A 115,343-nucleotide genomic window follows, 5' to 3' on the forward strand; every position below is an offset into this window, starting at 1 on the left:
AATCGTGGGAACTGCACGGCCGCAGCGTCATCGGTGCGGCCGTGCAGGGTCAGCAGGGGATCGACATCCCCGAGATCGAGGTTCCATTTGCCCTTACCCGCCTCGGTGAAGCGGTGGCCCAGGGAACCATTGGGCACCCGCGGATTTCCGTCCGCGTCCAGCAACACCGGCTGGAATTCGACGCTCTCCCCGGTGATTCCGAGATCGGCGGCGGTCAGGAATTTGCCGGGCACCGCGACGCCGTCCTTATCGTCCAGCGCGATGAGGTACGGCAGATCGGTATAGCGCTTGATGTAGTCGTCGAAACGCTCGGTTCGCCTGTCCACGAAGAACTCTCGCAGCACCACGTGGCCCATGGCCATGGCGAGCGCGGCATCGGTGCCGGGGCGCGCGGGCACCCATTCATCGGCGAATTTGGTGTTGTCGGCGTAGTCGGGGGAGACCACCACGACCTTCTGGCCGCGATAGCGCGCCTCGGTCATATAGTGCGCGTCCGGGGTGCGGGTGACCGGGACATTGGAGCCCCACATGATCAGGTATCCGGCATCGAACCAGTCCGCGGATTCGGGCACGTCGGTCTGATCGCCGAACACCTGCGGGGACGCCACCGGCAGGTCCGCGTACCAGTCGTAGAACGACAGCATGGAACCGCCGATGAGCGAAATGAACCGCGCCCCAACGGCATGCGAGACCATCGACATGGCCGGAATGGGGGAGAAGCCCGCCACCCGGTCCGGGCCGTACTTCTTGATGGTGTGCACATGTGCGGCGGCGGCGATCTCGGCGGCCTCCCACCATTCGGCGCGCACGAAGCCGCCCTTACCGCGCGCGGACTTGTAGGTCTCGGCGGTCTCGGGATCCTCGACAATGGATTCCCACGCCAGCACCGGATCCTTCAGCCGTGTCTTGGCATCGCGGTACAGCTCCAGCAGCACCCCGCGCACGTACGGATACCTAATGCGCGCGGGCGAATACGTGTACCAGGAGAAGGACGCGCCACGCGGGCAGCCGCGCGGCTCGTACTCCGGCTTGTCCGCGCCGACGGACGGGTAGTCCGTCTGCTGCGACTCCCAGGTGATCACGCCGTCCTTGACGTAGATCTTCCACGAGCACGATCCGGTGCAGTTCACACCGTGCGTGGACCGCACCACCTTGTCGTGCGACCACCGATCCCGATAGAACTCGTCCGCATCGCGCCCACCCACCTGATGCAGGGTGCGCAAATCGCCGGAGACCTCACCGCGCTGGAAGTATTTACCCAATCGGAGCAGTGCATCGCCGGACGAAGTTCCGGTGTGCGGGTTAGCCATGACGCCCCTATCGAGAGTGAAGAACCGGGCTGCTGGCTCGACTGTAAAGAGGTGCGAGCGGGTGGCAAAACGGTTGTCTCACAATGCGCTGACCCCCATTGTGAGCTGTGAGGTCGGCGCAACCTGGTGGTCACTGGCGGGTTGCGACGTAAGAGGATGTGATCCACACCCACCTGCGGAAATGTCCTTCTTGAGGGTAAATAGCCGCGCTACACAAGGGTTTTCGGGCGCTCGCGGTGATGCTTCGGAAACGGCCGGTTCTCTCGCGGTTTACATTTGTTAACAGAAGTTCGAAGCGAAATCCGATTGCTATCGGATCGCTGGTGAATATCCCGCGTACTCGCGAGCGCCTCGAATAGCATGCGCTCATGCACCGATTCGAGGGCGTGATCCACGAAGCCACCGGCGGCGGCGCGTATATCCCCATTCCCGCCGACGTCATCGCGGCGCTCGGCGGTGGGGGCCGTATCCCGGTCCGCGCCACCTTCGACGGCATCGCGTACACCGGATCGATCATGTCGATGGGAGATGGGCCGTGCCTCGGAATCCGCAAAGGCATTCGCGCCGAGCTGGGTAGGGGGCCGGGCGACACGGTGACCGTGACGGTCGAGCGCGATACCGCCGAACGGACCGTCGAGGTGCCCGATGACCTGGCCGCCGCGCTCGCGGACGCGGGCGTGCGGGACGCCTTCGACGGACTGTCCTATACGAATAGGCGGGAGCTGGCCACCGGAGTCGCCGAGGCCAAGCGGCCGGAGACGCGGGCCAAGCGCATTACGAAGGCAGTCGATGCCGCGCGGGAGCGCGGTCGATGAGCTCCAGGGTGGTGCGCAGCGCCGTCGCCGGATCGGCGGGCAATTCCGGTGCGCGCCACCCGACTATCTGATCGGGACGGATGAGCAGTGCGCCCGATGCGGTGAGACCCGCTGTGACGCAGTAGTTTTCGTCGATCTCGTAGCTGTCGATGCCCGCCTGCTCGGCTGCCGCGCGCCATGCGCTGCCCGCCGGTCCGGTGAGCAGGACGTACTCGGTGCCGATCAGGTCGAGCGTCGATCGGCCCGGGTTCGGGAACGCGTGCGGCATACGCGTGCCCGGCTGACCGCTCGTATCCAGCCGCGTCATGGTGTGCGCGCTCGCGTCGTCGATGAACGCGCCTGCGGGATAACGGTTTCCGAGAATCAGCGCGATCGGATCGGCCAGCGGGGTGCCGTCGGTCGACTCCCTGGTCATGGTGCGCAGACTGAGGGTGCGAATGCTCGACTGATCGGCGATGAACCAGCCGACGGGATGCCGTTCGGAGTGATAGGTGTCCAGTAGTGCCGGATCGGCGCTGCCGCGCAGGACGCGTGCCAGCTTCCACGCGAGGTTGTGCGCGTCCTCGATACCGGTATTCGCTCCGGCCGCCGCGAAGGGCGGCATGACGTGCGCCGCGTCCCCCGCCAGGAAAACCCGCCCCGAGCGGAACGTGTCCGCTACGAACATCCCGGGCTCCCAGGGCAATACGCTCAGCACCTCGATATCGATATCGGGTACGCCGATGGCGATCCGGAGGGCTTCCGGCCAATCCCGCGCCGGCCGGTCGACGCCGACGCCGCTGGTGAAAATCCATCGCCGAGTACCGTCGACGGAGGCGAAAGCCCCTGGCACGCGGTCATTCTCGATCTGACAGAGATTGAATTCTCGCCCGCGCACCAGCTCGCCGAGGTCCGCTCGGAAGTACACGTTCACCGCGCTGCCGAGCGTGCCGCGCCCACCGCGGGTAATCCCGAGCCGCTCCCGGATCGGGCTGTTCGCGCCGTCGGCGGCGATCAGATAGTCGGCGTCGAGGGTGTCCATCGCGCCCCCGGCGGTGCGCACGATCGCACGAATGCCGGGACCGCCATCCCGGGGGACGCTCGGTAGATCGTTCGCGTGCGCGGCGTCGCCCCGGCCGTGGTGCTCACGGAAGTCCATGAGTTCCACCCCGAACCGGATATCGGCCCCGCGCGCCTCGGCGATCTCCCGCAACACCGGTTCGAGCAGATCCTGTGCGCACAGGCACGCCCCCGCCGGGGTGATCGCGTCCCAATCCGGCATCCCGCCCGGAAACATCACCGGTAGCCGCTCGGCCTCGGCGAGCGTCGGCCCCGCCGCCATCGCCTGATGATTCGCCAGGTCCCGTGCCGCGTCGAAGACCTGATCGGCGATCCCGAGCTGGCGGAACAGCTCCATCGTCCGGAGATTGATACGCCGCGCCTTCGGCTGGGGAGAGGTGGTGGCCCGCCGCTCGACCAGTGTCACCTCGACCTCGTGCTGCCGCAGGAACAGCGCGGCGCACAGCCCGACCAATCCGCCGCCGACAATCAGAACCCGGGGTGCGTGTACGTCGTACATCATGTGTACGTTGTACACGAATGGTTGAATTCGTCGCAAGGAGGTGACCGTGACCGACGACCAATCCCCACCCGGCCAACTGATCTGGACGCTGCCCGAACCCCCGGGCCGACCGACCACCACGCTGAGCCGCGCCGATATCCTGCGCGCCGCGCTGACCATCGCCGACGCCGAAGGCGCGGCCGCGCTGACCATGCGCCGGGTGGCCACCGCCGTCGGCGCGTCCACCCCCATGTCGCTCTACCGCTACGTCGGCAGCAAAGACGGCCTCGTGGACCTCATGATTGACACGGTCTACGCCGAAATCCCTTTACCCCCAACGACTTCCGATTGGCGCGCGACTCTGGAGCGGCTATCCCTCGACACCTGGGCCGTCATCCAGCGCCACCTCTGGTTCGGTCACCTGGTGCACACCCGCCCGCCCTTCGGTCCGAATGCCCTGCGCTACTTCGACTTCCGCTTCGCCCTACTGGAATCGCTCGGCATCTCCGCCGATGACATGACCCGCATCACCAACGCCATCGACGGGCACCTGATCGGCACCGCGCTGCAACTGGCCGAGGAAATGCGCATGCGCACCCGCACCGGCCTGCACACCGACGCCCAACTCGACGCGGTCGCCACCCCGTTCCTGCAACCCACCCTCGCGGCAGGCAATCACCCCGCCTTCGCCCGCTGGCTGGACAACCGCACGGTCGCGGGCACCATCGATACCGAAGGTCCGGTGGCCTGGACGCTGGCCGCACTGCTGGACGGAATCACCGATCGGCTCGATCTCCCGAAATAGCTATGACGCAAGACATCTGACGAACAGCGGATACGACGCAGGCCCGCACGATCACGTGCGGGCCTGCGGTCTGCCGGTCGCTATTCGGCGATCAGTTCGGCTTCGGAGTCCAGTGCGCGCTGGGTGTCCTCGTCGACGCCGATCGCGCCCGGGCGGTAGGTGACCGAGCGGAGGTCGCCGGTGTAGCGGAAGACGCCGCGGCGGTCGCGCAGGTCCCAGTCGACGGGGCCGCGGGAGTCGAGGCCGACGGAGATGCCGGTCCACGGAGCCATGCCGACGAGTTGGACCTGGTCGGGGAGGTGGGCGGCGCGGACGCCGTCGATGCCGATGGTGAAATCCCAGCGCAGATGCGGGCGGACCACCGCCGAGACCGTGAAGTGCCGGCTGCCTTCGGGAATCGCCCCCGCGTCGACGGTGGTGTAGCGGCCGTAGGCGTTGTAGCCGAAGAACAGGCGACCGTTCTCGACGAAGAGCAGGTAGCCGCCCTGGGGGTCGCCGTGTGCGACCAGGACGCCCTCGTCACCGGGCCGATAGCCCGCCACCTCGACGGCAATCGTGAAGTCGCGGTAGGCGATCAGGCGCTGCGAGCGGTAGCGCTCCAGGGTGGGGGTGCCGGGCAGGATGCGGACGCGTTCGCCGAATCGCGCCTCTTCCGGACGGCGCGTGGCCAGATCCTGGCGGGTGACGAGCGGGAAAACCGTGTTGTGCCAGGCGGCGTCGTCCCAGGCCGCGGAGAGCTCGGCCACCTTCTCCGGGAATCGCTCGGAGAGGTCGTGCAATTCGGTGGGATCGGTGCGCACGTCGAACAGCTGCCAGCGCGGATTGTCCACGCCGCGTGCGGGTTCGGCCAGGGCCAGCAGTTTCCAGCCGTCGCGGTAGAAGCCGCGGTGGCCGGTCATCTCCGAATACTGTTCGACATGCCGGGAGACGGCCCGCTGATCGCGCAGCACCTCGATCGCCGAGATGCCGTCGAATTCCTTGGCGGGCAAGCCATTACGCACCGACGGGCGTTCCAGTCCCGCGAGCTCGAGCAGCGTCGGGGTCAGATCGGTGATGTACGTGTACTCCTGGCGAATGCCGTTGTCGTCCTCGGTGCGCGGCAGGCCCTTGGGCCAGGACAGCAGGAACGGGACGCGCACGCCGCCCGCGAAGGTCTGACCCTTGTAGAAGCGGAACGGGGTGTTGGACGCCTGGCCCCAGCCGCGCGGATAGTGCACGCCGAGCTTGGCGCTGCCGATGAGTTCGTCATCGTGCGGCACATCGCGTTCCCAGTCCGGCTCATCCACCTGCGCGAATTGCGCGAAGTAGGTGCGGGTGCCCTCCGGGCCGCCCTCGGCGGTGCCGCCGTTGTCGGAGGTGAAGACGATGATCGTATTGTCGAGTTCGCCGAACTGCTCCAGGGTTTCGACGATGCGGCCCAGGCTCTGGTCGATGCTGTCGACCATGCCCGCGTACACCTCCATGTACCGCTCGAAGCGGGACTGCTGTTCGGGCGTCAGCGAATCCCATTCCTGCGCTTCATAACCGGGCTCGGTATTGCGCGGCTTCTGCTGTGTGCCCTCGGGGAACAGGCCCTGTGCGAGCTGGGAGGCGAATCGGCTCTGCCGCAGGCGATCCCAGCCCTCCTTGTACCTACCGCGATACTTGGCCAGGTCTTCCGGCTTGGCCTGCAACGGCCCGTGCATGGCGGTATGCGCGAAGTACAGGAAGAACGGCTTATCGGCGTCGTGCGCGCGCAGTTCCTTGATATAGCCGATGGCGCGATCGGTGTAATCGTCGGTGAGGTAGTAGCCTTCCGGATACTCCTCCACATCCACCGGTGAGCTGTCCGAGACCAGCTGATTCGGGTGGTAGAAGGAGTTCAGCCCCTCCAAAGACCCGTAGTACCGGTCGAATCCGCGCTGGGTCGGCCAGGAATCGCGATTCGCGGCCGGATGCAGCGTGGCATCGCGCACCAGATGCCATTTACCCACCGCGTAGGTGGCATATCCATTGCCGCGCAGGATCTCCGGCAGCGTCAGCACATCATCGGCAAGCTCGAGCCGCAGCCCCGGATAACCGGGATCGGCATTGGCGACGAAACCGAATCCGGCGCGATGCGAATTCACGCCCGTCAGCAGCGCGGCCCGCGACGGCGAGCACAGCGGGGTGGTGTGGAAGTTGGTGAGCCGCAGACCATTAGCGGCAATGCGATCCAGCGTGGGGGTGTCGATCTCGGAGCCGAACGGGCCGATATCGCTGAAACCCATGTCGTCGACCAGCACCACGATGATGTTGGGCGCACCGGCCGGGGCGGTCGGCGGGTAGATCCACTCCGGTGTCGAATCGGCGGTGGTGCGGCCGATTTCACCGGCGAAGTTCTCGTAACCACGAGCATGAGGGGGAACAGGCATTCTCTCAGCAAAGATCCGGTTGCGCCGTGTCGGCCAGGGTTTCGCGCACGCTGCGCACAACCGGTGATCGACTGCTCACCCGCTGTTAGCGTCGCCGCATGCACACCAGTCGCTTCTGCACGCCCAGCACCGGAATCATCCGGCCCGCTCGGGTGCTGTGCTGTCGACCCTGTGCCTGACGCGCCCGGCCCGCGCGTATTCCGCATTTCTGAAAAAGTCCCCACGGGTGCGTCCACAGCACCCCGGCCGCCGTCCGCGCGGCCACAAATCTCGAGGATTTCCCCATGAATTCGTCCCCCGGCGGACTGGATCGTCGTCGTTTCCTGCGCAATTCCGGCGTTGCCGCACTCGCCATCTTCGGCGGCGGCGCACTGGCCGCCTGCACCTCGGCGGTGAACCAGAGCAAGGGTGGCGGGGACGACAATGCCCAGCCGGTCAAGGGCGGCACCCTGAAGTACGGCGTGCTCGCGGATCTGGTGCCCGCGAATATCCTCACCAATACCGGTACCACGCCGTACGTGGTGGGCCTGGTCTTCGAAACCCTGGTGCGCTACCCGCACGACAAGCTGGAACCGCAACCGCTGCTGGCCGAGAAATGGACCCTCGCGCCGGACGGCCAGTCCATCACCCTGGATCTGCGCAAGGATGTGAAATTCCATTCCGGCCGCGCCTTCACCGCGAAGGATGTCGAGTTCTCGCTGCGCACCTACGCGGATCCGAAATGGTCCGCGCAGCTCAAGAGCACCGCCGCCGCCATCACCGGATACGACATCGTCGATCCGAACCGCATCAAGCTGACCTTCTCGCAGCCGCTGGGCAATATCTTCGATCTGCTCGATACCGCGCCCATTCTGGACAGCGAGTCCATCGATCAGCTGGGCACCGGCGATAAGATCGTCGGCACCGGACCGTTCAAGTTCGTGCAGCGAATCCCCAACCAGCAGTTGGTATTCGAGAAGAACGCGGACTACCGGGTGCCGGACCGGCCGTACCTGGACCGGGTGGAATTCGCCATCATCTCCGATAACCAGGCGCAGTTGAACGCGCTCAAGTCCGGTCAGATCCACTTCGCGGACGGCATCACCTACCGCGACAACGAGAACCTCGCCAAGACGGACGGCTACCGCGTCATCAACTACGAGGGCGCCGAACTCCAGATGTACGTCGGTGCGAACGTGCAGGATCCGGCCCTCGCCGATCCGAAACTGCGCCAGGCCATCGCGTACGCCATCGACCGCGACCGGGTCATCGCCGAGGTGTTCCGCGGCTCCGGCTATGCCACCAATCTGCCGTGGCCCAAGTCCTCTCCCGCCTTCGACGACGCCCGCAACACCCGGTTCAAGCGCGATGTGTCCAAGGCCAAGCAGGTGCTCTCCGGGGTGCCCAAACCGCCGAAGCTGCCGCTGGCCTACAGCGCCGGTTACGCCACCCACGAGGCGACCGCGCAGATCGTGCAGGCCAACCTCGCCGAGATCGGTATCGAAACCGAGCTGGTGCCAACGGAATACGCCACCTTCGTGAAACAGCTGATCGGCGCGCAGTTCCCAGGTCTGTGGATCACCGACCATTCCTGGGCGCAGTTCGTACCGTCCACGCTGACGGTCAGCGCCTACCCGTTCAATGCCCGCAAGAACGCCTCGCACTACGAATCGCCCGCCTATGTCGCCGCGGCCGACAATGCCTGGAAGCTGCCGCAGGGCACCGGACCCGACGCGGTGCGCGCCTACCAGGCGCTGAGCGATCAGCTGCTGGACGGCCTGTTCCTGATCGAGATCGGCGTTCGCCTCGCCCAGGGTTCCACCACCCGCAAACTGCACAATGTCGGCTGGACCAAGCGCCGCGAACTGGATCTGCGGGAGACGTTCCTGTCATGATCGCGTATCTGCTGCGCCGGGTGCCCTCGGCCGTGGCGGTGTTGTTCGGCGCGTCCGTGCTGATCTTCCTGCTGCTGCGGCTGGTGCCCGGCGATCCGGCCCAGACCCTGGCCGGGCCGGACGCCACCCCCGACACCATCGCGAGCATCCGGCATCAGCTGGGGCTGGACCGGTCCATTCCGGCGCAATACCTGAGCTGGCTGCACGGGGTGTTCACCGGTGATCTGGGCCGGTCGTACATCATCGGCGGCCAGATCTCCGATCTGGTCGGGCGCGGTCTCACCAATACCCTTGTGCTGACCGCGTTCTCGCTGTTCCTGGCGATCACGGTCAGCCTGGTGGTGAGCGTGTCCGCGGTGCTGTTCGACCGGCGTTGGCTCAATGCCGTTGTGGCGGCGATCAATACGGTCGCGGTCGCGGTGCCGGTGTTCGTGACCGGAGTGCTGCTCGTGCTGGTCTTCGCCATCGCCATTCCGATCCTGCCCGCCGGTGGCATTCCGCCGGACGGGTTCATCGCCAAACCCGATATCGCCGTGCAGTATTTGCTGCTGCCCTCGATCTGCCTGTCGCTGCCGGTGATCGCGGCGCTGACCCGATTCCTCACCGAATCGCTGCGCACCGAACTGCGCAAGCCGTACGTGCTCACCGCACGCGCACTGGGGATTTCGCATCGGCGGATCGTCACCCGCGGCGCGCTGCGCAACGCCCTGCCGACGCTGCTGACCGTGCTCGGCATCCAGACCGGGCAGCTGCTCGGCGGTGCGGTGCTGGTGGAAGCCGCCTTCGCCTGGCCGGGTATCGGGCAATTGATCGAACAGGGCATCAACCGCCGCGACTATCCGGTGGTGCAGGCACTGCTGCTGTTCTCGGTGGGAGTATTCGTGATCATCCAGCTGACCACCGATGTGGTGCACGCCTATCTCGATCCGCGCATTCGCATCGGAGGCCGGGCATGAGCGACCTCGCACTCGCCGAATCGGTGGACAGCACCGGGAATCCGGTGGAAAGCGCCGAGGCGCTGGTCGAAAACGCGGAGCGCGAACCGAATTCGGTCCGGCCGAGCTGGCAGGCGCTGCGCCGAGGACAGGGATTGGCGGGTGTCCTGCTGGTCGCGATCATCGCCCTCGCGGGCCTGGCCGCCGGACTGCTCACGAAATACGATCCGCTACAGCAGATTCCGGGCGCGAACCTGCTCGGGCCCAGCGCCGACCACTGGCTCGGCACCGACAATGTCAATCGCGATGTCTTCACGCGCGTGCTCTACGGCATTCGCATCGACCTGTTCATCGCCCTGGTGGCGGTGCCCGCCGGTGCGCTGCTCGGCGCGCTGACCGGACTGCTGGCCAGCGTCAACACCATTGCCGATGTGATCACCCAGCGCATCTTCGATCTGATCCTGGCGTTCCCGGCGCTCATCTTCGCCATCGCGCTGTCCGCCATCACCGGACCGGGGGTGCAGGCGGTGATCGTGGTCATCATCGCCGCCGAGGTCCCCATCTTCGGCAGGCAGATTCGCACCGCCATCCTGGCCGTGCGCGAACAGCCCTTCGTGGAGGCCGCCGAGGTCATCGGCGCGGGCACCTGGTGGACACTGCGGAAACACGTGCTGCCCAATGTGATCGAACCGCTCTCGGTGCAGCTGGCGCTGTCCATGTCGCTCGCGGTCTTCGTCGAAGGGGCCATGAGCTTCATCGGCATCGGCGTGCGACCGCCGGATCCCTCACTGGGATCACTCATTTCCGAATCCATCGCCAATCTGGACGCCAACCCGGCCTTCGCCATCGGACCGCTTTTGGTGGTGTCCGGTCTGACCCTCGGATTCCTATTGATCGCCCAGGCCCTGGGCCGCGCCCGGAGGATCGGATGAGCGAGCACGAGACAGCGCCCGAGGCGCTGCTGGATATTCGGGACCTGGTGGTGCGCTTCGGCACTCGCACCGTGGTCGACGGGGTGCGGGTGCGGGTCGGCCGCGGCGAGACGGTGGCGTTGGTCGGCGAATCCGGATCCGGGAAATCGCTCACCGCGCGCGCCGTGCTCGGCCTGCTGCCCGAGGGCGCGCACGCCGAAGGCTCGATTCGCCTGGGCGACACCGAGATCATCGGCACCCCCGACGCCGAACTGCGCGCCCTGCGCGGCACCCGCGCCGCCATGGTGTTCCAGGAACCGCAGACCGCGCTCAACCCGGTGCAGAAGATCGGCACCCAGATCGCCCAGGCGCTGCGCGCGCACCGGTCGATCGGCAAGGCGGAGGCCAGAACCCGCGCCATCGAACTGCTCGGCCTGGTCGACATTCCGGAGCCGGACAAGCGGGTGGACTGGTATCCGCATCAGCTCTCCGGCGGGCAGAAGCAGCGCGTGGTCATCGCGCTGGCGCTGTCCGGCGAACCCGATCTGCTCATCGCCGATGAGCCGACCACCGCCCTGGACGTCACCGTGCAGGCCGAAATCCTGGACCTGCTCCGGGAACTGCAAGCCCGCACCGGCACCGCCATCCTGTTCATCACGCACAACCTCGGCGTGGTGGCGGCCATCGCGGACCGCGTGGTGGTGATGCGCGCTGGCCAGGTCGTCGAAACCCGGCCCGTGCGCGAGCTTTTCACCGATCCGGAGCACGAGTACACGCGAACACTGCTGGACGCCGTCCCGGTGCTCCCCGGAACGCATCCCGCGCCGCGCGATACGACTCCGGTCACCGAAGCGGTCGCCGTGGTACCCGACGGCATCTCGTCACTTCCCACGTCCTCGGCGGCGAGCGCCGGACAATCCGGCCGATCCGTCACCTCGGCACCTGTCGAAACGCCGGAAGAGGAACCGGTGCTGCGCCTTTCGCATGTCTCGGTGGTGTATCGCCGCCAGCGCAAGGAATTCCGCGCGCTTCAGGATGTCTCGCTAACGGTGGCGCCGCGCGAGGTGATCGGGCTGGTCGGTGAATCCGGTTCCGGTAAGAGCACTCTCGGCCGCACCGCGCTCGGACTGGTACCGCCCGCCGGCGGCGAGGTGGTGTTGCAGGGCGTACGGCTGAACGGCCTGGGCAAACGCGATCTGCGCGGCCTGCGCAAGAACGTGGCCCTGGTGCATCAGGATGTCACCGCCTCCCTGGATCCCCGTCGCACACTGGAGGATTCCATCGGCGAACCGCTGCTGGTGCATCGCGCCGCCTCCGGTGCGCTGCTGCGCGCCAAGGTGGGCGATCTGCTGGAATCGGTCCGGCTGCCCCGCGATTACGCCTCTCGCCGTCCCGCCGAACTCTCCGGCGGCCAGCGCCAGCGCGTCGCACTGGCCCGGGCACTCGCGCTCGCGCCCCGGCTGCTGGTGGCGGACGAACCCACCAGCGCCCTGGATGTTTCGGTCCAGGCGCAGGTGCTGGACTTGTTCACCGATCTGCGCGAAGAATACGGATTCGCCTGCCTGTTCATCAGCCACGATCTCGCGGTGATCAACCAGATCGCCGATCGCGTGGTCGTGCTGAAACAGGGCGCTGTGGTCGAAACCGGGCCGGTGGCAGATGTTTTCGGCAGCCCCGAGGCCGATTACACCCGCCGCCTGCTGGCGGCCGTTCCCGCACCCGATCCGGACCGGGCGCGGCGCTCGGCACACGGTGCCGTCGAGTTCGACGGGCCGAGCGCCGGCTCCGCCCCCGAGCAGCCGCGGCTGGCGCTGGGGGCATGAGCCGAATTCCCATCAGGATCACCGACATATACAAACAGGGATAGTCGCGCGTACCTGTAATTCGCCCGATTCATGCGAGCATCCACCGAAGGGGGCAACCCGGCGGCATCCCGAACGGGATGCCGTGCGCCGGGCGAGCTGAAGGGAGCTGCGGTGGTCGCCGATGCGCCATGCGGACATGAATCTCGGGAGCTGGAGGCGCCCACTTTCGGAAATCTGCTGCGGCGATTACGCGACGGCCGCGGACTTTCCCGCGAACGCCTGGCGTTCAACGCGGGCGTAAGCGCCAGCTACATAACGCATCTGGAGAAGGGCGAGCGCGGTAACCCAACCCGCGAGGTTGTGGAAGCGCTTACTCGCTATCTGGATCGACTGGAACCACTCGGTGCGGCCGACCATCGTCAACTGAGTGAGCTGGCAGGGCTGGGAGCGGGCGATCTGCCCACCGTGGAGCAATTGTGCGGCGCCATCACCGAGAATATGCGCCGGGTACTGGATCTGCATCGCCCCAACCTGGCCGCCTATATCGATGTCCGGGCGAATGTGCTTGCCTGGAACGACAGCTGGGATGACGCCTTCCCCGGGTTGACCGAGGACGGCAATATGCTCCGCTGGTTGTTCGGCAATGATCTGGCGACCCGCGTACTGGTGAATTGGGAAGCCGATGTGCGACAGGTGGTCCGGTGGTTGCGCGGATTGATCGGCCGCTCCGGCGATACCGCCGGATTCACCGATCTGCTGCAGGAACTCGGCGAATTCCCGAAATTCCGGCACGCCTGGAGCGAGGGCGGCGTGGCCTTCGCGCCCCATGTCTGGACCCTGCACCTGCGCAACCCCGTAACCGGCCTCCGCCGCAAGATCTATGCCCAGACCGGCCGCATAGACACCGGTGCCTACCCCGGCCAGCTCATGGCCATCCTCGGCCTCAGCAGCTGAGATCCGCTGTGTCAGCGGGGGAGTGGGATGAACTCCACCGGTGCGTTGTCCGCCGCCTCGGCGGGGACGATGACCAGGCCGTCGCGGTCCAGCAGTCCGGCCAGGTGGGCGGTGCGGATGCCCGGATCGCCTATCCAGCCGCCGGTGGGGTCGGCGCGGGCGGGGACGATTCGCGGTGCGGGGCCGGAGATTTCGGCGGCATTGGCCAGTGGGCCGATCAGCGGGCGCGCGGGGAGCGCGCCCGTGAGACCCTCGACGACCGCGTGGATGAGCGCCAAGAGCGTCGCCACGGCGGCGTACGGGTTACCCGGGAGGCCGAGAACGACTGGGCCGGAGGCCAGTTGGGCCGCGACGGTGGAGCCGCCGGGCCGCAGGCGCAGGCGGCTGAGCAGTACCCGGGATCGAGCGCGATCCAGGGCGGCGCGGAGTTGATCGGCCGCGCCGCCGCCGGTGGCTCCGACGATCACCAGCAGATCGCAATCATCGGCGGCCGCGAACACCTCGTCGAAGGCGTTCGCGGTGTCCCGCAGGTGCACCCGGTCCACGGTGTCGATGCCGTACCAGGTGAGCAGATCGGGCAGGATGGGGCCGAGGGAGTCGCGGGTCTGCCCGGTGTGCAGCGGGCCCTCACTGCGAATCTCATCGCCCGTCATGACGATCCGCGCCCGCACCGGACCGCGCACCGCGAGCGTGCGCACCTCGGCACTGGCCGCCACCGAGATCAGCGCGGTATTCACCGGCGTACCCGCGGGCGCGAGCTCGGCCCCCGGCAGCCAGTCCTCGCCGCGCCGCCGCACATCATCGCGAATCGGACTGTCCGGCAGGCGATGTAGTCGACCGTCGGCTTCCACTCGCACGAATTCATCGCGCACCACGGTTCCGGTGCCGTCGGGCACATGCGCACCGGTGGCAATGCGCACCGCCTCGCCGGGCAGCAACCCCACCGGCCGCTGCCCGCCCGCGAATCCGATATCGCGGCGCAACTGCCACGGTCCGTCCCCGCTCACCGCGTACCCGTCCATGGCGCTGACATCGAAACGCGGCAGCGCCTCCACCGCGCGCAGCGGTTCGGCCAGCGCGGCCCCGCGCGCGGGCCGCACCGCCGACTGCCGCACCCGCAACCGGGATATGTTCCGGCGCAGCGTCTCCCGCGCCTCATCGAGGGATACCGGTACCGCCGACCGCCCCGCACCCGTGCGGGCCTCCCGCACATCGTCGGGCGTATCGCAGTCCTGCACCCCGGCCAGCGCCACCGTGGCGGTGTCGATCGGCACCAGCGCCTTCATCGGCCGATTCGCCAGGGAATCAAGACGATTCAGCGCCTCGGCGAGCGCGGTCCGCCGCCACACCCCGACCAGATACTGCGGTCGCCCCGATTCATCGGCCGCGAATACCGCGTCACTTCCGGATTCCCTTGCGTGCGCGAGTAGTTCGTCTACCGCACTGGATGTGAGAAATGGCATGTCCGCGGCGAGCACCACAATGTGCTCGGCGGGGAATTCGCAACCGTCGAGCATCGCCATTCCGGCGGCGATCGCGGCCACCGGACCGGCCCCGGCCGGGACCTCTTGGGCCTGTAGGATTTCCGGCCCCAACTCCGGCCGATGCGGTCCGACGACCACGATCCGGGTGCGGTCCGACACCGCGGAAAGCGCCGCATCCAGCATCGATCGGCCGCCGACCACAATGGCGGGCTTATCCACCCCGCCCATCCGGCTGGCTCGCCCACCGGCCAGCACAATCGCGTCGACGGTGGTCACGAGGCGTACGCGGACAGGCTGATGATCATGGTTGAAGATCGTAGTGGCTATCGCTCGGGCGGCCCCGGAAGTGGTGTCTCGACAGCAGTTTCCAAGGCTTGCTAAGCAATTGCTCCTGTGCGTCGAGTTGCACGTTGTGTCCCGACACATAGTAGAAATGATCATGTTTTGAACTTCTGAACAATCGCATATGGCAGTATCCGGAGCCAGAGCTGAGGGGGTCGAGGGAGATTCACCACAGTTCACAGCAGGCGTTACAGCGGGTCCCGCTGTCCGGAACCAGCGAGTACCGGATCGATGAAGGTTGGTTTGCTGAATGTTTGTGGAGAGGGAACGGCGTGGTGCTGGGCGTGAAACCGAATAGAGACTTCGAAGAGCTGAAACCGCCGACATTCGGCCTCCTGCTGCGCAAGCTGCGTGACACCCGGGGTGTATCCCGCGAAAGGCTCGCGTTCAACGCGGGCGTGAGCGCCAGCTACATCAGCCATTTGGAGAAGGGCGATCGCGGACATCCCACCCGCGAGGTGGTGGACGCCCTGGTCCGATATCTGGACCGAATAGACCCGCTGTCCGTGGTGGAACGCCGGCATCTGCTCGACCTGGCCGGACTCGGCGTCAGCGAATTCCCCTCGATACAGCAACTCCGCGCCGAAATCACCGATGACATGCGCCGCGCGCTCGATCTGCACGAGCCCAATCTCGCCGCCTACATCGACACCCGCTGGAATGTGCTGGCCTGCAACACGAGTTACGCACGCGCGTTTCCCGGTCTCGAAGAAGACGTCAATATCCTGCGCTGGTATCTCAGCAACGACAAGGCTCGCGAAGTCATGCTCGAATGGGAGGAAGAAGTCCGGGTCACCGTGCATTGGCTGCGCGGTCTCATTGCCAGCTCCGGCGATACCGCCTGGTCGGCGGACTTTCTGGCCGAACTGGGCCGCTTCGGACTGTTCCGCGAAATATGGGATGAGGGTATTGCCGCGTACGGGCGGCCGAATTCGATCATGCATCTCGCGGACGATGTCACCGGCCGCTGTCGCGCCATCGACGTGCAGTTGTTCAGCGTCTTCTCCGCGGCCTATCCCACTCAGATCCAGATCTTCCTCGGCATTCCCACCTGGTGCGCGGATACCGGCGTCCAGCTCGACTCCGGTCATCCGCATCTCACCCGGGACGAATAGCGCCCGGCGGATTCAGCGCGCTATATGAATTCCGGCCGCCGCGCGCCCGGGCAACCATGGGTGCGCGAGGGCCTGCGCGAGCATGTTCCCGCGCCGTGCGGTTGCCCGCCGCACCAGGCGAATCAGCAAGGGTGTCAACACTTCCGGATGCGTCCACGCCGCGCCGTGCCCGGCGCCCGGAATGGTCACCACGCCATCCGCGCCGACCAGCCCGGCCGCCATCGTGGCGCAATCGCGCGCGGTGCTGACCTCATCCCGGCTGCCCCGGACCACCAGGGCGGGCGCAGCGATCTCGGATAGCCGGTGCAGTAGCGAACGCCGCTCCAGCAGGCAGCGCACCGCGGGCAGCACGGCCTGCCGATCACAGCTGTACCAGCGGCTGGTCCAGGCCCGCCATAATCGCGGATCGGTACCGCCGATCAGCTGCGGGGCCAATTCCGCGACCAGCGGCGCCATCGGCTCGGGGCTCGCCCAGCGCTCGAAAAACGCGCGCTGACAATCGAGTTCGGCGGCCGTGCAGGCGTCGGCCCCGGTGGCGATCAGCGCCAGCGCGCGCACCCGCTCGGGCGCCAGCAACGCCAGCCGCAGCGCGGTATACCCGCCCTGACCCATCCCCCCGATTACCGCTTTTTCTATCCCCAATTCATCCAGCACCGACAAGGTGTCCGCGGCCATATCCCAGTAGGTGAACTGTTCGCCGCCGGGTGTCTGTGTACGTCCGTGACAACGCGCATCGATTGTCACCAGATTGATTCCGGCAGCTGCCAGAGGTTCGCGCACGGGTTCGAACATGGATTCGTCCATCAGAAATCCATGGCTGAGAACGAGTGTCGGTCCGGGAATATCGCTGCTCACGAAATGCACCGTGGCAGCACCTGATCGCACATAAGGCATGGTCAGACCGTAAAGGCTGGAACAGTCCGCGCCCTAATGTTTGCCCGTGCAGTGCCAGACCCCCTTCGGTGCTGTTCCCGACGGGTACCCACACTGGTCAGTGTCAGTACTGCTAGGGGTTTGCCCCAGATGCCCGCAAAACTGGACAACAAGACCTTTCGGCCTTTTAAATCAGCGCGTGACGCTTTTGGGACAGGCGTCAATTCGATAGGGAGGAAATAATGTTCGACGTCACCGCTTCCGCTCGCCGCGACTTCCGGATCGATCATGGAGCCGCACTGCGAGATTCACTCGAGGGATTGCTGTTGCACGACGGTGTCGGACTGGATGCGCGTATGCGGCATGCCATTGCGGCGGTCGTGCATCTCGCGGTCGACGCACCGCTGGGCGTACCGGAGGACGCCGAGGAATTTCTCGGCCGACTCGATTCCTCATGGCTCTTCGCCGCCTGGAACGACTCCGATACCGAATTGTCACTGCTCAATACGCTCGCGCTCGGTGAGGTGCCCGCGCTGTCCTGGTGCGAACTCATGTTCACCACCGCGCTCGCGCCGTGGTCCGACGCACCCGCCGCGGTGCACGCCCGCCGGGTATTCCACTGCGGGGAACAGGCTCGATTGGCCGCCGTCGCGGGCGAGTAGCGGCCTGCGGGCCCGAACGCGAATTTCTGCCGACACTGTCAATGAAGAGGTGAACGACGTGCGAATGCTTTTCACCAATTTCGACGCGATGTTCGAAAACATCACTCGTAAAAACGAATTCGAACCGGAATCCTGGCATCAGCAGGCGCTGTGCACACAGACCGATCCGGAAGCCTTCTTTCCGGACAAGGGCGGGTCCACCCGCGAGGCCAAGCGCATCTGCGGTTCGTGCGAGGTGCGGCGGCAATGCCTGGACTACGCCCTCGCCCATGATCAGCGTTTCGGTATCTGGGGCGGACTCTCACCGCGCGAGCGCCGCCGCTACGAACGCGGGGCGGCCTAGCCCGAAGCTGCTTGCAGCAGACAGAATTCGTTCGTTTCCGGATCGGCCAGCACCAGTGCCGGCGCATTGGCCGACGGGGTATCCGGAGTGATCGGCAGGGCGCCCGCGGCGCGCAGGCGCGCGGCTTCTTCCACGGGGTCATCGCTGGGGAAAGCGATGAGATCCAGATGCAGCCGACTGCATTCGCCCAGCGCCTCGGGCGTGCGTAGGAACTCCAGCCAGGGTCCCTGCCCGGTGGCCGAACGGATTCCGGCATAGCGGGCACTGTCATGGGTGACGGGCCAGCCCGACGCCTTCGACCAGAATTCCGCCAGCCGCAACGGATTCTCGGTATCCATCACGATCGCCGCCACCGCACCGGTGTCCACATAGTGCTCGCGCGGCTCCAGTACGCAGAACTCATTGCCCTCGGGATCGGCGAGCACCGCCCACGGCACCGTGCCCTGTCCGATATCGAGCCGCCGCGCGCCCAGCGATAGCGCTCGATCCACCTGCACCCGTTGATGATCCAGCGATCTACTGGACAGATCCAGGTGCATGCGATTCTTCGCCGACTTGGACTGGCGGGCAGGTAGGAAGGTCAGCGCCACATCCAGCCCATCCGGGTCGGAGGCGGCCACATCGACCTCGCCGGGGCGGTCCACCAGCACCTCCCAACCCAGCAGTTCGGCCCAGAAGCGGGCTACGCTCCTGGGCTCGATCGCATCGAACACCACGCATGCCAGACGGGTGGACATATTTCAACGGTAACCGCGGCCGGGAACCGCGTATCAGGTTTGGCCGAACCCGGTAGGTGTGTTGTGGCCGGTCGGCAGATCAGTCCGGCGTGTCGAAGTGGTGCCGGGCGCGCCGCAGATCCACCCGGTCATCGAGCACCGGACAGCCCTCCGCAGCCAGCTCGCGCAATTGTTTATGCGCCAAATGTGGTGCGGGCGTGCCATTCGCTCGCAGCACCCGATGCCACGGCAGATCCGCCGAATCGGTCCGCATGATCCAGCCGACCGTGCGCGGTGTGGAAAGCCCCGCCGCGGCCGCGATATCGCCGTAGGTGGACACCCGGCCGGGCGGAATGGCGGCCACCAGGGCGCGCACGCGCTCGATCTCGGCATCGGTGGTGGCCATGAACTCTCCCTCGGTGGATTGGTCAGAGCAGTGCGCGCACCAGCGCGGCGGTCTCGGCCGGACGGGCTTGCGCGACCATATGATCGCAGTCGAATTCGAGCAGGGTCAGCCGCTCGCCCAGGCGCTCGGCCAGCGCGGCCCGGAACGCCGGGGTCACGAACGGCGGATCGACCTTCATCGCGCGCACCACCGTGGTCGGCAATCCCGCGGGCGGCAGCGCGAATTCGCGGGCCAGCTGACCCCAGTACGCGATGATCGCGGGCATACTCACCCGCCAACCCACCCGCCCGTCCGCGGTGGGCACCAGATGCTCGGCCAGCTCCGCCTCCAGGATCGCCGGATCCACCTCGGCCCAGGCGGTCTCCAACTTGTCGAAGCGGGCATCGTCGACGTTCGCGTAATCCGGGTGCTCCAGCATGGAATTCGCGATCCGCAGCATGAAATCCGGATCGAGTCCGATCGCCGGATCCAGCAGCACCAGCGCCCGCACCAGCTCCGGACGTGCGTGCGCCAGATGCACCGCCACCGCCGCGCCGAACGAATGCCCGAGCACCACCACGGGTTGGCTCGTCTCCCGCCGCAGCAGCGTGACCAGGTCCGCGGTGATCGTTTCGAAATCCCACGGCGGCACGCCGGGCGACCTCCCATGTCCCCGCAGATCCGGCGCAATAATCCGCACATCGGGCAACTGCTGCTCGGCCAGGGCCTGCCAGCGCCTGCCATGCCCGGTCAGACCGTGGAGCGCGAGCACCACCGGACCGGTCGAAGGACCGAAACAATGCACATGAAGATCGGACATCCGCCCATTCTGCTGGCCGTCGCGCGCCCGATTCCAGCCGAGTCCGCCCCGAACCGCACCCGCCCGGCTGTGACCGGCGGCACGGCCAACACATGGCAAACGGAACATGTCGGGCCGGTCTGTTGAAATAGCCGACGTGATGCGATCGGATAGCTCGGTGCAACTGGTGCGCCGGGCCGAGGCAGTCTCCCACCCCCGGGAGTGGGACGCCGCCCTCCGGCCGCTGTTCGAGGACAGCAGTATCGACCCCGGCTGGGCGCCCTGGCAGGTTTTGGGCGGGCCGGGCACGGGCAAGACCGCACTGCTGGTCGATATCGCCGCGGAACGCATTCTGGCCGGGGCCGATCCGGAGTCGGTGCTGCTGCTCACGTACACCAAACGCGCGGCCACCGCGGTGCGCAATGCGATCACTGCCCGAATTGTCGAGGCCGATCCATTGCTGGGTGGCGTACCAGGAGCCACACGCGGCCCACTGGTGCGCACCCTGCACTCCTATGCCTTCGGCCTGCTTCGCACCGTCTCGGCCGCCGCCGGAAATCCGCCGCCACGCCTGCTCACCGGCTCCGAACAGGACATCGTCATTCGGGAGATGTTGCGCGGCGAACTCGCCGAGGATGCCCCGGACTGGCCCGAGCGACTGCATCCGGCACTGCCGACCGGAGGATTCGCCGAACAATTGCGGGACCTCATGCTGCGCGCTACCGAACGCGGCCTCGGACCCGAGGACCTCATCGCCCTCGGCCACACCCACCGGCACCCCGAATGGGTCGCCGCGGGCCGCTTCTACGAACGCTACGAACAGATCATGCTGCTGCGCTGGTCCGTCGGCATGGACGTCCCCGAAGCCAGCGCCCCTGCTCTGGACGCCGCCGAACTCATCGGCGCCGCCCTGGACGCCCTGCTCATCGACGCCGACCTGCTCGCGGCCGAACGCGCCCGCCTGCACACCATCCTCGTCGACGACACCCAGCACCTCGATCCGCTTGCCGCCCAACTCATTCGCCTCCTCGGCGCGGGCACCGCCACCACCGTCCTGGCCGCCGACCCGGACCAGGCCGTGTTCACCTTCCGCGGTGCGGACCCCCGCTTCGCCACCGACCCCGGCGCCCCCGCCGACCGCCGAATCACCTTGCGCCCCAACCACAGATCCGGCACCGCCCTGCAAGAGTTGGCCGCTCGCATCACCTCCCGCCTCCCCGGCACCGGCCGCCACCGCACCCCACCCGCCTCCCTACTGCGCCGCTCCGGCGGCACCGATTTCATCGGCGACCTCACCCCGGATCCGGTCGCCCCGGGCCGAGCCGACGAGAATGCCCGGGGCGATGCGCCTTACGGCGGCGGTGAAGCGCGGGATTCTCGCGTGGACGATCGGGGCGAACCCTTGGACGGCCGCGAGAGTGTCGCGGCGGTGTTCGAGGGTGAGGTGCGGGTACAGGTGCTCACCACTCCGGCGAAGGAGGCCGCGCTGATCGCCGATCATCTGCGGCGCGCGCACCTCACGCACGGCGTGCCGTGGTCGAATATGGCGGTTGTAGTCCGTTCTGTCCCATTGTCATTGGCTCCGCTGCGGCGGGCACTGCTGGCGGCCGGAGTGCCGGTGCGCCAACCCCCGGCGGATGTTCCATTGGCTCGCCGCAGGGGAGCGGCGTGGGCCATGTTGGCGCTCCGCGCGGTCACCGCGGGTGATCCCACGCGACTGCGCCACCCGCGGCCCATCGCGTTCACGGCTGACGATGCCCTGGATCTGCTCGCCGGTCCGCTCGGCGGTGCGGATCAGATCAGCCTGCGCCGCCTGCGGCGTGGTATCCGGCGAACGGTGCTCGAACTTGGCTATCCCGAGCGCGACCGGGAGGTTCGCGAGAGTGAGCTCGATGAGCCCATCCGGCGCGAAAGTGATGCGGCCGAAGCGGATTCGAGTGTCGCGGCATCCGGCTCGGCACCGGGTGGCGAGATCCCGGCGGCAAATCGTTCGGCGGCAGGCGAAGCCGATGTCGATCCCGAGGTGGCGGATCGCTATGCGGATTTGGATCGGTCGTCGGCGGAGATTCTGCGGGATCTGTTGGTGGGGGCCGGGAATCAGGTGCTGCTGAGCAAGCTCACCAAGGTCGAGGCCGCGCCGTTGGAGCGGGTGCTCAAGGCGCTCGGGCGGGCGCGCAAGGTGCGGCGCGAGGGCGGCGGGCTCGAAGATGTGCTGTGGGGCCTGTGGACCGCCTCCACGCTGGAGCGGCGGTGGGTCGGGCAGTCCGAGCGCGGGGGAGCGGTCGGCATGCAGGCCGATCGCGATCTGGACGCGGTGGTCGGGCTGTTCGAGGCGGCCGCCGCCTATGTGGACCGGCTGCCGCGCGCAACCATCGAGGGATTCGTGGAATACCTGGAGCAGCAGGAGATTCCGCAGGACAACGCGCCGCATACCGATCCCGGTGCGGCCGTTACGATTTGCAGTGCGCACTCGGCCGCCGGGCGTGAGTGGGACACCGTTGTGGTCGCCGCGGTGCAGGAGGGGATCTGGCCGAATCTGCGACCGCGCGGCACCCTGCTCGGGGTCGAGGAAATGGTCGATGTGCTTGCCGGAGTGGGGGATTCGGGCGAGAAGGTGAGCCGCGCCGCCCCGCTGCTCGCCGAGGAGCGCCGCCTGCTGCTGGTCGCGTGCAGCCGGGCGCGCCGCTCTCTACTGGTGACCGCGGTCGAATCCGTCACCGGCGATCAGGATCTGGTGCCGTCGCGATTCCTGGCCGAACTCGACGCCGAGGGCGCGGACGGACAGCCCGGCCGCATCCCGCCCGCCGTGGACCCGGGCCGCGCCCTGGCCATGCACACCCTCATCGCCGAATTGCGCGGGGCCGCATGCGATCCCGAGACCACCCCGGAACGCCGCACCCGCGCCGCCCGCCAACTCGCCCGCCTGGCCCGCGCGGGAGTCCGCGGCGCGCACCCCGACGACTGGTACGGCACCGCCGAACTCTCCTCCGACTCCCCGCTCTGGGACAGCGAGGACGGTTCGGTCGCCCTCTCACCCTCCACCGTCGAACAGCTCAAGACCTGCCCGCTGCGCTGGGCGCTGGAACGGCACGGCGGCAGCGACGGCGATAACCCGCACGCCCTCAAGGGCAATCTCGTGCACACCCTGGTGCAGGCGCTCGCCGGTCAGGTCACCGAGGCGCAGGTCAAGATGGCACTGGTCAAGGCGTGGAAGAAGATCGACCCCACCGCCCGCGACGGTGAGAACTGGTATTCGCGCGCCGAACTGCGCCGCACCGAGACCATGGTCGACACCTTCCTGAACTGGCTGCGCAATACCCGCGACGAGCTCACCAATATCGGTGTCGAAGTGCCCATCGACTGCATCCTGCCCTCGCGCGCCCCGGGCGAACTGCCCGTGCGCATCAGCGGCCGCATGGACCGCCTGGAACGAGATGCCCAGGGCCGCTTCGTGATTGTCGATGTGAAGACCGGTAAGACGCCCATCACCAAACAGGCCGCCGAGGAACACGCCCAGCTCGCCACCTACCAGGTGGCGGCCGCCGCCGGAGCCCTCGGCGACGGCGAACCCGGCGGCGCGCGCCTGGTGTACGTGGCCAAGCCCAGCGCCCGCGACGGCGCGGCCACCGAACGCCAGCAGCCCGCCCTCGACGGCGGCGGTATCGACGAATGGCGCGGCGTCATCCACGACGCGGCCGCCGCCTCCACCGGACCCAGCTACCTCGCCATGCGCAATGACGGCTGCCGCCACTGCAAGGTCGCGGGCAGCTGCCCGGTACAGGACACCGGCCGCCAAGTGACCGACGAGTGAGCATCACCCCCCGGCAACTCGCCGACGCCCTCGGCCTGCCGCCGCCCACCGACGAACAGGCCGCGGTCATCGCCGCCGAACCGGGGCCGACGCTGGTGGTCGCGGGTGCGGGCGCGGGCAAAACCGAGACCATGGCCGCCCGCGTGGTGTGGATGGTCGCCAATGGCCTGGTCGAACCGGAACAGGTGCTGGGCCTGACCTTCACCCGAAAAGCCGCCCAGCAGTTGACAACTCGCATCCGCACCCGCCTCGCCCGCCTGGCGGGCGCGCCCCTGCTGCGCGATATCGACCCCACCGGACGCCTGCGCGCCCTGCTCACCGGCTCCGAACCGGAGATCAGCACCTACCACTCCTACGCGGGCCGCCTGCTCACCGAGTACGGCCTGCTGCTCCCCGTCGAACCCACCGCCACCCTGCTCACCCAAACCCAGCTCTGGCAGCTCGCCTACCGCGTCGTATCCACCTGGGACGGCGATCTGGACACCGACCGCAGCCCCGTCTCGGTCACCGAGGCGGTCCTGGCCCTGTCCGGCCAGCTCGCCGAACACCTGGTCGAACCACGCCAATTGGCCGCCGCCCACAAGGAATTGGACCAACTCGTCCACACCCTCCCCGCCGGACCCCGGCAAAAGGGCGGCCCCAAGAAGACCCTGCTCGACCTGCTGGAAACCCAGCACGAACGAGTCTCCCTGCTCCCCTTGGTGGAACGCCTCGCCGATGAACTCCGCCGCCGCGGCGCGCTGGACTTCGGCGCTCAAATGTCCCTCGCCGCGAAGCTCGCCGCCCTCCACCCCGAAGTCAGCACCGCCGAACGCACCCGCTTCCGCCTGGTCCTGCTCGACGAATACCAGGACACGGGGCATTCGCAGCGCATCCTGCTCTCGGCACTCTTCGGTGGGGTGCACACCGCAACGACCGAAGATCCTGAGGACCCCTCCCGTCATCCCGGCGCGCCGTTGGCCGGGATCCACACGGCGGCTGTGGATCCCGGCCAAAAGCATGCCGGGATGACGGAAGGGCAGCCACCTGTGACGGCGGGAACGCAGCCGCTGGCGGTGACGGCGGTGGGTGATCCGATGCAGTCCATTTATGGGTGGCGCGGGGCGTCGGCGGCGAATCTGCCGCGGTTCGCGACCGACTTTCCCCGTGCGCCAGGGGTTCCCGCACCGGTGCTGCCGCTGCTGACCAGTTGGCGGAATCCGCCGGAGGCACTGGATCTGGCGAATCTGGTGGCTGATCCGCTGCGGCTCAAGGCGGCCGAGGGCGGGGGAGTGACCGTCGACGCGCTGCGGCCGCGACCGGACGCGACGGCCGGGCTGGTGGCGCTGGCGTTGGCGGAAGATGTTGCGCAGGAACGGGAGTGGGTGGCGCAGCGGATCAAGGCGGAGTGGGAGGCGGCCGCCGACGCGGGCGGTGAGCCGCCCACCTCGGCGGTGCTGGTGCGGCGCAATGCCGATGCCGCGCCGTTGGCGGAGGCGCTGCGAGAGCAGGGGCTGCCGGTGGAGATCGTCGGGCTGGGCGGGCTGCTGCACACCCCGGAGGTCGCGGATATCGTTGCGACACTGCGGCTTATCGCCGATCCCTCGGCGGGTAGCGCGGCGGTGCGCATTTTGACGGGTGCGCGCTGGCGCATCGGCGTGGCGGATATCGCGGCGCTGTCGAAGCGGGCGCGGGAGCTGTCGATTCGGCGACCGGGCGGGCAGTCCGCCGAAATCGCCGATACCGCCGCGCTGGACGACGCCCTGCGCGAAGTGGCCCCGGAACCCGCCGAACGCGCGGGACTCGGTGACGCCATCGCGGATCCCGGTGATTCGGAACAGTATTCGGTGCAGGGCTTCGCCCGGATTCTGGAACTCGGCCGCGAACTGGGCGCACTGCGCGAGCGTTCCGGGCAGCCGCTGCCCGAATTGGTCGCCGATGTCGAACGCACCATCGGCGTCGGCGTGGAGACCCAGGCCCGTCGCGCCGTGGCCGCCGCCGGACGCGAGCATCTCGACGCGTTCGCCGATGTGGTGGCCGGATATGCCGCCGACTATCGCTCCTCGCTGTCCGGTCTGCTCGACTTCTTCGCCGCCGCCGCGGAGGTCGAAAACGGTTTGGAGCCGGGCGAAGTGGAGGTCGCGCACGATCGCGTACAGGTGCTCACCGTGCACGCCGCCAAGGGCCTGGAATGGGAGGTGGTGGCGGTCCCGCACGTGGTGGACGGCACCTTCCCGTCCGGTACCGGCACCACCACCTGGATGGGCGCGCTCGCCGAACTCCCCACCCAACTGCGCGGTGATCGCGTACAGGAGGACGCGGGTGACGGTGTGCCCGTACTGGATCTGTCCGACCTCTACGATCGCGCGGATCTGGAACGCGCCCTCGAATCGCATAAGAAGGCCCTGGCCCGCCGCCGCCTCGACGAGGACCGCCGCCTCTTCTACGTCGCGCTCACCCGCACCGAGCGCGCCCTGTTCGTCTCCGCGCACTGGTGGGCTGAGACCGGCTCGAAACCCAAGGGCCCCAGCGATTTCCTGCTCGAACTGCAGCAGGCCAGTGAAGTCCCCGGCTCCCCCCTCAATCGCGGCGTCCGCATCGATCGCTGGGACGATCCGCCCCTGCCCGATACCGTAAACCCCTTCACCGACAACCCGCTCTCGGCGACCTGGCCGCGCGACCCCCTCGGTTCCCGCCGCGAGTTCGTGGAAGAGGGTGCGGCACTGGTCAAATCGGCCCTGACCGCGCTCGCCGTCGAATCCCAGCCGGAGCAGATCGAATTCGACTTCGGCTTCGGAGACGAAGCCGAGACCGACCCCGCCGACGGCGAATCCGGCAGCGACGCAACCGATCCGGATGACCTCGACGATGACCCCGAAGGCTGGGCCACCGACGTCGACGCCCTCATCGCCGAACATCTCGCCGCCGAACAGGCCGTCCGCGAAGTGGAACTGCCCGGCCAGCTCGCCGCCACCTCCCTGGTCGACCTGCGCGCCGATCCGGCGAAACTCGCCGCCCGCCTGCGCCGCCCGCTCCCGTATCCGCCGAGCCCGTTCACCCGCCGCGGTACCGCCTTCCACGCCTGGCTGCAACGCTGGTTCGGCGGCGCCCGCCTGCTCGCCTTCGACGAACTCCCCGGCGCGGCGGACACTTCCGATACCGATGCCGATCTGGTCCGTCTCCAGGAAGCCTTCCTCGCCTCGGATTGGGCCGACCGCAACCCGGTCGAGGTCGAGGTCTCCTTCGAAACCTCCATAGCGGGCACCGTGATTCGCGGCCGCATGGACGCCGTCTTCCGCCGCCCCGACGGCGCCTGGGTCATCGTCGACTGGAAGACCGGCGGCGAACCCGCTGCCGCCGAGGAGGATTCGGTCGCCATCCAGCTCGCCGTCTACCGCCTGGCCTGGGCCCGCCTGGAGGCCGCCCGCACCGGCGCTCCCGAAGCCGACATCCTCGCCAACACCTATGCCGCCTTCCACTACGTCCGCACCGTCCGCACCATCGCCCCCGAACACCTCGCGGGCCCCGAGGAACTCGCCCACCTCATCACCGCCGCCGCCCCGCTGCGCCTGACCGCGACCCCGGATCCCGCCGACGCGGCACCCGGGAATCGCGGCGATGCGGCGGAGCCGCCCCCGGAGATCGATGTCGATTCGCTTCGGTGGACACCGGATTCGCATCCCGCGGCCGGCGACTCGGCCCCGCCCGACTTCGACCCGCCCCCCGATTTCGAGCCCCCGCCCGATCCGGAATCGCTGCCCCCGGACCCGATTCGGTAGTGGCGACGCGCCTGCGGCCCATGCCGCAATGTGGGCGGCCGCCGGGTACGCTCCGGTCCGTGCCGCAGCAAGACGTCCCCGAAATGGCTGGTGATTCTCGTGTTCGGTGAATCCTCACGGGGTTTGGCCCGGCTCACGGACCGGCCGGACTTCGCCCTGGTCGGCATTCTGCGGATCCCGACCGGACAGGACAGTCCCTGGCAGGCGCTCTCGCGCAGGCTCGGCATGGCCGTGCTGTTGCTCGCGCTCGCTACGGCGGTGGTGTACATCGGCCGCGACGGCTATCACGACAACGCGCGTGAAGAGATGTCGCTGCTCGATTCCGCCTACTACGCGACGGTTTCGCTCTCCACCACCGGCTACGGCGACATCACACCGGTCACCCCGACCGCGCGGCTGATCAATATTCTCGTGGTCACCCCGCTGCGGATCCTCTTTCTCATCGTCTTGGTCGGCACCACCCTCGCCGTGCTCACCGAACGATCCCGGCAGGCTTTCAAGATCCAGCGATGGAGGCACACCGTGCGCAATCACACCGTGGTCGTCGGCTACGGCACCAAGGGCCGCACCGCGGTCGACGCCATGCTCGCCGACGGCGCGCAACCCGCCGACATCGTGGTGGTGGACACCGATTCGCAGGTGCTCGAGGCCGCCGCCAATGCCGGTCTGGTGACGGTGCACGGTTCGGCCACCCGATCCGATGTGCTGCGCCTGGCGGGTGTCGCGCACGCCGCCGCCATCGTGGTCGCCGCCAATCGCGATGACACCGCCGTGCTTGTCACCCTGACCGCCCGCGAGATCAACCCCAAGGCGCGCATCTCGGCCGCCGTCCGCGAGGCCGAGAACACCCATCTGCTGCGCCAATCCGGCGCGGATTCGGTGGTCGTGTCCTCCGAGACCGCGGGCCGCCTGCTCGGCATCGCCACCACCACCCCCACCGTCGTGGAGATGATCGAGGACCTGCTCACCCCCGAGGCCGGTTTCGCCATCTCCGAACGCGATGTGGAACCCGAGGAAGTCGGCGGATCCCCCCGCCACCTGCGCGATATCGTGCTCGGCGTGGTCCGTGCGGGCGTCCTCATCCGGGTCGGCGATCCCGAAACCGACGCGCTGGAAAAGGAAGACAAACTCCTCTACCTCCGCCGCGTGGCGGGCTGACCACCGCTCTTCATGATCGCAATCACGTGTCCCGCAACCTGATACGACTAGTCTCGGTATGTGTCTTTCCAGCTGAACGCGGTTCCGGTCCTGTCACGCAGCACGCTCGATCGCGCGGAGCATCTGCGCGCCGATGAGCAGGCCCTGAAAGAGGGCTGGGCGCAGGCCAAACTGCTACGGATGAACAAGCGCGGGCAGGTCCGCGTGGACAGCGGCGCGGTGGTGCTGGACGCCGCCACCACCCTCGCCGCCGACCCCGCCCCCGACGCGGTCTTCCTCGGCGTCGACGGCGACACCCACCTGTGGGCGGTCCGCGATGACGCCATCGACGGCGAACTCGCCGATCTGCGCGCCTTCGGCAGCACCCTCGAACTCGACGATTTCAGCACCGGCCTGCTCTCCACCGCCATCGCCCTGCTGAATTGGCATGGCAGAGCCGGTTACAGCGCCGCCGACGGCACCCCGACCCGCGTCACCGCGGGCGGCTGGTCCCGCACCAGCGAATCCGGGTTCGAGGAATTCCCGCGCATCGACCCGGCCATCATCTGCCTCATCCACGATGGCGGCGACCGCGTCCTGCTGGCGCGTCAGCACACCTGGCCCGAGGGCCTGTTCTCGCTGCTCGCGGGATTCGTCGAGGCCGGTGAATCGCTCGAGCGCTGCGTCGAACGCGAATTGCGCGAGGAGGTCGGCGTCGATGTCACCGATATCCGCTACCTGGGCAGTCAGCCCTGGCCGTTCCCGCGCTCGCTCATGCTCGGTTTCAGCGCCGTCGCCGATCCGGAACAGCCGGTGACCTTCCACGACGGCGAGATCGCCGAGGCGCACTGGTTCACCCGCGCCGAGGTGATCGAGGCGCTGGCCGCCGGTGCGTGGGGTGCGAAGACCGATGCGCGCCTGCTGCTCCCGGGTTCCATCTCGATTGCCCGCACCATTGTCGAATCCTGGGCCGCCGCAAGCTGATTCGCGCCGCACCCGGAACGAGAACAAGCCGTACATCCCCCGGATGTACGGCTTGCGCCCTATGCGGCCTACTCAGCTGATGTCAGCGAGCGCCTTCTTGACCTGCGCCAGGCTCGGGTTCGTCGCGGTCGAACCATCGCTGTACTTGATGGTCGGCACCACGTGGTTGCCGTTGTTGACGCTGCCCACGAATTCGGCGGCATCCGGATTCTCTTCGATATCGATCACCGTGTAGGTGATGCCGGCCTCGTCGAGCTGGGTCTTCAACCGGCGGCAGTAGCCGCACCAGGTCGTCGAGTACATGGTCAGGTCTTTTGCAGTCACGGTCTGTGCAACGTGACCCGCTTCGATCGTGTTCCCCCCGGTCTTCCGAGATCAGGGGTTGACGGAGATTTAGTATGCGCGCATACTAAATCCATGAACTTCATCGCACAGGCCACCGCCACTTCCACCGCCGCTCCCGCCGCCTTCTTCGCCAAATGGGCCGATATGGCCACCTGGCCGGAGTGGAACAACGACACCGAATGGGTGAAACTCGACGGCCCCTTCGTCCAGGGCGCGACCGGAACCCTCAAGCCCAAGGGCGGCCCGAAGGTCGGGTTCGTGGTCGAAAAGCTGACCGATACCGAATTCATCGATGTGTCCAAGCTCATCGGCGCCCGGCTCGTTTTCGCGCACACCGTCAGCGTCGAGGACAGGACCACCGTCTCGGTCCAGGTCTCCATCGACGGCCCGCTGCGCTGGTTCTGGACCAAGATCATGGGCGCCGATCTCGCCAAATCCGCCCAGCCCGACCTGAACGCGCTGGTCGCCGCCGCCGAGGCGGTGCGGGCATGAGGCGGTACTGGCTCGCCGTGGTCTCCCGCGACCACGTGCACCGCGGCATGGAACTCGGTATCGCACAGGCCAATCACGGCAAACGCGCCGCCGTCGAACGAATGGCGGCCGGTGACGGACTCGTCTACTACTCACCGCGGACCGGCATGCGCGAAGGCGAACCGGTCCGCGCCTTCACCGCCCTGGCCACCATCGACGACCGCCCGGCCTGGCAGGCCGAAGACCAGGGCGGCTGCTTCCGCCCCTGGCGGCGCGCCGTCAGCTACGACCGCGACGCCAGGCAGATCCCGATCGACGACCTGCGCGGCGAACTCGACCTCACCAGCGTCCCCAACTGGGGCATCGTGCTCCGGCGCGGTCTGGTGGAACTGACCGCCCACGATTTCGAGGCCATCTCCCGCGCTATGGTCGGGCGGTGACGGCGCGCAATGAGCTGCATACCGATTTCGGTGATGCCGATGAAAGTCCGGGCCTGTTGCTCTGGCAGGTGACCAACCGCTGGCAGGCCGCCCAGCGCGCCGCCCTCGCGCCCTTCGACCTGACCCACGTGCAATTCGTGCTGCTGGCCTCGCTCACCTGGCTCACCGGCGCATCCGGTGACGAACCGGTCATGCAGCGCGATCTGGCGGCGCACGCCGCGACCGACCCCATGATGACCTCGCAGGTGCTGCGCGCGCTCGAACAGAAGGGCCTGATCGAGCGCCGCGATCACCCCAGCGACCGTCGCGCCAAATCCCTGGTGCCGACGAAAACCGGTGTGGCACTGGTCAATCAGGCCATCGTCGCGGTCGAATCCTGCGACCGCGACTTCTTCGGCCCGCTGGGCGAGCGCACCGGCGCGTTCACCACCGCGCTGCGCCGCCTGCGCGACCGCGACTGAGAACGCAATCATCAAGGGGCGCTGCGCCACCTACCTTCCGAATGCGTCTGCCAGGCCAGCGACCACCCGATCAGCGCGAGAATGCCGTACACCAGCCCGAGCGGGCCGATATGCGGGGCGAATACGCCCAGCACCACCGCGACCAGCGTGCAGGGCAGGGGATAACCGAGCAGGGTCCGCCAGCCGGTCGGGCTGCGCAGCCCGCTCACCGCGAGCACGACGAAATACGCGATCGTGCCGCCGCACAGCACCCAGCCGATCCCCGGTGACACATGACTGTCCGCATGCTCGATGGTCATGCCCAATCCGGCGGCGATGGTGGCTATCGCACCGGTCACCATGCAGTGCGTGGCCATGACGTGCTGCCACGGCACCTGATCCGCCGCCTCCGTACCGCCCATCAGCCGCGGTATCGCACCGAATTTGAGCGTCAGCGCCCACAGCCCGGCCAGGATCAGGAACGCGCCCAGACCCAGGGCCAGCACGTGGAAATTCCATGCCGCCGAGCCGACGGCATTGATCGCCATGATGATGCCCTCGCCGAGCACGATGATCACGTACAGCCCGAGCCGCTCCCCGAGATGCTCCGGATTGGCATGCATCGCCGTGAGTTTCGGCAATTCGCGGCCGTCGAATCGCGGTGACTCCCGAATCCGCGACAGCCGCTTGTCGAATTCCTGCTGTGCCCCCGCCAGCATGCGCTCACCGGTGATCACGAACATCAGATACAGATCGATGGCCAGGCCCGCGGCCCAGAACCAGTACTTGCCCGGCTCACCCACCCACAGCGAGGCGATCCACGGGAACACGCCGACCGTCAGCTGGACGGTCGGAAAATCGACCACGATCCGCCCGCGCCCCCACACCTGCCCGATGACCAGCCGCACCACCACGTACACCGCCGCGAACGTGGTCGCATGCCGATCCGGCACCCCCGCCACCGCGGCCGCCATCACCCCCAACCCCAGCATCGCCGACAACATCAACACCGGATGCGTCCGATCGCCCGCGATATCCCCGTACAGCGTGATACATGCCCACACCAACCAAAACGCCAGGTAGAGCAGCACATACAGCACCACGTGCTCCAGCGAGGGCCCGCCGTGCAGCAGATGCGTCAACTGCCCGATTCCGGCCACCGCCACCAGATCGAAGAACAACTCCATCCACGACGCATGCCGATCATGCGTCACCTCACCCGTACCGGGCGCCTCATTCACCACGACGGCACGCTAACCCGGCAAAGCGCCCAATGCTCGGAAGCGGTGACACCAATTCGGACCGGGGAGCGCCGGTGGCGGGCGGGTTGTCGGAGGGCACTGTCATGATGGTGCGCGTGACTGCCGCCGCGACCCAGAAGCTCCGGCTCGACGATCTCGATGCCGAGCAGGCGGCGGCCGTGCGCGCGCCGCGCGGGCCGGTATGCGTCCTAGCCGGCGCGGGGACGGGCAAGACGCGCACGATCACGCATCGGATCGGGCATCTGGTGTCGGCGGGGCATGTGCGGGCGGATCAGGTGCTCGCGGTGACCTTCACCGCGCGGGCGGCGGGGGAGCTGCGGAGTCGGCTGCGGGCATTGGGACTCGGCGGGGAGGCCGGGCAGGTGCAGGCGCGCACGTTCCACGCGGCCGCGCTGCGGCAGCTGCGGTATTTCTGGCCGCAGGTTGTTGGGGATGTGCCGTGGAAGCTGCTGGACCGCAAGTTCCCGATCGTGGCGCAGGCCGCGCAGCGCGCCGGGCTGGCCAGTGACACCGATACGCTGCGCGATCTGACCAGCGAAATCGAATGGGCCAAGGGCTCACTCATCGCACCGGAGGATTACGCGACCGCCGTGGCGCGGTTGCAGCGCGACGCGCCTTTCGAGGCGTCGAAGGTCGCGGCGGTGTACTCCGGATACGAATCGCTCAAGACCACCGCCGACGGACTGCTACTCGATTTCGACGATCTGCTGCTGCACACCGCCGCCGCGCTCGAGGACTACACCTCGGTCGCGGAGGAATTCCGCGGTCGCTACCGCAGTTTCGTCGTCGACGAATATCAGGACGTCACACCGCTGCAGCAGCGCGTGCTCGACGCCTGGCTCGGTGAGCGCGACGATCTGACCGTCGTCGGTGACGCGAACCAGACCATCTACTCGTTCACCGGTGCGAGTCCGGCCTTCCTGCTGGACTTTTCGCGCCGCTTCCCGGACGCCACCGTGATCCGCCTGGAGCGCGACTACCGCTCCACCCCGCAGGTCGTCTCGCTCGCCAACCGGGTGATCGGCGCGGCACGCGGCCGCATCGCGGGCACCCGCCTACAGCTGATCGGCCAGCGCCCGGACGGTCCGGAACCGTCCTTCGCCGAATACGACGATGAGCCCGCCGAGGCCGCGGCCGTTGCCAATTCGATCTCGAAGCTGCTCGGCAAGGGCGTGCCCGCCGCCGAGATCGCGGTGCTCTACCGCATCAACGCCCAATCCGAGGCCTACGAGCAGGCGCTCACCGAGGCCGGCATTCCGTACCAGGTGCGCGGCGGTGAGGGCTTCTTCAACCGCACCGATGTGCGCCAGGCCGTACAGGCGCTGCGCCAGGCGGCCGCCCGCGATGACCTCCCCGACGCCCGCGGCCCCGAACTGGTGAATCTGGTGCGCGCGGTACTGGCCCGCCTCGGTCTCACCGCCGAGGAACCCGTCGGCGTGCAGGCCCGCGAGCGCTGGTCCGCGCTCATGGCCCTGGTCAATCTCACCGAGGAACTCGGCGCGCACGAACCCGAACTCGACTTCGGCGGCCTGCTGCGCGAGCTCGCCGCCCGCGCCGAGGCCCGGCACCCACCGACCGTGCAGGGCGTCACCCTGGCCTCGCTGCACGCCGCCAAGGGCCTGGAATGGGATGCCGTCTATCTGGTCGGCCTGGCCGACGGCACCATGCCGATCCAGCACGTCCTGGGTCACGACGGTGCCGTCGCCGATGAGGCGGCCCTGGAGGAAGAGCGCCGACTGCTCTACGTGGGTGTCACCCGCGCCCGCGAACATCTCCAATTGTCCTGGGCGCTGGCCCGATCCGAGGGCGGACGCAAGGTGCGCCGCCGCTCCCGCTTCCTGATCGGCCTGGTGCCCGACGACTCCCCGGCCTCGCGCATTGCGCCGAGCACCACCGATCGGCCCGGCCCCAAGCGCGTGCACCCCACCTGCCGGGTCTGCGGCCGCCCGCTGCTCAATACCCAGGCGACCATGCTCGGCCGCTGCAATCGCTGCCCCGCGGATATCGACACCGAACTGCTGGCCGCGCTCCAGGAATGGCGTAAGGACAAGGCGGAGGCCCTGTCCCTACCGCATTTCGTGGTCTTCAGCGACACCACGCTGACCGCCATCGCCGAACAGCGACCGGCCGATGACCGGGCGCTCGTCGCCATCCCGGGCATCGGCGCGAAGAAGCTCCAGACCTACGGCGCGGACGTACTGGCTATCGTCCGGGCCCGGCAGCGGTGAGCGCGCGACCCGAACGGGTTGTCACGCTTCACTTCTGAATCGGAGTGCGCAAGACCGCAAAACTGCTGGTCAAAAATAGGTTGTGCGCATCTGTATATCTACTTAGGGTGGTCTCATGCACACGGGAGGAATCCCGACGCGCATAGGTACTTATCGGCTACGAGAGCAGGAGGGAGGCAGACCAATGAACGGCATCGTGAACACCGCATCTGTCCGGACAATGTCCGGTGATTTGGCGACGGTTTCGACCGTCTCCGTCATGTCCGCCTCCCGGGGGATCCTCGCTACGCAGGGGATTCGTCTGTCCGGTTTCGTCGGTGATCTTGGTCTTCAGGGTTTTGCAACCAAAACCCAAGCGGCAGAGCAGATCGTCATGAAGCAGGACAAGCCCGAGGGCAGCTGGCACCCGGCAGTCGCGTATGCGGCTACCGATGCCTTCGCAGCGGAAGCCGGAGTCAATCCGGTGCATCTGCTGCCGGCAGCCAGCCGCCCCCGCAACATCCACCTCGCGACCGTGAACAGGAGTCGACACCGAAGTCGACTCAGGTAAGGGATAACTCCCAGACCATCTGGCCACGGATCGCCTAAGAAGCGAAACCGTGGCCATAGTTATATCGGCCTCCGCCATACGGCACCGGTTTCGCTTCACAACACCGAAACGACCGCTGCACGAGAAGGAGACCGACGTGTCCACCACGGTTACCCGTGACCGCGTGACATGCCGCAACACCGTGGCCTCGACTCCCCGCATCCGCCGGGGCGCCACGATGTCCGTACCTTGCCGAGATGGCAACCCTGATCTCTGGTTCGCCGAGAGCCCGGCTCAGCTGGAAGAGGCCAAGACGCTCTGCGCGGCTTGCCCGATCCGGCAGGGCTGCCTGTCCGCCGCCATCGACCGCGCCGAGCCCTGGGGCGTCTGGGGCGGCGAGATCTTCGATCAGGGTGTTGTCATTGCCCGTAAGCGCCCGCGTGGGCGTCCGCGCAAGGTCGCGGTGGCATGATCGGCCTGAGCGCCGGGGGTGAAAAAGAACGCATACGACCCGCTTACTTCTTCGTAAGCGGGTCGTTTTGCGTCCGAAGGGTTTTCAGCTAGCGGTGCGGTATTCCTTGTAGCCGGGGACCCAATCCTGCATGAGCTTCATGAAGGGCAGTTCGGCATCGAGCTGGGCGCAGATGCCGATGGATCCGCCCAGTACGCGGAAGATCATCACGTGCTCGGCCGGAAGTTGCAGGGCGCGAGCGGTTTTCAGCATCTCCTGATTGGAGATATCGGTGGCCTTGCCCGCCACGCGCTGCATCCACTTACGGGTGAAGTGGAAGGTTTCGGTCTTGATGGGATCGGTGAACGGACGCAGGTAGTCCTGAATCTCCTGGTGCGTAACCTTTTTGCCGGGAATGACCCAGCCATTGGTGGTCATCAGCTCGGTCAGTTCGTCGAAGCGCTCCTCGACCGCGAGCGCCACCATCTGGCCCAGCTCCGGCGGGAAGCCATTGGGCAGCGGGGCGCAGGCACCGTAGTCGATCACGGCAAGGCGGCCGTCCGGCATGACCATGAAATTGCCGGGATGCGGATCGGCGTGCAGCAGGCCCGCGATCGCCGGTGAGCTGAAATGGAATTCGCCCATCTGCGCGGCGACCCGATTGCGCAGTTCGACGGTGCCCGCCGGATCGGCCATACCGTCGGCGATGACCTTGGAGACCGGGGTCGCGTTATCCAGCCATTCGGTGACGATCACCTTGGGCGCGCTGGCCACCACCTTGGGCACCAGGAAACGCGCGTGCCCGTCGAAGGCCTTGGCGAACTGGCGCTGATGGCCGCCCTCGATGCGGTAGTCGAGTTCTTCCTCGGTGCGCTCGCTGATCTCGGCCAGTACCGGTTTGACGTCCGCGCCCGGAATGAGCGCGCCCATCATGCCAGCCATGCGATTGAGCGTTTTGAGATCCGCGCGCAGCGCCTCGTCCGCCCCCGGATACTGCACCTTCACCGCGACGACGCGCCCGTCCGACCAGACGGCCTTGTGCACCTGGCCGATACTGGCCGACGCGGTCGGCTCATCGTCGAATTCCTTGAAGCGTTGCCGCCAGCCGGTGCCCAGTTGCTGATCGAGCTGCCGGTGCACGGCGGCGGTCGGCATGGGCGGCGCGGCGGCCTGCAATTTGGTGAGGGCCTCGCGGTAGTGCTCACCGAATTCCTCGGGTACCGCCGCCTCGAAGACGGACAGCGCCTGCCCGAACTTCATCGCCCCGCCCTTGAGCTCACCCAGTACCGCGAACAATTGTTCGGCGGCCTTCTGGTTCAGCTCGGCATTGATCTCGGTCTTATCGCCCCCGGCCAGTTTGCGGCCGAAACCCACGGCCGCCCGCCCTGCGATGCCCAGTGGGATCTTCGCCAACTTGGCATTGCGGGAAGAGCGCTTGCTCACAATCTCTGACACGTTCCCATCATGCCGATGTCCCAGACGGTTCGCCATGGGAATCGGATGTAATCGCGGGTCCAGGGCTTTAGTGGTATCGGTCACAGCAACTCCGATTCGCTATCACGGGCAGCCGTGGGATCGGTGATGTCCGAATCGATTTCGCCGTTCGCGGGTGCGGCGGCGGCATCCGGATGGCCGTGCGCGGTGTCCAGGCAACCGCAGAGCGGATGGGCGGGCCAGTGCCGGGAATCCAGATGCGGGCGATCGAGATGCAATTCGAGGGTGGCATTCAGGGTGGCCGGTGCGAATTCGGCATCGCCGTGCGCGATGGTGTCGATCTCGTGCAGTGCGAGCGCCGCCGCTGCCGCGATACTCGCCGGGGTGGCCTGTCCGGCCCGGCCCAGCAATTGCGCGCTCAAATGCGGCCACTCCGGTTCCAGATCGCAGCGCAGTAGATCCGCGCAGCGCAGGCAACTGGATTCACCCGGCAGTACGAGCGGTCCGATCACCCCGTGCCCATCGCGAATTCGCACCTGCAGATGCGGAATGCGCTGCCGCATCAACTCGGCCACCAGTGCGGGATCCGGGACCAGGGCATCGGCGAGCACCACCAGATCGGGCCGTTCCAATCGCGTGCCCGGCGCGTGCCCGGGAAAGGAATGACTGGCCCGCAACCCGATTCGACCCAATCCCTCCAGCAATGCGTCCGAGAGCGGCCCGCGCCCATGCACCCGCACCCGCCGCAATCGCGACGGCGTTTCCGCGTCGATCAATAGTCCGGCCTCGGCCAAGCTATCCAATAGCGCCGAGGTGGATTCCCCCGAAAACCCCAATGCCCGTGCTTTACAAAGAATCTCGTCCTCCGGCCGCACCCCGTCCAGCAGCCGCAACAGCGCGGGCACCGCCTCGACCGGGCCCACCGGCCGCAGCAGCACCGCTTCCCCCGGAGTCCACCCCAACTGCACCAGCCCATTACGGCGCAGCAGCACCGTGACTCGCGGATCCAGCATCGGCCCATAAGTACGCGCAAGCGTGGTCATGCCCCAACCCTGCCCGCCCCCGGAACGGCGATAACCCTCGAAAACGCCTAACTACCAGCGCTTTCGAGGGTTATCCACAACTTTACGAAACGAGATCGAGCCTCGCCGGGGTTGGCTGAGGAGCTCAGGAGGCGGGCTTACCGCCCTCTCCCTCATCGTCGGTCGGCTGCTCCGGCTTGGTGGTGTCCACCGGCTTGTCCCCGCCCTCGGCGGCTTCCTTGGCGGCCCGCTCCCGTGCCTCGGTCTCCGCCAGCTGCGCCAGCGGATCGTCGAAAGCCGTTGTGCCGCCGCCGAGTACCGAATCGATGAAGCCCGCGGGGGCGTCCAGATCCGAGGAATCCGGCAGCAGATCCGGATGCGCCCAGATGCCGTCGCGCTGTTCGATGCCCGCGTCGGTGGTGAGCCGCCGCCACAGCGTGGCCGCCTCGCGCACCTTGCGCGGGCGCAATTCCAGGCCGACCAGGGTGGCGAAGGTCTGCTCCGCCGGTCCGCCGGTGGCACGGCGGCGGCGCAGGGTCTCCGCGAGCGCGCCCGCACCCGGCAGCCGATCGCCGACGGCATCGGTGACCACGGTCTCGACCCAGCCCTCGATCAGCGCGAGCAGGGTTTCCAGCCGATCCAGCGCGGCCTGCTGCTCGGGGGTGGTCTGCGGTTCGAAGGTGCCCTGTGCGAGCAGTTCCTCCAGCTTGGACGGGTCCTGGGCCAGGGTCATCGGATCGAGTCCGGCCGCGGCCTGTTCGATGGCCGAGAAATCCATCTTGATGCCGCGCGCGTAATCCTCGACCGCGCCCAGCACCTGCTGGCGCAGCCACGGCACATGCGCGAACAGTCGCTGATGCGCGACCTCGCGGGCGGCCAGGTAGACCAGGATCTCGCTCTCGGGCTGTTCCAGTCCGGCGCTGAATTCGGAGATCGCCGCGGGCAGCAGCGCCGCGGTGCCGGCCGGGCCGAGCGGCAGGCCGATATCGGTGGAGGTCAGCACCTCCTTGGCGAGCTGGCCGAGCGCGGAACCCAGCTGCGAACCGAAGGCGAGCCCGCCCATCTGCCCGAGCATGCCCATCATGGGCGCGGCGAATTCCTTGGCCTCGGCGGGCAGGGTCGCGGTCCACATGCCCGAAACCTGTTCGGCCACCGGATCACACAGCCGCTTCCAGGTCGGCAGCGTCTCCTCGATCCAGTCATTGGCGGTCCAGGCCACGGTCTTGGTCGCGCCCGCGGGCAGCGTGGTGACCGGGTCCAGCCAGAGTTCGGCCAGATGCGAGGCATCGGCGACCGCGCGCTGCGCGCCCTCGGTCACCGGGGTGACGCTGGAACCGAGCTGCTGGCGAGCCAGCCGCTTGGCGAGGTCGTAATTGACCGGACCGGATTGCGCGCCCGGCTGGCCCATGGTGCTGAACATCTGACCCAGCTGACTGAGCATCTGGCCGAGTTGCGAGGGATCGAATCCGCCGCCGCCCGGACCACCGAATCCGAACGGGTTGTTCGCACCGGAACCGCTGGACTCGTCGCCGGGCTTGCGCTCCGGGTCGTCGTCGCGATTCGAGAATCCGAACGGCATATCACTCATGGCTTCTACGGTACTGGAGCCTCCGATGGGGCGAACCGCCGAGCGGAACGCGGCAATCGGGGGCATCACCAGTACCCTTGGCCGCGTGAACCGTCGGATATTCACCCTGCTCGCCGCCCTGATCCCCATTTTGGTGCTGGGAATCATCGGCAGTGTCGTCACCGTCCCGTTCGTGGCACTCGGACCTGGGCCGACATTCAACACGCTGGGCGAAGTGAATGGAAAACAGGTCGTTGAGGTGCGGGGAGCCGCGGTCGATCCGACCGCGGGCAATCTGAATATGACCACGGTCTCCGTTCGCGATCAGCTGAATATCTTCGAGGCATTCGGGCTGTGGCTCGATGGTCAGCACGGTCTGGTGCCGCGTGCCGAGGTGTATCCGCCCGGAGTGTCGCGTGACGAGATAGACAAATCGAATCAACAGGACTTCAAGGATTCCGAAGACAATGCGGAATTGGCGGCCCTGCATTATCTGAAGATGCCGACCGTGGTGCGGCTGCGCGCGGTCACCGAGGACGGGCCCGCGAAGGATGTGCTGCGCAAGGGCGATGAATTGGTGAGCGTCGACGGCAAACCCATCGCCTCGTCCAAGGATGTGGTGGCGGCGGTGTCCGCGGCCAAACCCGGCAGCGCCATTCCGGTGGTGTTCCGCCGCGACGGCGCCGAGCAGCGCGCCGAGATCACCCTGGGCGCGCGCCCGGACGATTCCAACAAGGGCTATCTCGGCATCACGCCCGGCGAATTCGCCAGCGGTCCGATCCAGGTGGACTTCAACCTGGCCGAAATCGGCGGTCCCTCCGCCGGTCTCATGTTCACCCTGGCGCTCATCGACAAGCTCACCCCGGGCGAGCTCAGCGGCAATAAATTCGTCGCGGGCACCGGCACCATCGACCCGGACGGCAAGGTCGGCCCGATCGGCGGCATCCAGTACAAGATGATCGCCGCCCACGAGGCAGGCGCCCAGACCTTCCTGGTCCCCGCCGCCAACTGCAATGAGGCCGCCCAGCGCACCCCCGACGGTCTGCGCCTGGTCAAGGTCGAAAACCTCGCGGGCGCGGTCCAGGCGCTGGACGACATCAACGCGGGCAAGGAAACCCCCAGCTGCAGCTGACGAGGCTGCAATCCCCGATATGCGCCGTGCCCCACTGCCATCAGGCAGTGGGGCACGAATTGCTTTCAGCCCTCGGGCTACTCGGCCCGGGCGCTCAGTCCTCGGGCTCGTTGTCGAGCGTCTGTCTGACCGCCTCGACCAGGTTCGGAGCCAGGTTGGGGGCGGTGCGCAGGTCGAGGTCGCCGAAGGGGTCGTCCTCGTCCTCGGCGGGGCGGACCTGGAGCAGTGACAGTGCGGTGCCGTCGCGCAGGACGCCTACGAACAACCGCGCATCGCGGCGCTCCGGATGCGAGACCGCGGCCTGCCGGGCGGCCGAGTCGGCGGCGTCGGGATCGGCGAGCAGCGGTTCGATCGCGTCATCGAGGGTCTGCTCGGCATCGGGCGGCAGCACCACGATCTGCTGCACGAGCACGCAGCCTTCGACGGCGAGCGGCCAACTGGTGGTGGCCAGGAATTCGTCGAGCGCGCGCGGATGGTCGCCGTTGATGTCCTCCGGAAACGGCTCCTGCGCAATGGGAGTCAGGGCGTCCTTCTCGTCCACCTGATCCATCAGCGAGGGTTCGGCGGCGACCAGGTCCACCGTCGGTACCAGGGCGAACATTTGCGGGGGACGGTCCCAGCCCTCGCCGTCGACATACTCGGCGACTTCACGGATGCACCGGTACAGGGCGGACGCGGCCCACTGCTCAGGGTTCACCCCGCAATCCTCGCATCGAGATCTCGCGCTCTCGAGCCCGGGTGTTGGGCCGGATCCCGGGCGATTTACGTAGAGTGGGGCGCGAACGGTCCCCTGGGACCAACTCGCATCATCGGACTGCGGTGCACCGCCTGGTTTTTCCGGGCGGGCCTGCCGGACCCTGGGAGAGTGGCATCGTGGGCATGCGCCCCCCGACTGGCTTACCTTCGCTGTCACGCCGCAGCCGGATATTGCTGGTGACAGCACTGGCCCTGGCGGCATTGTTATTGGTCGGGCCGCGGCTCACCGACGCCTATACGAACTGGTTGTGGTTCGGCGAGGTCGGTTTCCGCGGTGTGTACCACCGGGTGCTGTTGACCCGCTTCCTACTGTTCCTGGTCGTCGCGCTGGTTGTCGGCGCGATCATCTGGCTGGCGCTGCTGCTGGCGTACCGCTCGCGACCGGTGTTCGTACCGGTCTCGGGGCCGGGCGATCCGATCGCGCGCTACCGCACCACCGTCATGAGCCGACTTCGGCTGTTCGGCATCGGGATTCCGCTGCTGATCGGTGTGCTGTCGGGTCTGGTGGCGCAATCGAGCTGGGCCACGGTGCAGTTGTTCCTGCACGGTGGCAAGTTCGGTGTGCAGGATCCGCAGTTCCATCTGGACATCGGGTTCTACACCTTCGATCTGCCGTTCTATCGGATGGTGCTGAACTGGCTGTTCGTCGCCGTGGTGATCGCGTTCTTCGCGAATCTGGTGACGCACTACGTGTTCGGCGGGCTGCGGCTGGCGGGTCGCGAGGGCACGCTGAGCACCGCCGCGCGCGTGCAGCTGGCGATTCTGGCCGGACTGTTCGTGCTGCTCAAGGCGATCGCGTACTGGTTCGACCGGTACGCGCTGCTGTCGAGTACGCGTAAGGAGCCGACCTTCACCGGTGGTTCTTACACCGATATCAACGCGGTGCTGCCCGCCAAGCTGATCCTGCTGTCCATCGCGGTGATCTGCGCGATCGCGTTCTTCGCCGGAGTCGTACTGCGCGACTTGCGGATTCCGGCCATGGCGGCGGCGCTGCTGGTGCTGTCCTCGGTACTGGTCGGCGCGGTGTGGCCGCTGCTGGTCGAGCAGTTCTCGGTGCGCCCGAACGCGGCCACCAAGGAGAGCGCGTATATCGAGCGCAATATCGAGGCCACGCGCGATGCGTACGGGCTCACGCCGGACAAGGTCGAATACACCAATTACAAGGGTGAGGCGACCACCGATCCGGTGACCAAACAGCCGGTCATGGTGCCGTCCGATCAGGCGACCATCAAGAACATCCGGCTGCTGGACCCGAACCTGTTGACGCAGACCTTCATTCAGCGCAATCAGCAGTTGCAGAACTTCTACGGTTTCCCGGATCCGCTGGATATCGATCGCTACACCATCAACGGTGAGATGAGCGATTACATCGTGGCGGCCCGAGAGTTGCAGCCGCAGAACCTGTCCGGCAACCAGACCGACTGGATCAACAAGCACACGGTCTACACGCACGGCAATGGTTTCGTCGCATCCCCGGCGAATCGGGTGAATCAGGCTCCGCCGAAGGACACCCAGCAGGCGCAGCAGTCCGCGGGCAGTGATTCCGGCGGCGGCTACGGCTATCCGGTGTTCAATGTCGGTGATCTGTCCACGGTGAGCGATCTGTTCACGCCCAAGGACAAGCAGGCCATCAAGCTGGATCAGCCGCGCATCTACTACGGCGAATTGATCTCCAAGGGCGATTCCGATTACGCCATCGTGGGCGGCAACAATCAGGCCCCGCGCGAATACGACACCCCCACCGATCAGTACACGTACTCCGGTTCGGGTGGCGTCTCGATCGGCAACTGGTTCAACCGGTTCGCGTTCGCGGCCAAGTACGCCGAGCGGAACATCCTGTTCTCCGGTGCGATCGGGTCGGATTCGAAGATCATCTTCAATCGCAATCCGCGTGATCGCGTCACCCAGGTCGCGCCGTGGCTGACCGCCGACGGCGATGTGTACCCGGCCGTGGTGGACGGGCGCATGCTCTGGATCGTGGACGCCTACACCACGCTCGACAATTACCCGTACGCCCAGCGCACCTCGCTGGACGGCGTGGTCGAGGACAGCATCGACCAGACCACCGGCCGGCTGCTGCCGCGCAAGGAGGTCTCGTACATCCGCAACTCGGTGAAGGCGACCGTCGACGCGTACGACGGCACCGTCACCCTGTACCAGGTGGACAAGACCGATCCGGTGCTCAAGGCGTGGAGCGGGGTGTTCCCGAACGCGGTGAAGCCGGAGAGCGCGATCAGCGCGGATCTGCGGGCGCACTTCCGGTATCCGGAGGATCTGTTCAAGGTGCAGCGCGAGATGCTCGCCAAGTACCACGTGGATGATCCGCGCGAGTTCTTCACCAATAACGCCTTCTGGTCGGTGCCGAACGATCCGACGCAGGAGGGTGCGGCCAGCGGTGCGCATCAACCGCCGTACTACGTGCTGGTGGGCGATCCGAAGACGAATAAGCCGACCTTCAACCTGACCAGCGTCATGGTCGGGTACAAGCGAAACTTCCTGTCCGCGTACATCCAGGCGCATTCGGATCCCGAGAACTACGGCAAGATAACCGTTTTGAAGTTGCCACCGGATTCACAGACGCCGGGGCCGGGCCAGACACAGACGTCCATGACGACGAACGATCAAGTGTCCAGGGACCGGAACCTGCTGACCGGCGGCAATGTCAACAAGATCAAATACGGCAATCTGCTGACGCTGCCCGTCGGTGACGGCGGCATCCTGTACGTCGAACCCTGGTATCTGGAACGCAATGCGGGCGGCCCGAATACACCGTCCTTCCCGCAGTTGGTGAAGGTGCTGGCCAGCTATCGGGACAAGGTCGGCTACGGCTCGACGGTCAAGGAAGCGCTCGAACAGGTGCTCCCGGGCACCGGCAGCGCCGCCACCGACCAGCCCAACCAGGCCTCCCCACCCCCGAACCAGGGGACAACTCCGCCCAATCAAGGGACGGTGACCCCACCGGCGGCCAATAAGGACGCCGCGGTCAAACAACTCGACGATGCGCTGCGCGCGGTCCAGGACGCCCAGAAGTCCGGCGACCTCGGCCAACTCGGCAAGGCATTGGAACAGTTGCAGACAGCGGTGAACGCCTACCAGAAGGCAGGCAACTGACCCACTGACCGCTGACCGAAAAGGCGCTGCCGTCGACAACGACGGCAGCGCCTTTTCCTTCGCCACCAGCACACGCCTCCGAGGCGCATCGGCGGACACCAGCCCCGTCATCCCGGCGCGCTTTTGGCCGGGATCCACTGAATCTCGTTGGAGTACAGGTGGTGTGGATCCCGGCCAAGGACACGCCGGGATGACGAAGGGGCTGTGCCGGACGTGGTGAGGGGGCTGTTGTGCCGGATGTGGTGAGGACCTTCGGGATTCGTTCAGCGGCGTCGGGCGGGCTGGTGCGCGAGGGTGGGCTGTGAGGTGGACTTCACCGTGGCGAGTACGGGTGTGGTCTCGAGGGTGTGGATGGCGTCGAACGCGCCGAGGCGCTGGGTCAGGTAGGTGTGCAGGCTGGCGGGGTCGGGGCAGAGCGCCTCGGCGATGAGGTTCGATTTGCCGGTGGTGGCGGCCAGGAAGGCCAATTCTTCATGCTGGGCAAGGGCTTTCGCGACGCGGTCTAGCTGGCTGGGAGCGACCGTGGCCCAGAGCAGCGCGCGGGTCGTGACACCGAGCCCACGATCGTCCACCTCCACATCGAAGTACAGCGCGCCGTCGGCTCGCAGCTCCGAAATACGCCGTGCCACAGTGGATTGCGACCATCCGGTGGTGTCGGCCAGGCGGGCCAACCCCGCTCGGCCGTCGGAGCGGAGAGCCGCGAGGAGTGATTCTTCCTCGGCCGTGACGGGGCGTCGCGCGGCAGTGCGCGATCCCGGTGCCATGGCTGAATTCTGCTGTGCCGCAGCGTGGATGTCGGGTTGCGCGTTGGAGTCGAGCCGCCGCCCCGCCAGCGCGAACTGCTGTGCCGCGTCGAGCACGGTGAGGCGACCCGGCCAGGCGGTGGGGCCGCCCAGATAGGTGTGCAGGACATAGTGTGCCGAGATCCCCGTGATCACCGAGGTGCGGGGGAGGTCGTGCAGGAGTAGCTCGGGCGTGCCGGACTCGGGGGCATCCACGATCAGGAAGATCTCGGTGCCGCCGGAGGTGAGCATGACCCAGGTCGTATCGGCGCGCTGGGCAAGGATTTCGGCGAGTTGACGGGATGCCGGGGGAGTCGTGGTGAGGCGCACCAGCCACTGCGTGGTCCCGGTGCGCGCGGGGTCAGCGAGGCCGACCACGCGCAACCCCGCCGTCTCGCGCAGGCGTGCGTAGCGGCGCGAGACGGTTTGGGTCGAGACGCCGAGCACCTCGCCGATCCGCTGGAAAGTGGCGCGCCCGTCGAGGTGCAGGGCGTGGATCAGTCCGCGGTCGATCTCATCCAGCATGGAAGAAATCATCGCATTCGCGGCTGATATGGAATATCTCCCCGATTCGAAGCTCCTTCATGGATGTTGCCCGGCGCTTGGAACAGGCTGGTTCCAGCGCGGTGATCAACCCCGCGAAGAGCCGCTGAAGAGCTGGAGTGCGTGATGATTCTTGTGACCGGAGCAACCGGAACCGTTGGCCGAGCCGTGATCGACGGATTGCTCGAACTGGGCGCGCCGGTACGTGCGCTGGTCCGCCGTCCGGAGACCGCGGGACTGCCCGCCGGGGTCGAGGTGGTGCGCGGTGATCTCGGTGAGCCGGACAGTCTGGTCCCCGCGATGCGCGGTGTCGAGAGCGTGTTCCTGTTGTCGAGCGGACCCGAACTGCCCAAGCACGATGCGAATATCGCTGCCGCGGCGGCGGATTCGGAAGTGAGCCGGATCGTGAAACTGTCCTCGGGCCGGGCCGGGGACGATGCCGCGACCGATCCGATCCCGATGTGGCATCGTGCCGGTGAGGACGCGGTCCGGGCGAGCGGGATCCCGTGGACCATGGTGCGCCCCTTGGGTTTCATGTCCAATGCCCTGCACTGGGCTCCCGGCATCCGCGCCGCCGATACGGTGCGCGCCCCGTTCGGCCAGGGCCGCATCGCGGTGGTGGACCCGGTGGACATCGCCGCGGTCGCGGTGAGATCCCTTGTCGAACAGGGACATTCAGGCCGGGTGTACACCCTCAGCGGCCCGCAGCCGCTCTCGCCGGGCGAGCAGACCGATATCCTCGCCGAAGTTCTGGGCCGCCCGCTGCACTACGTCGAGACCTCGGCGGACGAATCACGCTCGGCCATAATCGGTTTCGGTGTCTCGCCGGAGATGGCCGACGCCATCACCGCCCTGCGCGCCACCGCGCTCGAGTCCTTCACCTCGGTGGTGCATCCGACCGTCGAACAGGTGACCGGCCGCCCGCCGCGCAGCTTCCGTGACTGGGCGCTCGCGCACCGCGCGGAGTTCGCCAACTGAGCGAATTGCCCTGCGGGACAAGAAAAGCGCTGCCGTCATGGGCGACGGCAGCGCTTTCCTGTCACTTCCGGTATGGGGAAGGAGTGCGCGGGCTCAGCGGGCCCGAGGCTCAGCGGCCCCAGGACTCGATGAGCGAGGCGTTCTGATCCAGCACCTGCTGGTACTGATCCTGCACGCCGAACTGCTGGGCGAGGCCACCGGCGGCGGTCTTGGCCTGATCGATCAGGACCTGCTTATCGCTGACCGGGGCGGGCGCGGGGAGGGCGGGCGCGGGCTCGACGACGGGCTCCGGCTCGGGCTCGGAGGCACCGGCGCGCAGGTACTGGCCGCAGACCGGCCAGGCGCCGACGCCCTGGCTCGCGAGCACGTTCTCGGCCACGCGGATCTGCTCGGCCTTGGAGGCGTTGGCCGCACTGCCCTGGCCGCCGTGTGCCGACCAGGTGCTGGGCGAGAACTGCAGGCCGCCGTAGTAGCCGTTGCCGGTGTTGATACCCCAGTTACCGCCGCTCTCGCACTGGGCGACGCCGTCCCAGTCGTGGGCGGGGGCTGCCGAGGCGGTCGCGGAGAAGCCGAACGGGACGGCAACAAGTGCACCGGTGACGGCGAGGAGGCCGAGGGCGCGGGTGTTGATCTTCCGGTTCTGTTTCATGGTGTTTTTCCCTCCCTGCGAACGACCGACCAGGCGTTTTGCTGCCGTGTCCCTGTCCCCAGGGGCTCTGGGTACCAAACCGCGGGACAGGGTTTCCGGCGTGCGGCGGTTCGGTGCGGTGCCCATCACGGGTTTGATCCGGGCCGAGACTGACGATAACGGGGGAATCTCGACAGATCACGTCTTGATAACTTCGGAATTGCATGAAGCGAATAACCGAAAAAATAGCCTTCATGCAGGTTGGCTATGCTGCAATTCGTAGATCCGATCGGTCTGTTATATGCTCGTGATGTGATTCAACTCACTGTGAAAATGTGACTCCAGTCACGTTTCGGGCGCGTTTCGCGGGACACGCGCGCAGGAAGGGCTTCCCAGGCGGAGGTTTTTCTGTCCAAGACCTCCGTTTTGCAACCATCCGGATGGTTGGAACCCGCTCCGCGCCGCCTTCAAGATCGGACCGACAATCGAAGAAACCGCCCCTGACCATACGATTTGGTACTGACTGCGAGCCGTGTGTAATGTTGTGTTCACCGACGCGGGGTGGAGCAGCTCGGTAGCTCGCTGGGCTCATAACCCAGAGGTCGCAGGTTCAAATCCTGTCCCCGCTACTAGCGAGAAGGCCCTCGAAGATCATTCTTCGAGGGCCTTCTCTCGTTTCGGCATATGCCTCGCGCGCTCGCGCGACCGCGCGCACCCGGCGGATTAGGGTGGCTGCCATGTGGGATCCGCGGCAGTATCTGGCCTTCGATGATCATCGAGCGCGGCCGTTCTTCGATCTGGTGCAGCGGGTGCGGGCCGAGCAGCCGCGCCGCGTGGTGGATCTGGGGTGCGGCCCCGGCAATCTGACGCTGACGCTGGGGGAGCGGTGGCCGGACGCGGCGCTGGAGGCTTCCGATTCCTCTCCGGAGATGGTGGCGGCGGCGCGGGCGCGCGGTATCGACGCGCGACTGGTGGATGTGCGGGAGTGGCGGCCGGGTCCGGATACCGATGTGGTGGTGACCAATGCGGTATTGCAGTGGGTGCCCGGTCATCCGGAGTTGATCGCGACGTGGGCGCAGGAGCTGCCCGCCGGGGCGTGGCTGGCGTTCCAGGTGCCCGGAAACTTCGACGCGCCTTCACATCTCGCGATTCGCACATTGGCCGGTACGGAACAGTGGCGGGAGCGACTGGCTCCCGCGGGGCTGCTCGAGCCGCGCGCGGTGCTCGATCCGGCCGGGTACGCCCAGGTGCTGACCGCGCAGGGGTGTGCCGTCGACGCTTGGGAGACAACCTATTTGCAGCGATTGACCGGTCCGGATCCGGTCCTGGAGTGGGTCACCGGCACGGCGCTCACCCCCGTCCGCGATGTGCTCGATGACACGGCCTGGGCCGAGTTCCGCGCCCAGCTCGCACCGCTGCTGCGCGAGGCGTATCCGCAGCAGCCGGACGGTGCGACCTGGCTACCGTTCCGCCGGATCTTCGTGGTCGCGCAGACCGCGCACTGATCCGCGATAACGTTCTGATCTCGGCTTTTGCCGGTTTCCACAGCAATCACACAGGCAAATCGGGAGTAGCGCACGGTTTTCGGCCGTTGAATGAGGGAGTGCTGGTCCACAGCACCCCGTGAGGCCGAGTCCCAGGAGGGGCCATGCACAGCGAGGCGTTCGAGATCGGCGCCGGAGATCCGGTGGAACCCGCAGACCAGGCGTGGCTGGGCAGGGTGGCGGGTGCGGCGGTGAGCCGGATCGGATCACGCACCATCAACGCCGACGCGGTGGCCACCTTCACCGATGAACGTTCGGGCCGAACGGCTTTCGTCGTCGCGGACGGCGTCGGCGATCATCTGGCGGCGGCGCGAGCCGCGCGGCTGGTGGCCCGGACGGCATCGCGGGTCGCGGTGGTACACGGTGCACGAGCGGGAATTCTTGCCGCACAAAAGGAATTGCTGCGCGAGCTGCCCGAGTCGGCCGCCGACAGCGTGCTGGTGGTGGCGGTGCTTCCCGCGGGCGGACAGCCCGATGGCCCGACCGATATCGCGTGGGTCGGCGACTGCCGGGCGTACCGCTGGAATGGCCGGGCGCTTCAGCGCATCACCACCGATCACACTGTGGCCGAATACTTCCGGTCCCGCGGTCATGAGCCGATGCCGGGTATGGCCCACCTGGTGACCACATCCGCGCGCACGGTGGAACCCGATCAGATCGGTCAGGCCGCCACCGGTTCGAGTGCCGGGCGACTACTGCTGTGCAGTGACGGCGTGGGCAAGAAGCTGGACATGGTGGCGATCAAAGCCCTGCTGGCAGCTGACAATTCGGCCGGTCACACCGCCGAGGCGCTGGTCGAGACGGCGCTGGCCAATGGCGGCAGGGATAACACCACCGCGCTGGTCGTGGACGCGCAGCTGCTGCGGGGCCTGTCTCCGGTTCAGCGGCTCACATAGGTTTGTGACGCGAGCACCCGGAGCGCGGCATCGGTCGCGGTGGCGGGATCCGGGCTGAAGGTGACCAGGCGCTGGCGCAGATCCCCCGGCAATTCCAGGTTTTCGTAATTCAGGGTCAGGACGCCGACGGTGGGATGGCGGAAATTCTTGGAGCCGTGCGTGCGCACCGCGACCTCGCCCGCCGACCAGAGTTCGGCGAATTCCGCACTGCCGGTGGACAGCTCGTCGAGCAGCGCGGTCAGTTCGAGATCCTCTGGATGGTCGCCCGCCGTGAGTCGCAGCGCAGCGACCGTGGCCGCCGCCACCTCGTCCCACTCCACGTAGAAGTCCCGCGCGGCCGTCTCCAGGAATAGGGTGCGCGCCAGATTCCCATTGTCCCGCAGCACATTCGAGATCGGCTCGAACAGTCGTCCGGCGAGCGCGTTGGACGCCAGCACATCGAATCGATCGGTGATCACCAGCGCGGGCACCTTGTCGACCAGGTCCAGCATGCTCCGCAATTGCGGCCGCACCTCGGCGGAAGTGGCCCGCGGCAGCTGATTTCGCGCCGGATTGGCGAGCCTGCCCAGGTATCCGCGTTCGGTGGCGTCCAGGCGCAGTACCTCGGCGAGTGCGTCGAGCACTTCGTTCGAGGGGTGATTGGCTCGGCCCTGTTCGAGCCGCTGGTAGTACTCCACGCTGATTCCCGCCAGCTGCGCCAGTTCCTCCCGGCGCAGTCCGGCCACCCGCCGCCGCGTCCGTCCAGAGGCGCCCGCGCGCAGTCCGACCTGTTCGGGAGTGATGCGGGCCCGCCGGGAGCGCAGGAATTCCCCCAGCGGATTGTGTGCGGCCATACCGCCCAGTCTGCCCGAATTCGGTGAGCCTGGCCCTCGGAGTACCCGGAACAAGGAGGATCTGGGTCCGCCCGCGCGCACCCGGCACGCTGATCCCATGCCCGACCGCTACGAACGAGGTATGGCCCGCCTGGCCGAACTGGGCGGCCCCACCGCCGCCCGCCACCGTGTCTACGACGCCCTCGCCGATATCGCTCCCGATCTGAGCCGCTACGCCGTTGAATTCGCCTACGGCGATATCCATGCCCGCCCCGGCCTGGACGCCGGCCGTCGCGAACTGGTGATCCTCGGCGTCCTCATCGGCCTGGGTTCCACCGATCCGCAACTCGAGGCGCACCTGACCACCGCGCTCAATGTCGGTGTCGCGCCGCAGGATCTGGTCGAGACGGTCATCCAGGCGCTGCCGTATGCGGGCTTCCCGCGGGTGCTCGCCGCGATGACCGTGGCACACCGCGTCTTCGACGCCCGAAATCTTCTCCCCCTCAACTGATTACATAGGAGTACCGCCATGACTTCAGCCCAGGATCGTGCCGACGTGATCGATGCCGCCACCACCATGATGTGGCGCATAGACACTCGCGATTGGGATGCCTTCCCCGGCGTCTTCGCAGATTCCGTGCGCCTCGACTACACCGCCATCTGGGGCGGCGACCCCGCCCACGTCACCCCCGCGCAAATCCACGCCGATTGGTCTCGCCTGCTCGGCGCTTTCGACGCCACCCAGCACCTGCTCGCCAACCACCTGGTCCAGGTCGACGGCGACACCGCCGTCCTGACCGCCGTCTTCCAGGCAATTCACCTGCTGGCCAACCCCTTCGGCTCCCCCCGCTGGACCCTGGGCGGCACCTACCGCATCGGCCTGCTCCGCACCGCGGACCACTGGCTCATCAACGACATCGCCATGACCCCCACCTGGGCCGACGGCAACAAGGAAATCCTCACCCTGGCCTCCGGCGGCATCCGCCCCGAAGCCGCCTGACCTCGCCCCCTTCGCCCGTTTTGGAGAATGTGTACACCCCGGGGTAACGTCTTCTTCACCCGACGCGGGGTGGAGCAGCTCGGTAGCTCGCTGGGCTCATAACCCAGAGGTCGCAGGTTCAAATCCTGTCCCCGCTACTACGAAGAATGGCCCGGAACCCCAGGTTCCGGGCCATTCTTCTGTTTCGGGTCAGCCGTAGAGCTTGACGAAGTTGTCCAGGGAGCGTTCGACGTCGCCGCGTAGGGCGCGGGCGACGGCGGAGCCGATGGGGCCGAACAGGGGTGCGCCGCCGAGGCTGAAATCGGCGGTGACCTTCGAACCGGACGGGCTCGGCGCGACGCGGAGTTCGATGCCGAATTTGGTGCCGCCGATGCCGGAACCGTTGAGTACCAGGCGGTTCGGGGGTTCGGCCGTTTTCACCACCCAGGTGACGCGGTTGCGGAAGCCTTTGACGGTGGCCACGCCGATGAGGCGGGTGCCGGGGGTGAGGTCGGCGGGTATCGGACCGCGCCAGCCCTCGTGCAGGGTCAGCCATTTGTCGAGTTCGGGCAGGTCGGAGGCGTGTGCCCAAGCCTGATCGGGCGGGATGGGGACGTCTACGGAGACATTCAGCTTTGCCACGAACCAGATGGTATCTGTTACATGGCGTAGCTCTAACGCCGGATCCCGGATGACCCGGGGGATCCGATCGAATCGGTGTCGCGCAGGTCGCGCCGGAAGTCGGTGACGCCCTGGCCGGACCAGCGGCGGATGGCGCGGCGCAGGGTGCGGGCGTCGGTGTAGCCGAGCCGGGCCGCGACCGACTGCACCGGTAGATCGGTGTGCCGCATGAGCTGGATCGCATTGTCGCGCCGGACCGATTCGACTTCCTGCCGCCAACTGGTGCCCAATTCGTATAGTCGGCGCTGTAGCGTGCGCGGGCTGATCTGGAGACGGCGTGCGGCTTCCTCGAGGCTGGTGTCGCCGTCGCGGAGCGCGCCGATGACGGTGTCGTGCAGGGTGGTTCGCCAATCTGGAGCCGGTCGTGATGTCGTCAGCAGCAACTCGGCGTACTTGCGGACCATCGCGCCCAGGTACGGGTCGGTGCCGGTGGGCAGATCACCCGCGTCCAGGAAGGTGATCTCCGCGCAGGGTGCGCCGAAATCGATTCGGGTGGTACCGAATTCGTCGACCAGGTGCCGGTACCGGTGAGTTGCGCTGTGGCTGAATGCCACTCGCACCGGCACCAGCCGCTGCCCGGTGGCCTCGCGCACGCGGCGCAGCATGATCGAGAGCATGAATTCCTGGATGGGCGGCAGCACCCCGTCGGGTTCGATGGCGGTGGTTTCCCGGATGGTGAGCAGCCGCCCGTCCACCTCCACCACCCAGTCGACCCCGGGATCGGTGACAACTCCGCGCAATCCGATCGCGATGCGCACGCTTTCCGCCAGGGTCGGGGCGCAGGTGAACAGGTAGTCCCAGACGTGCAGGCCGCCGTGCCCGGCCGCGGCGGTGGCGAGCAGTCCGGAGCCGGGCCCCGCGGTCGCGTCGATGAGTTCCCAGGCCCGCCAGGCCCATTCGGTCGGCACCCGCAGCTGATCGTCGGCCAGGACGGCCGGATTCACGCTCGGGCTGATCGCATCGAGTTCGGTGGCCGGAACCCCGGCGGTGAGCGCGGTGGTGCGGATCAGTCCGGCCAGCCGGGTGGAGGTGGTGCCGGTGATCACGGGCATCGCGGGCCGGGTTCTCGGTGACACCGCGCGGAAAGCATGTCGTACCTTTCGGTTCGGTGGATACGGGTCTGGTCGATCCTGTGTGAAGAACTGGTCCGGGCACATCCGCAATCGCCGCCCGGAGCTACCTACGGGACCGATCCTCAGCACGTAGCCCGAGGTCGGACGGGCCGTCGCGGGTCCGAACCTCTAGGCTTCCGCTTCGTGTCGGTAGGTCCTGATCCATTCGGCGTCGGTATGCCGATGGGCACCGACGGATTCATAGGGCGTGACGGCGAACTGGACCGCGTGACGACCCTGCTCGCGGGCTCCGCGCGGCTGGTGACACTGGTCGGGCCCGGCGGCATCGGTAAGACCCGGCTGGCCATGGCGATCGCCGCGCGGCTGCGCGAAGACCCTCGGCTGCCGGTGTATTGGGTGCATCTGGCCCGACTGCCCCGGGATGCGAGCGCGGCCGTGGTGATGGATGAGATCGCGGGTGCGGTGCTGGAAGGCGACTTCTCCGGACGCACCGGGCGACAGGCGCTGATCGACGCCCTCGAACGCCCGGCCGGCGCAGCCGACATGGACGAGGCGGCCCGGCGAACGGTTGTGGTGCTGGACAATTGCGAACATCTGCTCGCGGCAGCGGGACTGGTGATCGCGGATCTGCTCGGAGCCATTCCCGCGTTGTCGGTGCTGGCCACCAGCCGTACCGCGATCGGCTGGGCTGAGGAGCACATCGCCGTGGTCCCCCCGCTGGCCTGGGATCAGGCGATGACGCTGTTCCGGCAGCGAGCGGAGCTGTCGGGGCGGCCGGTGGGGGAGAGCGATACCGCCGTGGTGCGGCAGATCTGCTGGCATCTGCACTATTTCCCGCTGTACATCCGGCTGGCGGCGGCGCGACTGCGCTACCAGTCTCCGGCGATGGTGCTGCGCGATCTGGGCGGCGCCGAGGCGGACCGCAGGCTGCGCTGGTCGCCGGGGTTCCGGGTGGGCGTCGATGAGCGGCATCGCGATATCGGCGCGGTCATCGGCTGGTCGTATGAGCTGTGCGAGCCGAAGGAACGCCTGCTGTTCGCGCGGCTGGCGGTGTTCGCGACCGGCTATGACGCCGATCGGGACGGGGGCGATCGGGACGGCGGTTCGGCCTCGGAGACCGGGGCCGATATCGAAGCGATCGAATCGGTCTGTGCCGGAGCCGATTCGGGTGGCTTGGAGCGGTATGAGATCGCAGGTCTCTTGGAACAGCTGGTCGATCGTTCGCTGGTGTCGATCCACCTCGGCGGTGAGACCGCGCGATTCTCGCTGCTGGAGAGCTTCCAGGTATTCGCGCGCGAGCGCCTGATCGAGTCCGGGGAATGGCTCGAGCTGACCGCCCGGCATCGCGACTATTACCGAGATCAGGTGCAGGCGGTGAGCACCGGCTGGGTCAGCCCGCGCGAACAGGAGCTGCTGGTCCGGACCCGGGCGGCGTGGGACAACATCCTGTGCGCCGTCGAGGGCAGTCTGGCCGATCCGGACCGGGCGGTCATCGGCCTGGAAATGGCGGTCGGACTCGCCACCTCGCGAATCCCATTCCTGCGCGGCTCTTTACGCGAATCGCGAAGTCTGATCGAGCGCGCACTGGCGGCGGCGTGCGCATCGGGACACTGCCCGCCCGAACTGGAGGTGTCGACCCGCGCGCTGATCGGCTGGCTCAGCATGTGCCAGGGTCTGCCCGGCGAGGCCGAGCAGATTCTGACCGAATGCGTGGCCGCGAGCCTGCCGGACGGCATCCGGCCCGATGTCCTCGATGACGGTGGAACGGCCGAAATCGGTTCGGATCGAATGCATTCGACTGCCGATCGTGACAGCGCCATGGTGACCGGCTCCGACCGGCTGAACCCGGCCGTCGATCACGGACTTCCCGCCGCGGTCGAATATCTATGGGGCGGCACGTTGTGGTTGGTGCATGCCGATCCCGTTGCGGCGGTGGTGCTTTCGCGAGCGGTCGATAAGTTCGAGGCGGCGGGGGATCCCGGTGGCGCTGCCATGAGTGGATTGTTCGAGGCGCTGTCGGCGGCGTTCCACGGCACCGCCGAGCAGGCGCTCGCGGTCACCGGCGCGCAGTCGGAGCGGATGGTGGCGGCCGGGGCGCAATGGGCGATCACGTGGGCTCGATTCGCGCGCGCCATCGCGGTGTGCGCGCACGGTGATCCGAAAGCGGCTCTCGCACTGTGTGATGCGGGGCTGGCCTGGCAGATTCCGATGCGCGATCACTGGGGCGGGGTGTGGGGGCTGCATATCCGGGCGTGGATTCTTTCCCGGTTGATCACCGCGCTGCCGTCTGCCCTCGATGCTCGGGCGGTGCCGTGGGCGCTCGATATCGCGCGGCTGCTGGGCGGCACCGCGGAACTGCGCCGCCGATTGGGTTTCGAGGTCGCCAATCTGCGGCCGTTCGCGGAAATCACCGCCGAAGCGGTCGAGGTGGCGACGAAGGTACTGGGGGACAAGGCTTTCCGGACCGTCGCGAGCGAGGGTGCGGCGATCCCCGAAGCCGGGCGACTGCTCGCTGCCTGCTCCGACACCGATCACCTCGCTCAACCCGGCATGCCCGCGCTCGAGTCGGCACACAGGTTCACGAACTCGCGGGAGTCCACATCCGCGACCGAGTTCGAGCCGGACCCTTCTCGCGAACAGCTGCGGGCGTGGAGTGCGCTGACCGGTGCCGAGCAACAGGTGGCAACGCTGGTCGCGGCGGGATTCACCAACGCGGCGATCGCCGCGCGGCGCGGCACCTCCGTGCGCACGGTGGATTCCCAGGTCGCATCGATCCTGTCCAAGCTGATGATCAACTCCCGCAGGGATATTCGACCACCGTTCCAGCGCCGGTGAGGTCCGGCTCAGTCCAGTCGGTAGAGCCAGACGCGCGGGTCGGTGAGTTCGCCGGTGGCGGACCAGGAGTAGGTGTGCGCAATACCGTCGCCGTGATAGTTGTGCAGATACGTGCGCAGGTCCGCCCGGGTGACGCGGCCGGAGGCTATGCCTCGCAAGACGATTGCGGTGAGGTCGTACGCCTCGACGGCGTGCGGGGCCGGAGCCGCGCCGGTGGCGGTTCGGTAGTCGGTCTGGAAGCGATCGGTGGGAGGACCGCACGGGCAAGCCACGATCGCGCCCTTGGCGGCGGCACCGGCGTCGCCGCGGAACAGCGGATCGTACCCACCGTCGCCGAGGACGAAAGTCGCTGATACACCGGCATTTCGGAGCTGGGTCAGCAGCTTCGCCGCGGCCTTCGCATAGCCGGAGTAGTAGATCGCGTCCGGGTGGGCGTCCGCGAGGGCGGTCACGGCCGCCGCCGGATCGGCATCGGGATCGATGCTGACCTCGCAGGACTTCGCCGTGCCGAGGCCCTCGATCACATTGTCGGCCAGTTCGTTTCCGAAGCCGCCGCCGGTATCCCGCACCACGCAGACGTGTGCGAAGCCCGCCGTCTCGGCCAGGTAGCGGCCGACGGCCGGGCCCTGGACGTGGTCATTGGCCAGCCCGCGGAAGAATCCGGACCAGCGCCACTGCGCCAGTAGGGGATTGGTCGCCACCGGGGTGAGGAACGGCAGTCCCGCCCCGTCCAGGGTGCTGCCCGCCGCGATGACCTCCCCGGACAGCGCGGGCCCGATCACCGCGACAATGGATTCGTCATCGGCGATGCGCGCGGCCGCCTGCGTGGCGGTCTCCTGATCACCGGCGGTATCGAATTCGCGCAGGGTGACCGGGCAGGCATTGTTCCCGCCCCGCAGGAACTGGTTCACCGCCAGCCGGACGCCGCCGATCACATTGCGCCCCAATGACGCATCCTTACCGGATAGCGGCAGCGCCGCCGCGATCGATACCGGTTTGCAGAACAGCCTGCCGTCATTGGCCGGATCCAGCACCGATTTCGTTTCGTCGACCGGGTTGCCGTTCACATCGATCCGGGTGAGCGGGGTGAAGCCGGGATAGAGCGCGGCATGCGTTGCCGCGTTCGGCGGCGAGATCTTCGGCCGCGCGGCGGAATCATGTGCCGCCCAGAAGATTCCGCAGGCCGCGGCGATCACCACGACGAGTGCTCCGGCTCCGGCCGCGATCCGCCGGTTGCGCGGTCGCGCGCCGCGATCGGCGGGTGCGCCGCCATCGCGCCGTGCGCCGGTGGCGATCCCGGCGTCGGTGCGGCCCGGTGCGCCGCTGTCAGCCCTCGATCCGTTGTCGGACGGTGCGCCGCTGTCAGCCCTCGATCCGGTATCGGGCGGCGTTCCGGAATCGGACCTCGAACCGTTGCGGGCGGGCCTGCCGTCGTCGAGGTCCGCGCCGTCGTCGGTGTGCGTTCCGGGGTCGGTCGGAAGTTCCGAATCATTGCGGGGCCGTGCCGCTTCCAGCGCGGTGACATCGCCGACCACGGGCAGGACGAGCGTGGCCGGGCCGCCCGGTGTGCTCGTGACCAGGGTCGGCGCGGATGCCAGGTTCGCGGGTTCGGCGACCTCGAAGGGCCGTGTCGCCGGTGCGAACTCCGGTGTCGCCGCCGGATCGGCGGTCAGCGCGCGTGCGGCCGCGGCGGCGAACTCGCGGCAGGATTCGAATCGATCGCCCGGTCGTTTGGCCAGACCGCGTTCGAACACCTCGTTCAATGCTTCGGGCAGCCCCGGCCGCCGATCGGTGAGCCGTGGCACCGGATGTTGCAGATGCCCCGCGACGACTCCGGCCGCGGTCTCGGACTGGAACGGCGTCGACCCGGTGAGCAGGCGAAACAGCGTGCACGCCAGCGAATATTGATCGGAGCGGTGATCGAGCGCCTCACCCGAGAGCTGCTCGGGTGAGGCATAGGTGAGGGTCGCGGCGAGGGTGCCGGTTCTGGTCAATTCCGTCGAATCGTCGCGCAGGCGTCCGATCCCGAAGTCCGTCAGCAGAATGCGCCGCTTCTGGCCCGGCGTCTCCCGGGTCAGCAGGATATTGGCGGGTTTCACATCGCGATGCAGTACGCCCATCGAATGCGCGTGGTCCAGGGCCTTGGCGGTCTCGGCCGCGATCCGCACCGCGTCCCGGGGCGGCAGGCGGAAGGGATCGACGGCGGACGCATCGCCCCCGTCGACGTATTGCATGGCGATCCAGAGTCGCCCGTCCTCGACGCCTCGATCGTGCACGGTGACGATATTCGGATGGTCCAGCCGGGCGACGAGTTCGGCCTCGCGCTCGAATCTGGCCCGGGTCAGCCCATCCGAGGCCAGTTCCCGCGCCAGCAGTTTGATCGCCACCAGCCGGGGCAGTCGCGGGTGCCGGGCGAGATACACCTCGCCCATCCCGCCCCCGCCGAGTCGGCGCTCGATCACAAATCCCGCGAATTCCTCGCCCGCACGCACCATTCGGCCCCTCGATACCGCAAAACCCTTCGAACCCTACCGCTTCGGCGCGTCCCGCTCATCCAGCCGTTCGGCTCGCGGGCAGCGGGCGGCGGTCCGGATCGCGGCGGATCGATTGGGGCGCAACCGATCACCCGTCGGGCGAGCTACCCGTCCGGTCCTGATCGCCACGATCGGCGACGGACCGGACGCGGTCACGCTGCTCTGAGGGTGTCGCCGATTACAGCGCCTTCACGGAGTCCTCGACGGTGCTGTCTCCACTGATCAGTTCGAGGACCCGGCCCGCTCCCGCGCCGGTGACCAGCAATTCGGACAGCACGGCCGCCACATCGGCGCGGGGAATGCTTCCGGCGGGGACGGTATCGGCGAGCCGGACCGCTCCGGTGGGAGCGTCGTCGAGCAGCCGTCCCGGCCGCAGAATCGTCCAGTCCAGGTCGCGGGCGCGAAGATCGTTCTCCGCCTGGGTTTTAGCGTCGATGTAGGCGATCCACGATTCGTCGCCCCCGGTGGCGGGTTTGCCCGCGCCCATGGTGGAGATCTGGAGGAATCGCCGGATTCCGGCCTGTTCGGCGGCTTCGGCGAGCCGCACCGACCCGTCCCGGTCGACCGTGTACTTGCGTTCGGTCCCGCTGCCGGGTCCGGCACCGGCCGCGAACACGACCGCGTCCACGCCCTGCAGCGCGGCCGCGAGTTCCGCCGCGCCCCGTTGTTCGAGATCGAGCACGACGGGCTCGCCGCCCGCCGCCTCGACCTCCGCCGCGTGCTCCGGATTCCGGATCACGCCCAGCACCTGCTGCCCGCGTTCGCTGAGCAGTCCGGTGAGCTGGAGTGCTATCTGCCCGTGTCCGCCGATGATTGCGATTCGCATGATTACGAGCCTACGGCGGACCGGTATCAGCCGATGAAGGCCAGGACCCTGGTGACGGTCTCCGTGACCGCCTGGGGCATGAGGGTCATCACGGAGACGACCGCTATTCCGAGGAGCGCCAGCATATGTATTCGGCCCTTTCTTGGGTTATTCGAAACCGTGCGCGAAATGACTCAGGTCGAAATCATGGAATGCCGAATCGAATGGGCGAATAGGTCGCTCCGATGGCACGCGCGATGCTAACACCGGCGAAATTCGGTGTGCCCGCTCGACACGCGGCGATCGGCGAAGGCCGCCCGCCACTTTCGCGTTCGGCGTTACAGTGGAAGACGGGGGAACGTGAAGGACAGCGATTGAGCACTGTTGCGCAGGGCAGCCCGTGGGTTGCCGTCCGGCCGGATGACGACGTCACGCAGCTGGCGTTGCGAATGTCGTTCGCGCACAACTCCTTTATCGACGGCCGCCAGCTTCCGACGGTGCGCCCGGGCGGGGATTCGGTGCGGTCGGTGGTGCTGGATTCGTGGCGGCGCAGCCGCAGCAACGGGGTGGATCCGGATGGTTTCGGCGGTGCGGTGGATTTGACCGCGCCCGAGTTGAAGCGCTATCGGGCAACCCATCCCACGGCGTCGATTCGCCCGGTGGTCCGCAAACTGCTCGTCGAGGACGCGGCCGATGCCGGATTGCTGGTGGCGATCAGTGACGCACAGGGCCGACTGCTCTGGGTGGAGGGTGATCGCCGGGTCAAGGATCGCGCCACCGGAATGAATTTCGTCGAGGGCGCGGACTGGAGTGAGGATCGGGTCGGCACCAATGCCCCGGGGACCGCGCTCGCGCTGGATCATCACGTCCAGATTTTCGGGGCCGAGCATTTCAGCCGGGCAGTGCACGAATTCAGTTGCACCGCAGCGCCCGTGCACGATCCGAGCAGCGGCCGGGTCATCGGCGCGATCGATATCACCGGCGGGCCGCGAGTCGCCGGACCGGAGATGCTGTCGCTGATCCGGGCGACGGTGGTGGCCGCGGAATCGGAGTTGCGATTGCGGTTGCTCGGTGCGCCGTCGCCGCCGGATTCCGCATTGGCGCGATTGCAGGTGCTCGGTGCGGGACGGCCGGTGCTCACCGTCGACGGTGAGCGAATTCGCCTGTCGCAGCGGCACGCCGAGATTCTGGTGTTGCTCGCCGATCATCCGGAGGGGTTGAGCGCCGACCATCTGGCGATGCTGCTCGACGAGTCCGAATTGGATCCGGTGACGGTGCGCGCGGAACTGTCCCGGGTGCGAAAGATCGTGGGCGCGAACGGTTTGGCGTCGCGACCGTATCGGCTGCTGCTGGATCTGGATACCGATATCGGTGCGGTGCGCCGGGCGCTGGCGCACGGTGACGCGGCGGCGGCGCTGCGCGCGTATCCGGGTCCGATGCTGCCGCGCTCGCTCGCGCCCGGAATCATGGAGGCGCGCGCCGAACTGCACTGCCGGGTGCGGGCCGCGCTGCTGGCGGCGGGTGATCGGCGCTTGCTGGCGCGCTGGACCAGTTCGGTGGACGGGCGCGAGGATATCGCGGCCTGGTCCGCGTATCTGGCGTCGCTGGACCGGGATTCGCCGATGTATGCCCAGGCCGAGGCGCAATTGGCGCTCATAGACCGAAAATTGGGCATCTGACCAGTTTTATGCAACGGTAGCGCAACAGCCGCGCTCGTAGTGTCCTGGATCACATCTGACATCGCAGGAACCGTCAGCAGATTCAGGAGTATCGATGACCGTCTTCGCGCGCCCCGGCACCACCGGGGCAGCCATGTCCTTCCAGTCCCGCTACGAGAACTGGATCGGCGGTGAATGGGTCGCACCCGTCAAGGGGCAGTACTTCGAGAACCCGACGCCGGTGACCGGGCAGACCTTCTGCGAAATCGCGCGCGGCACCGCCGAGGATATCGAGCTCGCGCTGGACGCCGCGCACGCCGCCGCACCCGCCTGGGGTAAGACCACGGTCGCCGAGCGCTCGCTGATCCTCAATAAGATCGCCGATCGAATCGCGGAGAACCTCGAGGCCATCGCGCTCGCCGAGAGCTGGGATAACGGCAAGCCGATCCGCGAGACCATGGCCGCGGATATCCCGCTCGCCATCGACCATCTGCGCTACTTCGCGGGAGCCGTTCGCGCACAAGAGGGTTCGATCTCCGAGATCGACAGCCAGACCGTCGCCTACCACTTCCACGAACCGCTCGGCGTTGTCGGGCAGATCATTCCGTGGAACTTCCCGATCCTGATGGCCATCTGGAAGCTCGCGCCCGCGCTCGCCGCCGGAAACGCCGTGGTGCTCAAGCCCGCCGAGCAGACCCCGGCCTCGATCCTGTTCCTGATGAGCATCATCGGCGATCTGCTGCCCCCGGGCGTGGTGAACATCGTCAACGGCTTCGGCGTCGAGGCGGGTAAACCGCTCGCGTCCAGCCCGCGCATCAAGAAGATCGCGTTCACCGGTGAGACCACCACCGGGCGGCTGATCATGCAGTACGCCTCGCAGAACCTGATCCCGGTGACGCTGGAACTCGGCGGCAAGAGCCCGAATATCTTCTTCTCCGATGTGCTCGCCGCCAATGACGATTTCCAGGACAGCGCGCTCGAGGGTTTCGCCATGTTCGCGCTCAATCAGGGCGAGGTCTGCACCTGTCCGTCGCGCGCGCTGATCCAGTCCGATATCTACGACGAGTTCCTGAGCGCGGCCGTGGTGCGCACCAAGGCGGTGCGGCAGGGGGATCCGCTCGATACCGAGACGATGATCGGCGCGCAGGCCAGCAATGACCAGCTGGAGAAGATCCTGTCCTATATCGAGATCGGCAAGGGTGAGGGCGCGACCCTGCTCACCGGTGGTGAGCGCGTGGATTTGGGTGGCGATCTGTCCGGCGGCTACTACGTGCAGCCGACCGTGTTCACCGGCAGCAATTCCATGCGGATCTTCCAGGAGGAGATCTTCGGACCCGTCGTCTCGGTGACCTCGTTCACCGATTACGACGATGCCATCAAGATCGCCAATGACACGCTGTACGGGCTCGGCGCGGGCGTCTGGTCGCGCGATGGCGGGGTGGCCTACAAGGCCGGGCGCGATATCCAGGCCGGGCGGGTGTGGACCAACACCTATCACCAGTACCCGGCACATGCCGCGTTCGGCGGTTACAAGCAGTCCGGTATCGGCCGCGAGAACCACCGCATGATGCTCGACCACTACCAGCAGACCAAGAACCTCCTGGTCAGCTATGCGTCGAAGGCGCAAGGCTTCTTCTGATGCCCGAGCCCCGGCGCGTGCGCGCCACCGCGGCGGCGATGGATCTGCTCCGTCGCCTCCGCGATTCGCACGGTCCGCTCATGCTGCACCAGTCCGGCGGGTGCTGCGACGGCTCGTCGCCGATGTGTTATCCCGCAGGGGAATTCATCGTCGGCGATGCCGATGTGCTGCTCGGGCTGCTGGATCTGCGGCTGCGGGCCGATGAGCTGCCCGAAATCGAGCCTGCACCGGAAGATATTGCGCCGGTGTGGATTTCGGGACCGCAGTTCGCAGCCTGGCGGCATACCCAGCTCGTGCTCGATATGGTGCCCGGACGCGGTTCGGGATTCAGTCTCGAAAGCCCCGAGGGATTCCGATTCCTCAGTCGCGGAAGGGTTTACGATCCGGAGGAATTGAGCGCACTGGCCGCGTCCGCGATCATCACCGGCGCGGACTACGAGCTCGGAGCCCGACCGGCGGCCGCCATCGAACCCCAGGTGGTCGCCGAGGCCGTCGACGCCTGTCCGGTCCCCGAGCGCCAGGGCTGAGTGACCGCGGCGATCGCCAGGACGAAAGCGACCAGGGCACAACCGGTTCGGGTGAAGTGGAACATCTCCCAGCGGTGCAGTTGGGCGGCGTAATCGGCGGGCGGGCCGCTGATCGCCCAGACCTTGATGTGCTGGTTGATCGGGACATTGCCGAAACGGGTGATGAGGAAGGACGCCACCGCCAGGGCCGAGGCGGTGGCGGCCAGCAGTCGGGTCGCGCCCCGGCCGGGGATCGCGAGTGTCAGGGTGCTCAGAATCGTCAGGGCCATGAGCGATTGCATGACCGGGCCGTTGACCCGCATGAGCGCGGTATGGAAGGTGAATCGGACATCGAGTGGGACCTCGCGGAAGGCGTAGAGGACATTGACCGCGCCGTAGCCGAAGGCTCCGGCCAGTAGGCCCGGAAACAGCAGGGCCGCCGCGCGAACGAGTTTCGACAGCATGGGACTCCCGTCCTGAATTATCGCAACAGTGAGTTGCGATAGGGTCGAGCATGCCCGTGCCTGTTCGATATCGCAACTAGGAGTTGCAATGAGCCCTGACGCGCCGCTCGGTCGCGGACCCAAGGTGCGCGCGGCCGTATTGGCCGCCACCGTCGCCGAGCTGGCCGAACTCGGCTACGCGGGGTTCGCCGTCGACAATGTGGCGCGCCGCGCCGGGGTGCACAAGACCACCGTGTACCGGCGCTGGCCGGACCGCGACGCGCTCATCGCCGATGCGCTCGCGGACAGTGCGGCGGCCGAGATTCCGCTGCCGGATACCGGTTCGGTCGAGGATGACCTGCGCGCACTCGCGCGCGGTCTGGTCGCATGGGTGAAAAGCCGTGGGGGACAGGCGGTGCTGGCCGTCATGGTGTCCGAGACCGCCGGTTCGGCACCGCCCCCGAATGTGGTCCGGCATGTCTTCCGCGATCGCATTCGCCAGGCGTTGCCGATCGTCGTGCGCGCCACCGAGCGCGGGGAACTGCCCGCCGATACCGATCCGGTGGAGCTGGTCAAGGCGCTGGTCGCGCCGATCTACTTCCGCGCCTTGATAACCCGCGAGCGGCTGACCGACGCGACGGCCGATTCGGCGACCCGGCTGGCATTGGCCGGTGCGCACGCGGGGGTATTCGGGTGATGCGGACTGCCCGAATTGCCGGAATCGCTCGATGGTGTGGGCGGCGTCACCGGCGGCGAACGTGCTCCATGGTTTCTCATGCGCACCGTGCCAGACTGTGGGCGTGAGCGAGCCAGCGAACGAGAATGACGGGGTCGGGTCCGCGAGGGCGTCGTCCGAACGGGATGAATCGGCGCGGGATGAGTCGGTGCTGACGGAATCGGCGCGGCCGGAATCCGGCGGAGTGCCGCACGCGCCGAACGCGTCTGCGACGCTGCCGGATCGCGGCGCTGTGATCGGCAAGGGCCTGCTCTGGCTCGCCAAATGGTCGCTGTGCCTGGTCGCCATCGCGGCCGGTGCGTGGGTGCTCCAGATCGTGCTCGGCAAGCTCTGGGTCGCGGTGCTGCCCGTGGCGCTGGCGCTGGTGATCTCCACCGTGCTGTGGCCGCCGACGCGATGGCTCGTGCAGCGTGGTCTGCCGCCCGCCTTGGCGGCCTCCATCACGACGCTCGGTCTGCTCGGCATCCTGGCCGGGGTGATCGCGCTGATCGTGCCGTCGGTGGTCGATCAATCGCCCGCGCTCGCGGATCGCGCCACCGAGGGCCTGCACAAGGTGCGCGACTGGTTGCACGGACCGCCGCTGAATATCGGTGACGAACAATTGAATTCGGCCGTCGACGCGATCGTGAGCAAGGTGCAGTCGAGTGCCGAGCGCATCGCCAGCGGCGTCTTCAGCGGTGTCAGCACCGCGACCTCGGCGATCGTCACCCTGTTCCTGGTGCTCATGCTGACGTTCTTCTTCGTCAAGGACGGCCCGCGCCTGCTGCCCTGGCTGCATTCGATTCTGGGCAGCCGCAGCGGCCGGCACGTCGAGGAGGTCCTGAACCGGATCTGGGTCACCCTGGGCGGCTTCATCCGCACCCAGGCCCTGGTGAGCCTCATCGACGCGGTCCTGATCGGCGGCGGCCTGGTCATCATGCACATCCCGCTCGCCGCGGTGCTGACCGTCCTGACCTTCCTCGGCGGCTTCATCCCGATCGTCGGCGCCTTCGTCGCGGGCGCCCTCGCGGTCCTGGTGGCCCTGGTGACCAAGGGCCTCACCTCGGCCCTGATCGTCCTGGCCATCATCGTCGTCGTGCAGCAGCTGGAAGGCAATGTGCTGCAACCGATCCTGCAAAGCCGCAGCATGCAACTGCACGCCGTCGTAGTCCTGCTCGCCATCACCGTAGGCAGCTCCCTCTACGGCATAGTCGGCGCCTTCCTCTCCGTCCCGGTCGCCGCCATCGCCGCGGTGATCATCCGCTACATCGGCGAACAAATCGACGCCCGCACCACACCCGAACCCGCACTCGAGGATGCGACCGAGTAAGCGCCTTACGCCAGGAACTCCCACCTGCGACGTAGCATTTCCCCATGCCGAAACAGCCTGGTGGGAGCGGAGTTTCACGGCGCGGACGCCGATCGTTCTATCGTGCGATGGCGCGCTCGCTGGTGACCGTCACGGCATTCGCGCTGGCGTATTTCCTGCTGCCGTTCGATCGGCTCGACGATGTGCCCGCCTTCGTCCTGCTCACGGCCGGGCTGGCGGTGGTGTTCGGGCTGTGCGTCTGGCAGGTGAGCCGGGTGCTGCGGGTGGATCGGCCGATCGAACAGGCCGCCGAAGCGCTGGCAACGGTTTTCGGGGCCTATCTGATCGGCTTCGCCACGGTCTACTACCTGCTGAACCTCAATGACCCCGGCAATTTCGGGGTTTCGCTGACCAAGCTGGATGCGCTCTATTTCACCGTGACGGTGTTCGCCACCGTCGGATTCGGGGACATCGTGGCGAGCAGCCAGCTGGCCAGGGGTTTCGTTCTCGTGCAGATGATCGGCAATCTGCTGCTGCTGGGCACGGCCCTGCGCCTGATCACGGGTTCGGCCCGGGTCCGGCAGCGGCAGTTGCGATCGGGTACTACAGGGTCCGGCCGATGATAAGCTTCATGATCTCGTTGGTTCCGCCGTAGATCTTCTGGATGCGGGCGTCGGCGTACATGCGCGAAATGGGGTATTCGGCCATGTAGCCGTAGCCGCCGAAGAGCTGCAGGCATTCGTCGGCGACCTTGCACTGCTGTTCGGTGAGCCACCACTTGGCCTTGGCGGCCGTGGGCACATCCAGTTCGCCGCGCAGATGCTTGTTGACGCAGTCATCGGTGAAGGCCCAGGCGATGGACTTGATGGTGTCGCATTCGGCCAGGGTGAACTGGGTGTTCTGGAAGGCGAAGACGGGCTTGCCGAAGGCTTCGCGTTCCTTGGTGTACGCCAGGGTGACCTCGACGGTCTTCTCGATCGCGGCGGCGGCGATGACCGCCAGGATCAGGCGCTCCTGCGGCAGCTGCTGCATGAGCTGGATGAAGCCGATACCCTCCGCGCTGCCCAGCAGATTCGACTGCGGCACACGGACATTGTCGAAGAACAGCTCGCAGGTGTCCTGACCGTGCTGGCCGATCTTCTCCAGATTGCGGCCGCGCCGGAAGCCCTCGCGGTCGGTCTCCACCAGCACCAGCGAGACGGTGTCCGCGCCCTTGCCCTCGGAGGTCTTACAGGCCACGATCACCAGATCGGCCAGGTACCCGTTGGTGATGAAGGTCTTGGCGCCGTTCAGGACGTAATCGTCGCCGTCCTTGACCGCCTTGGTCTTGATGCCCTGCAGATCCGAGCCGGTGCCGGGCTCGGTCATCGCGATCGCGCCGACGACCTCGCCGGATGCCATGCGCGGCAGCCAATCCTGCTTCTGCTGTTCGGTGCCGTAGGCGTTCAGGTAGTGCGCGACGATCCCGCTGTGCACGGGATTGCCCAGGCTGGGGGACAGCCCGCGCACCTGTTCGGTGAGCACCACGGCCTCGTGCGCGAAGGTGCCGCCGCCACCGCCGTACTCCTCCGGAATGCTCAGGCAGAGCAGACCCAATTCGCCCGCGCGGTTCCAGAGTTCGCGGTCGACATGGTGCTGGCGGGCCCACCGGTCCTCATTGGGGGCGCATTCCTTCTCGAAGAACTTGCGCGCGAGATCGGACAGCGCGTCCAGGTCCTCGTCCATCCACGGCGAGCGGTGCAGGGCCACGAGTGAACTCCTCTGTTCTAAGTAGGCTCTGCCGTGACGGTAAGGCGATATGCCCGGTTTCCCAATGACCGCCTCGCTCGACTTCTTGACCGGAACGCTCAGCCGCTCAGTGCTGATAGGAGCCGGGCGGACTGCCGGTCCAGCGCCGGAACGCCCGGGAGAAGGCGCTGGGCTCGGAGAAGCCGAGCCGCCGGGACAGCGCCGCCACCGTTTCCTCCCCGCGCACCAGGCTCGCGATGGCGGCGTCGCGCAGGATCTGTTCGCGGATCTCGCGCAGCGCGGTGTGCTCCTCACGCAGTTTGCGGCGCAGGGTGGGCGGGCTCATGGACAGTTCGGCGGCGATGTCCTCGACCCCGGGCCATTCACCGTCCAGTCCGCGCTGCAGGATATGCCGCACCCGCGCGGCCAGCGAGATCGAATAGTCACGCGGGCCGAGCACCCCCGACGGTGCGTTGCGCAGGAACTCCAGCAACTCCTCCTCGGTGCGCCCGATCGGATGATCCAGCAGCGCGGCATCGAAGATCAGCGTCGGTTCGGCGGCCGAAAACACCACGGGCGCACCGAAAACCACGTCGTAGTCGTCGACTTCGGGATCGCGGGCGTATGGCAGTTCGACGCGGCGCAGCCGCAGTCGCCCGCCGATCAGCCACGCCAGAAAGCGATGCGTGATGACCAGCATGGTGTCGATGACAATGCCGGGCGCGCGATCCGCCCCACTCATATCGAACCCGACGCGCGCCTCCCCGTCCCGCTCGGTGAGCGAGGCCCGCGGCAGACCGGGCAGTGACCGCCGGAAACTCTCGAACCGGCGAATCGCCGCCCCCAGCGTCGGCGCGCCCATCAGCCCGAAACACACCAGCCGCAGCGTGCCGCGAGGCATGGGTTGCAGTCCGAGCCCGAGCAATTCGTCATCGGTGGCCCGCCACAGCTGCTGCACCACCCGCACCGCCTGATCGATGGTGACCCGGGATCGCCCCTCCGACAACAGATCCGGCGAAATCCCCGCATCGGCGAGCATGCCGCTGATATCCCACCCACGCAATCCGGCGAGTTCGACAATGGCCCGAACTCGCTGGATGGGCAGGGTGCTTCCGGCCTCGGCAGACATCCGCCCGACCGTATCAACCTGCCCGAAGCGCGCTGACGCCGCGGCGGCGAATTCGACCGCCCGCTACCGGTATCCATTCGGATAGCTCACCGACCCCAATCGCCCGTTTTGGTATATCCACCCCGCCCCTGTACTGTTCATTTCACCCGACGCGGGGTGGAGCAGCTCGGTAGCTCGCTGGGCTCATAACCCAGAGGTCGCAGGTTCAAATCCTGTCCCCGCTACTACTGAGAACGGCCCGGAATCATTAGGTTCCGGGCCGTTCTTGCGGTGCTTTGGCATCGGGGACAACCCTGAGCGTGATGGGTGTGGTGCTGTCGCAAAGGTCGCGGATACGAGATCCATAGATGACCGTCGGATTCCGCAGATTTTTGCGCGCCTCCCCAGTCGATGTTGCGGACGGTTTTCGGTTGCAGCCCAGCTGGTTTCGGGGTCGGTATCCGACCGGCCTGGTAGCGGCTCGGGCAGCAAGGATGTTGTCCTCGCAGGTACTGTGATTGCCCATGGTGGTTGGCGGCCGTGTCAAGTCGCATCGGATGCAATGGTCGTATATGCGAATGTTGTTGAAGGGCTTGATCTGTCCGTCGATGAGGAGCTGAGTGTAGAACTTCACCAGCACCGGTGCGCTCAGTGTCGCCAGCTCACCGTCGCCGAGACGGGAAACGACGTAGGTCCGCACGAACGCTTGCCATTTGTCGTAGATAGTGGTGTCGACGATCGTCTCGACGGCGGGCAGTCACTCCTGAATGGGGAACGCGCGGACGGTGAGCATCAAGCGGTTTACGCGCTTGTTCTGCTCGACCGTCTTCGCGTCGCAATAGCCAACCCAGGGTAGCGAGAGCCTCCAACGTGTTGCACCAGCAGCGGGGGTTTTAGCAGTTTGTCCGTGTTGTGCTGTTGCAGGCAGTGCGTTCATGTCTACGTCGTGGCCTTGCTCCTTGTCACAAACGGGTGTGCGGCAACGGTGCGGTGCAGTTTTTCGCGCCATTGACCATCAAGACTGCCGATCTGCAGGGCGGTCTTTCCCATCGTGCGGCAGAAATCATCCTCCTCTGCTCGGACCTGCGAACCCTCGGCGGCAAACTTTTCCAAAGGGCGATCGCTGGCGACCACGAGGTCGAGTATCAGGTCGAGATTGCAGGCGCGACGGTTTACCTTTGCGTGGTCGGCATCATTCTCGGCGTGGACAACCTGGAAGCCGATCGCTGTGAACCCAGCTGCTTGTAGCGCGCTGAAGAGCGCGACCCACGCCATCGGGTCGCGATTCGCGTAGGAAAGAACGAGGTGGCCATCGGGTTTTAGGGCTCGTCGCATTTCGAGGAACGCTTGGGTGAGGGTGGCTTCGTAAGCGTCTGTGTCGACGGCATCTGCGGATACAACTGCCTCGCCATCGACCCGCGAGGTATCCAATCCGGCCCACGCTCGGAAGATTTCAGAGAGTTCGCCATATTTCACGTCATCGTGATACGGCGGATCTGTGCAAACCAGGTCGAATGAGTTGCTCGTGGCAAGAAGTCTTGTGCTCGATCCGACGACGACTCGGACGTCAACGGTGCGAGACCCATTCGAACGCCGCTGTCCAGCAGGAAGTGGCCCGACCACTGAGGGACTACGTCCGAGGCGTTCGGCATACCAGTTGCCCGCTTTTGCGAGATGAGCCAACCGGCGTCCGACTGTACCTCGCCCCGACCGCGGAGCACCCCACACATTCGGTTCGGCGGACAAGGTTGTGACGTTGTAGCGATGATTGGCCATTGCCTCGTAGGCCTTGAGATAGCGGGCGTCCCATCGGGACAGGTAGCCGGCCATTTCGACCGAACCGAGCACTGCCGCATGAAGCGCGGAAGCGACAGCTTTGTCCCCTGCGGCCGCAGAGTCGATTGTGTCGACGAGTGCGTTGATTATCGCATTCTGTCGGCGTGGCATTACCTGGTCCCAACGTGTCATTCCGTAGCGGCGGAGCACTGTGGTCTCAGTACCTTGCATGATCGAGGGAAGGCAGCGCTGGTTGGGCCATGACGCGTCGGCGGCAGCCACGAGTTCGTGGGCGCTTGGAGGTCCGAACTCGCGACGGCCAGAGGTGGTGCGTTCGACAAGGATCGGCGTCCAGCGGATCTTTCCAGCGTCCCAGATTCGGCCGGAGTAGCCGCATCGGCAATGGAACTTACGGCCCTTGGTGTACCGAGCACCCGGATCGATGATCCGTTTGCAGGTCCGGCACCGGGTACGCCGATCCGCAGGGCCGAACTGGAGGTGGCCGGACGGGCATGCCAGCCAGCCGACCTTCCCGCCCTGGTCGACGCGTTCAGTAAGACTGACGATTCCTGACGGAAACAGCCGTACTGCGGCGCAGCACTTCGGGCAGTCTTTCACTGCAACCCTGAGAGTGTGCGCCACTGTGGCTGGTGTGCCGTCCTCGAACGACGTCGAATACGCGGCCTCGAGAAGGTGCGCTACCGCCGTCTGGAGCCGATCCACTGCAGGCTCCAGTCGATCGGCCTCAGGAAGTGAAAGCATTGTGGTGAGGTTTTGAGCAGCCCACAGATTGATGTCTTGGGCATAGACGCGATGGCCGCGTAACAAGGCGGCCAAGGCAATGACACCACCGCCGGTGAATGGATCTGCGACGACGAGTTGACCCGGTTGGTCGACATTGGCGGCGTCTATGAGCGCTCCGGTCACGGCCTCTGTACGCCGTGCCCACCAGCGATAAGTGATTAGAGGCGGTAGGACGTTCTGCCGGGACCGGGCTTCGGCGCGGGCCCTGGTGTTGACTTCGGCCACGTCGAGGTGGCGGAGCACGCTTCGCCGCGCATCAGTGGTAACCATTATCCGTTTCTACTATGTCGGGTACCTATTGTCCGGACGATTGGCCTGTCGGGCGGTGTAGCAGTGAATTGGCCGGTCGCTTCGAGCTCGCCGAGGAACCTGACGAACCGCTCCGATTGACCTGTGGTCAACTCAACGCCTGCCTCGATGTGACCACGAAGTCCCCATGACGTCAGATTCGCGGTACCGAGGTAGCCGATCTGGCGGTCGGCGATCACGAACTTGGCATGCAACATGCTGGGCGAAGGGCCGGTGAACCAGCGCAGCGCAACCGGCCCGGTGTGGGCGAGTCGATTGAGGTGGCGCGACAGCGTTGCATGGTGACGATCGTCAGCAGGAATGTTCGCGTAGATGACCGTGGTGATAGCGCGGATCTCGAGCGCCGGCCGAAGCACCTCATCAAGGCGTTCGAAGCCGTCATGGTTCCAGAAGGCGCCTCCCAGGTGCAGTGTGCTGGTCGCGCGACGAATCACGTCGAGCACCAGACTGTCAAGGCGTTCGGAATCGCCTATCGATACGTCTTCACCTGGTGCTGAAAGTACTAGCCGCGGCTCAGTAGGGGGTTTCGAGTCGGGCATCGAACTGGCCGCCAGCACTTCGCAGACGATCATCAGCTCGGCTGCCCGGTGCGGCACTGGGTAGCCGTCGTCGGTTACAGTCCCGGTACGGATCAGTTCATGGCGCAGGGTATACCCGATGTCGCCGGTATCTCTCGGAAGAGCCTGTGTTCCGCTGCTGAGTATCCGAGCTGCGAGGCGAGCGGCTCCCTCGCGATTGCCCACCGTACTGGCGAGCAATTCGGCGAGGGGAACGAGGTCAACAATCCCAGTCATTGTGTCGCGGTTCGCTGGCGCGTCCACAACCAGAAGCGGCGCAGTAACTTGCGGTCGAGCTCGGCGTTCCACACTCTGCAGCCGAAGGACATGTACAGGCAACGATCGCAGGCGGCGTGGGGTCGTAAGCTTGAGGTTTGCGAACATAGCGGATCGTTGTCGCAGTGGTCGATCGCATCTGCGGCCCGCTCGAGCCAAGGTCCGATCCGGCGGCGTTGCACGGTGTCGAATGCTCCGAGAGTGAAGTCGGCATATGAGACCACATAGATGGCCGATGTCAGTGCATTAGGGACGATCCATTCGGCGAGGCTCGACTCGCCGAAGCCAGCTTGACCGTCATCCAGAGCGCGTAGCAGAGCATGCGAGGCAGAGTGCACGAGGCGGCGAATAGCGTGGGCGCTGGAGTTCTCGTCATCACGGTTAGCCAGGATCTCGGCGATTTTCAGCTTCGCATCGCGCAGTGTGGCCGGGGTTGTGCCTGTCCACAGGTCGGCGTGCTGTAAGAATCCGAGGATCATCTGCGCATCGAAGGTGATCAGCAATGCCTCTGTGTTCGCTGGTACAGCGAAGATAGGGGTCTTGTTGTTGTACCGACGAGCCGCAGCGTACGTCTTCAGGTGTGCCTGACCAGGCTCTCGGAATGCTCGACTGTATCCGTAACTGGCGGTCACGATCGGAAAGCTCTGTGTGACGGAGATGTCCTCGATGCCGAGCCCGGCGACCGCCTTGGAAACAGCGGACGCGGTCGCACGCGCCACCGTTCCAGATGAGGCCGCCACGACATCGGCGAAACTGCGGCGGTCGGTGATGACGTTGCGGTCGAACAACCCCGCACGTTCTACCATCAGCCGTTCACCGGCCATTGCTATCACATTGATGTCGACATCACTCATAATCGCGGGCGGACCAATAGTGGTCGGCGCCTGCCGCGAACGGATCACATTGATGGTGTGCTCATCGATACCACTTTTCCGCAGTGTGGCCTCCGTCTCGGCCCACTTTTCCGCCGTCATACGTGGGCTGGCGGCGGGCTGGTCCAGCTCGGTGAGCGATGCGGCCAGGCTCTCCTGATCTCCGAGCCAGGATGCGAGGGCGACGACTCCTCGGTGGGTGTTGCGTTGAAGGTTGTCATAGGTCTGATTCGAGGAGATGTTGAGGATGGTGAGGCCGTGGGGATACCAGAGGCGCTGATCGCGTGCTGTGTATCCCTGGCGGTAAGGCGTATATCGGCCGCAGTCACAGGGGGTGAAGCGTGTGCTTCGTGCGCTGCCGCAGGTATGACACCGCCAGGATGATGCGCGGAATGATCCGAGATCCTCGAGGTACATATTTTCTGGGTTTTTGCAGGTCGAACACGTCGGTGTATAGAGGGGTTCCATGGCTCCACAGTTGTGGGCCGTAAAGTATCGGAGCTGTCGCATTTTCGAGGAGCAGTGCCGACAGCGGAGCTTCCCGGTCTCTTTGGTATCGGTAACGAATTGGTCCTGGCGCCACCAGCGCCGGACACGCCTACAGGAGGAGTTCAAACATTCGAAGGTGAGGGGGATGACTTCCCAAACCACTTCCTCCGGCCTGATGAATACGAATTCGTCGCGGTTCGTCCGCGGGTTCGGCAGACCTATTTGGTCGCGATGCCAACGACTGATTTCGTTTGCCAGCTCGTCCAGCAGGACTGTTTGGTTGATTTCGCCGCTTACACGGCGTCCGTCGACGTGTTGGACACGCGCATAAAAGCCATCGTCGTGAGCGAAAATTGCGCCGGGCAGGTAGCGATAGAGAACCTGGGTGGTCGAGCGCTTCAACGTTGGATCCTCCTCAGGCGTGCAGGCGGGAAATGACCTGTTGGGCATGGTTCCCACCGCGGAATTCCGCTGGCAGTTCCACATCGCGCAGGCTGGTCATGGCAGGGCCGGTGAACAGCTCGGTGAGCCATTCAGACTGCCACTGTTGGACGCGTGGAAGTTCAATCTCCTGCCAGCGGCGTTGGGCGTCGTTTACGAGCCGTTGTTCGTCGGCATACATGACGACGCCAGGAACCGGGCAGCGATAGGCCCTTGCAATTCGTTCGGAAATGTGAGGTAAGAGGGCCGCAGCTCTAGAGTTCCACCATCCTTTAAACCGGTTGGTCTTGCCGATATTCTCTGTGGTCTCCCAGCGCGGGTCTCGGGTCTCGTCCCACAGCAGCGCGCAAACGATGCCGGGCAGGGTTCGCTCGATAGCGCGGCTCGCGAACCGGTTGACAGGTACTGGTTCGACCATGCGTTCCAGGGCTGCGTGGGTGGTAAGGAAGCTCTGGTACATCGATGTCTCGCGACGGTTGTTCCGATCGAAGATGTCAATGACAAGCCCCACATGCCGTCGGCCAGCTCGTGCGGTCGCCTGGATGTAGTGAGCGTAGGTGGGCGGCATCCCGGCGAGGATCTCGAAGTTCAGTCGGTCCAGATCTACACCGTGGGAGACGACAGAAGTGCCCACCAGGCTGCGGATACGTTCTGCTCGATTCACGGTGGGACTGGACGCTTCGATCTCGGCGATGATCGCAGCGAGCTCACCCAATGGTGACTCGCCAGTGAGGTATTCGGACCGGACCCGGTCGGCACCAGAGTTGATGAGGTCTTCCGACAGGCGATTGAGATCATCGACGATGTGCACCCCGTGCGCCTTGGAGTTGACGTAGGCGAGCGCGAGCTCGTATGAGAACAGCATGGTTCTCGCCTCGGCAGCGGTGAGTACAATTCCGGCGTCGGTCATCTCAGAGAGCAGGGGACCCGGGTCGTCAGTGAGGTGGTGGATGTGTTCGACAATGCGGGCGGTCACCTCACCGGTGAGGTCGACTTTGACGGTGCCTCCCCCTGAGGGCAGTAGGCCGAGATAGAGACGACGAACATCGTCGGTGACCGTCGTGTAGAAGGAGCGGTCCAAAGTTCCACCACCGGTTGGGAACATGCGCGGACGGCGGCCGTAAACCTGGGAGAGTTGGTCCTCAAACTGCTCGATGGTGGCGGTGGCGGCAATTACTTTGGAGGGCTCATTCTGTGCACCGCGCGCGAGCTCGGCCAACAAAGTATGGTAGTGAGCAGCGAATACCCCGAGTTCTTCTCGAATGAGATGCAGCTCATCTTGAACCCACAGCGCCGGTGTGGGGTCCTTGAATCCAGCGGGCTCCATGTGCGTCGATGGCGTGGTCGAACAGTCCTCAGCAATGCATTTTTGGTGTGTGTACCACCCGTGCTGTGGGCACTTCGCGCGCGGGCCTCTGTTGATCGCAGTTAATTGGCCGTTGCGGGCAAAGGCGCAGACTTTGTCGACGGTCGATACTACGACCGAGGACTGGTAACGGGTGGTCTCGTCGTCACTGGCATGGATCGACAGCACATTCTCGCAAGTACGACATACATGCAACAGGCGCTGGTCGGCGAGATCGCATTCCAGGCCGACGCTGTTGTCGTCGCCGCAGGCGGGACAGGCACCGACGAGTCGTCTCTTGTCGCGTTCCGACTGCGGTTGCCTGGCAAAGCTCGCGAGGCCTGGCCACCAACCGTGGGTGTCTGGATAAGCCAATCGGTTCGGGGTGTTGCCTGAGCCAACGAAGTAGCCGAGCGTGAACGAGTCTCCGGGAAGGTCCCGTGTAGTACGGACAATCTCCGCGTGATGCAGTATTGCGCTGATACGCGAAAGTTGTTGTACTGACAACATTCGCAGCGGGAACAGCAGCCACGCGCTGGTTCCTCGCTCCTTGCCACGAAAGCGGTCGTAAAAAAGAGCAACGACAATCAGTCCGAGATATGCCTCGGTCTTGCCGCCACCCGTGGGAAACCAGAGGACGTCAACTGCGTCGAGTTCGCCGCGCAGACGCGGATCGGTGGGATTCTCCCGACCAGCAAGGGCTGCGAGTTCGGAAACGATGAATATCAGCTGGAAGAGTCGCCATCGTGCAGTCGAACCGCGGGCTGCGGCGAAAGACTGGTTGGCAAGCTCGAAGGCTTGGGCAAGATGTGGATCAGTCCGCAATAGGTCTATTCCGAGCTCGAAACGATGGACCTCGGCTTCGAATTGATCTCGGAGGACTTGAATTTGGTGCCGCTCATCTGCGGTTCCAGCCGCGCTGAAGTCCCAGGCACGGTGGAAACCGCGCATCTCCGCGCTCAGCGAATTCAACGCGGCGGTCCAATTGTCGGCGAGATTCCCGAACGAGATGTCTGTCGGCTCGCTGGAGACGGTTTGGTGCTGGGTGTGGATCGGTAAAGTATCGGCAATCACTATATTCGGTGTGTCTCCTGAACGGGCGACGCAACCACGTCCCCGGCCGACAACTGTTGCGACGGAGGCATAGCGGCAGTCGTCGTCGGCAAACCCAAGTCGGCGGGGTAACAATTCGGGCGAGTCGATGGAGACCGACAGCGTGGTGTCATAGATGGCCATATCCTGCAGGCCGCGTGCTTCGATCACCAATGCATTGGTGATCGATACCGATACGGCAGTGTCCCCGCCTACGGTGGGCAGTGTCGAGACGGTCACGCTGGGTATCGGTGCAATTGGCGCCCACCGATGATCGCGACGCGAGTCGACTGCCTGACGATATGCCGCCTCGGTGCCTGAGACTGTGGCCACCGGAAGTGTTTGGTTGTTGGTCAGCTTCCCGAGTGCAGTGCCGCTGGCGTAGTGGTCCGTCACCGCGTTTTGTGCGTCAGCCGCCAAGGGACAGCCCCCGGGCAATTCACTGCTGATGCGTGTGTACTCGTCCCCGGTGACGGGGATTGACATCGGCATGCTGACGTAACGTTGGTCGCGGTACCAGGTCGGGTTGAGCGTGACTGTTTGGCGGCGACGAGAATTTCCGGAAGCCGAGGCCGTCAGCCGCGCAGCCTCTTCCGATACTTCGGTGAAGGCCGGCAAGCGTGGCTGGTAGATGGCATAGCCGACCTCGAGGGTGAGATCGACGGTAACCGGAGCTCCTTTAACCACGAAATCCAAACCGATGACTCCGCGGTTCTTGACTGCGGGGGTTGTGGCCGGAGGGGTGGCGCCGCTATTTTCGCCAGCGTTGGATCCGGTCGATGATGTGACCGTGGCACCAAGCACGCCGATGCGGACTCTTTGCTCAGGGGACCAAGGGAATGGGTGCTCGCCGCCGGACCGGTCGGTCAGCGCATCCACCAGTTCCGCGAGGACATGCTGGACGAGGACTTCCTCGGCCCGATTCTCCCGACTCCGGCCGATACTGCCGGGCGGGATGTGGGTACCGGTGTCGTGTGGAGTGACTGCGGTCATGTCGTCCTCGAACAGTGTGCGGTTGAGATCGAGTCGGCGTCTCCGGTCAGGCGATCCAACTCTCAGGGCCTAAGAAACGATGTCTTTGGTTGTGCGCCAAGGTGTTCCGCACAACATTACTCTTGGCTGCTGAGGGTCAGTGCTGGTTCACTGGATCAGCCCCGCGAGGCGGGTAGGTACGTCCGTGGCGTTGCCTACGCTGATTACCGTGACCACGAGGAACTCGTCCACGAGCTCGTCAGCTCCATCTCCGACCAGGCGACGAAGCTTTTCCAAGGCATCCTCGGCGTGCCCCGACGCCAGCACTTTCACAAAATAGCCGAGTGAGCGGTGCAGGGAACGGAGCCGCCCAGCGACCCTTTGCAGCAACAACAGGTCGGGAGCGGGTTGCTGGGCGGCTCGAAAGACGGCAGTGATATCTCCAGGCACCCGAGGGGCGATGGTGTGGCCGCTAGCCCACATTTTCAGCTCACCGGCGGCCTGCGCGCCCGCATCGCGCACCGCCGCTATCGCTAACCGCTGCGTGGTATGTGTCTCCAGCACAGAGCGTGCGGCCCTGCGGAACTGTCCGAGGATTGCATCGAGCGAAGCGACATCGTCGTTGGTGTGACTGAGGGCTACCAGGCGTGCATGCGCCGAGTCTGTGCCGTCACCGGCTGGAACGACGATTGCGTCGCCTGGTCGGATGTCTCGTAGAGGTAAATGCCGGTGGCTGCCGGTAACCACGAGTACAGGCGTTGCCAGTTCGCCGTATTGGTCGTTCTCGTTGGGCACCCACCAGGTCTGTCCGTTATCCAGCAGTATCGGTACACAGTTGCTGGTGGTTTCGAGATCGTGCCAGTCGCTAGATGCCTCCCCGACAATTGAAGACAGGTCGATCACAGTGTCACCGCTGTTTAGGACATCAAGGATCGACAATTGGGGTAGGTGCAGTTCTGGCAGGTCGGGCGGCGTGTGGTGGATCTCGGTGGCCAATACTGGGCCGGCGACCGAAGAGGGCTCGGCCGCACCGAGTACCCGGTACATGTTTCGCCGCCACACATCTGTTGTGTCGTGCCATCGACGTAATTGGTGCCGCAGGATAATGTCTTCGACATCGTAGGCAAGCAGCCAATTTTCGTCGGCCTCGCCGCTGAACAGCAGTGAGAAATGCCGCGGAGGAGGGTTTCCGGTAAGGATTTGAATACCGGCGTGCCGGGGCGGATACCGCTTAGTGAATGTGTCGATCTCGACCCTCGCGCTGATACGCGCCCATAGTGCGATCTGCGCGTTGGTCCGAGTCTCACTGCGGAGCGATTGCGCAGTGGCCACGGCCGCTGCAGTGCTGTGGCACCGGACTAGGATTCGGCCGCAGTCGGCACGCTCGGCGCGGGCGAGCAGCTCCCAGAGGAGGTCAAGTTTCGGATTGGTTTCGTCGAGATTCCGCCACAGCGTTTCCACAGCAACCTTGAGCTCGCCCCATCGCGCGACGCCCCACGCATGCCACGGACCGGTGCTCGTGAACGTCAGCCCGTTGAGAACACGTAGCAGGGTGGTGGGGCCCTCGCCGGGGCGGACCGCCAGGGCGCAGGCTCTGCGGTAGTGGTTTACTGCCGCGGCTAATCGGGTGCCCGAATAGAGCAGCTTGGTTGGGTAATCGAGTGTTTGCGGCATGAGCCCATCCGGCCGTGCGCCCAAGCAGTCGAAGGCGCGGGCGATCGCAGCGTTGATCTCGGTGCCACCGGCGCGATAGATATTGAGCGGTGGGTGCTTGTCGCGCCACAGCATCCACATACTCGATAGCGGACTGGGTTCGGGCTTCTGCTTGTTGAGTTCATACACCAACTCTTTCACCTCTGTATCGGTCACCGGGAGAACGAGCGGTGCCGAACCAGTCGCGGTCACGGCTTTCACGAGCGATTCGTCGCCGATATCACCGACTACAACCGTCGAAACAGCTGAGTGGGTCGACGCCCATGCGAGCATCCGCGCTCGGCTGTCCGCGTTGGTGATCGAAGCTGCATCGATAATAACCAGTGGTGGGTTACCTTGCGGCAGTGCGGGATTGCCGACTCGAGTATTGAGATAGACAAGGGAGCTATCTCCCGAGCGGAACGTAGTGCCGACCACCGGAACCAGTTGTCCACTACGGGTAAGTCGCTGTGCCGATAGCGGGTTGTCTCGGTGAAGAGCCAAATTGCGGTAGTTGCGCATCTGGAGCTGCCGCACTTGGTCAGTCAAGTCGACGTCGAGCGCCGCAAATACAACCGGCCCGGCAACCAAAGGTTGTTGCAGGCGTAGAAGGTGCATACAAATTGCATGTGTCAGCGCGATTCTGTGGCGGGCACGCGGTAGCTGTATCACAGTCACGCGGCGGGGCATCCGGTCGATCAGATGACGAATTAGCGCAACCAGCAGTTGGTCGACTGCGGATACCGGTACAGCAACCCCGCCGTCTACAAAGGTGCTGAACGCAATGCCATCCAATCCTCTATCTGTTTTTCTGGGCAGCAATAGGCTGACCAGGGACGAATCTTCGGTCATCTGGGAACCTTCATGCCGAGGAGAAGATCAGTGGTTGTCTGACCGTCGTCGACTGAGATCTCGGTAGCATTGATCCAGGCCCGACATCCAGCGTGCAGTACGAGGAGTGTTGTGGATCGGTGGAGATCCCGGGGAAGCTTGTCAACCAATGGGCTGCCAATGTCGGGTTGGGGCAACACGGAACCCACGGCGGGTCAGGTTGTCCGCGAAGTCTCGTTGTTTCGATGCAACCCCGTGGACGAGCATCACCTCCCGTGCGCCGACCTCGGTGATAATGGAGGACAGGCCTCGCCTATCGGCATGTGCTGACAGACCGAACTTCGCCACTCGCGCGTTCACCGCTAGTTCTTCCCGGTCGAGTACGAATGTGGCGCGCCTGGTGGCCTTCGCTAGTTCAAGCAGCTCGAACCCAGGGGATTCCTCGTCCTGGTAGCCTGCGAGTAGCAATGCCGCGTCCGGGTCCGGAAGTATCGAGCGTGCCCAGGTGACAGCGGGACCGGCAGTCAACATTCCCGATGTGGTTACGACGACCCCACGCCGGAACGTGCGCAGCAACCGATCGCGCTCACCTGGCTGCACCGCCGACACTTGATCGCCGTATATCTTCAACGGTCGTGCGGTTCCGGCGGTCTGCTCCTCATAGATCTTCGCGATGTCTTTGGCCATTCCATCGATGAGAACCGGCACATCTGGCAGCCGGTTGCGCAGCGTCAACGCGACTTCCTGTGCCCTCCCGAGTGCGAAAGCCGGTACGAGCACCCGCCCACCGTTCGCCGGGTCGCTGACAGTCTCGGACACTATCCGGACGAACTTTTCTACTTCGGCTTCGCGGTTGGAACTGTGCTGCCCGCAGTACGTCGACTCGATGACCAGCAAATCCGACCCGCGAGCCGCGTCGGGTACGACCAAGCCTGGAACACTGATCTGCGCCAGGTCGGACACATCCCCTGTAACGGTGACCCGGTTCGGGCCAGCAGACACCACCACGCCCGCCGCGCCGAGAATATGGCCGGCAGGAAACAGCGTGACTGTCACGTCGGCAGCAATTTCGATGGCCCGGCCGCATTGCACTTCCCGGATGCGGCGCTGCGCGGCATGAACCTGCACATCCCCGTAGGGCGGCTCCGCCAGCGGTTCATCGCCCCCGACATGACTGCCACGAGTGCGGTCGAACACTCGCACGGAATCGCTCCACATCGTCGGGAGGATCGCTGCGGTCTCCGGGGTGCAGATCACTGGCACAGTCGGGTAACTCGCGGTGAGTGCCGGCACGTATCCGGCATGGTCGTTGTGCGCGTGCGTGATCACGATCGCGGCGAGTGGCTTGCCGAGAGCCACAGCGATATGCTCAGGCCCAGCTTGGTCGATGCGCTTGTTGGCCCGCATCCCGGCGTCAATGAGAAGCCGGACGTCGCCAACGGTCACAAGCATGCAGGAACCGCCGATATCGGTCCCCCCGCCGAGCGGCGTCAGCGCGATCTCTCGTGGCTCACCGACCCACACCTGTTCCACTGGTGCAGGCGGTTCGAGCAGGGCATTCAGTACTGACAAAAGCACGTCAGCGGTTACGTCGGCCCGTGTCAGCGCTGCGGCAATCATCGGGTCAGCTAGCGGCGCCATCTCTACAGGTGGAGTATGGGCGGCAGCTTCACGCTCGCGCGGATCGACATCGATATCGCCGAGCGCCGACAGTTCGGTTGGCGGCGGGAGAATCGCGGCCTTCAATACCTCCGCCGCTGCCAGCAGATCCGTTGCCAGTTCTGCGACATGGGCACGTTCGGCAGCCAGTTCGGCTCGCAGTCCCTCGATGACGGCCTGCGCCTCGTCCCGGTCCTCCTCGGCTGTTTCAAGATCGCGGCGCAAGCTGTCCATCTCGGAACGGGCGTAATCGCGCTGTGCTCTTGCTCGGTCGCGGGCAGTACGGGTCTCAGCCAGGCGTCGTTCGTACCGCTCGAGTCGACGCGTCGTAGCCGAGTCGAGAATGGCCGGTCGGTGCGCGTCCACAACTGCCGATTGTTCACCGTTATCCCCGGCCTTCACAGAGGAGTTTGCCCGACCACGCCGTGCCCGAATCGCCCGTGGATCACGCAGAACCTCCGCGGCTGCGGCGCTCTCTGTGGCGTTCTCGCCCAGCAGCGCCACCACTAGCGGGTGCGTTTCACTCAATTCGCCGTGATAGATCTGCGCAAGTTCCGCTCGCAACGTGCGTACCTTCGCTACGAGTTCCAGCAGCCCGGCCCTATTGGTATGAGCAAACGCCCGAGGGTCAATCTGCTGCCCGATGTAGGCCGACGACTTCAGGGCCGCACAGGCTGCATCGAGAACAATCGCTTCGATCAGCTGCGGCGCGGTCCGGCTCATCCGTGTGCCCGCTTGGTTGCGGCGACCATCACGGGTTCGAGCCGGAACAGCCCGTCCTCGCCCAGGCCGATGAGGACACCTAGTCCGCGGAGCACCTCGATGACGTCGGCAGTGCTGTGATAGCCGGCAGCGCTAACTGCGGCAGGGGTGAGCGCATTGGATTCGTCCTCGTCCTCGCCGCGCAGCGTGAGGTACTCCGCCAGTGTATCGAGATCGGCGCGGTCATCCGCGCAATTCTGTACGAGGAAATCCCATGTCTGGCTCAGCGTGAGGTCGCTGCGTATACCGGATGCCTCGACCAGCTCTCGGCAACGCTCGGAATCCTGCAGGCGTGTCCGGATCTGGCGTAGTGGGTCCGAATGTAATCCTGAGCCATGCTCGGTGAGATCCTCGGCTATCTTGTTCAGCAGGATCGGCCAGCCGCCCGTTACTGCTAGCAACTCGTCGCGAGCCGCATTGTCCTGGAAGGGCAAGGGTGTCTCGGTCAGCCACAGCCGCAAGTCGGTCCGGTCGTATCGGCGCAGCTCGGTCAGCCCAGAGGAGATGTCTGCCTCGCGTGCTGCGACCGGCCACGTCGGTGCCTGCAATGGTCCGGACACCAGCACTATCCCGAGGGTCCCACCGGAGTGAGTGGCGATCAGTTCTCGCGCCTGCCTCCACGTCGCCCATGCCACTTCTCGTGAAACGGGCTTCAAATTGACGAGCACGATCACATGTCGCCCGGCCGCCATGAACATTCCCTGCTGACATTGCTTGGCCAGGGTCGCTGGGTTTGCTTCCCGTATGTGACTCCCACGATGGCCTGAAACTGCACGTTCGTTCTCGTCCTGCAACGCTCTCAGACAGCGTTCGACAGTGAGGGCTGGCGAGCCGACGACGTAGCGTACCTGACTGCGGGTCGCGAGCAGATCCGCGATCTGCTGGGAGGTGAACGGGCCTCGGGTCGGTCCGCCGCCGAACTCTGGCCGCATCATGCTGCCATCGAAGCTTTCGGGAAGCTCGATCGACTCGGCCTGATCAAGTACTGCTTCGACTTCTTCTCTGGCGCCCAGCAGATCGAGAACATTCGGTGTCCGCAGCCGGTATCCACTGGTCGCGTAGGACAACACACCGAGATCGACACATTCATCAAGCAGCGCCCGAAACTCGCCGGCGCGAACGTCTTCGGCGGAGAACCCGGTCGGCCACCAGGTCTCGCATTCGTTGCGCAGCTCACTTGGCGTCATGGTCGCGTCGATGCCCCGGGCGTGTGCGTGCAACGCAACGCTATAGGCGATGATCTTGTAACGCGGATCGAGGTCAAGAGTCCAATCGAACCGCTTGCGGAACGACCTGCGCAGCCCTGCGTCTGCCCACACCTGTTCGACATCGTCGGCGTGCACGATCTGTGGCGGAGCATCGTCCGGCATCGGAGCAGCTTGCAGATTGCGCAGTAAGTGCGCGGCGAACAGCTGAATAAGGGCAGGCTGGTTGTTTGCGAGCGCGAGGACCCGTGCTGCGTGGTCAGTGTCGTCGAAGTGATACCCCAGCGCACGCAACGGACTGGTGAGCAGATCGTAGGCGGCCTGCGGGGCGAGAGGACCGACGCAGACGGGCTCCCCGAAGTGCGCCAGCGGATGATTCGCTAGGCGATCAAATCGGGCAGTTTGGTGGAGTCCGGCGAAAACCACCTTCACTGCGCGCCCGGTTCGCTCCATCAATTCTTTGAAATGGGTCACATGTGTGAACCGCCTGTTGACCGCTTCGGCATCGCCGTCCAAGAATTTATCGGACTCATCCAGCAGTAGAAGGAGTTGCCGTCCCGGACTGGCTGATATCCATTCGGTGATGTGCTTGGTGAGCGCACTGGCGACATCGCCCGCCGGAATATCCGATGGCACGATTTCCCGCCTGGCCAGCAGCGGCCAGAGCGTTGTCCACACCGCCTCGACCGATACTGCTCTGCCGATCTTGAAAATCGATTCGTATATCGCAATCCGGTCGCATTCGTCATCGAATTGTCGAGCTGCCTGCAACAGCAGTGCCGACTTACCGAGTTGTCGGCCGCCGTACACAATGCAGGGGCCCATCATGTCGATGATCTTGGCGCGTTCCTCGTTCCGGCCGTAGAACATCTCCTGTCGAATACTCGCACCGGGGATGTCCGGGGCGAAAGGCGAGGATACGGTGAATGGCAACAGGGTTGACATAGTGATCTCACGACTCGGTTCTGGCTGGCACGATAGATACGCGAAAGCGGCGTCGTCGATCACGATCGTCGTTGGCAGCCGCCGGTCGCTGCGGAACAGACCCGCTAGCTCGCGACGTGAGGCGGAATCGATCGTGCCGAAGTAGAACACCACGACCGAATGATCATTCGGCTCGTTGCGCAGCGTCTCCACGAGTTCACCGGGTGTCGGACCACGCCAGATCCCCAAGAGACGCAATGTGTCGCCTGACGGACTCATCGCCGATCCGAATGCTGGCAGTAGGGCACTGCCTGAAGTCGGCCGCACGCCGTGCAAGTCCAACCACCGACCACGGCGCCCGGAGTGCCCGCGCCGCGCGGGTGGGTTCGTCGCCTTGTCGAATTCGAACCCGACTTGTCCGAGGACTGATCTCACGTTACCGATCCGAGACTCGAACGACCGGGTCTGCGCAAGCTGTATCCACTGCTCGATTCGGACCGCGGCGGTGGTTCCACGGCCGACCTGACTCAGCTCGATCTCGGCGGAGGCCAATAGGTCGGCGAGCTCACCGGCAGGGAGGTCATCGGTCGATGTGCCCGCGTTCAGTGCGCGGCCCAATTGAGTGAGTACAGGGTGGCCGCCAGCCTCGATTCCAGGACAGGTGGCGGCAAATCGATCCGGGAACGCACCGAGAAAATGGGACAGATGTTCAGTGGGGTTGTGCCGGGCGGGCAACTGACCGTTGTTGCGGATCGTGACCTCGTACTCCGCCGCAGTGGTCAAGTCGCCTTTGTCGATACATTGCCGGATCCGATCGGCGGCGTCGACGGGCATCCCGGCGGTATTCAGTGCACTGCGCGCGGCGGTGATCTCTGACTTAACAGCCTCGGCTCGATCGATCTCGATCTCGCCCAGGTCGTCGAGCACGACGTCGAAGTCGCTGCGAGCACCGCGGTGCGGGGATTGACAGGCGCGTGCACGGGTCGTCAGATCTGTCCATGTATCCGCGCTCAAACGACCGTACAACCGGTCGGAGTCGATACGCGCCGCGAGCGCGGCGGCATTCTGGTCCACTTCGGCGATGGAGGCGTCGATTGCCTCCTCGCGCTCCGCCGACAACTGCTGCGCAAGCTGCGGATTGTGAGGCCGCAGCGTTTCGATGAGCAGCTGGGTACCCAGCTGGTCGTGTCGTTCGGTGCGCGCCCTGAATGTCGCGATCCAGCCATCGTCTTCGGTACGCAGAGCATCGAACGCGGCTTGTATGTCTGCCACCTTTGGCGGACGTCGTGGCTCAATCGATGGGAGGAGCTCGACAGCCGGGGCCAGGGTCAGGTGCCCGCCGAGGGTACGAGCGGATGAGGTTTCGGGCCCGTCGACCACCTCAGTGCCCATGAGCAGATCAAGCGCATTGTTCAGCAGTTTCAGTCCAGCATCGGTCGCGGCATCACGGGCCTCGTCCCCGCTGCTGCGCAGCTCCGCTAGTTCGGCCAATGCTGGCTCCCGGACCGCTGCTACCTTGACCTGCAACTCCGCTATCGGATCGGTCATCCATGTCCCACCGCCTGATGACAGCATGTTTTCTGTCGCGGTGACCCATCGGGCCAGTAATTCAGTGACGTCGCCTGCCCAATCACGCAGTTTGGTCCGTGCCTGGGCTTCGATTCGCTTCGCGTTCTGCTTGCGGCCTCGCGTATGTGTTGCCGCCCGGTCCAGGGCTTGCTCGAGACTGCGAGGTGTACGTAGCTCGGCAATCCGGGTTCGGACGAATTCCAGATCATCCGGCGACTGCGCCTGGGATGCAACAACATTGAGCGGTGCACCAAGATAGCCGTCTTCCGGTGCCATCCAGGTTTGCCACAGTTCTGTTGCCGGGCCATATTTGATCGTGCGATTCGGCGCGTTCCGGAGCTTGGCGGCTGCCTCCCGGGCGAAGGCCTCGTACTCCGAAGCAGCTTCAGACGCTTCGATCGCTGCGTTGGCGTTGCGAGGAGTCAGGTAAACCCCGGCGTAGATGGCAGTTTGCAGCAGTTCAGTCAGTTTGCCGACAGAGTCGCCGGAACGTACGACGCTGGTGGCGGACTCACGAAGCGGATCGGATGCGCCAGCGATCGGGGACAACAAACCTGCGCGTACCGATGCCCCGTACACGAGCATCTGCAAACCGGGATGGTCTTTGAGGTCGCTTGGTTCGAGATCCGCGATTGTCGAGGCGAATTCGGCAGCATTGGATCCGGCGGAGGTTTTTATCGCGGCGGCGAGCGCCGCAAGCCGGTGCGCGGCTCGGATCGAGGTATCAGCTTGTTCCGCGATCGTTAGCCAATACGCCAGCGCCAGCTCACCAGAACGGAGCAGCGCGCTATATAGCGCGATATAGCTCGGTGTCTCCATGCCTGCCGTGTCAAGGACCGGGGTTGGGATCCTTGGTGCCGGAGGTGCGTGCTGAGCCGAACTCGGCACTGGGACAATGAGGTCTAACTCGGCGAGCACGTCCTCGAGCCGCGGCTCGGTCGGCAGTCCATGGTGGACTGCACCGGTGTCATCCGCTGCAGTGCCATCACCTTTACCGTCACCGCAGTCGTCGTCGGCTGCGGTGTCCGCGCCGTTGTCATCGTGCGGGGTTGTGGTGGAATTGGTGACGGGGGGTGGTATGACCATGCCAAGCGACTCTGCGGTAGCCGTGGGCACAGTCGGATTACCCAGCACGAACGCGTCGGAGACATTGACGAACGAAAGCAGTGGAATCGCGGCAGGCAGCTTGGCCCTGATCACCCGGTCGAGTTCGTGGGCACGTTCGAGGTCTCGGCCAGCGAGTTCGATGAGCTCGAGCAGCGCAAGGAGCGCACGGACTGTGTCCGTATCGCTATCGATGGTGACCTCACCGGCCAGAGTCTTGACCTGTGCGATGTCATCGGCAAGGAAATCATATCCAGACAATGCGGTAAGACGCCGAACGCGCTCGATCCGCTCAGCGGCAACATCCGCCTCGGCTGCGTTGTGTTGCGCCTGCTGCAGGGCAGCCTGTGCCGCGCCCAGGTCCACAGCCGATTTGTCGGCAACGGCAGTGGCGGCGGCAAGCAGCACGCGCAGATCCCCGAAAAACTCAACGATTCTGGTGATATCCGTTGCCTCGGCCGGGACACCTTCTGCGATCGCATTGGCCAGGGCCGGTAGGACGACAGCTGCGATCGCCTGCCGTTCCTGCTCCATTCGCTCACCCATTGAAATGCACTCAGCCAGCAGCGTCGGATTATTCCCATTACGAAGCTCTTCGGCCGCTTTGGTCGGAAGGCCTGTCAGCTCGGGTGCTGTGGACTCGGACGCACCTGCTGTACCTTCACTGACCATCTCGCCTCTCTCGGGCACATTTATTTCCTCGACGCTGATGTCGCCCTTCGGGTCGTCCACATAGCCGTAATCGCTAATATCGGAGAGGACTTCTACAAGCGCCGCCAGGGGAGTGGGCACTTCCGGCAACAATGGGTATCGCTCCCTAAGCGATTGCCATACCTGCCGGATTGCATCGGTTTGCGCTGTGCTCCAGAAGTGAGGCAGGTCCGCGAGCAGCCAGGCGAGGGCGGCTATATCGCCAGCGTGCCCCATCACGACCATCGACGACCAGGCCGCCGCCCGTACCGCCGGTGTGGACCCGAAAACCTCGATATCGAACACGTCGGAGTCGCGCCAACTCCGATTCCGCGAGCCGAATGCTTCTGCCAGCTCGTCGGGGTCGGCATTGAGGATCGCGGAGAGCTGGGATTCGGTCAGCGTGCCGGTCGTGAGGGTCGCCGTGATGGATCCGTGGAAGAAGTCGTGCAGGATATGTGCTGCCACCTCATCGTCTGCGCGAGCGAGTTTGGTCTGCACAGCCACTACGATCGCGGCCGGAGGTGCGCCAGCGCGAAGCTTCAGCTTCCTGTAGAGGTCGCCGCTGTCGGGATGATCGAGCTTCGGGAGTTCTGCGATCAGGTCGGCTCGGCGGAGGGCGCCAGCTGCCGACTTCGCGATCTTGGCTCGCCGTAGGATCTGGCACTCGTCCGCTGTAAGGCCTATGTGATCGATGGAATGATGCTTCTCGCTGTGGGATTCGGTGCACTGGCTCAAAGGTGCCCCCTTCGTTCGCAACATGACCCACACCCCTTGCCCCCGGTCGCTGTCTTGCTGTCCACGAAGGCCTGTCCCCATCATGTCGCAGGGTGACTCCCTGATGTTGCGAGTCGAAGGAAATCTGAAGGAAAAGACAGGTCACACCGCGGGATCGGCGTTGCGGTTGGAACAGCTGGCACTTGGGAAAGCGTCGCTGAGCGGTGTAATCAAGCACCTGAATCATCGACGTCTTCGAACAGCTCACCGCTGCAAGGGACGTGGGTGTGAGCCAAGCGTATTGCACGATCCGAGTGCCACAAGGATCGGCGAGGCGCTCATAACATGTGCTTGACATCGAAATGCGGCTGGCGAATTCTTAAGGGTCGCTGAGGATTCGACTGGCGGTGACGTCACTCGCGATATGCACTGCAACTGGTTCGCCCGCCAGTGATTCGGGAGCCTTGGTGGATGTTGCGGGCTCATCACCGATGCGGATCTCGCCATGGTCAACATCTCGGACGCGTATCTGGGCAGCGCTAACCTCAACGATGCCGACCTCGGGCGCAACTCTCACTGGTGTGTGTTGGTAGACGTGGACGGGTCTGGCGTGGGCCTCGCCGATGTAGTCCCTCAAATATGTGATCGGGTTGATGTATGACACTCGGGCCGAAGGTTTGAAACGGGTATGTGTCTGAAAAGCCTGCGGAACCGGGGGTGGGCCGGGAGAATGGGCCGAAACTGCGCGGTGGGTTTCGGGACCTACCGGGTGGGTCGGAAACCCTTCGGTGGCAGAGGATTTGGACGATGAGCAGGCTGGCGACCTCGTGCGCGGCGATCTCGATGGCCGTGGCAGTCATGGCGGGGACCGTGGTGGCAGGGGACGCCGGGGCGCAGCCTCGGGGAGCGCGGGGGTGCACGCCGTACACCGCGATTTTCGCGCCGGGGACGTGGGAGACGCGGCCGGATGCGGATCCGACGGTGCCGGTGGGGATGCTCAGGCCGATCGGGGATGGGTTGCAGCGGCAGCTCGGGGGCGATATCACGGTGCTGTACGCGCCGTATGCCGCGAGTGCTTTCGATCAGGGGCTGACCTATGCGCAGTCGCTGGGCACCTTGGAATCGCGGTTGCGGCAGATGGTGAGCGGGCTGTGCGCGTCGACTCGGGTGCTGCTGGCCGGATACAGCCAGGGGGCGGACGGGATCGGTGATTTCGCCACCGAGATCGGGCACGGCGCGGGACCGATCGGCGCGGAGCGGGTGCTGGGGGTCGGACTGCTGGCCGATCCGCATCGCGATCCGAATACCACGCTGTCCCTTGGTAATCCGCAGCCCGGGCACGGGATCGCCGGATCCCGGGAGCAGGATTTCGGGGCGCTCACCGATCGGGTGCGCACCCTGTGTGCCGATGGTGATCTGTACTGTTCGCTCAATGCCGCCACCTCACCGTTTCTCGCCGCGCTGGGCCGGGTGATCAGCGGTGATCCCGCGCCGATCGCCGCGCTGCTGCCCGGGGCCACCGATCCGGGCCAGTTGATGGCGCAGGTGGTGCAGGTCGGCGCGGGCTGGGCGGCCACCGCCGCGAATCTGCCCGCGATTCTGGACAGTCTCACCGGCCTGCCCGGTGTCATCGAATCCGGTGATCTGCGCACCGCGCATCAGGTCGCGAGCGATTTGAACGCCGCGCTGGCCCCGCTGGTCAAGGCCGCCGCCGGAGTGGATCTGCCGCTCGTCGCCTCGGTGATCCGTGCTGCCGCCGCTGTCGACCCGTCGGGCTGGACGGCCGCCGCCGGAGTCATCGCCGACGCCATGACCGGAATCGATATCCTGCGCATCGCCGCGGATGTCGGCCAGATGCAGGAAACCCTGTGGCGCGCCGTCGAATCCATGGACCATTCGGGACCGCTGGCCGCAGCCGCCACGGCATCGGCGCTCGCCCCGCTCACCATCGACCTGGCCGGTGCGGTCATCGGCCCCTTCGCCGATGCCGTGCGCGGTGACCTCCGGGTCGCCGCGCAAACCCTGATCAGCATCGGCGGCCCGGACTCCATCAACGATCTGCTGCAATTGAGCAGGCAGGGTGCGGCCATGGCCACCTTCTACGCCTCGAAGGCACACCTGGATTACGGCGACGACGCCCAGATTCTGCTGAATTTCCTGGATTCCCAGGTCAATTCGTAGGTCCGCGGTTCGCGTACCGCGCCTCACGCCGTGGCGAGTACGAGCGCGGGACGCGGCCGGGTGGCCCTGACAGCCGTGGAAAACGTTGTGACGCAGGCGATCGCGGCGGTGCCGCCGATGATCACCAGGTAGCTGAGCGCCGATCCGTGCGGTACCGGTGAGCCCGTCTTGACCAGTGCGTACGGGATGACGGTGGTCGCGGCCGCCACCGTCCCCAGCAGAATCGCCAGCGCCGCCGCCAGCGCGCTCTCCGCGGTGATCATGCCCAGGACCTGATCGCGTGTAGACGCGGTCAGCCGCAGACCCGCGAACTCGCGCCGCCGCTCCCAGGTCGCCGCGATCAGCGAATTGGTCACCGCGATACCGCAGAACGCGATGATCATGCCGACCACCAGATAGTTGGCGACCGCGAATTGCGCGCCGATATCGTCACCCGCGATCTTCGGACTGCCGTTCTCGGTGTACTGCATGTACAGCGTCCCGGTGGCGATGCCGACCAGCATGGCGAGCGGGCCGACCACGGTGCTCGATGCCGCCGCCCGGGCGGCGAGATTGCGAATCGCCAAGCGGGCCAAAGCGTTCGGCAGTACGGCGGCGATCCGGCCGAGCCCGCCGACCAGGACGGGGCACAGCAGTGCGAATCCGATGGCGACGCCGACGCAGGCCGGTCCGGCGGCAGCGGCCAGCAGCGGTCCGTCCGCCATGAACAGCGTGCCGATCCCCGAGCCGAGCCCGATGAGCAGGAAGAGCAGCCCGAACCCCAGTTTCGGTGCGGACACCACGGATTGTGCTGTCCCGCCGGATGATTCAGCCAGGACGATCACCGGTGCGATCTTCGCGGCCCGTCGGCCCGCGATCACCGCCGCCGCGACGGCGGCCAGCAACGCGATCGCCGCACCGGAAACAACTGTGCGCCAGGTGGTTACGAAATCGACCGGCTCGGTGACCACCCCCGCGTCCACCATTCGCGTCAACAGGAACGCGCCGAGCCCGATACCCGGCAGCACCCCCACCGCCAGCGCGGGCAGCGCCACGATGCCGGTTTCCAGCAGCACCATGCGCCGCACCTGTCGCGGTGTGGTCCCGATGGTGCGCAGCAGCGCGAGTTCGCGACCGCGCTGCCGCACCACGAGCGTGACGGTGGAGGCGATCCCGAACACCACGATCGCCACCGACCAGCCGCCCATGATGGCGGCCAGCATGGTCATCGACTCACCCCGGTTCGCGGGCGCGGCCAGCCCCGTTTCGGCCAGTGCCGCAAACGAAGTGAGCAGTGCGGTGCCGACGCCGATGACGCCCGCCGCCGCCAGATAGGCCGAGGGGTGCGCGCGCACCGCGCTCAGCGCGAGCCGTCCCATCATCGGACACCGCCCAGCGCTGCCATCCGAGCGGCCACCGTCTCGGCCGTCGGCCGGTACAGGAAGTCCGCGACCTGCCCGTCGGCGAAGAAGACCACCGCATCGGCCACCGCGGCCGCGATCGGATCGTGCGTGACCATGACGACCGTCCGGCCGCCGGTATCGACCGCTTCGCGCAGCAGTGCGAGCACTTCGGCCCCGGCCCGACTGTCCAGTGCTCCGGTCGGCTCGTCCGCGAAGATCACCGCCGGGTCGTTCAGTAGCGCCCGCGCGATCGAAACCCGTTGCTGCTGACCGCCGGACAGGTTCGCGGGCCGGTCGTCCAGGTGCGCGGCGAGCCCGAGCCGGGTCAGCAACTCGACCACCCGGCCCGCATCGACCCGCCGCCCGGCGAGCTCACCGGGCAGGGTGACGTTCTGCCGGACGGTCAGGGTCGGCATCAGGTTGTAGGACTGGAAGACGAAGCCGAGCCGATCGCGGCGCAGCCGGGTGAGCGCGACCTCGTCGAGCGCGGTCAATTCGATGCCGTCGATCGTCACCGAACCGGAGTCCGGCCGGTCCAGTCCGGCCGCGCACTGCAGCAGCGTGCTCTTACCGGAACCGGACGGACCCATGACCGCGGTGAACGAACGATGCGGGAAGGTCAGCGATACGCCGTCGAGCACGGTCGTGCGCGCGGGCCCCGTTCCATAGGTTTTGACCAGACCTGCCAGGGCCACGGCATGTGGGGAGAGGGCCGTTGGTCGCGGCTCTTCCAGATACGATGTACGAGTCATAAATACACCGTATCTGACGAATTTCATGACGCGCGACACGAATTTCTAATTACCAGCTCAAGCAGCTTTTATTGTCCCACAGGGGCGCATTATCGACACGAATGGACTTCGGGTAAGCTTTCGTCACGAAACACCAATTTCGTGACGAAAAGAGGCTCCCATGGCGAACTGTCAGATGTGCGGCCGCGCCCTGGAGCCGACGCCGCGCGGCCGTCCCGCGCAGTACTGCTCCCGAGCCTGCCGGGCGCGCGCCTATCGCGAACGAGTCGCCGATAAGCAGCGCATCGCCGATCCCGCCGCCGATCCGGCCGCGGCCTTGACCACCGAGCACATCGTGCGCGCCGCGATCGCGCTGGCGGATCGTGACGGCAGCGCCGGACTGTCCATGCGCCGCACCGCCGCCGAACTCGGCGTCGGGGTGATGTCGCTGTACCGCTACGTCCCCGGTAAGGAGGAACTCGGCGGGCTCATGGTCGACGCGGTGTTCGGTGATCATCCGCTCCCGGATCCGGGCCCGCCGGACTGGCGCGCGAAACTGGAGCTGTCCGCGCGCGCGGAATGGCAGATCTATCTCGAACATCCTTGGGTGCCACAGCTGTTCGCGATCACGACGCGTCCGCCGGTGGCGCCCGCCATGATGGCCTACACCGATTGGCGACTGCGCGCCATCGACGGCCTCGGCCTCGATTTCCCCACCATGGTCCGCATCGCCATCACGCTGTCCACACATACGCAAAGCGCCGCATATCAATTGGCGCGCGAGCGAGAATCGGACACCACCCGCGAACAGTGGATGACCGCGAGTGACGGTCCGGCCCGCGCGTTGTTCGCCGCCGGGAACCTGCCGATGATCGCGCGTTTCGGCCCGGATGCCCTGGCGGCGTCGGAGCCGCAGAGCATCTTCGACTTCGGGTTGGGCTGTCTGCTGGATGGCGTGGCGCGGATCGTGTCCGGCGGGAGTGCGCACGCTTCGCCATGAAACTACTCGGTATGGCCGTTGGCCGATTAGCCTATGCCGAAGGGTGTGTCCTCGAACAGGCGAAAGGGGCGGTGATTGAATGGATAGCGAACATCAGTTGGATCAGCCGCATACCTCTCGCGTGTACGACTACTTCCTGGGCGGCAAGGACAACTACGAGGTCGACCGCAGGGCAGCGGCGGAAATCCTGAAGGTGTGGCCGGATATCCGCACCGCCGCCCGGCTCAACCGCCAGTTCATGCACCGCAGCACGAAGTTCCTGGCCGAGGCCGGAATTCGGCAGTTCCTCGATATCGGTACCGGTATCCCGACCGAGCCCAACCTGCATCAGATCGCGCAGGAGACCGCACCGGACGCCCGGGTGGTCTATGTCGACAATGATCCGGTGGTGCTGGCGCATGCCCGCGCGCTGATGACCGCCGGTATGCCGGGGGCCACCACCTACATCCACGGCGATGTCACCGATCCGGCGGCGATCCTGCGCGATCCGGAGCTGACCGAGATACTCGATCTGAGCCAGCCGATCGGGTTGAGCATGATCGCGCTACTGCACTTCGTCGAAGACGACATCTTGCGAATCGTGCGAACATTTCTGGACGCCATGGCGCCCGGCTCCTATCTCGTGATCTGCACCATCACCTCGGATTTCGCGCCCGAACAGGTGCTGGCCAGCCAGGACGTCTACCGCGTCCGCAAGTTGCCCGCGCAGGTCCGCACCCATGAGGAGGTGACCGCGTGGTTCGCGGACCTCGACCTGGTGGAACCGGGTGTGGTGCCGCCGCATCGGTGGCGACTGCTGGGGGCGACCGATCTTCCGGCCGCCCTGGATGCCAAGGTCTCCTGCTATTGCGCGGTGGGCCGCAAACCCTGATCCGGCCTTCATCAGGGATGTTGTAGCGCCGAGTGCAAGGTTCTGGCCTCGGTGACCAGACGACCCGAGCCCGGCCGTTCGGTGAGGGGAGCAAGCGCGGGGTAATGCGCGGCGGCCCCGTGCCGCCGGGCGCAGTCGGCCGCCACCGCCAGCACATCCGCGAGCCCGGTTGTCTTGTCGCGCACCAGAAGTGGGGTGAGCAGTACATCTATCACCGGCCAGGCGTGATGCGGTCCGATCGCCAGTACGGTATCGCGGAGCGATCCGGCCAGGCGTTTGAGTGGCACCTGCGCGGGGAGCGCCGCGACCAGCAGATCCGTCCGCAATTGACCCGTGCTCGCCAATATCGCCAGCGCGTCCACACCCGCGACGCGTTCCGGAGCCTTGTCCGCGCACAGCGCGCGCATCACGTGACCGTGCACGGCGAGATCCTTCGGCCCGGGCAGTTCGGCCAGCCGCACCGGTATCTCGCTTTCCCGCCACTCGCTCCAAAGCTGCCATTGCGCAAGCACTTCCGGATTCGGGAATTCGTGGGGCTCGATGGGAAGCAGACTCCACGCGTCCTCGGGACCGGCGTAGGTCAGCGCCAATGCGGCGGGCAGGTCGGTGAACGGTTCGCCATCGAGTGCCGCCGCCAGCCGCAGGCCCTCGGGTGTGCCGAGATCCGCTGCGCCGGTGCGTATCCCGCGATCCGCCTCGGGTGCGAGCCGAACCAGGGCTTGCGCGAATTCGATTGGCCCGGGCCGTATTCCGGCATCGCGGTAGCCGCGTAGCCGGTCCAGCAGCGTGGCGGCGGCGATCTGCCCGTTCTCGAACGTGGGGGTGGCGAGCGCGCAGGGTGGCAGCGGTGCGCCGGTGAGCACCAGATCGCCCCATTCGATCATGCGCTCGGACAACCTATCCGGTGCCGTGCGCTCGCTCGGCTGTTCCCGGAGCAGGCCGACGGCGATCGCCGCCGTGACGAGCGGGGTCCAGCCGTGCGCTCGCCACCGGCCGGTGGGGTCATCGGCGCTCAGTTCGACCTCCAACGCGGGGCGCAGCACCGCCGTGAGCGCGGCGCGATCGGAATGGGTGAAGCGCACCAGCCCGTCGAAGAAGAGTTCGCCGCGCATCGGCTCGCCCCAGGGCTGGGCGCTGAGCCAGTGGTACAGCTCGGCGGTGTCGGCGGGACTCGCGGGCACACCCTCTAGCGCATTCGGCACGGGCGGAATCGGCAGTGGGACTTCGGGTTCGAGCTCCGGCTCGGGCGCGGCCGCGAGATCCATCCGGATCTCGTCATCCGCCCCGGGCAGGTACCGGGTGATCAGTTTTTCGAACCGGGCGCGCAGGGTGGCGTCCTCGATGGCGGGCAGAGCGGTCGCCCAGCTGCGTACGGCGTCGGAGGTGAACCCGGGCTCCGCGCGCACCACTCGTTCGAGCCAACTCAGTTGGGCGCGAACGAGTTTCTTCTCCGGCCGGGCGAATACCTCATCGGACAGTGCCACCACCTCGGCGGTGGGCAGCAGGCCCTCGCCGTGCAGCGCGATGAGCACGCCCTGCGCGTGCGCGGCCGCGGTGGAGCGCCCGCGCACCAGCAGTTCGGTGTAAGCCGGTATCCGGCCGGCGCATTCGGCGGAGTCGGCGTGCAGTGCGGTGAGCACGCTCAGGCGGCCGACCGCGTCGGACGGGGTGCCGTCACCGCGCAGCAGGGCGTTCAGGGTGCAGGTGTGCAGTGCTTCGCGATCGACGATGCCCTCCGCGGACAGCACGCCGAGCGCGTACGGCCATGAGTTCTCCGGATCGTCCGCATCGTTCGCGAGCGCGATACCGGTCAGCTCGACGGCCCGGCGCGCCAGGGTCGGCAGGAAGGGGTCGGCGCGCAACCGTGCCAGCAGATTCTCCCCGCCCGGAAGTTGTGCCGACCGCCACGGGATGGCCACGTGCTCGTGGCCCGTGCGGCTGCTGATCCAGGCGCGCACGAATTCATCGGTATCGGGCACCGCCGCGTCCGAGGTGCGCACCAGATGCACGATGAGCGGGAAGTACGGCAGCCCGCCCCAGCGTTCGGCCCGGCCCGCCGCCAGCTGTCCGGCGAGTTCGGCCCGCCACGCCCTATCCCGTTCGCCCGCTTCGAGACACGCGATCAACAGATCGGGCCGGGTATCGGCCAGCCGGGTCGCGCCGGTCGTCAGCCAGCGGGCCACGGCGGTCGGGGTGGACAGACAGCCCAGGCCCCACAGCTGTACCGCGCGGTCCTTCCGGGTGGCCGGTTCCCACCAACTGCGCCGCGTCAGCTCCGCGCGCGCCTGCTTCAGTGTGGGCCCCATGGCCCGGCGCTGAGCGACCGTCAACAGGGCGATCTGCTTGGAGATGGTCGCCGGTCGCAGATCGGGCAGCGTGGCGATGGTTTCGGTCATGAATTCCCCTGGGGACAAAAGTTATCGACGATGAACGCGCGGCGGCATGCGGGCCGTGCGGTGGCGGGCGTACGACCGTGCGGCGGTCGAACCAGCCGCACGGCGGAGCCGATAATGCGTGTCGGCCGTGCTGACAGAGCGACGGTCGTGTGAAGGCGCGGTGGCGCTCTGATCAGAGGGCGGTGCGCGCCGTGGCACGGATTATGCGGGCGGCCAATGCATGTCGGCACGGGCCACGGGTGCCGCGCGTCTCCGCCCACCAGTCGCAGGTGCAGACGAAGCGGCCGTCCGTGCCGAGCCGGACGCGGTGCGTGTAGCTGCCCGATGTCACGGTCGCCGCGTCCGCGTCTTCCGGATCCGGTCGCACGTTGCCGGCGGTGACCAGCTCACGGGCCGCCTTCAACCGCGGATTGTGCCGCTCGACTCGGCCTGCGGCATAGGGGAGTTCACGATGGAAGTGGGCGGCCTCGGCCAGGTCGTAGCCGATGCGGCCGTCCACGCCGAGGCGGATCAGCGCCGCGCGCACCCGCTCGGCGGTGAGTCCGGAGCGTGCCGCCAGTTCGCCGAGTTCGATGCGCGGATCCCAGGCCAGCAGCACCGACAGCAGTTCGGCATCGGATTCGGTGTCCTCGTGCGCGAGCGCGTTCAAAACCGTTCCCTCCCCGGAGAATCCGCGCCCGGCTTCGGGGGACAGGGTGAGTGTGAGCCGCATGCCGGGCAGCCCGATCTCCCAGGCGGAGGCCAGCAACGGGCTGCCCGCGGCGACCTTCGGGCCGTACAGGCGCAGCGAATCCGCCTGCCGCAGTACACGATGCAGTGCGTCGAGCCGCTGCGGTCCGGGCAGGCATACCGCGCCGGGGACCGGTCGCGAGGTGAGCCGCAGCCGCCCGGCGGTGGCGACCACCCACTGCCCGCCGCGCGCAGCGGTGCCGCCGGTACGCGGAAGCGCGCGCAGGAAGCGCACCGCCTCGGCGGCGCCGACCTCGGCGCGCAGGTCGAATTCCGCAGCGATGGTTTGGGTTTCGGCGAATCCGCGCAGCCAGCGCTCGGGCAGCGGCACCTTCTTCTCCACCACCCGGTCACCGAGGGTCGCCACCGCCAGCTCATCCGGCCCGACGGTCAAATGCAGTGGATCTCCCGCGGTGACGCCGTTCAGCGCATCGCGCAGCGGGGTGTTCACATCCACATTCGTGGTGCCGTACCCGGTGTCGCCGTCGAGTCCGGCGGCCAGGATATCGAGCCGGGCGTGCACGCCGCAGCAGCCGGAGAACGATTCGAACCGCAATCGATCACCATTGGCGGTGACGACCGGATCCAGTAGCGCCGAACGGATTCGGCGCGGATCGTAGTAGCGCGCCGCCGCCACATCGGCCACGGCAAGCAGTCCGGCGGCCGCCACCGCGGGCCGGGTCACGAATCCCCGGAAGAAGGTGGGATTCGCGACCGCCCCGGCGGGGGTGCGGCCGCCGCTGGTCTGCAGGCCCAGCAGCGCCCGCCCGCCGGAGCGGTCGAGCCCCGACGGGCGGAGGTAGGTGAGCGAATGCAGTGCGGTCGAACTCATGCGACGCACGGTAGAGCCGGGTACCGACAATCCCGTGTCAGCGCGCACCGGTGCACCGGATTACGTGCCCGCCGGACGGCCGAATTCTGTTCCGTGCCAACGCCTCCTAAGCGGCCGCCGAATCGCGGGTGAGCAGCCGTTCGGCCGCGTCGTATTCGTAGAGCTCGGCATAGCGGCCCCAGTCGACGGCGGTGCGCAGCTGACGCTGGGCGGCCTCCTCGGTGAAGCCGCGGCGCAGCAGATCGAGGAAGAAGCCGTCGTACAGGCGATGGTCGGGCGCGGTGCTCAGGGCGTGATCGATGGTGCCGACCAGCGGGGCGTTGGCACGGGCCAGGCGGGCGAAAATCCGCTTGGCGGCATCGATATCGGCCTCGGCGAAATTGCGGCCGTCCGGGGTGAGGTCCAGATCGCCGCCGGACGCGGTCGCCAGCCCGAGCATGGCGGCCGCGTCCACCAGCGGCATCAGGTCATCGAGCTCGAAACGCAGATCGCCCGCCAGTTCCGGCAGATCGACGTGACCACCCTGTGCGGCAACCAGATCCAGCATGCCGCCGATACCGTCCACGCCCGCATCGGGCAGCGGCCGGGTGGTGGGGGTGGGCGCGATGGCGTGGCCGCCGTCGAACGCGCCATCGGTGAGCATGCGGTACGCCTGATCCACGATATTGAGGAAATGCCGGTTCCGGGTATCGCGGGGCCGCTCCAGCCGCACCTGCAATTCGCCCTTGATGCGCCCGGGATTGTTGTCCAGCACCAGGATTCGATCGGCCAGCTGCACCGCCTCCTCGATATTGTGGGTGACCATGAGGACGGTCTTGGTGGGGAAGGCGGTCTGATCCCACAGCCGGACCAGTTCACCGCGCAGATTCTCGGCGGTCAGCACGTCCAGTGCGGAGAACGGCTCGTCCATGAGCAGCACCTCGGGCTGCACCACCAGGGCGCGGGCGAAGCCGACGCGCTGGCGCATCCCGCCGGAAAGCTCCTTGGGATAGGCGTTTTCGAAGCCGTCCAGGCCGATCATGTCGATCACCGCGAGGGTCCGCTCGCTGCGCTCGGGTTCGGGCACGCCCTGGGCGCGCAGGCCGAGTTCGACATTCTGCCGCACGGTCAGCCACGGCAGCAGTGCGAAACTCTGAAAGACCATGGCGGTGGCGGCATTCGGCTCGGTGATATCCGCTTCGCGCAGACGCGCGGCCCCGGCCGAGGGCGATACCAGTCCCGCGATTATGCGCAGCAGGGTCGACTTGCCAGAGCCGGATTTGCCCAGCAGCGCGACGATTTCGCCCTCGCGCAATTCCAGGCTGACATCGGAGAGCACCGGCAGCTGCTCGCCCGAGGGGTTGGTGAAGTTCTTGGTGACGCGATCCACGGTGACGATGGGGGTGGACATGGGCTGTCCTCCTTCGAAAGCTGTTATGAGACAGGGGGTCAGAGCAGCGCGAAGCGCTTCTCGGCAATGCGCTGCAGGCGTCGCCACACCAGGCGATTGATGAAGACGGTGACAATGCTCATCACCACCGTGCCCAGCAGCACTTTCGCGAACAGATCATTGGTGGTGGCCTCGGTGATGTACGCGCCGAGCCCGTACGCCTCCATATGCTTGCCGCCCGATTCGACGACCTCGCCGACCAGTGTGGCGTTCCACGCGCCGCCGAACGCGGTGATCGCACCGACCAGGTATCCGGGCGCGATCGCGGGCAGTATCAACGACTTCCAGCGTTCGCGGCCGTGCACGCCGAGATCGTCCATGGCCTCGCGCAGATCCGTCGGAATCTGCCCGGCGGCGGCGATGACGTTGAACAGCACATACCACTGCGCACCCAGCGCCATCAGCACCACACCGCCGAAGTTCAGCGAGACGCCGGTGTAGGTGAGCGCGGCGATGACGAAGATGTACAGGAACTGCGCCGGGAAGCTGGCCATCACCTGCACGACCGGCTGCGCGAATCGGCAGATGCGCGGATTCATGCCGATCCACACCCCGATCGGCACCCAGACGATGGTCGAGAACACCAGCAGCACCGCCACCCGGCTCAGGCTGGCCAGGCCCATCAGCGAGGTCGGGCCGAATTCCGCGAATCCCACAGTGCTCTCGAAATACGTTGCCAGCCGCCAGATCACCCAGCCGATACCCGCGAACAGCAGGCCGAAGAACACGATATCGCCGGCATTGGTTCCGGAGTTGTCCCAGTACGCGGGCTTGGTGCTGCGCCCGAAAACCCGCATGGCACGGTCGATTCCCTCCGACACCGGTCGCAGTGCGCGCCCGATGCGCCGCGGCAGTGTGCTGTGCCGCAGCAGATCCAGTACGAGACTGCGTGGCGCGGAGGCGCTTTCGGTGTGCTCCACCCGGAAACGCTCCGACCAGGCGGTCAGCGGCCGCCAGAACAGCACGTTCACCAGCACGATGGTCAGCACCATGACCAGCGCGCCCAGCATGAGCGTGCCGACATTCGCCTCGGAGGTGGCGGCCGCGATGAAACTACCCATGCCGGGCAGCGCCTGATCGCGTCCGGACACGCTGATCACCTCGGATGAGGCGAGCATGAACCAGCCGCCGCCGAAACTCATCATGCCGTTCCAGATCAACGGCACCATGGCGGTCGGCACCTCCAGCCGCCACAGTCGCTGCCAGCGCGTGAGCCGCATCATGCGCGCAGATTCATCCAGCTCACGCGGCATATTCCGGAGCGCCTGGTAATAGGCGAAGCTCATATTCCAGGCCTGCGCGGTGAAGATGGCGAAAACGCACGCCGCCTCCGCGCCCAGGTACGAGCCGGGGAACATGGCGATGAACGCGGTCACCGTGATCGAGACCAGCGCGAGCACCGGCACCGATTGCAGAATGTCCAGCGCCGGAATGATGACCTTCTCCGCGCGCCGAGACCGCGCCGCCCACTGACCGACGATCAGCATGAAGATGAGCGAGGCGCCCAGGCCGAGGAACATGCGCAATGTGGTGCGCGCCGCGTAGTACGGCAGATTCGACGGATCGGTCGAGACCGATTCGGCGGAATCGCCCGGCACCCAGGGCACGGACATATCGCGAAAGAGCCTGAGCACCACCACGATCAGCAGGACACCCGCGCCGATGAGCAGATAGTCGACCGGCCGGAGCCGATTGCGGACGCGCGGTGCGCCGGGAGAGAGGTTGGGGGTCTTGGGAATTGCGAGATCGACAGTCATTGCTGATTTCCTGTATCCGAACTGCGTCGCCGCGACTCAGCCGTTCGCGACGGCGGGCGGTGCGGTCATGACGTTGTAGAAGTGGACCGCGGACGCGATCAGCGCGGGCACGCCGATGAGCAGGTTGAACACCACCACGCCCATACCCGCGCCGGTGACCGCGCCGGTCAGACAGCCCACGGCGGCGGCCGGGATCGCGGCCAGACCGCCCGTGGCCACCCCGGCCGCCCCGCCGCCGAGCAGTCCGAGCGCCACGCAGCCCAGGGGTGCGCCGATGATCGCGCCGAGCAGGGTGCCCACCGCGAGAGCCACGGTGAGCTCGTTGTTCACGTTCCCCATGGCGGTATTGAGCCGATCCTCGGGGCTGTCCCCGGCCGCGATGGGCGTCTCTTCCGCGGTGATCGGCCGAGCCTGATCGAATCGTGGTGTGAGAGTGGCATTTTCGCCGTCGACGTGCGCGTCCACCGGATACGCGGTGCCGTCCTTGACGACGGTCAATGGAATCGCGCCGAGCACCAGGCTGTTCGGATCGACGATCTCCAGCCGCCGATCGACGACCCGGAGCGATCCGAGATCGGTGTGCAGCAGCACCGATTGCCCGTCGATGCGGGCCTGACCGTGCACGCCGGTCGCGGCGGGGACGGGCGCGGCCTGCGCCGGATCGGCCAGATAGGTGGCCGAGATGCCCACCAGAGCGGCGGTGGTCGTGGACGCGGCCAGGGTGATGAGACGAGTTCTCATGAGAAGGGTATGCCTCTGCATATCGTTGCCCGCGGAATTACCGGGACAGCAGTGATCACCGTCGCGCACCGGTCATGCGGACGGCTCGGATTCGGGTGCCGAATAGACGAATTCACCCGGAATTGCGCACGCGAATAATTCGGCAGCCGAATTCGCTGCCGAAGCGCGTGTGAATTATGCGCGCCGAATCATCGGACGCGATGTGGTGTGCTGGTTACCGGCCCCGCGCAGGAGGGGGCTGGTCCGGAGATCCCGGAACGTCGTCACTGGTCATCGGATGCCTCACCTCCCAACGGGTAGAACGCGATACGTCAGCGCACCTGGGAGGAACGCCCGGAAACGATCCGGGCAGACACCCCTCTCGTCAAAGCTTCGGCACTGCACGACGTGTTCCGATCCGGGCGGATCGGAAAGCCACTTCGGATAACCCCTTAATCCGGAGAAATCTGTCCTAACCTTGGGCGTCTCTCGACGTCGTCAGATCAGTGGCCTGTGTTCGTGCAGGAGCCTCGCCTATCGAGGTGCGTGCCCAAAACTAGTAACCCATTACGAAATTGTCAATTCCCTGAGAAATGCCGCGGAATTCCGCCGCTACAGCAGGGTGTGCGCGGCCAGGCGCGCCAGGCAGGCGTCGACGGCGTCGGCGGGGGAGCCGGGATGGTTGCCGGTGGCCCAGAGTTCATTGGCCAGGCGGACCGCGGTGTTGGCCATGGCGGCGGCCAGGGCCACGTCGAGATCGTCGGGGGAGCGGCCGGTGCGGGCGGCGATGATGGGGATGAGGCGGAGTTCGCAATCGTGTTGTACGCGTAGCCAGGTGGCGCGCAGCGCGGGCAGTTCGGTGGCCGCGCGCAGCAGCGGCCGGAGCAGGGATTCGGCGATGCCCTCATCGGCGAGGGCGGCGGCGGTGGCGGTGCGGTAGGAGTGGCCCAGGGCCTCGCGCAGCGGGAGTTCCGGTGGGCAGGAGGCGAGTTCGTCGGACCACGCCTGGGTGCCGATGGCGAGCAGCGGGGCCACCACATCCTCTTTACCGGCGAAGTAGCGGTAGAAGGTGCGCAGGCCCATACCCGCGGCGGCGGCGATATCGTCGACCGTCGTTGCGGTGTAACCGTTTTCGGCGAAGAGGTGAGCGGCGACCATGGCGACTTCGCGGCGCGTGGCGGCGCGGCGGGTCGCGCTCAGGGCGGGACGGCCGGGTGCGGGCGCGGTACGGTCTCGGTCGCTGGTCACAGGGGGACTCTACCGAGCCGGAAACATTTAATGGCGCAATGTGCCATTTGCGGCATATTGTGTCAGAAACACTCGCATCGATCAGGAAGAGCTCTCATGAACCGTCTCGAACAGCGCCGCATCCTGGTGACCGGCGCCGGATCCGGTATCGGGCAGGCCACCGTCCTCCGCCTGCTGTCCGAAGGCGCGGTCGTCGTCGGCGCGGATGTGAACGCCGAGGGCCTCGAACTCACGCGCAAGCACGCCGCCGAGGCGGGTTCGGCCGATCGCCTCACCACGCTGGAGATGAACATCGGCCAGGAAGCCGATGTCGTCGCGGGCGTCAAGAGCGCGGTCGACACGCTCGGCGGGCTGGACGCGCTGGTGAACGCGGCGGGCATCCTGCGCGCGGCGCACACCCACGAGACCTCGCTGGACCTGTGGAACCAGATCATCACCGTCAACCTCACCGGCACCTTCCTGGTCATCCGGGAGGCGCTGCCCGCGCTGCTGGCCAACCCGAGCAGCACCGTCGTGAACTTCAGCTCCACCTCCGCCAACTTCGCGCACCCGTACATGGCGGCGTACTCCGCGAGCAAGGGCGGTATCCAGACCCTGACCCACGTGCTCGCTCTGGAATACGGCAAGCGCGGTCTGCGCGCGGTCAGCGTCGCGCCGGGCGGCATCAAATCCGGCATCACCGACGCGACTCCCGGTTACCTGCCGCAGGATTCGGACTGGTCGCTGTTCAGCCGTCTGATCGCCGTTGTGCCGCAGGACAATCCGGCCGAGATGGCGGGACCGGAGAATGTCGCGGGCGTCATCGCCATGCTGGTCTCCGATGACGGCAAGTTCATCAGCGGCACCGAGATTCGCATCGACGGCGCCGCGCACACCTAGTCCGCGCCGTCGCGCCCGGCACTGCCGTGTGATGTGGGGGCTTTGCCGAACACCCGTGGGGCTGTTAGTTTTTGCACCTCACCACGGGTTTCGGGGCACGGCGGAGGATATGATCGAATTCAGGTTGCTGGGCTCCGTGGAGTTGCTGGTGGATGGCCGCATCGTCGATCTGGGGCCGTCCAAACAGCGCGGGATCGTAGCCGCGCTGCTGGCCGAGCCGGATCAGACCATCTCGACCGACACCCTGGTCGCGCGGGTGTGGGACGCTCCACCGGAGACCATCCGGAATTCGGTGTACACCTATATGACCAGGTTGCGGCGCATTTTGCGGACCGCGGGCGGCCGCGCGGGCGCGACCCCGGAGATTCGCCGGGTGCACGGCAGCTATCGGCTGGAAGCGCCGCCGAACAGCATCGACCTGTCCGTCTTCCGCGATCTGGTCGCCCGGGCCCGGGCGCTGGCTCTCGACGATCCCGCCCGCGCGCAAACATTGAGCCGGGCGCTCGCGCTGTGGCGCGGTGAACCGCTGGCCGGATTGGACAGCGACTGGGTGCGGCGCTTTCGAGACAGCCTGCGGCAATTGCGCCACGAGGTGATCGCCGAATGGGCCGATGCCGAACTGCGCCTGGGCAATCCGAAACCGGTGGCCGCCGATCTACGCAAGGCGCTGCTGGAGCATCCGCTGGCGGAGGATCTGCACGAGCGGCTGCTGCGGGCGTATCACCTGGACAACCGCGGCGCGGAAGCGCTGTCGCACTACGACCGGTTGCGCCGCACCCTGGCCACCGAACTCGGCGTCGATCCGGGCCCACGCCTGCGAGAACTGCACGCACAATTGCTGCGCGCCACCGAAACCGCTCCGGGCGAGGCGATTTCGCGGGGCGAGACCGCCGCGCCGAGATCGGAGTCCGCACCCCGGGTCGAGTCCACCGCGTCCGCAGCCGAGGTGACCGTGGCCCCCGGAGTGACATCGGCGGCCGAGGTGACCCCTGAACCCGAGGCGACATCAGCGCCCGGGCCGGATCGCGCGGTCGCCGAGGACTCCGCATCGGGAGCGGCGCACGGCCCGGATGTCTTGGCCCCGAACGGTTTCCGTGGCCGGAACGCCGAGATCGAACAGGTCCGCTGTGCGCTGGCCGAGCGTTCCGGCACGACAGCGCGACCGGTCCTGATTACCGGCAGTCCGGGAATCGGCAAGTCCGCCTTGGCCGTGCGCGTCGCCGAACTGGTCGCCGACCAGTTCCCCGACGGCGTGCTGCGAGCCGAACTCGGCGGTTCGACCGCCACGCCCGCGGATCCGGCGCAGACCGTGGCGCTGCTGCTGGATGCGCTCGGCGTACCGGCGGCCGCGCTACCGGCCGATCTGCCCGCCCGCGCGGCCCGCTATCGCGCCGAACTCGCCGAGCGGCGGGTGCTGGTGGTGCTCGACGATGCGGCCTCGACGGCGCAACTGGCTCCGTTGCTCGCACCGGGCCGCGGCAGCGCGACGCTGATCACGAGCCGTTTCATGCTGCCCGCCAAGTCTTTTCGCACCGTCGTACTGCGTGAGTTGCCGATGGCGGAGAGCCTGGAGATGCTGTCCGCCATTGTCGGCCCGGACCGGGTCGCCGCCGAGGAATGGGCCACCACCGCGCTCATCCGCTGCTGCTCCGGCATCCCCCTGGCCCTGCACGCGGTCGGCTCCCGGCTGGCCGCCCGCCCGGACTGGACCATTACCCAGCAGCTCGGGAGGATGTCCGAGGAACAGCGCCGCCTGCGCGAATTCGCCTACGGCACAGCCGATATCCGCGACGGCATCACCTCGACCGTGCGCCGCCTCGGCCCGTCCGCCACCCGGGCGCTGCACCATCTGGGCGCAACCCTGTCCCCGCGCGAGCGTTTCAGCACCGTCACCCTGCCCGGCCTCGCCGATCCGGCCGCCGCGCTGGAGGAACTCCTGGAAGCCCACCTGCTCACCGTCGCCGACCACGACGGCGCGCGCCCGCAGTACGTCATGCTGGAAATCCACCGGCTCTTCGCCAAACACCTGATGCCCCGGGCGATTCCCGCCGCCTGATCCCCGCCGGGCGTCAGGCGGTGGCGGCGTCGATACGGCCCAGATCGATGGCGGTGAGCAGGGCGGCGTAGTCGGTGGCCGTCTGGTCGGCGTAGGCGAGGGCGAAATCGGCCATGGCGCGGTCGAATACGTCACCGCTGCCGAGGTAGGCGGCGATCGCGATGCGGTCGCCGGAGCGGGCGTGGCCGCGCGCGAGGGTGCGCCCGCACAGGTTGGCGTATTTGGCCAGCTGTTCGGCGCTCATATCGTCGATGGTGATGGAGCCCTTCATATCCCGGAGTTGCCGCCAGTAGTAGAAGAGTCCGTTCGGGCCGGTGGCCCAGCCCAGGAAGATGTCACCGGCGGCCTGGGTGAGCCGCTGGCCGTGCACCACGCGGTGGCCCTGATGCCGGAATACGCTGGCGCGCAGATGATTCGCCAGCACCGAGGTCTCGGCCTGCTTCACCTGTAGGAACAGCGGGTCGCCGGTGGCGTGCCCGGTGAGCAGTGCGATGAAGCAGCGGGTGCCGACGCTGCCGACGCCGACCACCTTCATGGCCAGATCGCGCAGCTGATAGCGATCCAGCAGCACCCGGCGCTCCTCGGGCAGGCTGGCGCGATAGTCCGCGAGCACCGAATCCAGGTCCGCCTCTTCGATTTCCGAGATCGGCAGCACCAGCGGCGGATCGGCTTTGATGCGCGGCTGACCGTCCGGCCCGGGTTCGGTGAGTTTGTCCAGGGCCTGCAGACTGGTGCGGGTCTTGGCCTTGTTGATCACCTTCTCGACGGTCTTGCGGTCCTGCGGCCGCAGCACCGCGGCGGCGTCCTCGGCATTGACCATCTCGTACCAGACCTCGGTCTCGCCGAGCGTGGCCAGCTGTGCCATGGCCTCGCGGTACGCGGTCGCCGCGGCCATGGCCGCGGTCCCCGCCTCGGCATCGGAGCAGCCGTTGGCGCGCGCGGCCACCGCGACGCTGGCGACGAGCCGCTTCACATCCCATTCGAACGGTCCGGGCAGGGTTTCGTCGAAATCGTTGAGGTCGAACACGAGTGCGCGCTCGGGTGAGGCGAACAGCCCGAAATTGGACAGGTGCGCGTCACCGCAGAGCTGCACCGTGAGCCCGGTATCGGGTCCGGCGGCCAGATCGGCCGCCATGATCGCGGGCGCGCCCCGGTAGAACGGGAACTGTCCGGCGGCCATGCGTGCGTATCGGATTCGCACCAGCTCCGGCACCCGGGTGGTGGCCTGCTGTTCCAGAATGCCGATCGGATCGGCGCGATCGGGTCCGGGTCGCCATTCGCCGAGCTGGGTGCGCGTCGCCTGCTTACGCGCGGCCCGCCCCGCTTCGGCCGCATCTGCACCGTCCACCCGCTCGGAAGTCGACATGTGCGAACTTTAGTGCGCGCGCGGCGCGTACCGTCGCATCTCGCCTGTCGGTGTCGCCCGCTAGGTTCGCCGCTATGACCGATCGCGAAACCTTCGCCCCGCTGGTGTTCTTCGAATACGACCACAACCCCGGCAACTACTGCCTCATGCTGTCGGACAGTCATATGGTCGAGCTCGAAGAGGTTTTCGCCGAGTCCGGCTACGAGTGCGGCGGTTACGCCTGGGCCGGTGTCGCCCGGTCCGCGGTGGCCACCCGCGCTCCCGAACTCGACGGAAAATTCGGCCTGGATCCCGAGGCCGGAACTTTCGTCGCGTACGGGGAAGACGCGGAGGCCCTGCGGCGGTTGGGCCTATTGCTCCGGGAGGCTTTCCAGGAGCGGGCCGTGCTCGCCGAATTGATCGCGAGCGGCGACCCGGAGTGGTTCGACTGAGAGGTGTTCGCCATGCGGTACCGGTGCGGCGGAGGTGAGCGGTGAGTAAGCGCGGTTGGGTGCTGTTCCTCGCCATGGGCGTGATCTGGGGCGTCCCCTACGCCATGATCCGGGTGGCCGTCGGTGATTTCGATCCGGTGGTGGTGGCCTTCGGGCGCACCGCCATCGGCGCGCTGGTGCTGCTGCCGGTGGCGCTGTACGCCAAGGTGCTGCTACCGGTGCTGCGGCAGTGGAAGTGGGTGCTGGTGTACACCGTCGTGGAGATCACCGGACCCTGGCTGCTGATCGGCACCGCCGAGACCACGCTGACCAGTTCCACGGTCGGCCTGCTGCTCGCCGCGGTACCGCTGATCGCGGTCGTGGTGGTGACCGGGCTGGGTCATGAGCGCCTGGACGCGCGGCGCGTCACCGGTCTGGTGATCGGCATCGGCGGTGTGGCGGCGCTGGTCGGTCTCGATATCGATGTGTCGAATATCGGTGCGCTGGCGGCCATCGCGGTGAGCGCGGTCGGCTACGCCTTCGGCCCCATCATCATCGATCGCAAACTCAAGGAGCTACCGCCGATCGGCGTGGTCACCGCCTCGCTGGTGTTCGCCGCGATCATCTATCTGCCATTCGCGGTGTGGCGCAGGCCGTCTCACTTCCCGGCCGATGCCACCTGGTCGGTGGTCGGGCTGGGCCTGCTGTGCACCGCGCTGGCGTTCGTGGTGTTCTTCGCGCTGATCGGTGAGGTCGGCCCGGCGCGCGCCACCGTCATCACCTACATCAATCCGGCGGTGGCCCTGCTGATCGGTGTGAGCCTGCTGGGCGAGCCGCTGACCGCCGGTATGGCGATCGGCTTCCCGCTGGTCATTCTGGGTTCGATTCTGGGGACGGCGCGTTCGCGGGATCGGGCGCGGGAGCCTGCCCCCGCCTGACGCGATCGATGCGCGGATCCTCGGTGACGTCGTACCGGGTCACGTATTCGCTCAGGAACGCCTGCAGGGTCGCGGTCGCGGGGATCGCCAGCAGTGCCCCGACCGCGCCCAGCAGCGCGCCGCCCACGATGACCGACAGCAGCGCCACGGCCGGGTTCACATCGACCGTGCGCGCGGTGATGCGCGGTTGCAGCACATAGTCCTGAATCCATTGGTAGACAACGACGAACAGCACCACCCAGACCGCGTCGATGGGCCGGATGGTCAGCGCGACCAGCACGGGCAGAATGCCCGCGATATAGGTGCCGATGGTCGGCACGAACGAGGCGACGACGCCGAACCAGATGCCCAGGGCGAAAGCGTTCGGCAATCCGATCAACCACAGGAACGCCCCGTGCGTGACGGCGGAGATCACCGCGAGCAGCGCCCGGGAGTAGAGATAGCCGCCCGTCTTATCGATGGCCAGATCCCAAGCGTGCAGTACCGCACCCTGTTTCGCGGGCGGCAGCAGTGAGCACAGCGAGCGGCGCAGCTTGGGCCCGTCCGCGGTCATGTAGACGCTGAAGAGCGCGATGGTGACCACCCGCGCGAAGCCGCCGAGCACGGTGTTGGACAGTCCCCACACATTGTTCGCGGCGCGCTCGGCGTACGAGCTGATGACATCGGAGTCCTTGAAAAGCCGGTCCCGGAGTTGATGCACGGTGAAATCCTGGTGAAAGGTGTGATTGACCCAGGACACCAATTCGTCCAGCAGACGCGGCAATTCGTCCAGAACATTACCGACGGTCTCCACCATGAGAATGCCGAGCGTCACCAGGAAGCCGATGGTGCAGGCGAAAACGACGAGGAATACCACCGCCGTCGCGATGCCGCGATTGATCCCGCGCCCGGCCATGGCGTCCACCGCGGGCTCCATGGCCAGGGAGATGAAGAAGGCCACCGTCATCATGACGGCGATCCCGATCAATTCGTGTGCGGCCCAATTGACCAGCTCGAACACCCCGAGCAGGGCGAAGGCGAGCACCATGGCGCGGGGCAGCCAGGTCGGCATGCGGCTCGCCGGGGACGGGGTTTCGATGGACACGGAGGTCTCGGCCACCGCCCCAGTGTCGGGTACCCCGGGCGCTTTTCCGGATACGACGCACCGGTGCCCGGGCAATGAATACGACTGGTCGGTTGGTTATTTTCCGGTGACATGGCCGAGACGCATTCGGGCGGAATGCTTTTCCCGCGATATTGTGCAGTTGTGCGGGTGGGCGGACAAGATATGCGAGTGCGGACGAAATTCTCGATCGAGCTCATGGCGCTGACCGATGAGCTGGCGCATATGGCGCGGCTGACCCATGAGGCGGCCGAGCGCGCGACGGTGGCGTTGGAGGGCTGTGACCTCACCGCCGCCTACGAGGTGTTCGCGCTCGAGGAACAGGTGCAGATCGAGCACGCCAAGTGCGAGGACCGGTCGGTCATCCTGCTGGCCCTGGAGGCTCCGGTGGCGCGCGACCTGCGCCATGTGGTGACGGCCATGCAGATCGCCGACGATCTGCTCGGCATCGCCGGCGCGCTGAGCCGGGTGGCCGATGTGGTGGTGCGCCGCTATCCGGAACCGGTTGCGGTGCAGCCGATCGCCGAGATGCTGGCCGAGATCGCCGATGCGGTAACCACTCTGGTGGATCTGGTGGTGAGAGTCATTGCCGCGCAGAATCCGCCGCGCGATCAGGTGCTGGTGCCGCGCGATGACGCACTGGACCGGCTGCGCCTGCGCGCCGCCGAGGCCGCCGCGGATTCGGGCTGGTCGCACGGGTCGGCCATGGCCATCGATATCGCCATGATGGCGCATCACTTCGGGCACTGCGTGGATCATTCGGTGCGGATCGGTCAGCTCATTCGCTTCTTCCACACCGGAATTCCGCTGTACGCACAAGTGGAGGGGTAACCACCTCATAGCGGGGGTGGCCGGTCAGGGGCCGGATCGGCAAGGGTACGCTGCCCGAATTGCTTCATGGCGAGGTCTTTTCGAGTAGCACCGCACTGCACGGACACCCGAAATCCGACAAGGGCCCCAAACATGACTAATGCCCCAACCAAGCCGCGGGTTATCCCGCCGGCTTCGGAAAGCGGTGCGAGAGAGTCACTGTCGCACCGTCAGATTATGACCATATTGTCCGGTTTGTTGCTGGGTGTATTTCTGGCGGCACTGGATCAGAACATCGTCAGCGTGGCGATCGTGCGCATCGCCAACAGCCTGCACGGCTTCGATCAGCAGGCGTGGGCCACCACGGCCTACCTGATCACCGCCACCATCAGCACCCCGCTGTACGGCAAACTCGCCGATATCCACGGCCGAAAACCCTGCTACCTCATAGCCATCGGGGTCTTCGTGCTCGGTTCGGTGGCCTGCACCTTCGCCACCACCATGTATCAGCTCGCGGGCTTCCGCGCGGTACAGGGCATCGGCGCGGGCGGGCTCATGTCGCTGGCCTTCACGATTATCGGCGATATCGTGCCACCCCGGGAACGGGTCCGCTACCAGGGCTATTTCATGATGGTCTTCGGTATCGCCACCGTGCTGGGCCCGGTACTGGGCGGCTTCTTCTCCAATGCCGATCACCTGCTCGGCCTGGAGGGCTGGCGCTGGGTGTTCCTGGTCAACGTCCCCATCGGCGTCCTCGCCATGCTGGTGGTGGCCCGGGTGCTCAATGTGCCGTTCGAGCGCAAGCGCATCCGCACCGACTGGTTCGGTGCGATCACGCTGACCGCCGCCACGGTGCCGCTGCTCATCATCGCCCAGCAGGGCCGGGACTGGGGCTGGCAGAGCCATCGCGCGCTGCTCTGCTACGGCATCGCCGCGGGCGGATTCGTGCTCTTCCTGATCGTGGAATTCCTGATGAAGGATGCCGCGCTGATTCCATTGCGGCTCTTCCGCAATGGCACCTTCAGCCTCGCCATCATCGGCGGATTGATTGTGGGCGTTGCCATGTTCGGCGCCATCGTGCTGGTGCCGCTGTATTTCCAAGTGGTGCGCGGCTATTCGCCGACCAATGCCGGGTTGCTCATGCTGCCGCTGGTGGTCGGCATCATGATCGGCGCGCAATTGGCCGGGCTGGTCACCAAATTCACCGGCCGCTACAAGGTGTTGCCGATTCTGGGCTCACTGGTGATCGCCATCGGCTCGGTGCTGTTCGCCCGGGTGCACTACGACAGCGCGCTGTGGCAGCCGCTGCTGTACTGCGGCATCATCGGTTTCGGCCTGGGCGGCTGTATGCAGACCCTGGTCATCGCGACCCAGAACGCCGGTCCCCGTTCGGATATGGGCGTCTCGACGGCCGCCGCCACCTTCTTCCGCCAGATGGGCGGCACGCTGGGCGTGGCGATCTTCCTGACCATCCTGTTCAACCTGCTGCCCAAGCGCATTCTGCGCGCGTTCGGCGGCGAGCTGCCGCCCGGCTTCGACGCGGGAGAGCTGGGCCGGATCCAGAGCAATACCGCCGGGATCGCCGCGCTGCCCGAACAGCTTCGATCCCCGATCCTGATCGGTTTCACCGATGCCATGGCCGGGGTGTTCTACGTGGCGGGCGCGGTGGCGGTGCTGGCCGCGTTCGTGCTCATGTTCATGAAAGAGATTCCGCTGCAGGACATGCCGTCCCCGGCGGCGGCCGAAGCGGGCGTCGTGACCGAGCCCGAACCCGAACCCGAGGCCGTCCCCGACGCGGAGCCCGAGCAGGAATTGCGGATCGTCGAGCCGGCCGGGATCGCCATCTCCGGCTGTGTGCACCGCGAGGACGGCACCTCGATCCCCGATGCGGTGCTCACCCTCATCGATCAACGCGGACATCAGGTTTCGCGGGCCCTGGGCCAAGCCGACGGGGCCTACGCCATCGGCGCGCCGCGCGCGGGCGGCTATGTCCTGATCGTCTCCGCCTACGGCTATCAGCCGACGGCGGTGACCATTACGGTCGCGCGCCGCCCGCATCAACTCGATATCGCGCTGATCGGTTCGGGCGAGGTTTCGGGTCTGGTGCGCGCGGCGGGCCGCGGTGCTCCGCTGGCCGATGTCTCGGTCACCCTCACCGACACCTATGGCGATGTCGTCGCCTCCGCCGTCAGCACGGCCGACGGCGCGTACGTCTGCCGCGGCGTGCTGGCGGGCAACTACACCCTGGTCGCGGTGGCCGGTCATATGCGCCCCACCGCCGTCACGCTGACCGTCCCGGACTCCGGCATGCTCCGCCACGACGTCGAACTGCTGCCCCGCGCCGTACTGGCCGGATCGGCGAGCACCGATGCGGGACACAAGGTTCCGGACGCCCAGATCACCGTCCTGGACGAAGCGGGCGATCTCATCGCCGTCACCCGCACCGACGACACCGGCCACTATGTGGTCCCGGATCTGGCCGACGGCCGGTACACGGTGATGGCCCGGGGTTATCCGCCGGTCTTCAGCCGGGTCACGGTGGTGGACGGCGAGGTCGCCCACGATGTGCTGCTCGGATACGAACGCGAGCACGCCGAGCCGCTGTTGACCTCGGGGGAGCGCGTCTGAGGGTTGACCGCGGCTGAAGCCCCCGGGAATTCTCCACTTTCACCGCACGCGTGACGCGGACCGCTGTTATGTTCTCGGCAGAGCAATCTGAACAACGGTCCAGTTCACTGTCGGGGTGTCGGTCAAGGGGAGAATGACTTGAGGATCTCGCATGCCCTGGTGGCGGCCGCCGCGGTCGCGGCGGTGCTGCCGGTCGGCGCGGCGCACGCCGAACCCGAGGTGCACACACCGTTGAACGAGTATGTGGCGCTGGGGGATTCATGGGCGGCCGATGCCACCCTGAGTCAGGTGACCACGGCGTTCACCCCGCTGCACTGTGTGCAGAGCATCGGCAACTACGCCAAGCAGGTGGCCGCCGCGCTCGCGGTTCCGGTATTCCGCGATGCCACCTGCGGCGGTGCGATGACGGTGAATATGACCTCCCCGCAGACCTCCGTATTCGGCAGCAACCCACCGCAATTCGATCGACTGAGCGAGTCCACCGATCTGGTCACCCTCGAAATCGGCGGCAATGACGCGGATCTGGCGGCCACCGTCTCCGATTGCGTCACCGCCGATCCGCGCGCCACGCCCTGTCTCGACGAGATGGTCGTGAACGGGGTGGACCGGATGTCGGCGAATATCGCGCGGGCCGAGCCGCGGGTGGCCGCCGTACTC

General features: G+C 66.4%; 85 protein-coding genes, 3 tRNA genes and 1 riboswitch (2 of these 89 cut by a window edge). Of the genes, 47 read left to right on the forward strand and 41 right to left on the reverse strand.

Annotated elements, in window-relative coordinates; all coding sequences use genetic code 11:
* A protein-coding gene (locus tag ACFC0O_RS35670) for a nitrate reductase subunit alpha (protein WP_375965932.1) crosses the window boundary here: on the reverse strand, window positions 1–1,310 show its 5' end (the start). The gene continues 2,395 nt to the left of window position 1, outside the view; only the first 1,310 of its 3,705 coding nucleotides appear in the window; it begins with the start codon at window positions 1,308–1,310; its stop codon lies beyond the left edge, outside the window.
* Window positions 1,311–1,678: 368 nt separating this feature from the next.
* On the opposite strand from ACFC0O_RS35670, the gene ACFC0O_RS35675 reads away from it, so the two are divergent.
* Window positions 1,679–2,125: a YdeI/OmpD-associated family protein gene (locus tag ACFC0O_RS35675; RefSeq protein ID WP_375965935.1), complete on the forward strand. Its 447-nt coding sequence runs from the start codon at window positions 1,679–1,681 to the stop codon at window positions 2,123–2,125.
* Here the strand turns inward: ACFC0O_RS35675 and ACFC0O_RS35680 are convergent.
* Complete coding sequence (locus tag ACFC0O_RS35680) at window positions 2,085–3,686, reverse strand: FAD-dependent monooxygenase (RefSeq protein WP_375965938.1); 1,602 nt, start codon at window positions 3,684–3,686, stop codon at window positions 2,085–2,087. The two genes, ACFC0O_RS35675 and ACFC0O_RS35680, sit on opposite strands and share 41 nt — an antisense overlap.
* Window positions 3,687–3,732: 46 nt before the next feature.
* Between ACFC0O_RS35680 and ACFC0O_RS35685 the strand changes: the two genes are divergently transcribed.
* Window positions 3,733–4,470, forward strand: coding sequence for a TetR/AcrR family transcriptional regulator (locus tag ACFC0O_RS35685; RefSeq protein WP_375965940.1), 738 nt, complete (start codon window positions 3,733–3,735; stop codon window positions 4,468–4,470).
* An 80-nt stretch (window positions 4,471–4,550) separates the two neighbouring features.
* On the opposite strand, the gene ACFC0O_RS35690 is transcribed toward ACFC0O_RS35685, so the two are convergent.
* Window positions 4,551–6,863 carry an arylsulfatase gene (locus ACFC0O_RS35690; RefSeq protein ID WP_375965942.1) on the reverse strand — a complete coding sequence of 771 codons (2,313 nt, stop codon included), beginning with the start codon at window positions 6,861–6,863 and terminating at the stop codon, window positions 4,551–4,553.
* Between the two features lie 284 nt (window positions 6,864–7,147).
* Here ACFC0O_RS35690 and ACFC0O_RS35695 point away from each other — a divergent pair, with 284 nt between their 5' ends.
* The 5 genes from ACFC0O_RS35695 to ACFC0O_RS35715 all read left to right on the forward strand — a co-directional run bounded on the left by ACFC0O_RS35695 (window position 7,148) and on the right by ACFC0O_RS35715 (window position 13,342).
* Window positions 7,148–8,737 carry an ABC transporter substrate-binding protein gene (locus ACFC0O_RS35695; protein WP_375965944.1) on the forward strand — a complete coding sequence of 530 codons (1,590 nt, stop codon included), beginning with the start codon at window positions 7,148–7,150 and terminating at the stop codon, window positions 8,735–8,737.
* Window positions 8,734–9,693, forward strand: a complete 960-nt coding sequence (locus ACFC0O_RS35700) for an ABC transporter permease (protein ID WP_364639441.1) — start codon at window positions 8,734–8,736, stop codon at window positions 9,691–9,693. Before ACFC0O_RS35695 ends, ACFC0O_RS35700 begins: the two co-directional genes overlap by 4 nt.
* The gene (locus ACFC0O_RS35705) at window positions 9,690–10,604 is read left to right on the forward strand and encodes an ABC transporter permease (protein ID WP_375965947.1); all 915 of its coding nucleotides are present in this window, start codon (window positions 9,690–9,692) and stop codon (window positions 10,602–10,604) included. The genes ACFC0O_RS35700 and ACFC0O_RS35705 overlap by 4 nt, the downstream gene beginning before the upstream one ends.
* Window positions 10,601–12,406: a dipeptide ABC transporter ATP-binding protein gene (locus ACFC0O_RS35710; protein ID WP_375965950.1), complete on the forward strand. Its 1,806-nt coding sequence runs from the start codon at window positions 10,601–10,603 to the stop codon at window positions 12,404–12,406. The genes ACFC0O_RS35705 and ACFC0O_RS35710 overlap by 4 nt, the downstream gene beginning before the upstream one ends.
* A gap of 153 nt (window positions 12,407–12,559) precedes the next feature.
* On the forward strand, window positions 12,560–13,342 hold the full coding sequence (locus ACFC0O_RS35715; protein ID WP_375965953.1) for a helix-turn-helix domain-containing protein: 783 nt from the start codon (window positions 12,560–12,562) through the stop codon (window positions 13,340–13,342).
* Between the two features lie 11 nt (window positions 13,343–13,353).
* Here ACFC0O_RS35715 and ACFC0O_RS35720 read toward each other — a convergent pair whose 3' ends face one another.
* The gene (locus ACFC0O_RS35720) at window positions 13,354–15,102 is read right to left on the reverse strand and encodes an NTP transferase domain-containing protein (RefSeq protein WP_375965955.1); all 1,749 of its coding nucleotides are present in this window, start codon (window positions 15,100–15,102) and stop codon (window positions 13,354–13,356) included.
* Between the two features lie 350 nt (window positions 15,103–15,452).
* Here ACFC0O_RS35720 and ACFC0O_RS35725 point away from each other — a divergent pair, with 350 nt between their 5' ends.
* Window positions 15,453–16,283: a helix-turn-helix transcriptional regulator gene (locus tag ACFC0O_RS35725; protein ID WP_364639426.1), complete on the forward strand. Its 831-nt coding sequence runs from the start codon at window positions 15,453–15,455 to the stop codon at window positions 16,281–16,283.
* Between the two features lie 12 nt (window positions 16,284–16,295).
* On the opposite strand, the gene ACFC0O_RS35730 is transcribed toward ACFC0O_RS35725, so the two are convergent.
* Complete coding sequence (locus tag ACFC0O_RS35730; protein ID WP_375965958.1) at window positions 16,296–17,177, reverse strand: alpha/beta fold hydrolase; 882 nt, start codon at window positions 17,175–17,177, stop codon at window positions 16,296–16,298.
* A gap of 221 nt (window positions 17,178–17,398) precedes the next feature.
* On the opposite strand from ACFC0O_RS35730, the gene ACFC0O_RS35735 reads away from it, so the two are divergent.
* Both ACFC0O_RS35735 and ACFC0O_RS35740 read left to right on the forward strand, forming a co-directional pair.
* A complete protein-coding gene (locus ACFC0O_RS35735; protein ID WP_375965960.1) occupies window positions 17,399–17,818 on the forward strand; it encodes a hypothetical protein in 420 nt (139 codons plus the stop codon).
* A 64-nt stretch (window positions 17,819–17,882) separates the two neighbouring features.
* Window positions 17,883–18,161, forward strand: coding sequence for a WhiB family transcriptional regulator (locus tag ACFC0O_RS35740; RefSeq protein ID WP_375966477.1), 279 nt, complete (start codon window positions 17,883–17,885; stop codon window positions 18,159–18,161).
* Here ACFC0O_RS35740 and ACFC0O_RS35745 read toward each other — a convergent pair.
* From ACFC0O_RS35745 to ACFC0O_RS35755, 3 genes are all read right to left on the reverse strand, one after another.
* A complete protein-coding gene (locus ACFC0O_RS35745; protein WP_364639417.1) occupies window positions 18,158–18,898 on the reverse strand; it encodes a VOC family protein in 741 nt (246 codons plus the stop codon). The genes ACFC0O_RS35740 and ACFC0O_RS35745 overlap by 4 nt on opposite strands.
* A 79-nt stretch (window positions 18,899–18,977) precedes the next feature.
* A complete protein-coding gene (locus tag ACFC0O_RS35750) occupies window positions 18,978–19,283 on the reverse strand; it encodes an MGMT family protein (RefSeq protein ID WP_364639414.1) in 306 nt (101 codons plus the stop codon).
* Between the two features lie 22 nt (window positions 19,284–19,305).
* Window positions 19,306–20,082, reverse strand: a complete 777-nt coding sequence (locus ACFC0O_RS35755) for an alpha/beta fold hydrolase (RefSeq protein WP_375965964.1) — start codon at window positions 20,080–20,082, stop codon at window positions 19,306–19,308.
* 139 nt (window positions 20,083–20,221) lie between these two features.
* On the opposite strand from ACFC0O_RS35755, the gene ACFC0O_RS35760 reads away from it, so the two are divergent.
* The 4 genes from ACFC0O_RS35760 to nudC all read left to right on the forward strand — a co-directional run bounded on the left by ACFC0O_RS35760 (window position 20,222) and on the right by nudC (window position 29,751).
* Window positions 20,222–23,872, forward strand: coding sequence for an ATP-dependent helicase (locus tag ACFC0O_RS35760; protein WP_375966479.1), 3,651 nt, complete (start codon window positions 20,222–20,224; stop codon window positions 23,870–23,872).
* A 2-nt stretch (window positions 23,873–23,874) separates the two neighbouring features.
* Entirely contained in the window at window positions 23,875–27,630 is a 3,756-nt protein-coding gene (locus ACFC0O_RS35765) for an ATP-dependent helicase (protein WP_375966481.1), read from the forward strand.
* A 123-nt stretch (window positions 27,631–27,753) separates the two neighbouring features.
* Window positions 27,754–28,788 (forward strand): potassium channel family protein, encoded by a 1,035-nt coding sequence (locus ACFC0O_RS35770; protein WP_375965966.1) that lies wholly within the window; start codon window positions 27,754–27,756, stop codon window positions 28,786–28,788.
* Window positions 28,789–28,848: 60 nt separating this feature from the next.
* Window positions 28,849–29,751 carry an NAD(+) diphosphatase gene (nudC, locus tag ACFC0O_RS35775; RefSeq protein ID WP_375965968.1) on the forward strand — a complete coding sequence of 301 codons (903 nt, stop codon included), beginning with the start codon at window positions 28,849–28,851 and terminating at the stop codon, window positions 29,749–29,751.
* 72 nt (window positions 29,752–29,823) lie between these two features.
* Here nudC and ACFC0O_RS35780 read toward each other — a convergent pair whose 3' ends face one another.
* Window positions 29,824–30,075 carry a mycoredoxin gene (locus ACFC0O_RS35780; protein ID WP_364639400.1) on the reverse strand — a complete coding sequence of 84 codons (252 nt, stop codon included), beginning with the start codon at window positions 30,073–30,075 and terminating at the stop codon, window positions 29,824–29,826.
* A gap of 93 nt (window positions 30,076–30,168) precedes the next feature.
* Here ACFC0O_RS35780 and ACFC0O_RS35785 point away from each other — a divergent pair, with 93 nt between their 5' ends.
* The 3 genes from ACFC0O_RS35785 to ACFC0O_RS35795 are packed head-to-tail and all read left to right on the forward strand — an operon-like array spanning window position 30,169 to window position 31,468.
* Window positions 30,169–30,588, forward strand: coding sequence for a hypothetical protein (locus ACFC0O_RS35785; protein WP_375965971.1), 420 nt, complete (start codon window positions 30,169–30,171; stop codon window positions 30,586–30,588).
* On the forward strand, window positions 30,585–31,007 hold the full coding sequence (locus tag ACFC0O_RS35790; protein ID WP_375965974.1) for an EVE domain-containing protein: 423 nt from the start codon (window positions 30,585–30,587) through the stop codon (window positions 31,005–31,007). The genes ACFC0O_RS35785 and ACFC0O_RS35790 overlap by 4 nt, the downstream gene beginning before the upstream one ends.
* The gene (locus ACFC0O_RS35795) at window positions 31,004–31,468 is read left to right on the forward strand and encodes a MarR family transcriptional regulator (RefSeq protein WP_364639390.1); all 465 of its coding nucleotides are present in this window, start codon (window positions 31,004–31,006) and stop codon (window positions 31,466–31,468) included. Before ACFC0O_RS35790 ends, ACFC0O_RS35795 begins: the two co-directional genes overlap by 4 nt.
* 11 nt (window positions 31,469–31,479) lie before the next feature.
* Here ACFC0O_RS35795 and ACFC0O_RS35800 read toward each other — a convergent pair whose 3' ends face one another.
* Window positions 31,480–32,691: a low temperature requirement protein A gene (locus tag ACFC0O_RS35800; protein WP_375965976.1), complete on the reverse strand. Its 1,212-nt coding sequence runs from the start codon at window positions 32,689–32,691 to the stop codon at window positions 31,480–31,482.
* A gap of 101 nt (window positions 32,692–32,792) precedes the next feature.
* Here ACFC0O_RS35800 and ACFC0O_RS35805 point away from each other — a divergent pair, with 101 nt between their 5' ends.
* From ACFC0O_RS35805 to ACFC0O_RS35815, 3 genes are all read left to right on the forward strand, one after another.
* On the forward strand, window positions 32,793–34,937 hold the full coding sequence (locus tag ACFC0O_RS35805) for an ATP-dependent DNA helicase UvrD2 (RefSeq protein ID WP_375965978.1): 2,145 nt from the start codon (window positions 32,793–32,795) through the stop codon (window positions 34,935–34,937).
* A 184-nt stretch (window positions 34,938–35,121) separates the two neighbouring features.
* A complete protein-coding gene (locus ACFC0O_RS35810) occupies window positions 35,122–35,487 on the forward strand; it encodes a hypothetical protein (RefSeq protein ID WP_375965980.1) in 366 nt (121 codons plus the stop codon).
* A gap of 199 nt (window positions 35,488–35,686) precedes the next feature.
* A complete protein-coding gene (locus tag ACFC0O_RS35815; protein WP_375336031.1) occupies window positions 35,687–35,938 on the forward strand; it encodes a WhiB family transcriptional regulator in 252 nt (83 codons plus the stop codon).
* Window positions 35,939–36,022: 84 nt separating this feature from the next.
* Here ACFC0O_RS35815 and ACFC0O_RS35820 read toward each other — a convergent pair whose 3' ends face one another.
* The 3 genes from ACFC0O_RS35820 to ACFC0O_RS35830 all read right to left on the reverse strand — a co-directional run bounded on the left by ACFC0O_RS35820 (window position 36,023) and on the right by ACFC0O_RS35830 (window position 39,961).
* Window positions 36,023–37,408 (reverse strand): AarF/UbiB family protein, encoded by a 1,386-nt coding sequence (locus tag ACFC0O_RS35820; RefSeq protein WP_364640428.1) that lies wholly within the window; start codon window positions 37,406–37,408, stop codon window positions 36,023–36,025.
* Between the two features lie 44 nt (window positions 37,409–37,452).
* Window positions 37,453–38,394, reverse strand: coding sequence for a hypothetical protein (locus tag ACFC0O_RS35825; protein ID WP_375965983.1), 942 nt, complete (start codon window positions 38,392–38,394; stop codon window positions 37,453–37,455).
* A gap of 124 nt (window positions 38,395–38,518) precedes the next feature.
* Window positions 38,519–39,961 carry a zinc-dependent metalloprotease gene (locus ACFC0O_RS35830; protein ID WP_375965986.1) on the reverse strand — a complete coding sequence of 481 codons (1,443 nt, stop codon included), beginning with the start codon at window positions 39,959–39,961 and terminating at the stop codon, window positions 38,519–38,521.
* An 85-nt stretch (window positions 39,962–40,046) separates the two neighbouring features.
* Here ACFC0O_RS35830 and ACFC0O_RS35835 point away from each other — a divergent pair, with 85 nt between their 5' ends.
* Window positions 40,047–41,072, forward strand: a complete 1,026-nt coding sequence (locus tag ACFC0O_RS35835) for a PDZ domain-containing protein (protein ID WP_375965989.1) — start codon at window positions 40,047–40,049, stop codon at window positions 41,070–41,072.
* Window positions 41,073–41,166: 94 nt separating this feature from the next.
* On the opposite strand, the gene ACFC0O_RS35840 is transcribed toward ACFC0O_RS35835, so the two are convergent.
* Window positions 41,167–41,769, reverse strand: coding sequence for a PPA1309 family protein (locus ACFC0O_RS35840; RefSeq protein WP_375965991.1), 603 nt, complete (start codon window positions 41,767–41,769; stop codon window positions 41,167–41,169).
* Window positions 41,770–41,945: 176 nt separating this feature from the next.
* On the opposite strand from ACFC0O_RS35840, the gene ACFC0O_RS35845 reads away from it, so the two are divergent.
* The gene (locus ACFC0O_RS35845) at window positions 41,946–44,939 is read left to right on the forward strand and encodes a UPF0182 family protein (protein ID WP_375965993.1); all 2,994 of its coding nucleotides are present in this window, start codon (window positions 41,946–41,948) and stop codon (window positions 44,937–44,939) included.
* A 263-nt stretch (window positions 44,940–45,202) separates the two neighbouring features.
* Here ACFC0O_RS35845 and ACFC0O_RS35850 read toward each other — a convergent pair whose 3' ends face one another.
* On the reverse strand, window positions 45,203–46,246 hold the full coding sequence (locus tag ACFC0O_RS35850) for an Lrp/AsnC family transcriptional regulator (RefSeq protein ID WP_375965995.1): 1,044 nt from the start codon (window positions 46,244–46,246) through the stop codon (window positions 45,203–45,205).
* Between the two features lie 144 nt (window positions 46,247–46,390).
* Between ACFC0O_RS35850 and ACFC0O_RS35855 the strand changes: the two genes are divergently transcribed.
* Window positions 46,391–47,242 carry an SDR family oxidoreductase gene (locus tag ACFC0O_RS35855; RefSeq protein ID WP_375965998.1) on the forward strand — a complete coding sequence of 284 codons (852 nt, stop codon included), beginning with the start codon at window positions 46,391–46,393 and terminating at the stop codon, window positions 47,240–47,242.
* Window positions 47,243–47,351: 109 nt separating this feature from the next.
* Here the strand turns inward: ACFC0O_RS35855 and ACFC0O_RS35860 are convergent, their stop codons facing one another.
* Window positions 47,352–47,891: a transglycosylase family protein gene (locus tag ACFC0O_RS35860; protein WP_375966001.1), complete on the reverse strand. Its 540-nt coding sequence runs from the start codon at window positions 47,889–47,891 to the stop codon at window positions 47,352–47,354.
* Between the two features lie 534 nt (window positions 47,892–48,425).
* Between ACFC0O_RS35860 and ACFC0O_RS35865 the strand changes: the two genes are divergently transcribed.
* The 3 genes from ACFC0O_RS35865 (at window position 48,426) to ACFC0O_RS35875 (ending at window position 50,310) form a co-directional block, all read left to right on the forward strand.
* Window positions 48,426–48,499: transfer RNA gene (locus ACFC0O_RS35865), tRNA-Met, on the forward strand.
* Window positions 48,500–48,607: 108 nt separating this feature from the next.
* Window positions 48,608–49,375: a trans-aconitate 2-methyltransferase gene (locus ACFC0O_RS35870; protein ID WP_375966004.1), complete on the forward strand. Its 768-nt coding sequence runs from the start codon at window positions 48,608–48,610 to the stop codon at window positions 49,373–49,375.
* A 143-nt stretch (window positions 49,376–49,518) separates the two neighbouring features.
* Entirely contained in the window at window positions 49,519–50,310 is a 792-nt protein-coding gene (locus ACFC0O_RS35875; protein ID WP_375966007.1) for a PP2C family protein-serine/threonine phosphatase, read from the forward strand.
* Here the strand turns inward: ACFC0O_RS35875 and ACFC0O_RS35880 are convergent.
* Entirely contained in the window at window positions 50,295–51,143 is an 849-nt protein-coding gene (locus ACFC0O_RS35880; RefSeq protein ID WP_375966010.1) for a helix-turn-helix domain-containing protein, read from the reverse strand. The two genes, ACFC0O_RS35875 and ACFC0O_RS35880, sit on opposite strands and share 16 nt — an antisense overlap.
* A gap of 97 nt (window positions 51,144–51,240) precedes the next feature.
* Here ACFC0O_RS35880 and ACFC0O_RS35885 point away from each other — a divergent pair, with 97 nt between their 5' ends.
* The 3 genes from ACFC0O_RS35885 (at window position 51,241) to ACFC0O_RS35895 (ending at window position 52,259) form a co-directional block, all read left to right on the forward strand.
* Window positions 51,241–51,633 (forward strand): carboxymuconolactone decarboxylase family protein, encoded by a 393-nt coding sequence (locus tag ACFC0O_RS35885; protein ID WP_375966013.1) that lies wholly within the window; start codon window positions 51,241–51,243, stop codon window positions 51,631–51,633.
* 18 nt (window positions 51,634–51,651) lie between these two features.
* Complete coding sequence (locus tag ACFC0O_RS35890; protein ID WP_375966016.1) at window positions 51,652–52,122, forward strand: nuclear transport factor 2 family protein; 471 nt, start codon at window positions 51,652–51,654, stop codon at window positions 52,120–52,122.
* Window positions 52,123–52,185: 63 nt separating this feature from the next.
* A tRNA-Met gene (locus ACFC0O_RS35895) sits at window positions 52,186–52,259 on the forward strand.
* 52 nt (window positions 52,260–52,311) lie between these two features.
* Here the strand turns inward: ACFC0O_RS35895 and ACFC0O_RS35900 are convergent.
* Both ACFC0O_RS35900 and ACFC0O_RS35905 read right to left on the reverse strand, forming a co-directional pair.
* Window positions 52,312–52,743, reverse strand: a complete 432-nt coding sequence (locus ACFC0O_RS35900) for an SRPBCC family protein (protein WP_375966019.1) — start codon at window positions 52,741–52,743, stop codon at window positions 52,312–52,314.
* 32 nt (window positions 52,744–52,775) lie between these two features.
* The gene (locus ACFC0O_RS35905; protein WP_375966022.1) at window positions 52,776–53,834 is read right to left on the reverse strand and encodes an AraC family transcriptional regulator ligand-binding domain-containing protein; all 1,059 of its coding nucleotides are present in this window, start codon (window positions 53,832–53,834) and stop codon (window positions 52,776–52,778) included.
* A 204-nt stretch (window positions 53,835–54,038) separates the two neighbouring features.
* Between ACFC0O_RS35905 and ACFC0O_RS35910 the strand changes: the two genes are divergently transcribed.
* On the forward strand, window positions 54,039–56,690 hold the full coding sequence (locus ACFC0O_RS35910; RefSeq protein ID WP_375966025.1) for an AAA family ATPase: 2,652 nt from the start codon (window positions 54,039–54,041) through the stop codon (window positions 56,688–56,690).
* An 8-nt stretch (window positions 56,691–56,698) separates the two neighbouring features.
* On the opposite strand, the gene ACFC0O_RS35915 is transcribed toward ACFC0O_RS35910, so the two are convergent.
* Complete coding sequence (locus ACFC0O_RS35915; protein ID WP_375966027.1) at window positions 56,699–59,185, reverse strand: ABC transporter substrate-binding protein; 2,487 nt, start codon at window positions 59,183–59,185, stop codon at window positions 56,699–56,701.
* A 217-nt stretch (window positions 59,186–59,402) separates the two neighbouring features.
* Window positions 59,403–60,050, reverse strand: a complete 648-nt coding sequence (locus tag ACFC0O_RS35920; protein WP_375966029.1) for an SDR family oxidoreductase — start codon at window positions 60,048–60,050, stop codon at window positions 59,403–59,405.
* 428 nt (window positions 60,051–60,478) lie between these two features.
* On the opposite strand from ACFC0O_RS35920, the gene ACFC0O_RS35925 reads away from it, so the two are divergent.
* The 3 genes from ACFC0O_RS35925 (at window position 60,479) to ACFC0O_RS35935 (ending at window position 63,853) form a co-directional block, all read left to right on the forward strand.
* Window positions 60,479–61,708: a transcriptional regulator gene (locus tag ACFC0O_RS35925; RefSeq protein ID WP_375966485.1), complete on the forward strand. Its 1,230-nt coding sequence runs from the start codon at window positions 60,479–60,481 to the stop codon at window positions 61,706–61,708.
* Window positions 61,709–61,802: 94 nt separating this feature from the next.
* The gene (locus ACFC0O_RS35930; protein ID WP_375966031.1) at window positions 61,803–63,326 is read left to right on the forward strand and encodes an aldehyde dehydrogenase family protein; all 1,524 of its coding nucleotides are present in this window, start codon (window positions 61,803–61,805) and stop codon (window positions 63,324–63,326) included.
* Entirely contained in the window at window positions 63,326–63,853 is a 528-nt protein-coding gene (locus ACFC0O_RS35935; protein WP_375966033.1) for a DUF779 domain-containing protein, read from the forward strand. The genes ACFC0O_RS35930 and ACFC0O_RS35935 overlap by 1 nt, the downstream gene beginning before the upstream one ends.
* Here ACFC0O_RS35935 and ACFC0O_RS35940 read toward each other — a convergent pair.
* A complete protein-coding gene (locus ACFC0O_RS35940) occupies window positions 63,760–64,296 on the reverse strand; it encodes an anthrone oxygenase family protein (protein ID WP_375966035.1) in 537 nt (178 codons plus the stop codon). The genes ACFC0O_RS35935 and ACFC0O_RS35940 overlap by 94 nt on opposite strands.
* An 88-nt stretch (window positions 64,297–64,384) precedes the next feature.
* On the opposite strand from ACFC0O_RS35940, the gene ACFC0O_RS35945 reads away from it, so the two are divergent.
* The 3 genes from ACFC0O_RS35945 (at window position 64,385) to ACFC0O_RS35955 (ending at window position 66,922) form a co-directional block, all read left to right on the forward strand.
* Window positions 64,385–64,972 carry a TetR/AcrR family transcriptional regulator gene (locus ACFC0O_RS35945; protein ID WP_375966039.1) on the forward strand — a complete coding sequence of 196 codons (588 nt, stop codon included), beginning with the start codon at window positions 64,385–64,387 and terminating at the stop codon, window positions 64,970–64,972.
* A 223-nt stretch (window positions 64,973–65,195) separates the two neighbouring features.
* Window positions 65,196–66,320: an AI-2E family transporter gene (locus ACFC0O_RS35950; RefSeq protein ID WP_375966487.1), complete on the forward strand. Its 1,125-nt coding sequence runs from the start codon at window positions 65,196–65,198 to the stop codon at window positions 66,318–66,320.
* 107 nt (window positions 66,321–66,427) lie between these two features.
* Window positions 66,428–66,922: a potassium channel family protein gene (locus tag ACFC0O_RS35955; RefSeq protein WP_375966041.1), complete on the forward strand. Its 495-nt coding sequence runs from the start codon at window positions 66,428–66,430 to the stop codon at window positions 66,920–66,922.
* Here the strand turns inward: ACFC0O_RS35955 and ACFC0O_RS35960 are convergent.
* Both ACFC0O_RS35960 and ACFC0O_RS35965 read right to left on the reverse strand, forming a co-directional pair.
* On the reverse strand, window positions 66,903–68,024 hold the full coding sequence (locus ACFC0O_RS35960) for an acyl-CoA dehydrogenase family protein (protein WP_375966490.1): 1,122 nt from the start codon (window positions 68,022–68,024) through the stop codon (window positions 66,903–66,905). The two genes, ACFC0O_RS35955 and ACFC0O_RS35960, sit on opposite strands and share 20 nt — an antisense overlap.
* A 130-nt stretch (window positions 68,025–68,154) precedes the next feature.
* Window positions 68,155–69,156 carry an AraC family transcriptional regulator gene (locus ACFC0O_RS35965; RefSeq protein WP_375966044.1) on the reverse strand — a complete coding sequence of 334 codons (1,002 nt, stop codon included), beginning with the start codon at window positions 69,154–69,156 and terminating at the stop codon, window positions 68,155–68,157.
* Window positions 69,157–69,306: 150 nt separating this feature from the next.
* Between ACFC0O_RS35965 and ACFC0O_RS35970 the strand changes: the two genes are divergently transcribed.
* Window positions 69,307–69,380: transfer RNA gene (locus ACFC0O_RS35970), tRNA-Met, on the forward strand.
* A gap of 694 nt (window positions 69,381–70,074) precedes the next feature.
* Here the strand turns inward: ACFC0O_RS35970 and ACFC0O_RS35975 are convergent.
* The 7 genes from ACFC0O_RS35975 to ACFC0O_RS36005 all read right to left on the reverse strand — a co-directional run bounded on the left by ACFC0O_RS35975 (window position 70,075) and on the right by ACFC0O_RS36005 (window position 89,266).
* On the reverse strand, window positions 70,075–71,838 hold the full coding sequence (locus ACFC0O_RS35975) for a hypothetical protein (protein ID WP_375966047.1): 1,764 nt from the start codon (window positions 71,836–71,838) through the stop codon (window positions 70,075–70,077).
* Between the two features lie 146 nt (window positions 71,839–71,984).
* Complete coding sequence (locus ACFC0O_RS35980) at window positions 71,985–72,818, reverse strand: phospholipase D-like domain-containing protein (RefSeq protein WP_375966049.1); 834 nt, start codon at window positions 72,816–72,818, stop codon at window positions 71,985–71,987.
* The gene (locus tag ACFC0O_RS35985) at window positions 72,815–74,620 is read right to left on the reverse strand and encodes a hypothetical protein (protein WP_375966052.1); all 1,806 of its coding nucleotides are present in this window, start codon (window positions 74,618–74,620) and stop codon (window positions 72,815–72,817) included. The genes ACFC0O_RS35980 and ACFC0O_RS35985 overlap by 4 nt, the downstream gene beginning before the upstream one ends.
* Before the next feature lie 13 nt (window positions 74,621–74,633).
* A complete protein-coding gene (locus ACFC0O_RS35990) occupies window positions 74,634–78,089 on the reverse strand; it encodes a DEAD/DEAH box helicase family protein (RefSeq protein ID WP_375966055.1) in 3,456 nt (1,151 codons plus the stop codon).
* Window positions 78,090–78,236: 147 nt separating this feature from the next.
* Window positions 78,237–80,612: a hypothetical protein gene (locus tag ACFC0O_RS35995; RefSeq protein ID WP_375966057.1), complete on the reverse strand. Its 2,376-nt coding sequence runs from the start codon at window positions 80,610–80,612 to the stop codon at window positions 78,237–78,239.
* A 141-nt stretch (window positions 80,613–80,753) separates the two neighbouring features.
* Window positions 80,754–82,973, reverse strand: coding sequence for an MBL fold metallo-hydrolase (locus tag ACFC0O_RS36000; protein WP_375966060.1), 2,220 nt, complete (start codon window positions 82,971–82,973; stop codon window positions 80,754–80,756).
* Entirely contained in the window at window positions 82,970–89,266 is a 6,297-nt protein-coding gene (locus ACFC0O_RS36005) for a hypothetical protein (RefSeq protein ID WP_375966062.1), read from the reverse strand. The genes ACFC0O_RS36000 and ACFC0O_RS36005 overlap by 4 nt, the downstream gene beginning before the upstream one ends.
* A 762-nt stretch (window positions 89,267–90,028) precedes the next feature.
* Between ACFC0O_RS36005 and ACFC0O_RS36010 the strand changes: the two genes are divergently transcribed.
* Window positions 90,029–91,402, forward strand: coding sequence for a cutinase family protein (locus ACFC0O_RS36010; protein WP_375966065.1), 1,374 nt, complete (start codon window positions 90,029–90,031; stop codon window positions 91,400–91,402).
* A 23-nt stretch (window positions 91,403–91,425) separates the two neighbouring features.
* Here ACFC0O_RS36010 and ACFC0O_RS36015 read toward each other — a convergent pair whose 3' ends face one another.
* The gene (locus ACFC0O_RS36015; RefSeq protein WP_375966067.1) at window positions 91,426–92,763 is read right to left on the reverse strand and encodes an FtsX-like permease family protein; all 1,338 of its coding nucleotides are present in this window, start codon (window positions 92,761–92,763) and stop codon (window positions 91,426–91,428) included.
* Window positions 92,760–93,536 (reverse strand): ABC transporter ATP-binding protein, encoded by a 777-nt coding sequence (locus ACFC0O_RS36020; RefSeq protein ID WP_375966070.1) that lies wholly within the window; start codon window positions 93,534–93,536, stop codon window positions 92,760–92,762. The genes ACFC0O_RS36015 and ACFC0O_RS36020 overlap by 4 nt, the downstream gene beginning before the upstream one ends.
* A gap of 160 nt (window positions 93,537–93,696) precedes the next feature.
* Between ACFC0O_RS36020 and ACFC0O_RS36025 the strand changes: the two genes are divergently transcribed.
* Both ACFC0O_RS36025 and ACFC0O_RS36030 read left to right on the forward strand, forming a co-directional pair.
* On the forward strand, window positions 93,697–94,515 hold the full coding sequence (locus ACFC0O_RS36025) for a TetR/AcrR family transcriptional regulator (RefSeq protein ID WP_375966072.1): 819 nt from the start codon (window positions 93,697–93,699) through the stop codon (window positions 94,513–94,515).
* 79 nt (window positions 94,516–94,594) lie between these two features.
* Window positions 94,595–95,386: an SAM-dependent methyltransferase gene (locus ACFC0O_RS36030; protein ID WP_375966074.1), complete on the forward strand. Its 792-nt coding sequence runs from the start codon at window positions 94,595–94,597 to the stop codon at window positions 95,384–95,386.
* An 11-nt stretch (window positions 95,387–95,397) separates the two neighbouring features.
* On the opposite strand, the gene ACFC0O_RS36035 is transcribed toward ACFC0O_RS36030, so the two are convergent.
* From ACFC0O_RS36035 to ACFC0O_RS36060, 6 genes are all read right to left on the reverse strand, one after another.
* A complete protein-coding gene (locus ACFC0O_RS36035; RefSeq protein ID WP_375966077.1) occupies window positions 95,398–97,782 on the reverse strand; it encodes a hypothetical protein in 2,385 nt (794 codons plus the stop codon).
* Between the two features lie 172 nt (window positions 97,783–97,954).
* A complete protein-coding gene (locus ACFC0O_RS36040) occupies window positions 97,955–99,343 on the reverse strand; it encodes an SWIM zinc finger family protein (protein ID WP_375966079.1) in 1,389 nt (462 codons plus the stop codon).
* A 106-nt stretch (window positions 99,344–99,449) separates the two neighbouring features.
* Window positions 99,450–100,733 (reverse strand): nitrate/sulfonate/bicarbonate ABC transporter ATP-binding protein, encoded by a 1,284-nt coding sequence (locus ACFC0O_RS36045; RefSeq protein ID WP_375966082.1) that lies wholly within the window; start codon window positions 100,731–100,733, stop codon window positions 99,450–99,452.
* A 38-nt stretch (window positions 100,734–100,771) separates the two neighbouring features.
* The gene (locus ACFC0O_RS36050) at window positions 100,772–102,529 is read right to left on the reverse strand and encodes an ABC transporter permease (protein ID WP_375966085.1); all 1,758 of its coding nucleotides are present in this window, start codon (window positions 102,527–102,529) and stop codon (window positions 100,772–100,774) included.
* 36 nt (window positions 102,530–102,565) lie between these two features.
* Entirely contained in the window at window positions 102,566–103,270 is a 705-nt protein-coding gene (locus ACFC0O_RS36055; RefSeq protein WP_375966087.1) for a hypothetical protein, read from the reverse strand.
* Window positions 103,271–103,619: 349 nt separating this feature from the next.
* Window positions 103,620–103,798: riboswitch (M-box (ykoK) riboswitch) on the reverse strand.
* A 63-nt stretch (window positions 103,799–103,861) separates the two neighbouring features.
* Window positions 103,862–104,497 carry a TetR family transcriptional regulator gene (locus tag ACFC0O_RS36060; protein ID WP_375966090.1) on the reverse strand — a complete coding sequence of 212 codons (636 nt, stop codon included), beginning with the start codon at window positions 104,495–104,497 and terminating at the stop codon, window positions 103,862–103,864.
* A 96-nt stretch (window positions 104,498–104,593) separates the two neighbouring features.
* Between ACFC0O_RS36060 and ACFC0O_RS36065 the strand changes: the two genes are divergently transcribed.
* Together ACFC0O_RS36065 and ACFC0O_RS36070 are read left to right on the forward strand one after the other, a co-directional pair.
* Window positions 104,594–105,376 (forward strand): SDR family NAD(P)-dependent oxidoreductase, encoded by a 783-nt coding sequence (locus ACFC0O_RS36065; protein WP_375966092.1) that lies wholly within the window; start codon window positions 104,594–104,596, stop codon window positions 105,374–105,376.
* Window positions 105,377–105,485: 109 nt separating this feature from the next.
* The gene (locus ACFC0O_RS36070; RefSeq protein ID WP_375966094.1) at window positions 105,486–107,432 is read left to right on the forward strand and encodes a BTAD domain-containing putative transcriptional regulator; all 1,947 of its coding nucleotides are present in this window, start codon (window positions 105,486–105,488) and stop codon (window positions 107,430–107,432) included.
* A 13-nt stretch (window positions 107,433–107,445) separates the two neighbouring features.
* Here the strand turns inward: ACFC0O_RS36070 and ACFC0O_RS36075 are convergent, their stop codons facing one another.
* Window positions 107,446–108,798, reverse strand: coding sequence for a DUF2252 domain-containing protein (locus ACFC0O_RS36075; RefSeq protein WP_375966097.1), 1,353 nt, complete (start codon window positions 108,796–108,798; stop codon window positions 107,446–107,448).
* 74 nt (window positions 108,799–108,872) lie between these two features.
* Between ACFC0O_RS36075 and ACFC0O_RS36080 the strand changes: the two genes are divergently transcribed.
* Together ACFC0O_RS36080 and ACFC0O_RS36085 are read left to right on the forward strand one after the other, a co-directional pair.
* Entirely contained in the window at window positions 108,873–109,229 is a 357-nt protein-coding gene (locus ACFC0O_RS36080) for an Imm51 family immunity protein (protein ID WP_375966100.1), read from the forward strand.
* 41 nt (window positions 109,230–109,270) lie between these two features.
* Window positions 109,271–110,146 (forward strand): DMT family transporter, encoded by an 876-nt coding sequence (locus ACFC0O_RS36085; protein WP_375966102.1) that lies wholly within the window; start codon window positions 109,271–109,273, stop codon window positions 110,144–110,146.
* Here ACFC0O_RS36085 and ACFC0O_RS36090 read toward each other — a convergent pair.
* The gene (locus ACFC0O_RS36090; protein ID WP_375966105.1) at window positions 110,079–111,245 is read right to left on the reverse strand and encodes an AI-2E family transporter; all 1,167 of its coding nucleotides are present in this window, start codon (window positions 111,243–111,245) and stop codon (window positions 110,079–110,081) included. The two genes, ACFC0O_RS36085 and ACFC0O_RS36090, sit on opposite strands and share 68 nt — an antisense overlap.
* Before the next feature lie 174 nt (window positions 111,246–111,419).
* Between ACFC0O_RS36090 and ACFC0O_RS36095 the strand changes: the two genes are divergently transcribed.
* The 3 genes from ACFC0O_RS36095 to ACFC0O_RS36105 all read left to right on the forward strand — a co-directional run.
* Entirely contained in the window at window positions 111,420–112,079 is a 660-nt protein-coding gene (locus ACFC0O_RS36095; RefSeq protein ID WP_375966107.1) for a phosphate uptake regulator PhoU, read from the forward strand.
* A 132-nt stretch (window positions 112,080–112,211) separates the two neighbouring features.
* Window positions 112,212–114,686 carry an MFS transporter gene (locus ACFC0O_RS36100; RefSeq protein WP_375966109.1) on the forward strand — a complete coding sequence of 825 codons (2,475 nt, stop codon included), beginning with the start codon at window positions 112,212–112,214 and terminating at the stop codon, window positions 114,684–114,686.
* Window positions 114,687–114,824: 138 nt separating this feature from the next.
* Window positions 114,825–115,343: the 5' portion of an SGNH/GDSL hydrolase family protein gene (locus ACFC0O_RS36105; RefSeq protein WP_375966112.1), read on the forward strand. 369 nt of this gene lie beyond the right edge of the window; only the first 519 of its 888 coding nucleotides appear in the window; it begins with the start codon at window positions 114,825–114,827; its stop codon lies off the right edge, out of view.

The organism is Nocardia sp. NPDC056100 (assembly GCF_042266325.1).
In the GTDB taxonomy this organism is placed as follows: domain Bacteria; phylum Actinomycetota; class Actinomycetes; order Mycobacteriales; family Mycobacteriaceae; genus Nocardia.

Coding starts and splice junctions, on each gene's coding strand:
- ACFC0O_RS35675 (WP_375965935.1), top strand. CDS start 1,679: ATGCACCGATTCGAGGGCGTGATCCACGAAGCCACCGGCGGCGGCGCG.
- ACFC0O_RS35680 (WP_375965938.1), bottom strand. CDS start 3,686: ATGATGTACGACGTACACGCACCCCGGGTTCTGATTGTCGGCGGCGGA.
- ACFC0O_RS35690 (WP_375965942.1), bottom strand. CDS start 6,863: ATGCCTGTTCCCCCTCATGCTCGTGGTTACGAGAACTTCGCCGGTGAA.
- ACFC0O_RS35695 (WP_375965944.1), top strand. CDS start 7,148: ATGAATTCGTCCCCCGGCGGACTGGATCGTCGTCGTTTCCTGCGCAAT.
- ACFC0O_RS35700 (WP_364639441.1), top strand. CDS start 8,734: ATGATCGCGTATCTGCTGCGCCGGGTGCCCTCGGCCGTGGCGGTGTTG.
- ACFC0O_RS35705 (WP_375965947.1), top strand. CDS start 9,690: ATGAGCGACCTCGCACTCGCCGAATCGGTGGACAGCACCGGGAATCCG.
- ACFC0O_RS35710 (WP_375965950.1), top strand. CDS start 10,601: ATGAGCGAGCACGAGACAGCGCCCGAGGCGCTGCTGGATATTCGGGAC.
- ACFC0O_RS35730 (WP_375965958.1), bottom strand. CDS start 17,177: ATGCCTTATGTGCGATCAGGTGCTGCCACGGTGCATTTCGTGAGCAGC.
- ACFC0O_RS35735 (WP_375965960.1), top strand. CDS start 17,399: ATGTTCGACGTCACCGCTTCCGCTCGCCGCGACTTCCGGATCGATCAT.
- ACFC0O_RS35740 (WP_375966477.1), top strand. CDS start 17,883: ATGCTTTTCACCAATTTCGACGCGATGTTCGAAAACATCACTCGTAAA.
- ACFC0O_RS35745 (WP_364639417.1), bottom strand. CDS start 18,898: ATGTCCACCCGTCTGGCATGCGTGGTGTTCGATGCGATCGAGCCCAGG.
- ACFC0O_RS35750 (WP_364639414.1), bottom strand. CDS start 19,283: ATGGCCACCACCGATGCCGAGATCGAGCGCGTGCGCGCCCTGGTGGCC.
- ACFC0O_RS35755 (WP_375965964.1), bottom strand. CDS start 20,082: ATGTCCGATCTTCATGTGCATTGTTTCGGTCCTTCGACCGGTCCGGTG.
- ACFC0O_RS35760 (WP_375966479.1), top strand. CDS start 20,222: ATGCGATCGGATAGCTCGGTGCAACTGGTGCGCCGGGCCGAGGCAGTC.
- ACFC0O_RS35785 (WP_375965971.1), top strand. CDS start 30,169: ATGAACTTCATCGCACAGGCCACCGCCACTTCCACCGCCGCTCCCGCC.
- ACFC0O_RS35790 (WP_375965974.1), top strand. CDS start 30,585: ATGAGGCGGTACTGGCTCGCCGTGGTCTCCCGCGACCACGTGCACCGC.
- ACFC0O_RS35805 (WP_375965978.1), top strand. CDS start 32,793: ATGATGGTGCGCGTGACTGCCGCCGCGACCCAGAAGCTCCGGCTCGAC.
- ACFC0O_RS35810 (WP_375965980.1), top strand. CDS start 35,122: ATGAACGGCATCGTGAACACCGCATCTGTCCGGACAATGTCCGGTGAT.
- ACFC0O_RS35820 (WP_364640428.1), bottom strand. CDS start 37,408: ATGGCGAACCGTCTGGGACATCGGCATGATGGGAACGTGTCAGAGATT.
- ACFC0O_RS35825 (WP_375965983.1), bottom strand. CDS start 38,394: ATGACCACGCTTGCGCGTACTTATGGGCCGATGCTGGATCCGCGAGTC.
- ACFC0O_RS35830 (WP_375965986.1), bottom strand. CDS start 39,961: ATGAGTGATATGCCGTTCGGATTCTCGAATCGCGACGACGACCCGGAG.
- ACFC0O_RS35850 (WP_375965995.1), bottom strand. CDS start 46,246: ATGCTGGATGAGATCGACCGCGGACTGATCCACGCCCTGCACCTCGAC.
- ACFC0O_RS35855 (WP_375965998.1), top strand. CDS start 46,391: ATGATTCTTGTGACCGGAGCAACCGGAACCGTTGGCCGAGCCGTGATC.
- ACFC0O_RS35860 (WP_375966001.1), bottom strand. CDS start 47,891: ATGAAACAGAACCGGAAGATCAACACCCGCGCCCTCGGCCTCCTCGCC.
- ACFC0O_RS35870 (WP_375966004.1), top strand. CDS start 48,608: ATGTGGGATCCGCGGCAGTATCTGGCCTTCGATGATCATCGAGCGCGG.
- ACFC0O_RS35875 (WP_375966007.1), top strand. CDS start 49,519: ATGCACAGCGAGGCGTTCGAGATCGGCGCCGGAGATCCGGTGGAACCC.
- ACFC0O_RS35880 (WP_375966010.1), bottom strand. CDS start 51,143: ATGGCCGCACACAATCCGCTGGGGGAATTCCTGCGCTCCCGGCGGGCC.
- ACFC0O_RS35885 (WP_375966013.1), top strand. CDS start 51,241: ATGCCCGACCGCTACGAACGAGGTATGGCCCGCCTGGCCGAACTGGGC.
- ACFC0O_RS35890 (WP_375966016.1), top strand. CDS start 51,652: ATGACTTCAGCCCAGGATCGTGCCGACGTGATCGATGCCGCCACCACC.
- ACFC0O_RS35905 (WP_375966022.1), bottom strand. CDS start 53,834: ATGCCCGTGATCACCGGCACCACCTCCACCCGGCTGGCCGGACTGATC.
- ACFC0O_RS35915 (WP_375966027.1), bottom strand. CDS start 59,185: ATGGTGCGTGCGGGCGAGGAATTCGCGGGATTTGTGATCGAGCGCCGA.
- ACFC0O_RS35920 (WP_375966029.1), bottom strand. CDS start 60,050: ATGCGAATCGCAATCATCGGCGGACACGGGCAGATAGCACTCCAGCTC.
- ACFC0O_RS35925 (WP_375966485.1), top strand. CDS start 60,479: ATGTCGTTCGCGCACAACTCCTTTATCGACGGCCGCCAGCTTCCGACG.
- ACFC0O_RS35930 (WP_375966031.1), top strand. CDS start 61,803: ATGACCGTCTTCGCGCGCCCCGGCACCACCGGGGCAGCCATGTCCTTC.
- ACFC0O_RS35935 (WP_375966033.1), top strand. CDS start 63,326: ATGCCCGAGCCCCGGCGCGTGCGCGCCACCGCGGCGGCGATGGATCTG.
- ACFC0O_RS35940 (WP_375966035.1), bottom strand. CDS start 64,296: ATGCTGTCGAAACTCGTTCGCGCGGCGGCCCTGCTGTTTCCGGGCCTA.
- ACFC0O_RS35945 (WP_375966039.1), top strand. CDS start 64,385: ATGAGCCCTGACGCGCCGCTCGGTCGCGGACCCAAGGTGCGCGCGGCC.
- ACFC0O_RS35955 (WP_375966041.1), top strand. CDS start 66,428: ATGGCGCGCTCGCTGGTGACCGTCACGGCATTCGCGCTGGCGTATTTC.
- ACFC0O_RS35960 (WP_375966490.1), bottom strand. CDS start 68,024: ATGGACGAGGACCTGGACGCGCTGTCCGATCTCGCGCGCAAGTTCTTC.
- ACFC0O_RS35965 (WP_375966044.1), bottom strand. CDS start 69,156: ATGTCTGCCGAGGCCGGAAGCACCCTGCCCATCCAGCGAGTTCGGGCC.
- ACFC0O_RS35980 (WP_375966049.1), bottom strand. CDS start 72,818: ATGACTGGGATTGTTGACCTCGTTCCCCTCGCCGAATTGCTCGCCAGT.
- ACFC0O_RS35990 (WP_375966055.1), bottom strand. CDS start 78,089: ATGACCGCAGTCACTCCACACGACACCGGTACCCACATCCCGCCCGGC.
- ACFC0O_RS35995 (WP_375966057.1), bottom strand. CDS start 80,612: ATGACCGAAGATTCGTCCCTGGTCAGCCTATTGCTGCCCAGAAAAACA.
- ACFC0O_RS36000 (WP_375966060.1), bottom strand. CDS start 82,973: ATGAGCCGGACCGCGCCGCAGCTGATCGAAGCGATTGTTCTCGATGCA.
- ACFC0O_RS36005 (WP_375966062.1), bottom strand. CDS start 89,266: ATGTTGCGAACGAAGGGGGCACCTTTGAGCCAGTGCACCGAATCCCAC.
- ACFC0O_RS36010 (WP_375966065.1), top strand. CDS start 90,029: ATGAGCAGGCTGGCGACCTCGTGCGCGGCGATCTCGATGGCCGTGGCA.
- ACFC0O_RS36015 (WP_375966067.1), bottom strand. CDS start 92,763: ATGATGGGACGGCTCGCGCTGAGCGCGGTGCGCGCGCACCCCTCGGCC.
- ACFC0O_RS36020 (WP_375966070.1), bottom strand. CDS start 93,536: ATGACTCGTACATCGTATCTGGAAGAGCCGCGACCAACGGCCCTCTCC.
- ACFC0O_RS36025 (WP_375966072.1), top strand. CDS start 93,697: ATGGCGAACTGTCAGATGTGCGGCCGCGCCCTGGAGCCGACGCCGCGC.
- ACFC0O_RS36030 (WP_375966074.1), top strand. CDS start 94,595: ATGGATAGCGAACATCAGTTGGATCAGCCGCATACCTCTCGCGTGTAC.
- ACFC0O_RS36035 (WP_375966077.1), bottom strand. CDS start 97,782: ATGACCGAAACCATCGCCACGCTGCCCGATCTGCGACCGGCGACCATC.
- ACFC0O_RS36040 (WP_375966079.1), bottom strand. CDS start 99,343: ATGAGTTCGACCGCACTGCATTCGCTCACCTACCTCCGCCCGTCGGGG.
- ACFC0O_RS36045 (WP_375966082.1), bottom strand. CDS start 100,733: ATGTCCACCCCCATCGTCACCGTGGATCGCGTCACCAAGAACTTCACC.
- ACFC0O_RS36050 (WP_375966085.1), bottom strand. CDS start 102,529: ATGACTGTCGATCTCGCAATTCCCAAGACCCCCAACCTCTCTCCCGGC.
- ACFC0O_RS36055 (WP_375966087.1), bottom strand. CDS start 103,270: ATGAGAACTCGTCTCATCACCCTGGCCGCGTCCACGACCACCGCCGCT.
- ACFC0O_RS36065 (WP_375966092.1), top strand. CDS start 104,594: ATGAACCGTCTCGAACAGCGCCGCATCCTGGTGACCGGCGCCGGATCC.
- ACFC0O_RS36070 (WP_375966094.1), top strand. CDS start 105,486: ATGATCGAATTCAGGTTGCTGGGCTCCGTGGAGTTGCTGGTGGATGGC.
- ACFC0O_RS36075 (WP_375966097.1), bottom strand. CDS start 108,798: ATGTCGACTTCCGAGCGGGTGGACGGTGCAGATGCGGCCGAAGCGGGG.
- ACFC0O_RS36080 (WP_375966100.1), top strand. CDS start 108,873: ATGACCGATCGCGAAACCTTCGCCCCGCTGGTGTTCTTCGAATACGAC.
- ACFC0O_RS36100 (WP_375966109.1), top strand. CDS start 112,212: ATGACTAATGCCCCAACCAAGCCGCGGGTTATCCCGCCGGCTTCGGAA.